Annotated in this window: 100 protein-coding genes (2 of these 100 cut by a window edge); 7 read left to right on the top strand and 93 right to left on the bottom strand. The window is 51.3% G+C overall.

Annotated elements, in window-relative coordinates; genetic code table 11:
* From gap to AC15IQ_RS02170, 31 genes are all read right to left on the bottom strand, one after another.
* Positions 1-418, bottom strand: the start of a protein-coding gene (gene gap, locus AC15IQ_RS02020; RefSeq protein WP_483176975.1) for a type I glyceraldehyde-3-phosphate dehydrogenase. 587 nt of this gene lie to the left of the window's left edge; 418 of the gene's 1,005 nt are visible here — the first part of the coding sequence; the start codon lies at positions 416-418; its stop codon lies off the left edge, out of view.
* A 21-nt stretch (positions 419-439) separates the two neighbouring features.
* Positions 440-1,459 carry a sugar-binding transcriptional regulator gene (locus AC15IQ_RS02025; RefSeq protein ID WP_483176977.1) on the bottom strand — a complete coding sequence of 340 codons (1,020 nt, stop codon included), beginning with the start codon at positions 1,457-1,459 and terminating at the stop codon, positions 440-442.
* 226 nt (positions 1,460-1,685) lie between these two features.
* The gene (rpoN, locus tag AC15IQ_RS02030) at positions 1,686-3,083 is read right to left on the bottom strand and encodes an RNA polymerase factor sigma-54 (RefSeq protein ID WP_483176979.1); all 1,398 of its coding nucleotides are present in this window, start codon (positions 3,081-3,083) and stop codon (positions 1,686-1,688) included.
* A gap of 74 nt (positions 3,084-3,157) precedes the next feature.
* The gene (gene whiA / locus AC15IQ_RS02035) at positions 3,158-4,102 is read right to left on the bottom strand and encodes a DNA-binding protein WhiA (protein ID WP_483176980.1); all 945 of its coding nucleotides are present in this window, start codon (positions 4,100-4,102) and stop codon (positions 3,158-3,160) included.
* 2 nt (positions 4,103-4,104) lie between these two features.
* Positions 4,105-5,088 (bottom strand): gluconeogenesis factor YvcK family protein, encoded by a 984-nt coding sequence (locus tag AC15IQ_RS02040; protein WP_483176982.1) that lies wholly within the window; start codon positions 5,086-5,088, stop codon positions 4,105-4,107.
* Complete coding sequence (gene rapZ / locus AC15IQ_RS02045; protein WP_483176983.1) at positions 5,089-5,976, bottom strand: RNase adapter RapZ; 888 nt, start codon at positions 5,974-5,976, stop codon at positions 5,089-5,091.
* Positions 5,904-6,728 (bottom strand): PHP domain-containing protein, encoded by an 825-nt coding sequence (locus AC15IQ_RS02050; RefSeq protein WP_483176984.1) that lies wholly within the window; start codon positions 6,726-6,728, stop codon positions 5,904-5,906. Before AC15IQ_RS02050 ends, rapZ begins: the two co-directional genes overlap by 73 nt.
* A gap of 27 nt (positions 6,729-6,755) precedes the next feature.
* On the bottom strand, positions 6,756-7,796 hold the full coding sequence (locus tag AC15IQ_RS02055) for a bifunctional phosphoglucose/phosphomannose isomerase (RefSeq protein ID WP_483176985.1): 1,041 nt from the start codon (positions 7,794-7,796) through the stop codon (positions 6,756-6,758).
* A gap of 120 nt (positions 7,797-7,916) precedes the next feature.
* Positions 7,917-8,729, bottom strand: a complete 813-nt coding sequence (locus AC15IQ_RS02060; RefSeq protein ID WP_483176986.1) for a Cof-type HAD-IIB family hydrolase — start codon at positions 8,727-8,729, stop codon at positions 7,917-7,919.
* Between the two features lie 86 nt (positions 8,730-8,815).
* The gene (locus tag AC15IQ_RS02065; protein WP_483176987.1) at positions 8,816-9,172 is read right to left on the bottom strand and encodes a phage holin family protein; all 357 of its coding nucleotides are present in this window, start codon (positions 9,170-9,172) and stop codon (positions 8,816-8,818) included.
* A gap of 100 nt (positions 9,173-9,272) precedes the next feature.
* Positions 9,273-11,078, bottom strand: a complete 1,806-nt coding sequence (gene uvrC / locus AC15IQ_RS02070) for an excinuclease ABC subunit UvrC (protein WP_483176988.1) — start codon at positions 11,076-11,078, stop codon at positions 9,273-9,275.
* Positions 11,053-13,926: an excinuclease ABC subunit UvrA gene (gene uvrA / locus AC15IQ_RS02075; protein WP_483176989.1), complete on the bottom strand. Its 2,874-nt coding sequence runs from the start codon at positions 13,924-13,926 to the stop codon at positions 11,053-11,055. Before uvrA ends, uvrC begins: the two co-directional genes overlap by 26 nt.
* Positions 13,927-13,963: 37 nt before the next feature.
* Positions 13,964-15,961: an excinuclease ABC subunit UvrB gene (gene uvrB, locus AC15IQ_RS02080; RefSeq protein ID WP_483176990.1), complete on the bottom strand. Its 1,998-nt coding sequence runs from the start codon at positions 15,959-15,961 to the stop codon at positions 13,964-13,966.
* Between the two features lie 232 nt (positions 15,962-16,193).
* Entirely contained in the window at positions 16,194-17,261 is a 1,068-nt protein-coding gene (locus tag AC15IQ_RS02085) for a hypothetical protein (protein ID WP_483176991.1), read from the bottom strand.
* Between the two features lie 190 nt (positions 17,262-17,451).
* A complete protein-coding gene (locus AC15IQ_RS02090) occupies positions 17,452-18,168 on the bottom strand; it encodes a hypothetical protein (protein WP_483176992.1) in 717 nt (238 codons plus the stop codon).
* 210 nt (positions 18,169-18,378) lie between these two features.
* Entirely contained in the window at positions 18,379-19,536 is a 1,158-nt protein-coding gene (locus tag AC15IQ_RS02095) for a S41 family peptidase (RefSeq protein ID WP_483176993.1), read from the bottom strand.
* A 332-nt stretch (positions 19,537-19,868) separates the two neighbouring features.
* The gene (locus AC15IQ_RS02100; protein WP_483176994.1) at positions 19,869-20,999 is read right to left on the bottom strand and encodes a murein hydrolase activator EnvC family protein; all 1,131 of its coding nucleotides are present in this window, start codon (positions 20,997-20,999) and stop codon (positions 19,869-19,871) included.
* A gap of 43 nt (positions 21,000-21,042) precedes the next feature.
* Positions 21,043-21,924: a permease-like cell division protein FtsX gene (gene ftsX, locus AC15IQ_RS02105; protein ID WP_483176995.1), complete on the bottom strand. Its 882-nt coding sequence runs from the start codon at positions 21,922-21,924 to the stop codon at positions 21,043-21,045.
* The gene (ftsE, locus tag AC15IQ_RS02110) at positions 21,921-22,601 is read right to left on the bottom strand and encodes a cell division ATP-binding protein FtsE (protein WP_483176996.1); all 681 of its coding nucleotides are present in this window, start codon (positions 22,599-22,601) and stop codon (positions 21,921-21,923) included. Before ftsE ends, ftsX begins: the two co-directional genes overlap by 4 nt.
* A gap of 77 nt (positions 22,602-22,678) precedes the next feature.
* Positions 22,679-23,614: a transketolase family protein gene (locus AC15IQ_RS02115; protein ID WP_483176997.1), complete on the bottom strand. Its 936-nt coding sequence runs from the start codon at positions 23,612-23,614 to the stop codon at positions 22,679-22,681.
* Between the two features lie 62 nt (positions 23,615-23,676).
* The gene (locus AC15IQ_RS02120; RefSeq protein ID WP_483176998.1) at positions 23,677-24,507 is read right to left on the bottom strand and encodes a transketolase; all 831 of its coding nucleotides are present in this window, start codon (positions 24,505-24,507) and stop codon (positions 23,677-23,679) included.
* A gap of 20 nt (positions 24,508-24,527) precedes the next feature.
* Positions 24,528-25,587, bottom strand: a protein-coding gene (gene prfB / locus AC15IQ_RS02125) for a peptide chain release factor 2 (RefSeq protein ID WP_483177733.1) whose coding sequence is annotated in 2 segments (ribosomal slippage) — positions 24,528-25,556 and positions 25,558-25,587 — 1,059 coding nt in all. Because the reading frame shifts where the segments join, the coding sequence is not laid out codon by codon here.
* 232 nt (positions 25,588-25,819) lie between these two features.
* Positions 25,820-26,656 (bottom strand): OmpA/MotB family protein, encoded by an 837-nt coding sequence (locus AC15IQ_RS02130; protein ID WP_483176999.1) that lies wholly within the window; start codon positions 26,654-26,656, stop codon positions 25,820-25,822.
* 6 nt (positions 26,657-26,662) lie between these two features.
* Positions 26,663-27,454 (bottom strand): flagellar motor protein, encoded by a 792-nt coding sequence (locus AC15IQ_RS02135; RefSeq protein WP_483177000.1) that lies wholly within the window; start codon positions 27,452-27,454, stop codon positions 26,663-26,665.
* Entirely contained in the window at positions 27,454-29,946 is a 2,493-nt protein-coding gene (gene secA, locus AC15IQ_RS02140; RefSeq protein ID WP_483177002.1) for a preprotein translocase subunit SecA, read from the bottom strand. The genes AC15IQ_RS02135 and secA overlap by 1 nt, the downstream gene beginning before the upstream one ends.
* Before the next feature lie 103 nt (positions 29,947-30,049).
* Complete coding sequence (gene hpf, locus AC15IQ_RS02145; RefSeq protein WP_483177003.1) at positions 30,050-30,586, bottom strand: ribosome hibernation-promoting factor, HPF/YfiA family; 537 nt, start codon at positions 30,584-30,586, stop codon at positions 30,050-30,052.
* A 158-nt stretch (positions 30,587-30,744) separates the two neighbouring features.
* Positions 30,745-31,029, bottom strand: a complete 285-nt coding sequence (locus AC15IQ_RS02150) for a zinc-ribbon domain containing protein (RefSeq protein ID WP_483177004.1) — start codon at positions 31,027-31,029, stop codon at positions 30,745-30,747.
* A 168-nt stretch (positions 31,030-31,197) separates the two neighbouring features.
* A complete protein-coding gene (locus tag AC15IQ_RS02155; RefSeq protein ID WP_483177005.1) occupies positions 31,198-31,674 on the bottom strand; it encodes a hypothetical protein in 477 nt (158 codons plus the stop codon).
* 29 nt (positions 31,675-31,703) lie between these two features.
* Positions 31,704-32,156, bottom strand: a complete 453-nt coding sequence (locus AC15IQ_RS02160; protein WP_483177006.1) for a hypothetical protein — start codon at positions 32,154-32,156, stop codon at positions 31,704-31,706.
* Positions 32,157-32,173: 17 nt separating this feature from the next.
* Positions 32,174-32,596: a flagellar export chaperone FliS gene (fliS, locus tag AC15IQ_RS02165; protein ID WP_483177007.1), complete on the bottom strand. Its 423-nt coding sequence runs from the start codon at positions 32,594-32,596 to the stop codon at positions 32,174-32,176.
* Between the two features lie 109 nt (positions 32,597-32,705).
* A complete protein-coding gene (locus tag AC15IQ_RS02170; RefSeq protein WP_483177008.1) occupies positions 32,706-33,044 on the bottom strand; it encodes a flagellar protein FlaG in 339 nt (112 codons plus the stop codon).
* Between the two features lie 185 nt (positions 33,045-33,229).
* Between AC15IQ_RS02170 and AC15IQ_RS02175 the strand changes: the two genes are divergently transcribed.
* Both AC15IQ_RS02175 and AC15IQ_RS02180 read left to right on the top strand, forming a co-directional pair.
* A complete protein-coding gene (locus AC15IQ_RS02175; RefSeq protein WP_483177010.1) occupies positions 33,230-34,288 on the top strand; it encodes a hypothetical protein in 1,059 nt (352 codons plus the stop codon).
* A gap of 420 nt (positions 34,289-34,708) precedes the next feature.
* On the top strand, positions 34,709-35,803 hold the full coding sequence (locus tag AC15IQ_RS02180; RefSeq protein ID WP_483177735.1) for a hypothetical protein: 1,095 nt from the start codon (positions 34,709-34,711) through the stop codon (positions 35,801-35,803).
* A 594-nt stretch (positions 35,804-36,397) separates the two neighbouring features.
* On the opposite strand, the gene AC15IQ_RS02185 is transcribed toward AC15IQ_RS02180, so the two are convergent.
* The 23 genes from AC15IQ_RS02185 to AC15IQ_RS02295 form a co-directional block, all read right to left on the bottom strand.
* On the bottom strand, positions 36,398-37,897 hold the full coding sequence (locus AC15IQ_RS02185; RefSeq protein ID WP_483177012.1) for a flagellin N-terminal helical domain-containing protein: 1,500 nt from the start codon (positions 37,895-37,897) through the stop codon (positions 36,398-36,400).
* 390 nt (positions 37,898-38,287) lie between these two features.
* On the bottom strand, positions 38,288-39,724 hold the full coding sequence (fliD, locus tag AC15IQ_RS02190; protein ID WP_483177013.1) for a flagellar filament capping protein FliD: 1,437 nt from the start codon (positions 39,722-39,724) through the stop codon (positions 38,288-38,290).
* 14 nt (positions 39,725-39,738) lie between these two features.
* On the bottom strand, positions 39,739-39,993 hold the full coding sequence (csrA, locus tag AC15IQ_RS02195; protein ID WP_483177014.1) for a carbon storage regulator CsrA: 255 nt from the start codon (positions 39,991-39,993) through the stop codon (positions 39,739-39,741).
* Position 39,994: 1 nt separating this feature from the next.
* On the bottom strand, positions 39,995-40,465 hold the full coding sequence (gene fliW, locus AC15IQ_RS02200; RefSeq protein ID WP_483177016.1) for a flagellar assembly protein FliW: 471 nt from the start codon (positions 40,463-40,465) through the stop codon (positions 39,995-39,997).
* Positions 40,466-40,877: 412 nt separating this feature from the next.
* On the bottom strand, positions 40,878-41,780 hold the full coding sequence (gene flgL, locus AC15IQ_RS02205; protein ID WP_483177017.1) for a flagellar hook-associated protein FlgL: 903 nt from the start codon (positions 41,778-41,780) through the stop codon (positions 40,878-40,880).
* Positions 41,781-41,785: 5 nt separating this feature from the next.
* Positions 41,786-43,312 (bottom strand): flagellar hook-associated protein FlgK, encoded by a 1,527-nt coding sequence (gene flgK, locus AC15IQ_RS02210; protein ID WP_483177018.1) that lies wholly within the window; start codon positions 43,310-43,312, stop codon positions 41,786-41,788.
* Positions 43,313-43,342: 30 nt separating this feature from the next.
* On the bottom strand, positions 43,343-43,837 hold the full coding sequence (locus AC15IQ_RS02215; RefSeq protein WP_483177019.1) for a flagellar protein FlgN: 495 nt from the start codon (positions 43,835-43,837) through the stop codon (positions 43,343-43,345).
* A 12-nt stretch (positions 43,838-43,849) separates the two neighbouring features.
* Complete coding sequence (locus AC15IQ_RS02220) at positions 43,850-44,146, bottom strand: flagellar biosynthesis anti-sigma factor FlgM (protein WP_483177020.1); 297 nt, start codon at positions 44,144-44,146, stop codon at positions 43,850-43,852.
* Positions 44,147-44,301: 155 nt separating this feature from the next.
* Positions 44,302-44,703 (bottom strand): hypothetical protein, encoded by a 402-nt coding sequence (locus tag AC15IQ_RS02225; RefSeq protein ID WP_483177022.1) that lies wholly within the window; start codon positions 44,701-44,703, stop codon positions 44,302-44,304.
* Positions 44,704-44,721: 18 nt separating this feature from the next.
* The gene (locus tag AC15IQ_RS02230) at positions 44,722-45,429 is read right to left on the bottom strand and encodes a phosphoribosyltransferase family protein (RefSeq protein WP_483177023.1); all 708 of its coding nucleotides are present in this window, start codon (positions 45,427-45,429) and stop codon (positions 44,722-44,724) included.
* Between the two features lie 142 nt (positions 45,430-45,571).
* Positions 45,572-45,784, bottom strand: a complete 213-nt coding sequence (locus AC15IQ_RS02235; protein WP_483177024.1) for a hypothetical protein — start codon at positions 45,782-45,784, stop codon at positions 45,572-45,574.
* A gap of 70 nt (positions 45,785-45,854) precedes the next feature.
* Positions 45,855-46,508, bottom strand: a complete 654-nt coding sequence (locus AC15IQ_RS02240; protein WP_483177025.1) for a response regulator — start codon at positions 46,506-46,508, stop codon at positions 45,855-45,857.
* The gene (locus AC15IQ_RS02245; RefSeq protein ID WP_483177027.1) at positions 46,477-47,688 is read right to left on the bottom strand and encodes a sensor histidine kinase; all 1,212 of its coding nucleotides are present in this window, start codon (positions 47,686-47,688) and stop codon (positions 46,477-46,479) included. Before AC15IQ_RS02245 ends, AC15IQ_RS02240 begins: the two co-directional genes overlap by 32 nt.
* 70 nt (positions 47,689-47,758) lie before the next feature.
* Positions 47,759-49,180 (bottom strand): phosphohexomutase domain-containing protein, encoded by a 1,422-nt coding sequence (locus tag AC15IQ_RS02250; RefSeq protein WP_483177028.1) that lies wholly within the window; start codon positions 49,178-49,180, stop codon positions 47,759-47,761.
* A 116-nt stretch (positions 49,181-49,296) separates the two neighbouring features.
* A complete protein-coding gene (wecB, locus tag AC15IQ_RS02255; protein ID WP_483177736.1) occupies positions 49,297-50,412 on the bottom strand; it encodes a non-hydrolyzing UDP-N-acetylglucosamine 2-epimerase in 1,116 nt (371 codons plus the stop codon).
* A 61-nt stretch (positions 50,413-50,473) separates the two neighbouring features.
* On the bottom strand, positions 50,474-50,884 hold the full coding sequence (locus tag AC15IQ_RS02260) for a hypothetical protein (RefSeq protein WP_483177029.1): 411 nt from the start codon (positions 50,882-50,884) through the stop codon (positions 50,474-50,476).
* Positions 50,885-51,194: 310 nt separating this feature from the next.
* Positions 51,195-51,782, bottom strand: a complete 588-nt coding sequence (locus AC15IQ_RS02265; protein ID WP_483177030.1) for a TetR/AcrR family transcriptional regulator — start codon at positions 51,780-51,782, stop codon at positions 51,195-51,197.
* Between the two features lie 75 nt (positions 51,783-51,857).
* A complete protein-coding gene (locus AC15IQ_RS02270) occupies positions 51,858-54,983 on the bottom strand; it encodes an efflux RND transporter permease subunit (protein WP_483177032.1) in 3,126 nt (1,041 codons plus the stop codon).
* Positions 54,980-56,119 carry an efflux RND transporter periplasmic adaptor subunit gene (locus tag AC15IQ_RS02275; RefSeq protein ID WP_483177033.1) on the bottom strand — a complete coding sequence of 380 codons (1,140 nt, stop codon included), beginning with the start codon at positions 56,117-56,119 and terminating at the stop codon, positions 54,980-54,982. Before AC15IQ_RS02275 ends, AC15IQ_RS02270 begins: the two co-directional genes overlap by 4 nt.
* Positions 56,120-56,214: 95 nt before the next feature.
* Complete coding sequence (locus AC15IQ_RS02280; protein ID WP_483177035.1) at positions 56,215-57,816, bottom strand: S41 family peptidase; 1,602 nt, start codon at positions 57,814-57,816, stop codon at positions 56,215-56,217.
* Positions 57,817-57,965: 149 nt separating this feature from the next.
* Positions 57,966-59,111: a TolC family protein gene (locus AC15IQ_RS02285; protein WP_483177036.1), complete on the bottom strand. Its 1,146-nt coding sequence runs from the start codon at positions 59,109-59,111 to the stop codon at positions 57,966-57,968.
* Positions 59,112-59,216: 105 nt separating this feature from the next.
* The gene (locus AC15IQ_RS02290; RefSeq protein ID WP_483177037.1) at positions 59,217-60,158 is read right to left on the bottom strand and encodes a copper amine oxidase N-terminal domain-containing protein; all 942 of its coding nucleotides are present in this window, start codon (positions 60,156-60,158) and stop codon (positions 59,217-59,219) included.
* A 224-nt stretch (positions 60,159-60,382) separates the two neighbouring features.
* On the bottom strand, positions 60,383-62,560 hold the full coding sequence (locus AC15IQ_RS02295) for a copper amine oxidase N-terminal domain-containing protein (RefSeq protein WP_483177038.1): 2,178 nt from the start codon (positions 62,558-62,560) through the stop codon (positions 60,383-60,385).
* Between the two features lie 770 nt (positions 62,561-63,330).
* On the opposite strand from AC15IQ_RS02295, the gene AC15IQ_RS02300 reads away from it, so the two are divergent.
* The gene (locus tag AC15IQ_RS02300) at positions 63,331-63,894 is read left to right on the top strand and encodes a sigma-70 family RNA polymerase sigma factor (protein WP_483177039.1); all 564 of its coding nucleotides are present in this window, start codon (positions 63,331-63,333) and stop codon (positions 63,892-63,894) included.
* A gap of 88 nt (positions 63,895-63,982) precedes the next feature.
* The gene (locus AC15IQ_RS02305) at positions 63,983-65,005 is read left to right on the top strand and encodes an anti-sigma factor (protein WP_483177041.1); all 1,023 of its coding nucleotides are present in this window, start codon (positions 63,983-63,985) and stop codon (positions 65,003-65,005) included.
* A gap of 99 nt (positions 65,006-65,104) precedes the next feature.
* On the opposite strand, the gene AC15IQ_RS02310 is transcribed toward AC15IQ_RS02305, so the two are convergent.
* The 15 genes from AC15IQ_RS02310 to AC15IQ_RS02380 form a co-directional block, all read right to left on the bottom strand.
* Complete coding sequence (locus tag AC15IQ_RS02310; RefSeq protein WP_483177042.1) at positions 65,105-68,707, bottom strand: S8 family serine peptidase; 3,603 nt, start codon at positions 68,705-68,707, stop codon at positions 65,105-65,107.
* A 186-nt stretch (positions 68,708-68,893) separates the two neighbouring features.
* On the bottom strand, positions 68,894-69,487 hold the full coding sequence (locus AC15IQ_RS02315) for a hypothetical protein (RefSeq protein WP_483177043.1): 594 nt from the start codon (positions 69,485-69,487) through the stop codon (positions 68,894-68,896).
* A 140-nt stretch (positions 69,488-69,627) separates the two neighbouring features.
* Complete coding sequence (gene galE, locus AC15IQ_RS02320) at positions 69,628-70,641, bottom strand: UDP-glucose 4-epimerase GalE (protein ID WP_483177044.1); 1,014 nt, start codon at positions 70,639-70,641, stop codon at positions 69,628-69,630.
* Between the two features lie 95 nt (positions 70,642-70,736).
* Complete coding sequence (locus AC15IQ_RS02325) at positions 70,737-71,939, bottom strand: nucleotidyltransferase domain-containing protein (protein WP_483177045.1); 1,203 nt, start codon at positions 71,937-71,939, stop codon at positions 70,737-70,739.
* A 9-nt stretch (positions 71,940-71,948) separates the two neighbouring features.
* Positions 71,949-73,364: a B12-binding domain-containing radical SAM protein gene (locus AC15IQ_RS02330; RefSeq protein WP_483177046.1), complete on the bottom strand. Its 1,416-nt coding sequence runs from the start codon at positions 73,362-73,364 to the stop codon at positions 71,949-71,951.
* Positions 73,365-73,373: 9 nt separating this feature from the next.
* The gene (locus AC15IQ_RS02335) at positions 73,374-74,285 is read right to left on the bottom strand and encodes a DUF362 domain-containing protein (protein ID WP_483177047.1); all 912 of its coding nucleotides are present in this window, start codon (positions 74,283-74,285) and stop codon (positions 73,374-73,376) included.
* 14 nt (positions 74,286-74,299) lie between these two features.
* Entirely contained in the window at positions 74,300-75,310 is a 1,011-nt protein-coding gene (locus tag AC15IQ_RS02340; protein WP_483177048.1) for a hypothetical protein, read from the bottom strand.
* A gap of 4 nt (positions 75,311-75,314) precedes the next feature.
* The gene (locus tag AC15IQ_RS02345; RefSeq protein ID WP_483177049.1) at positions 75,315-75,698 is read right to left on the bottom strand and encodes a lasso peptide biosynthesis B2 protein; all 384 of its coding nucleotides are present in this window, start codon (positions 75,696-75,698) and stop codon (positions 75,315-75,317) included.
* Positions 75,699-75,797: 99 nt separating this feature from the next.
* The gene (locus tag AC15IQ_RS02350; protein ID WP_483177051.1) at positions 75,798-76,058 is read right to left on the bottom strand and encodes a PqqD family protein; all 261 of its coding nucleotides are present in this window, start codon (positions 76,056-76,058) and stop codon (positions 75,798-75,800) included.
* 824 nt (positions 76,059-76,882) lie between these two features.
* Positions 76,883-78,025, bottom strand: coding sequence for a glycosyltransferase (locus tag AC15IQ_RS02355; RefSeq protein ID WP_483177053.1), 1,143 nt, complete (start codon positions 78,023-78,025; stop codon positions 76,883-76,885).
* On the bottom strand, positions 78,022-79,128 hold the full coding sequence (locus tag AC15IQ_RS02360) for a glycosyltransferase family 4 protein (protein WP_483177054.1): 1,107 nt from the start codon (positions 79,126-79,128) through the stop codon (positions 78,022-78,024). The genes AC15IQ_RS02355 and AC15IQ_RS02360 overlap by 4 nt, the downstream gene beginning before the upstream one ends.
* A gap of 220 nt (positions 79,129-79,348) precedes the next feature.
* Complete coding sequence (locus AC15IQ_RS02365) at positions 79,349-81,796, bottom strand: O-antigen ligase family protein (protein ID WP_483177056.1); 2,448 nt, start codon at positions 81,794-81,796, stop codon at positions 79,349-79,351.
* A gap of 261 nt (positions 81,797-82,057) precedes the next feature.
* Positions 82,058-84,391, bottom strand: a complete 2,334-nt coding sequence (locus AC15IQ_RS02370; protein ID WP_483177057.1) for an N-acetylmuramoyl-L-alanine amidase — start codon at positions 84,389-84,391, stop codon at positions 82,058-82,060.
* Positions 84,392-84,635: 244 nt separating this feature from the next.
* Positions 84,636-85,823, bottom strand: coding sequence for an LCP family protein (locus AC15IQ_RS02375; RefSeq protein WP_483177058.1), 1,188 nt, complete (start codon positions 85,821-85,823; stop codon positions 84,636-84,638).
* Between the two features lie 21 nt (positions 85,824-85,844).
* Positions 85,845-86,897, bottom strand: coding sequence for a glycosyltransferase family 4 protein (locus AC15IQ_RS02380; RefSeq protein WP_483177059.1), 1,053 nt, complete (start codon positions 86,895-86,897; stop codon positions 85,845-85,847).
* A gap of 221 nt (positions 86,898-87,118) precedes the next feature.
* Between AC15IQ_RS02380 and csaB the strand changes: the two genes are divergently transcribed.
* The 3 genes from csaB to AC15IQ_RS02395 are packed head-to-tail and all read left to right on the top strand — an operon-like array spanning position 87,119 to position 91,781.
* Positions 87,119-88,195, top strand: coding sequence for a polysaccharide pyruvyl transferase CsaB (gene csaB / locus AC15IQ_RS02385; protein WP_483177060.1), 1,077 nt, complete (start codon positions 87,119-87,121; stop codon positions 88,193-88,195).
* A 43-nt stretch (positions 88,196-88,238) separates the two neighbouring features.
* Positions 88,239-89,738: a murein biosynthesis integral membrane protein MurJ gene (gene murJ, locus AC15IQ_RS02390; RefSeq protein ID WP_483177062.1), complete on the top strand. Its 1,500-nt coding sequence runs from the start codon at positions 88,239-88,241 to the stop codon at positions 89,736-89,738.
* 6 nt (positions 89,739-89,744) lie between these two features.
* The gene (locus AC15IQ_RS02395) at positions 89,745-91,781 is read left to right on the top strand and encodes a DUF5693 family protein (protein ID WP_483177064.1); all 2,037 of its coding nucleotides are present in this window, start codon (positions 89,745-89,747) and stop codon (positions 91,779-91,781) included.
* A gap of 86 nt (positions 91,782-91,867) precedes the next feature.
* Here AC15IQ_RS02395 and lysS read toward each other — a convergent pair whose 3' ends face one another.
* From lysS to AC15IQ_RS02515, 24 genes are all read right to left on the bottom strand, one after another.
* Positions 91,868-93,340 (bottom strand): lysine--tRNA ligase, encoded by a 1,473-nt coding sequence (gene lysS / locus AC15IQ_RS02400; RefSeq protein WP_483177065.1) that lies wholly within the window; start codon positions 93,338-93,340, stop codon positions 91,868-91,870.
* 148 nt (positions 93,341-93,488) lie between these two features.
* Positions 93,489-93,968, bottom strand: a complete 480-nt coding sequence (greA, locus tag AC15IQ_RS02405; protein WP_483177066.1) for a transcription elongation factor GreA — start codon at positions 93,966-93,968, stop codon at positions 93,489-93,491.
* A gap of 123 nt (positions 93,969-94,091) precedes the next feature.
* The gene (locus AC15IQ_RS02410) at positions 94,092-94,964 is read right to left on the bottom strand and encodes a hypothetical protein (protein ID WP_483177067.1); all 873 of its coding nucleotides are present in this window, start codon (positions 94,962-94,964) and stop codon (positions 94,092-94,094) included.
* A gap of 25 nt (positions 94,965-94,989) precedes the next feature.
* Positions 94,990-95,883 (bottom strand): quinate 5-dehydrogenase, encoded by an 894-nt coding sequence (locus AC15IQ_RS02415; RefSeq protein ID WP_483177068.1) that lies wholly within the window; start codon positions 95,881-95,883, stop codon positions 94,990-94,992.
* Between the two features lie 58 nt (positions 95,884-95,941).
* Positions 95,942-96,472 (bottom strand): transcriptional regulator, encoded by a 531-nt coding sequence (locus AC15IQ_RS02420; RefSeq protein ID WP_483177069.1) that lies wholly within the window; start codon positions 96,470-96,472, stop codon positions 95,942-95,944.
* A 158-nt stretch (positions 96,473-96,630) separates the two neighbouring features.
* Positions 96,631-97,602: a tRNA dihydrouridine synthase DusB gene (gene dusB, locus AC15IQ_RS02425; RefSeq protein ID WP_483177070.1), complete on the bottom strand. Its 972-nt coding sequence runs from the start codon at positions 97,600-97,602 to the stop codon at positions 96,631-96,633.
* Positions 97,603-97,604: 2 nt separating this feature from the next.
* Positions 97,605-98,372, bottom strand: coding sequence for a type III pantothenate kinase (locus AC15IQ_RS02430; RefSeq protein WP_483177071.1), 768 nt, complete (start codon positions 98,370-98,372; stop codon positions 97,605-97,607).
* A 46-nt stretch (positions 98,373-98,418) separates the two neighbouring features.
* Positions 98,419-99,249, bottom strand: a complete 831-nt coding sequence (gene nadC / locus AC15IQ_RS02435) for a carboxylating nicotinate-nucleotide diphosphorylase (RefSeq protein ID WP_483177073.1) — start codon at positions 99,247-99,249, stop codon at positions 98,419-98,421.
* A 25-nt stretch (positions 99,250-99,274) separates the two neighbouring features.
* Positions 99,275-100,876, bottom strand: coding sequence for an L-aspartate oxidase (gene nadB, locus AC15IQ_RS02440; RefSeq protein ID WP_483177074.1), 1,602 nt, complete (start codon positions 100,874-100,876; stop codon positions 99,275-99,277).
* Between the two features lie 20 nt (positions 100,877-100,896).
* Entirely contained in the window at positions 100,897-101,793 is an 897-nt protein-coding gene (gene nadA / locus AC15IQ_RS02445; protein ID WP_483177076.1) for a quinolinate synthase NadA, read from the bottom strand.
* Positions 101,794-101,830: 37 nt separating this feature from the next.
* On the bottom strand, positions 101,831-102,190 hold the full coding sequence (gene panD / locus AC15IQ_RS02450; protein WP_483177077.1) for an aspartate 1-decarboxylase: 360 nt from the start codon (positions 102,188-102,190) through the stop codon (positions 101,831-101,833).
* Between the two features lie 2 nt (positions 102,191-102,192).
* Entirely contained in the window at positions 102,193-103,041 is an 849-nt protein-coding gene (gene panC / locus AC15IQ_RS02455) for a pantoate--beta-alanine ligase (protein WP_483177078.1), read from the bottom strand.
* A 57-nt stretch (positions 103,042-103,098) separates the two neighbouring features.
* Entirely contained in the window at positions 103,099-103,929 is an 831-nt protein-coding gene (panB, locus tag AC15IQ_RS02460) for a 3-methyl-2-oxobutanoate hydroxymethyltransferase (protein ID WP_483177079.1), read from the bottom strand.
* Between the two features lie 14 nt (positions 103,930-103,943).
* Entirely contained in the window at positions 103,944-104,825 is an 882-nt protein-coding gene (locus AC15IQ_RS02465; RefSeq protein WP_483177080.1) for a Rossmann-like and DUF2520 domain-containing protein, read from the bottom strand.
* A gap of 105 nt (positions 104,826-104,930) precedes the next feature.
* Positions 104,931-105,422 carry a 2-amino-4-hydroxy-6-hydroxymethyldihydropteridine diphosphokinase gene (gene folK, locus AC15IQ_RS02470; protein ID WP_483177082.1) on the bottom strand — a complete coding sequence of 164 codons (492 nt, stop codon included), beginning with the start codon at positions 105,420-105,422 and terminating at the stop codon, positions 104,931-104,933.
* 17 nt (positions 105,423-105,439) lie between these two features.
* Positions 105,440-105,811 carry a dihydroneopterin aldolase gene (gene folB, locus AC15IQ_RS02475; protein ID WP_483177083.1) on the bottom strand — a complete coding sequence of 124 codons (372 nt, stop codon included), beginning with the start codon at positions 105,809-105,811 and terminating at the stop codon, positions 105,440-105,442.
* The gene (folP, locus tag AC15IQ_RS02480; protein ID WP_483177084.1) at positions 105,804-106,997 is read right to left on the bottom strand and encodes a dihydropteroate synthase; all 1,194 of its coding nucleotides are present in this window, start codon (positions 106,995-106,997) and stop codon (positions 105,804-105,806) included. Before folP ends, folB begins: the two co-directional genes overlap by 8 nt.
* A 28-nt stretch (positions 106,998-107,025) precedes the next feature.
* Complete coding sequence (locus AC15IQ_RS02485; RefSeq protein WP_483177085.1) at positions 107,026-107,550, bottom strand: HD domain-containing protein; 525 nt, start codon at positions 107,548-107,550, stop codon at positions 107,026-107,028.
* 221 nt (positions 107,551-107,771) lie between these two features.
* Entirely contained in the window at positions 107,772-108,221 is a 450-nt protein-coding gene (gene ndk / locus AC15IQ_RS02490; RefSeq protein ID WP_483177087.1) for a nucleoside-diphosphate kinase, read from the bottom strand.
* 15 nt (positions 108,222-108,236) lie between these two features.
* Positions 108,237-110,099, bottom strand: coding sequence for an ATP-dependent zinc metalloprotease FtsH (gene ftsH / locus AC15IQ_RS02495; RefSeq protein ID WP_483177088.1), 1,863 nt, complete (start codon positions 110,097-110,099; stop codon positions 108,237-108,239).
* Between the two features lie 79 nt (positions 110,100-110,178).
* Complete coding sequence (gene tilS / locus AC15IQ_RS02500) at positions 110,179-111,576, bottom strand: tRNA lysidine(34) synthetase TilS (RefSeq protein ID WP_483177090.1); 1,398 nt, start codon at positions 111,574-111,576, stop codon at positions 110,179-110,181.
* A 90-nt stretch (positions 111,577-111,666) separates the two neighbouring features.
* Complete coding sequence (gene spoIIE / locus AC15IQ_RS02505) at positions 111,667-114,147, bottom strand: stage II sporulation protein E (protein ID WP_483177091.1); 2,481 nt, start codon at positions 114,145-114,147, stop codon at positions 111,667-111,669.
* A 136-nt stretch (positions 114,148-114,283) separates the two neighbouring features.
* Entirely contained in the window at positions 114,284-115,180 is an 897-nt protein-coding gene (locus tag AC15IQ_RS02510; protein WP_483177092.1) for a Ppx/GppA phosphatase family protein, read from the bottom strand.
* 68 nt (positions 115,181-115,248) lie between these two features.
* Positions 115,249-115,343: the end of a S1 RNA-binding domain-containing protein gene (locus tag AC15IQ_RS02515; protein WP_483177093.1), read on the bottom strand. It continues 358 nt past the right edge of the window; the window shows 95 of its 453 coding nt (coding positions 359-453); its start codon lies beyond the right edge, outside the window — the gene reads right to left on this strand; it ends in the stop codon at positions 115,249-115,251.

A 115,343-nucleotide genomic window follows, 5' to 3' on the forward strand; every position in this document is an offset into this window, starting at 1 on the left:
GATATTTATCCTCATTTACCCCCATTACCATGGTCAGATCGATGTCATCGCCAGGCGCGGTGATGATGACCTTTTTAGCCCCAGCCTGCAAGTGTAGGCCCGCTTTGCTGCGGCTCCGGAAGACCCCGGTGCCTTCTATGACTATATCCACTCCCAGCTCGGCCCAGGGCAGTTGGGCAGGATCCTTCTCGCTCAGGTAGCGGACCTTTTGACCATCGATGACCATATGGCCTGATTCTATGGATACATCGCCCTGAAACTCGCCGTGCAGCGTATCATACTTAAATAGATGAGCACTGGCCTTGAGATCACCCAGATCGTTTACTGCCACCAGTTCCAAACCCGGTCTCTGTAAAACAATTCGAGCTACCAAACGCCCAATTCTCCCAAAGCCATTTATTCCTATCTTTACTGACATGGTTCAACCACCTTTCCTCTTTTATAAGCCCACGATCGCCTTTGCTGCTCCTTCGTCCGTGATCAGCACAGACTGTTGTCCTCTACTCAAAACTGCCTTAATAGCCGAGGCTTTATTGCTGCCACCGGCCACAGCAACTACGGTTTCAATATGGGCTAGATCATGAAATTCCAATCCAATTCCAGGAACCTCATATACTATATTGCCCTGTTCATCAAAATAATATCTAAAGGCTTCGCCCACCGCTCCTCTATCCTGTAAAAGTCCGATTTCAGCTGCGGTCAGCCCACGGCGGGCAGCCATCTCCATAGCCGAACCGACTCCATGAAACAGCACCTGACTGGATTTGATTAGCTCAGCTATCTCCATTATGTAGGGATCTTGTTTTAAGGCCTGGGCTGTGGCTTGCTGCAATTTATCGGGGATGTGCAGCATTCGGTACTGAGCGCCGATTATTTTGGCGATACGGGCTGCAATAGTGCCTGCCTGCTGTTCCACATCCTCACCCAGACCTCCTCGGGCGGGAACCACCATGAGATCGGGAATACCAATGCCATCGGTTATGGCATCGGCGATTTGAGCCATGGTGCTGCCACCGGTAACCGCCAGGGTACAGCCCGGGAACAAGGTCTTTTTCATATGCGCGGCCGCAGCTCGGCCCAGATCTCGTTTGATCATCGCATCTTGAAAGGAATCCCCCGGCACCAATATCACTTCCTGCAGGTTAAAGCGCTTTTTGATCTGTTCGGCGAGGGTGTGTATGTTAAAAAGAAAGGGAACGAATACGTCGATCTCGTTCATAATATGTTCGCCGGCTGGGCTGAGATAAATGCCTGCAGCTGTGGTGTGAATCAGGCCGGTGGCTTTCAGCGTTTCGACCTCAGACCGAACCATGCGTTCGGTGTAGCCCAGAGCCTTGCATAGCTGCCGTCTTCCCACAGGTTCCTGGTGCATGATCTGCTTCAGCATCTTGTAGCGGTTGGTTATGGACTCCATCGCATCAGGAGCGAAGCGTTCCATTATGGTAAAAAATCTCTCCATGAAGTACTCCAGGCCAGGGCCGTCAACTCAATAGGGATATCTTTAACCCCGAGGGGCAATTTTGCCCCATCGCGAAAACAGTGAATCCCTTAAACTACAAATAGTATAACATAAATGTGGAAAAATAATGCAAGGAGAGTTGGAAAAGCATTGCCTTCTCGAGTCAGCATCGGTGTGACTCTTTATAACATATGAACCGGCCTGCCAAAGGGTGTTAGCCCAGCGGCTAGTAGCGGCGCCGGGCTGAGGTGGACGGTATGTTGAGTTCCTGGCGGTATTTAGCCACGGTGCGACGAGAGATGCGGATGCCTTTTTCTTGCAACTGCTGGGAGATAGCCTCATCACTGATAGGGTGTTGAGGGTCTTCGGCTGCAACTATGGCCTGCAGCATATGCTTGATGCTCTTGGATGACACTTTGTCTTCACCTTCGCTGGATTCCACCCCGGTGCTGAAGAAGTACTTAAGTTCAAACAAGCCCTGTGGAGTCTGCATGTATTTATTGGTAGTAGCCCGGCTCACCGTGGATTCATGTACATTGATCAGTTCCGCCACCTGGCGCAGGGTCATGGGCTTAAGATACTTGACCCCCTGATCAAGAAAATCGGTCTGTAAATCGACGATGCACCTGGCCACGCGGTACAGTGTCATGCGGCGCTGCTCTATACTGCGAATCAGCCATACCGCCGAGCCCATTTTTTCTTCAAGATACTTGCGCGCTTCTACAGATTGGGAATCGGCTTGTTTAAGCATATTTCCATACATGTTGTTGACGATTAAGCGGGGGAAGTTAAAGTCATTTATAATGACCACATATTCGCCTTCGATTTTCTCTACAATTATATCCGGGGTCACGTATTTGATCTCATCACCGCTGAACTGCAGCCCGGGCTTGGGATCCAGCGTTCTAATCAGATCGCAGATTTGTTGTACCTTCTGTACCGGCGCACCCACCTTCTGGGCGATATGATTCAGTCTGCCCCGGGCAAGTTCAGGCAGATACTTATTTATAATCTCCCGGGCCATATCGGAATCCTTGCCATACTGTTTCAACTGAAGAATGAGACATTCGGAAAGATCGCGGGCACCAAGTCCAGGCGGATTAAAGGACTGAATCAGCTCCAGGGCATTATTCACCGCCTCCAGGCTGACTTCCAGGTGGCGGGCTACATCCTCTAGTTTGACGGTCAGATAACCATTCTGATCAATGCTGCCGATAAGATATTGGCCGATGAGCTGTTCTTCCTGGGTGGTGCTGTATAAATGCAGTTGGAATTCCAGATGTTCGTAAAGGCTGGGCTTTTGCGCCACGAAATTTTCCAGGGATTTTTCCTCAGCAGAATAATTTACCCCGGCATCGTATTTGTCGCGATCGTTATCCCCGAAAACATCCAGCCATTCACTGATGTCGTTATTGCTCTCAGGCTCGTTCTCCGGCTGGCTTTCAACCGTATTATCCTCATGGTCGGTCTTCTCTTCTAAAAGGGGATTCTCAGCCAATTCATTGCGAATATATTCGGACAACTCAAGCGAGGACATCTGCAGTATAGCGATGGCCTGGCGAAGTTCAGGAGTCATCAGCAGCTTCTGCTGCTGTGCCAGAATTACATCATGAGTAAGCCGCATACTAACTTCCCTCTCATATCAAAGCAGGTCTTCTCTACTTCTCTACTTCTCTCTCTATCTGCTGAACCTTACTGTTAACTGGAAACATCAATTATGTTTTCAGCCCACTGTTCCAGTTTGCGCATCCGGTAGGCAGCCCCTGATTTGCTCAGTGGCGGGTCTAACAGGTCTCCCAATTCCTTGAGGGATTTATCAGGATACTCGATCCGAAGCCGGGCCAGGTCGCGGAGCTGGGCGGGGAAAAACTCCCATCCTTTCAACTCCACCAGACGGTTTATCAACTCTATTTGCCGCACCGAAGCATCCACCGTCTTAGCCAAATTGGCTGTTTCACAATTCACCTGGCGATTGATGCTGTTTCGCATCGATTTAACAATGCGCACATTCTCAAAGTCCAATAGAGCTTTATGAGCGCCAACCACACGGAGGAAGTCTACAAGTTGCTCACCCTCCTTTATATATAATACCAAGTTTCTTTTGCGTTCGACTATCCTACTGAACAAGTTAAATTTGGATAACAGTTTTTGGATTTCTTTGGCCAGGGGCAAGTCCTGCAATACTATCTCTAAATGGTATTCACTTTCAGGTCGGTTGATGAAGCCGCGGCTCAAAAATATGCCGCGCAAATAACTGCGCTTGCAACAGTTTCTGCGAATCAAGGCCGTGTCCAGGCGCCTTTTTTTATTACCGGCGGCGCTCAGGCTCTGCATCCTCTGCCACAGATCAATGTCCCTCTTATTTATGATAGCATGTACTTTATAAATGCGGGTCTTTTTAAAACGTCTGCGGGTTTTGGCTTCCACTGTGGTCTGCAGGCCATACACCAATTTTATCAGGGTGAATATCTTGCGAGCTATTCCAGCCTGCTCGGCCTGGACCACCAATTCCAACTGTTCAGCATCGGCTTTTCCCACCCGCCCGTTCACATGAACCAAAGCGGCTAGTTCAGCACGGCGACAACAGGTTTTGTCAGGTATCTCCCGAGCTAATTCCTCTTTTACCTGGTTGGAAAAACTCATCTCTACCCCTCTTCTGATGACCCGGCATTGGATCTTATGATATCGATAATGACCCGGGCCAGTTTGTTAGGCTCATGCCAGGCAACATCGGTGTGTGAAACCAGGTCTTCCTCTATCAGGTGTATGCCCATGGAGATGATCTCCTCACTGCTTATCCTCACCGGCACAGCGTTCTCTTCCCGATAGCGTTTCAGGCGGTCTTCATCGATAGGCCCAGAGTTGACGATCACATAATCTATGATCTGTTTGCCGAGGTGTTGCAGGATGACCTGCAAATGGTCGGCCGCACTATAATCATCAGTTTCCCCTTTTTCGGTCATAATGTTGCTCACATAACAGGTCACAGCGCGGGACGCTTCAATGGCAGGCACCACTCCATGCACTAGAAGATTGGGGATTATACTAGTATACAGGCTGCCCGGTCCAAGGATAATAGCATCGGCCTCACGGATAGCCTCCAGAGTCTCCGGAGCCGGGAGGCATTTCTCCGGTATCAAAAACACTTTCTCTATCTTCTGCTCATGCTGACGTATCGAAGTCTCCCCGGTAACAGTGCTGCCATCTTGCATTTGCGCTGCCAGGTTCACGTATTCCAGAGTAGCAGGCAGCACCTGTCCGCGCACCTTCAATACCTGGCTGACTTCGCGAATGGCTGATACGAAATCCCCGGTGATATCAGTCAGGGCCACCAGGAGCAGATTGCCCAGGCTGTGTCCCTGCAGACCATCTCCGGCGTTGAAACGATGCTGAAACACCTTGTCCATCAGGGTTTCTGTTTCCGCCAGGGCAACCAGGCAGTTGCGGATATCACCAGGCGGCAGGACCCCCAGCTGGGACCTGAGTCTGCCGGAACTACCCCCATCATCGGTCACAGTCACTACCGCGGTCAAATTCGAGGTGTACTTTTTTAGACCTTTGAGCATGACAGACAGGCCAGTACCCCCGCCAATTACTACTATCCTGGGTTCTAAGTTGAACCGACTCATTTACTCCTCCAATTTGTACTTTGAAATATCTCTATGCCTGACAATAACGTTATATCCCATCTGTTTAAGCTGCTCCCCGATGTAGGCGGCCAGGACTACGGAACGGTGCTGCCCCCCGGTACAGCCAATGGATAAAGCCAGGTTGGTCTTGCCTTCATTTATATAATGCGGGATCAGAAATTTCATCAGGTTCACAAAGCGGCGTGTGAATGATTTGGTAATGGTGGAATCCATTACATAATCAATAACCTCGCGGTCCTCACCAGTCATTTTGCGCATTACCGGATTATAGAAGGGGTTGGGAATAAAGCGGACATCGATAACGAGGTCTGAATCAATGGGTATACCCAATTTATAGCCGAATGAGACTACATTGACGGTAAAAGCATGAGTCTGACGGTGGCCGTAGAGGCTGGTTAGCTTGTCCTTCAATTCCCGGGGTGTCAGAGCTGAGGTGTCGATGACCACATTGGCTGAGCCACGCAACTCTTCCAGCATGTTCTTTTCCACCTGTATGGCTTCCTGCAGCCTCCAAGTGTTGGACAGGGGATGACGGCGCCGGGATTCCTTGAAGCGCCGGATCAATACCTCGTCGGAGGCATCTAAAAAAAGGATTTCATAAGGTATCTGCTCTTGTTTGAGGTCGTCTAAAGATCGGGCCAGATCAGAGAAGAATTCTCCTCCCCTGGCGTCGATGACCAGTGCTACCTTGTCTATCTTGCCTTCGGACTGCAGGCTCAGTTCCACAAATTTGGTCAATAAAACCGGGGGGAGATTGTCGACACAGTAATACTCCATGTCTTCCAGACAGTTGATTACCTGGGTCTTGCCGGCTCCCGACAATCCAGTGATGATGAGTATGTGTAAATTCTCCCTTTTTTCCCCCATACCGCGATCCCTCCCCCGGCAGCATGGTTGACGATGCGCTCCGGGTCCAGGCCTAAGGCCTCCACCAGGCTGCCTCCGTAAGATAACTCTCCTACCGTCTCCGGGAAATGTGCGTCGCTGTTAATAATGAAGCGAACCCCAGTATGCTCCGCTTCTATTATATCAGATATGGGAGGATGGTTATGGCCGCAATTTATTTCAAAAAGGACCTCATTCTGGCTGCAGGCTTCTGCCACGGCCCGGATATCGACACGAAAGAACAGCCCCGGGTGAGAGAGAATGTCCAGTTGGGGATTGTTTTCCACCGCCGCTATACAGGCATCGGTGTTAGCTACTACGGCTTTTCGCGACTGTTTTTGCCCCAGATGGCGCAGTGAATTCTGCACCCACAGAGCCATACCGTCATGCAGCGAAGTAGGCCTGGTATACGGATGTATACCGGCGATGAGCAAATCAAGTTCAGCGATGATCTCATCGGGAATGTCTAGCGTGCCTTCAAGATCGCGAATATTGGCTTCAGCACCAATGAGGATGCGGATATCCGGATACAACTCCTGCAGCTGGGCCGCCTGGCCTTTGTTATACAGATAAGTCCGAGCATCTTTGACACCGATCACCGCCGCCATGGGGCCGTGATCGGTAATGGCCACTTCCATCAGACCTTGCCGATGAGCAGCGGATACTATCTCCCGCATGTTCTGGCGACCATCACTTAAGTGGGTATGGGTATGATAATCTCCATAAAAGCGCACCACATCACCTGTTTCTCTATGATTTGGCTAACTACCTGAGCTGGCCAGTTCAGCTTTGAGGTAATCGATGACTTTTACCGGAGTAGGATCGATGCCGTACTCCAGGGCCAGGTAGTAACTTACGTAATCGCCTATGTAAATCAATGAGTAGATTCGGGCTAGAAGCGATTCTCCGGCACTCTCAACCTCGATCACCTTTTTGACTTTGCTGGCGATTACTCCACGGGTTATCTCCATACGCTGCTGCACCCGCTGATGATCGAGACTGTCCCGGAGAATGATCACCACCAACTGTGAGAGCAGCTCTTGGGGAGCTTCAAAACCCACTATTTCGTTGTGGTTGAGTTCGGGGAACACGTTGTAATAAGCCGGGCTTTTAGCGTTTTCATTGATCTGCGCTTTCCAGCGCAGTGCCGCGGGTTCGGTATGATTGGCACTGCCCCATATCACCGGAATGGCGTCTTTGATAACTGCGGCAATATCCCGGGCTATATTTCCTTCCTGCAGGTCAGGCTGCAACAGCCTCCTCAAACTTAACAGAACCGCAGCGGTCTCCTCGATATCCCGGTCGGCATTTTTGATTATCCCGGCACTCTGCAGGGACAATAACAGGGGTGCCAGCAGATAGCCAGTGGCCGCCCGGGGAGAAAGCCCGCCGGGGATGGCAACTACACCATAGCCGTCATCTTGTGCATACTGACTCAGTTTACCGCCGCTGCTGATTACTAAAATCTCAGCCCCTCTGGCTTTGGCCTGTTGGTAAGCCGCCAGGGTCTCTTCAGTGTTGCCCGAATAACTCACGGCCACAAACAGGGTAGTTTTATCCACAAACTGTGGCAAGTCATAGCCACGGTTAACATAAACAGGCAGGGCCGCCTGCCGGAAGGCATAGGCTTTGAGAATATCGCCGCCTATGGCGGAACCGCCCAAACCGGATATCATTACATGTTGATATGGCTGCCGGTATCTCTCCACTTCCTGAAAATTCATCCCCAGGCATTGTGAGAATTGTTCCGGTAAGCCGTAAAGGTAGCTTTTCATTGGTTCCTGCAATACGTTTGCGGACATTATCGACCCCTCCTTCATTAATATGGTGCTTTGCCAAGCATAAAACCGCCGCTGCCGTTGGCGGTAAACTCCTTTTATTCTTGCCCGAGACGGCTTAAGGCTATGCCATTACCTTCGATTCTAAGGATCATGAGGCTTAAGGGCCCATCTTTCCAACGCCTCAGCTACACCGTCTTCATCATTGCTCAAGGTCACATGATCAGCCGCCGCTTTTACCAGCGGCGGGGCGTTGCCGACTGCCACCCCGAGGCCAGCCCAGGCCAGCATGCCCAAGTCGTTATAACTGTCGCCGATAGCCAGCACATCGGTCTGGGGGATGCCATAATGCTCTGCTACCAACTGCAAAGCCCGGGCCTTATTGGCATCCCGGTGCATTATCTCCAGGTAGTGCATCTTGGAACGGGTGATATACAGCTCCTCACCGAACCGTGTTTTCAGATCGGCTTCCACCGGATCGAGGCGGCTGGTCTGTTCTGAAATAGCCATGATTTTCAAGGTCGGCTGGGTGCGGCTGGCGGTGATCAGGTCGGGCCACAGGGTCAGCTCTACCCCGGCCAATTGAGAATAGGCTATTGCCTCCGGGCTGTGGTTTTCCACACACAAGCGATCATCAAAATAGGTGTGGAAATATATTCCCTGAGCCTTGAGGAATTCCATGACTTGTGCCGCCATCTCACCCACAGGCCGGAAATAGAGGATCTCCCCCGTCCGGGTGTGTTTCACCAGAGCACCCTGATAAGTTATCAGAGGAAGATCCATGCCCAATTCCTCGGCATAACGCAGGGCAGAACGATACATGCGTCCGGTGGCCAGTGTTACCAGTACCCCTTGTTCCCGCAAGGCCTGGATATCATCGGCACAGCGCGGGGAAATGTGCAGCTTGGAATCCAAAAGGGTATCGTCCAAATCTATTGCTACCAGTTGTACAGCCATTTTCTCTCCTTCCCGGCTTTTGTCGGCAAATAAGAAACCGAGCACAGCAGGCCCGGTCTTGGTCTGGATTCAGTTACCTCCTGCACTTACTTATAACGGAAGGTACGGTCTTCTACCCAATAGCTCCCTGCGGCGCTGATTAGGCTGAGCACAATAGCACTTAACACTGCCCATCCAAACCCGTCTATGTCGAAACCACGAATGGTAACCGATGTTATCCACAGCATGAACCCATTTATCACCAGTGTGAACAGACCCAGGGTGAGGATATTGAAGGGCAGAGTCACCAGCAAAAGCAGGGGCCGTATAAAGGCGTTTATTACCCCCAGAAACAGGGATCCTACAATAGCCGCCCATAGTGTAAGATGAAAACCGGGCAAAAGCGCGGCGGTCAGAATTATCGCCAGGATACTTATCACCCATCTTAAAACCCATCCCTGCATCACCATGTTTATCCCCTTTCCTTACCATCTCTGGGTTAATTGCTTCTTCTTTTAATCATATGGGATATTTTTGTTTTTTTCTACCTGCCATGCGGATATTCTAATCACTTTCTTCTTCACCGTGCAGGGCTTGGAATATAATGCGGGCCATGTTAAGGCCAATGCCTTTCACAGCGGCGATGTCCTGCTGTGTCGCCCGGCTCAAGCCTGCCACTGAACCAAAGGCTTCCAAGAGCAGTTTCTTGCGCTGCGGTCCGATGCCCTCGATTTCGTCCAACCTGGATTTAGTTAATTTTTTACCGCGCCGCAGCCGATTATACTCTATGGCAAAGCGGTGCGCCTCATCGCGCAGCCGCTGCATAATCATCAATCCCGGATTGCGGCGGGACAACTTCAAAGGTTGGCCATCGGTCTTAAAAAGGGTCTCTTCCCTCTTCGCCAGAGCCACCATGGGAATGTCCAGCTGCATCTCCTGCAAAACCTGTTGGGCGGCATGCAATTGCCCCAGGCCACCGTCGATCATAATCAAGTCGGGTTCGGGCAGGAAAGCCGGGTTGCCCTGACGAGCCTCGCCAAAGCGGCGCCTTAAGGCTTCGGCCAGCGAGGCATAGTCATTGTTCTGCGGCAGCTTGATCCTAAAGCGGCGGTAGCTCTTTTTGTCGGGCCGCCCGCCGCTGAACACCACCATGGAGGCAACGGTCTCTTCACCGCTCAGATGGGAAACATCATAACCCTCGATGCGCTGGGGGATAACCTCCATACCAAGATCAATGCTCAGCTGCTGCAAGGCCGCTTGATAGTGCGCGTCGGCATGCTGCCTTTCTTCCCTCAACAGGCGGGCATTTTCCAAGACCATGTCTAAGAGAGCCCGCTTTTCGCCCCGCTGCGGATGGTGCAGGCTGACCCTTCTGCCCTTGAGCTGCTTGAACCAATCCTGCAAAAGGCTTGAATCGTGAGGAAGCAAGTTGATCACGATCTCCTCCGGGATGTCAGGGTTATCACTGTAATACTGGCGCAGGAAAAAGCTGCTCATCTCATCAGCCGGTTCGTCCATGGCCGGATGCAGCCAGTAAGTGTCCTTGCCCACGATCCTGCCGAGACGGATTTTAAACACCAAGGCCAGAAAAGGCCTATCCTCAGTCACGGTTACGACCACATCCAGGTTGAAAGGCCGCTCGAAGCTCACCTTCTGCCTGGCTTCCAGGCTCTGTATACTGTGGATCTGATCGCGCAGGCGGGCTGCTTTCTCAAATTCCAGTGCAGCAGCGGCGGCATGCATATCCGCTTTCAAACGCTCCATAACCTCAGCCTGATGACCTTCCATAAAACGAATCAAACCGGTCACACACTGCTGGTACTCCTCGATTGTTACTGCGGAGCTGCATGGGGCCAGGCATTTCTCCAGGTCGCGGTTCAGGCAGGGGCGGGGCTGCTTTTTCAGCGTCTTGCAGGTGCGCAGGGGAAAGATCCCGGTAAGCAGCTTGAGCGTATCCTTTAAAGCGGCAGCATCGGTGTAGGGACCGAAATACCGCGAAACCCCGTCTTTCCTTTCCCGGGTGATGTAAACCCGGGGATAAGGCTCGGCAGTGGTAATTTTCAGATAGGGGTAGGTCTTGTCATCCCGCATGAATATGTTATAGCGCGGATAATATGATTTAATCAGGTTATTTTCCAGGATTAAGGCTTCCACTTCAGTGCCGGTGACGATATAGTCAAAATCCCTCACCCGGCTCACCATGGCCCTCACCTTGGGATCCAGGCCTTGCGGAGGTTGGAAATAAGAGCGCAACCGATTCCGCAGCAGCTTGGCTTTGCCCACATATATGACCCGGCCTTCCCCATCTTTGAACATGTAGACCCCTGGCTTTAAGGGTACGTCTTTAAGACGTTCTTTTAATCTTTCCAACTAGGGCATCTCCTAACAAGGGTTTGAGATATCTGCCGGTGTATGACTGCGAACACTGGGCTACTTCCTCAGGTGATCCCGCCACTAAGACACGGCCGCCTTCATCCCCGCCTTCCGGTCCCAGGTCGATGACATGATCGCTGCATTTGATAACATCAAGGTTGTGCTCGATTATAACCACAGTATTGCCAGTGTCCACCAGACGGTCCAACACCTCCAGAAGCTGTCTTACGTCGTCTTTGTGCAGGCCGGTGGTGGGCTCATCCAGTATATATAGGGTGCGGCCGGTGGAGCGTTTGGAAAGCTCAGTGGCCAGTTTGACTCGCTGGGCCTCACCCCCGGATAGGGTGGGCGCCGGCTGTCCCAGTTTGACATAGCCCAGACCCACATCCTGCAGAACTTTCAGCTTACGCAACACCCCGGGGATGCTCTCAAAGCATTCTACCGCTTCATCTACAGTCATATCGAGGACATCAGCAATGGTGTAGCCCCGGTATTTCACCTCCAGGGTTTCCCGGTTATAGCGTTTGCCCTTGCACACTTCGCAGGGAATATATACATCTGGCAAAAAATGCATCTCGATTTTGATGATCCCGTCCCCGGAACAAGCTTCACAACGGCCGCCTCGAACGTTGAAACTGAAGCGCCCCGGCTGGTAGCCGCGCACCCGGGCTTCAGCGGTCTGGGCGAAAAGGTCGCGAATACCGCCAAATGCTCCGGTATAGGTGGCCGGATTTGAGCGCGGGGTGCGCCCGATGGGATTCTGATCAATGTTGATAACCTTGTCGATGGCTTCCACGCCGGTTATATCGAGGCAGCGGCCTTGCCCGGCACCGCGCCCGCCCTGCCCCGAGCGCCGATTGAGGTGCCAAATCAGTCCGGGGTGGAGGATATCTTCCACCAGAGTACTCTTGCCGGAGCCGGAAACCCCAGTTATAACCACCATTTTCCCCAGGGGGATGTCCACATCGATATGCTTCAAATTATGCATATGGGCGCCTTTGACGGTTATCTTATGCCCATTGCCCTGGCGCCGTTGTTCAGGCACCTCTATATCGAGCGCCCCGGACAGGTAGCGCCCGGTCAGGGAATCGGGTGAGCGCATGATGTCCTGCACAGTGCCCTGGGCTACCACTTTTCCCCCGTGCACCCCAGCCCGGGGGCCGATGTCGACTATATGATCGGCCCGACGCATGGCTTCTTCATCATGTTCCACTACGATCACGGTATTGCCCAGATCGCGCAGACGGCATAAAGTGGCCAAGAGGCGGTCGTTATCCCGCGGGTGCAGCCCGATGCTGGGCTCATCCAACACATACAAAACCCCCACCAGGCTGGACCCTACCTGGGTGGCCAGACGGATGCGCTGGGCTTCGCCACCGGAAAGACTTCCCGAAGCACGATTGAGGGTTAGGTAGTCCAGTCCTACATCGATAAGGAAGTTGAGTCTTTCTTTGATCTCTTTGATCACCTGGCGGGCGATGGTCTGTTCACGGGGAGTGAGCTCCAGTGCGGCGAAAAACTGATAACATTCGCGGATCGATAAGGCGGTCACATCATTTATGGACTTGTCCCCGACCAATACCCAAAGGATCTCTTCGCGCAAGCGTTGCCCCTGGCAGCGCGGGCACAGTGTGGTAGTCATGTATTTCTCGATCTCTACGCGGGAAGCCTCTGATTTGGTTTCCAGATGGCGACGCTTGAGATTATTGATCACACCCTCATACTGAGAACTGAAACTGTTTTTCTCTCCATAGGAATTGACATAATTGATGCGGATGCGGTCCCCATTCTTACCATACAATATGGCCTCAACCTGCTCAGGGCTCAGATCTTTGAGCGGTTTGTCCGTCGGGATGCCGTTCTTTTCGGCCATCCCGAACAGGATCTGATTGTAGTAGGTATAAAAGTTATTCGACCAAGGTATTATAGCCCCTTCTTTTAGGCTTTTCTCCCAGTCCACCACCAGATCTGGATCAATCACTAGCCTCTGCCCCAGTCCGTCACATTCCGGGCAAGCCCCAAAGGGACTGTTGAAGGAGAACATGCGCGGGCTCAATTCACCCAAACTGAAGCCGCAGTCAGGACAGGAGAATTCCTGGCTGAAGACCTGGTCCTCTTCGCCGTCATCTCCCAGGATACGGACCACAACCGCGCCCTCGCTCAATTCGAAGGCCAGTTCCAGTGACTGGGCCAAACGGCTCTGAATGTCGGCTTTCACCACCAGCCGATCAATGACCGCGCTGATATCGTGTTTTTTATTTTTTTCCAGGTTTATCTCTTCATCGGCGGTGTATTCGTATCCGTCTACAATCACCCTGACATAACCGTCGCGAAACAGATCTTGGAGGAGTTTTTTGTGTTCACCTTTCTGCGCTTTCACCACCGGGGCTAACAATTTCAGCCGAGTGCCCTCCGGCAAGGCTAAAATGGCGTCGACGATCTGGTCTATGGTTTGGCGGCTTATGGGCTGATGACAGTGGGGGCAGTGCGGCCGTCCCACCCGGGCAAACATCAAGCGCAGATAATCGTATATTTCGGTGACCGTCCCCACCGTAGAACGGGGGTTGTTAGAAGTTGACTTCTGGTCTATTGAAATGGATGGGGAAAGCCCTTCAATATAATCTACGTCAGGTTTCTCCATCTGGCCTAAAAACTGCCGGGCATAAGTCGACAGTGATTCCATATAGCGGCGCTGGCCTTCACTGTAGATAGTGTCGAAAGCCAGGCTGGACTTTCCCGACCCCGAAACCCCAGTAAATATAATCAGTTTGTTGCGGGGAATTCTGATATCGATATTTTTTAAATTGTGTTCCCTGGCACCTTTTACATAGATATAATCCTTCACGGTGATACTCCCATCATTTTATCTTATCCCCGGCGAATCAACGTCTGCGGGAGCGTTTTTTGCTCTTGCGCGGGGGCTCCAGCAATTTTTTTATCAGGTCGCGCAGTTCCGCAGCCCGCTCGAATTCCAGCGCTTCAGCCGCTTTGATCATCTCCGCCTGCATCTCCCCAGCCAATCTGAGGCGCTCCTCCTTTTTCAAATCGGAGAACAGGGCGGCGTCGTATGAGGCCGGGGCTTCAGCAATGGTGGCCTCGATGGCGGCATAGAGCTCCTTCTGAATGGTTTCCGGGGTTATGCCGTGAGCGGTGTTATAAGCCACCTGTATTTCGCGGCGGCGGTTGGTCTCGTCGATAGCGGTCTGCATGGAAGGCGTAATGCGGTCGGCATACATCACTACCTGTCCCTCCACATTACGGGCCGCTCTGCCAATGGTCTGTATCAGCGAGCGCCCCGAGCGCAGAAATCCTTCTTTATCCGCATCCAGTATGGCTACCAGGGCTACCTCGGGCAAATCCAACCCTTCGCGCAACAGATTTATACCGACCAGTACATCGAATTCCCCAGCGCGCAGGTCGCGCAGTATCTCCAGACGCTCCAGGGCCTGAATGTCCGAATGCATATAGCGCACCTGAATGCCGTTGTCTCCCAGGTAGTCGCACAGGTCTTCGGCCATACGCTTGGTAAGGGTGGTGACCAGAACCCGATAGCCTTTGCCCACCTTATGCCTGATGCGTTCCATCAAGTCATCGATCTGATACTGAGTAGGCCGAATCTCGATCTCCGGGTCTACCAGACCAGTGGGGCGGATGATCTGTTCCGCCACCTGTTGGCTGCGCTCCATTTCATAATCACCCGGAGTGGCGCTGACATAAATTATCTGATTGATCTTTTCCTGAAACTCGCTGAACCGCAAGGGGCGGTTATCCAGCGCTGAAGGCAGGCGGAACCCGTATTCCACCAGGTTCTGTTTACGAGAACGGTCGCCCTCATACATACCCCGTATCTGCGGCACCGATATATGTGACTCATCGATAAACAATATGAAATCCCGGGGGAAGAAATCTATCAAGGTATAAGGAGGTTCGCCTTCGGCCCGGCCGGTGATGTATCGTGAGTAATTCTCTATCCCCTTGCAATAGCCGATCTCCTTGATCATCTCCAGGTCATAACGAGTGCGCTGTTCAATGCGCTGCGCCTCCAGCAGCTTGCCCTCCTCTCTGAAGCGGGCTACTTGTTGTTCCAATTCCGCTTTTATGTCTTCAGCTGTCTCCAGCATGCGCTCTCGGCTGGTTACATAATGGGAAGCCGGAAAGATCATGGTATGCATCCTGCGGCCGAACACCTCACCAGTGATGGGGTTAAACTCCATGATGCGGTCCACCTCATCGCCGAACAATTCCACCCTGAGGGCTCTTTCACCGGCGGAGGCCGGGAATATTTCTACAACATCCCCCCTGACCCGGAAATTGCCGCGATTGAAGGCATAGTCATTGCGTTCATAATGGTTTTCTACCAGACGCTGCAAAATGGTGTCACGCGGCACTTCCATTCCGGGGCGTAAGGAAATCGCCATGCGATAATAGTCATCAGGTGCGCCCAGGCCATAGATACAGGACACGCTGGCCACGATGATAACATCACGCCGTTCCAGAACCGCAGCTGTTGCCGAGTGGCGAAGTTTGTCAATCTCATCATTTATGGAAGAGTCCTTTTCGATATAGGTGTCAGTGTGAGGTACATAAGCCTCGGGCTGATAATAATCATAATAGCTTATGAAATACTCCACCGCGTTTTCCGGAAAGAATTGTTTGAATTCGGCGTAAAGCTGCCCGGCCAGTGTCTTATTGGGAGCCATGACCAGGGTGGGCCGCTGCACCTCCTCGATAATACGGGCCATAGTGAAGGTTTTACCTGAACCGGTCACCCCTAAAAGGGTCTGTTCCGGATGCCCGGCCTTGATCCCCTGGCTCAGAGCTTTGATAGCCTGGGGCTGATCACCGGTCTCATGATAGCTTGAATACAGCTTGAATTCCATTATAAATCCTCTTGGTCGTTTTTTAGCCTGTCCGTTGGATGGTTAGCCTAAACACATGTTCGCCCTAATAATATACCATGTTCAAGTCCACTACAAGTACTGCGTGAAGGATCGCAGGCATGGGCGAGCAGGCATGGGGACGGCAGACTGTGTGTGGGCCAGGCATAGGGACGTTCTTTGCCTGGCCCTTGGCCAGGCAAAAGAACCGTCCCCATGCCTGCGCCCATGCCTGCTAATTATCGAGGATTTCTTCCAACAAGGCCTGTCTGCGCTGATTCAGGGCCTCGAAGTCCATCCTGGCGGCATACATCTGTTTCAGAGCCTTCAACTGTCGGCAGGCCTCCTCCAGCTTCTCCTGAGCCCGGGTCAAATGGTCTTCATAGTCGCGAATGGCGTCACTGTGCTGCCGGGCTGCCCCAATTATATCAAAATCATCCAAGATCGCTGTGGTGTTGATGGTTTTATCCCCAGGCCGAGATGGCAGCTGCAGGTCCCCTCCGTCAATCACTGCGGTGCGAAAGGCGGGGAGAATGATCATCAACAGACTATCCACCGACATGCCGGAATGATAGTATTCCACGCTATGTCCCCCTTGTCTGGCTTTTCTGGCTATTTCGGCAAGTATAGTGGATTTGCCGCTGCCCATGGGGCCAACCAGTATCAGCCTCTGTCTGCAATCGGAACTGATTTCTTGTACATAATTAATATGGCCTTGAGCCGTCATGGCACTAGCAAATAGATGTCTTTCCGGTGGCAGCCCACCGGTGGCTTCCTCATATACCAGGTCCGCCAGGTTGTATAACTGCTGCATGTTTAAATGGACCGAGTTGCCCCGTTTCATTATGTGTTTGGCACGGACAGCGCCTTGCAATTCTGCTTTCGCCTCCCGGTTCAAGGCGTGCCAGCGGTCGATGTGGCTGATGATCAGCTGCGCCTGTTCTTTGAGCAAGGCGGTATCCAGGCACTCGCCCAGGTTGATTATATCGCCGCTGACATGCGGATAGCGGGGTTCCAGAGACACTGGGCTGCTGCCGTTGACTACCGCCACATCCAGTTGTGGGAAATAAATCCCTTCAGGATTGACCGCGTCAGCAGCTGATATCCAGTATTCTAGCTCATAGCCCAAGGCCAACATGGATTCGCCCAATAGCCGGATAAAGGTGGCTTTCCCCGTCCCCGGCGCTCCTTTGAGTATATAAACCCGCTCAATATTTGCCAACAAATCAGGAAGGCAACTCACGAATCCTTCTTCAGTAAATGTGCTGGAGAGCACATATTTAATCTTGCCTTTGCAGAACACATCCAGACCTCTCTCCGTGCTAATTTTCTATACTATATTCAAAACGTATACCTTTGGTTAACAGGCATGGGCAGGCACAGGCATGGGGACGGCACACAGGCATGGGGACGGCACACAGGCATGGGGACGGTTCTTTTGCCTGCCAAGGGCAAGGCAAAAGAACCGTCCCCATGCCTGACCCATGCCTGACCTATTCGGTGCAGGTCTGGCTGCGCTGCCCCAACCAGATCACCGCTTCATGTCCTAATGGGGCAAATATGGCTGCCAGCCAGTTTAACCAGGGGAAGGCCGCAGCCAATAAGGCCAGAGCCAACAGAATAAGGCTGTAAAAACCCAGGTTACGGGCTGAACGGAGTACAGTCAGGCGGGGCGTGACCCGGGTGGCGGTCTCGCCGTAGCCGAGTATGGCCAGAACCGGCAGCATTACATAAAAACCCCCACAGCTATCTGCCGGATGGCATTTTAAGAGCGGCCACCAGTCCGGCATGGTGCTGCCCACTCCGGCTGTAGAGGTGCAGGTAATTACCAAAAGCAGCGGCCAGAACCGCTGCAAATGAAACCCGGAGACGTTCTGCCCACCGACTGCGATACTAACTCGGCCCGGCTGAGTGCTGCCATCAATCAAGATAAGACCGCTTTCAATAAGATGCAAAATGGCGATTAAGCCAATGATCTGAGGTACACAAGCTGCGGAGTGGGCGGTTCCTAGATAATACAGGGATAACAGGCCTCCGGCATAGGAGAAGCATATTAAACGGGGGTGAATCATGGCCAAGAACAGGGCAATCAACCACAGGGCCAGAATGCTGATGTTATGTACATCGATACCCACCACCACCAATAAGGTACTGCCCAGTATGCCCCCACACAGCCCGCTGAGCACTGACAGAACCGCTGGCCATAGCATTTCCCTCCATTTGTCTCGGGGTGATCTGCGCCCGTATGACCAGCTAATTAACAAAAAAATCACGATATAGAGCGCAATAAAAAGAGGCGAAGATATAGCTTGCCACCATACTCGCCCCATTTCCATCCAAAGGCTTGTCAAAGACTCCAAGCAGTTCACTCCTTCGAATCAAATATCCCGGGTGAACGGCCAGAGTTTTGAGGAGAGATATTATTTTTGCATTCTCTGCTTTAATACTTCTACGGCTTTATCCAGCTGCAAATCCTGATTGTTGTTGGGATCATTCTGGACCTCGTAATCCGGGGTGATGCCAACCTCGTTGATATCGGTTCCACTAGGGGTGAAATACTTCTGCGTGGTCAGTTTCAAAGCCCCGCCGTCATGCAGGGGAAATACCGTCTGCACCAGGCCTTTGCCAAAAGTCTTCACTCCTACCAATTGGGCGCGCTGATTATCCTGTAGGGCTGCAGCCAGAATTTCCGACGCGCTGGCGCTGTCGTGATTGACTAAAACCACCAGGGGGATATCCACTTTGCCCGGTGAAGCTTTGTAAACCTGTTCATTGCCTTTGCCATCAGCGGCGCTTACCACCGTATCGCCGTCTAAAAATATCCCGGCGATATCCACCGCAGCATTGAAATCTCCGCCCCCATTATCGCGCAAATCGAGTATTATGCCCTTAACCTGCTCACCGCTGATGAGTTTCTCCACACTGGTGGCCACTTCATTGGCCGAATGGGCATGAAACTGGTTCAAGCTGATGTAGCCGATTCCGACTGCCGGGTCTAGGACTTTATCCTCTACCGAAGGCACATTAATGATCTCGCGCACTATGGTAAAATTCAGTTCCTTGCCTTCTGATTCCCGGTACACTCCCAATTCCAACTGTGTGCCGGGATCGCCCCGCATCCGTTGGGCAGCATCATCGGAGGTCATTTTGACCATACTTTCACCATTGATGCGCACAATGATGTCACCGTGCTTTACCCCCACCTTGTAAGCTGGCGTTCCCCTAATGGGGGAATAGATCATGATGCGGCCCTGACTGTCCTGACCCACATAAACTCCGATGCCGCCGAATTTGGCCTCCAGCTTCACCTTCAGGTCCTGATAGGTCTGCCGGTCCAGATATCGGGAATAAGGGTCATCCAGGGCTTCAACGATCCCGGCCCCGGCCCCTTCCAGCATCTGCGCCATATTTATCGGGTATAAGGACTCGGCCTTTATCAAGCCAATTACGCTGAATAAGGTGCCCAGACCGGTGCTGCTGGTCACCGCCAGGACGATCACACTTATTACCGTAATCACCCCGATGGTGCTAAAAAAGATATTGATCCCCCGTAGCCAATGCTTCTTCTCTCTATTCAATTCGTCACCACCATTACATTCTATTATGTGTAATAGGCAATTATGTTAGCAGCCGGGATAGCAACTGACCGACGTCAGATGAAGAACCGCCATTAATATTCGGCGACTTTTGGGTCTGACTGCCAGCTCCGCCCTCAACTGTGTATCTGCCCGTGTATCACTGAGATAGCTGCCATAAATAAATACACAAAAATATAATACCACAGTTGGACCGTGCTGATAGTTTTTTCCATAACAAAAGGACAGTGCTGACCTGCTTTTTATCACAAATCGTTCCCTGTCCTTACTAAGCTAGGCTTTATGCGAAGAGCGGCCGCACCGCCCCCTGTTAATCATACATACTTGCGCGGATCGGTGTATTGTCCGTTGATACGCACTTCAAAATGCAGGTGGGCCCCGGTGCTCCAGCCAGTGCTTCCGACCTTGCCTATGGTCTGGCCTTTGCTGACCGATTGTCCGGTGCTCACTAAGAGGCTGCTCTGATGGCCATACAAAGTCGACAAGCCTTTGCCATGATCGATTATTATGGCCTGTCCATAAGCACCCATCCATCCAGAGAATATCACCGTACCGCTATCGGCGGCTACTATCTTGGCCCCCATAGGGGCTCCAATATCCATTCCGGTATGCATCTTACGGGTCTTCAGTATAGGATGGTACCTCATCCCATAAGGTGAGGTGATGGAGGAATACCCCGGTGTTGGCCAGGTAAATGCTCCAGTACCTAACTGGCTGCCCGACTGAGACCTGCGGATGATAGCCTCGACCTCTCGAGAAGCCGCCTCCAATTCTGCCAAAGCCCTCTCATATGAAGCCTTCTCCTGATTGACCACACTGAGTACAGCCTTCTTCTCCTGCTGCTGTTGGCTGAGACTGTCCCTGTGGCTCTTCAGTTCCCCCTTGGCCGCTACCAGGCGGTTCTGCTTGACTTCCAAATCGCTCTTTTTCCGGTCCAGTTCCTGGCGCTTCTGGTCGATAGCATCTATCAGCTCCATATCGCCCTGAATGATGTATTTGAGCATGTCATAACGGGTGAGAAAATCCTTGATATCGGTAGAGGCCAGGAGCACCTCCAGATAGGAAGCCTGTCCCCCTTTTTCATAGATATAGACCAGGCGTTCACCGAGAATAGCTACCTGCTTGTCGAGTTCCTCTTGCTCCTTTTCTATGTCCTTTTGGGTCTTGCTAATCTCTTTTTCCAGATTGGTGATATCCTTGTTGAGCTGCGCGATACGGTCCTCGACACTCTGAATACTCTGGTCGAGAGAGGAGATTTCATTGACAATAGAACGCTGCTTCTGACGGGCCACATTCACATTGGCTTCTTGGGCTTGAATCTGTTGATTCAATTCTTGCAGCTTCTGGCGGGCATCGTCCACCTCATCGCCGTATACCGGCAGAATACAGCTGAACGCCAGTATCAACCCCAACATGATAGCTATAGTACGTTTGCGAACGGACATAATGCGACCCTGCCTCCCTCTCTTTAGCTTTTAAACCCATTAGTTAAATATCAAGAAAACGATTAAGTGAGATATAAGTCCCCAGCACACCCAATGTAGCCCCAATCAGGACCAGACCGGAATAAACCTCCAGTAGCATAGTGCGGTTGGAAACCACCGGCATAAACGGCACTGATTGTATGGAACCAATCAAGGTGTCGTAGCCAACCGCTAAGAGCAAAATAGCTATAAGCGCACCGGCCGTTCCCAACAAAATGCCTTCGATAAAGAATGGCCAGCGCACAAACCAATCGGTGGAGCCGATCAGCTTCATCAAGTAAACTTCCTTGCGGCGCGAAAATATGGCCAGGCGGATAGTCGTGGCAATCAGGAAAATCGCCCCCAGTGACAACAAGACAATGAAGATCAGACTCAAAACTCGCACCCACTTAGTGGCTAAGAAAAGATTATTGACCAGCTCTTTGCCGTAGCTGACCCGCTCAACACCGACAATTTGCTCTATCTGCTGGGCTATCAGCGGCACTTCATGGGGGTCTACCGCTTTTATCTCATAGGCATCTGGCAGGGGATTGTTACCCAGCGTCTTTTCCAGGTCATAACGGTCTTCCCCATAGCTTTCCTGAAGGTAGCGCAGGGCCTCGTCTCGGGATACGAAACGGACCGAATCCACTCCCGCTATAGCCTTCAATTCCTGCTCCACCTTAACCGTCTGAGCAGGACTCAAATCCTTGTGCAGATAGGACATTATCTCCAGATCCGACTCCAAACGGGTTATGAGGTGACTGGCATTGAGCGTAGCAAGAATTGCCATACCCAGTATCAGAATACAGATGGCCACCGTACTGATAGTCGCAAAGGAAAGCAGGTGGTTGCGAGCCATGGATTTTAAAGCTTCCCGGAAGAAGTACACCAAATTCTTCATCATATTACGTACTCCCCGGGTGCGTAATCAGCCGCAACTTTTCCCTTTTCCAGAAGAACCACTCGCTTTTGGGCGGCTTTGACCAGTTCCCGGTCATGGGTGGCCATAATAATAGTGGTCCCCTTACGATTTATATCGATCAATAGGTTCAAAATCTCCATTGAATTGTCGATATCCAGGTTGCCAGTAGGTTCGTCCGCGATCAGCAACAAAGGCTGGTTAGCCAATGCCCTTGCTATGCCCACCCGTTGCTGTTCACCGCCGGACAGTTCGCCGGGAAAAGAGTTGTCTTTTCCCCGCAGCCCTACCATACTGAGTACTTCGGGAACGCGGGCCTTTATGTTCCGCTGGGATGCTCCCACCACTTCCATAGCAAAAGCCACATTTTCATAGACCGTCTTGCGCTCCAGCAGCTTGAAGTCCTGAAACACGATGCCCATATTGCGTCTGACTTTGGGAACATCATTTCGCTTCATGCGGACCAGACTGCGGTCAGCGATAAAAATCTGGCCCCGGGTGGGTTCCTCTTCCCGGAACATCATCTTGATTATGGTGGACTTGCCGGCCCCGCTGGGACCCATCAAGAAAACAAATTCGCCGCGATCTATTTTAAGTGAGATATCATCGAGTGCTTTGCCCTTGGGATAAATCTTGGAGACGTTGTAGAACTGAACTAGCACCTGTCTTCCTCCCAGAAAAATAAAAACCACCTGATTAGAGGTGGTTCTACAAAAATATTGGAAATCCCTTTATAATTTTATTTTTTTCTCAGCAAATCCCGGACATTCTGCACGATTTTTTCGACATTTAGGCCGTAGTAATCCAGCAGTTGATCCGGTTCACCAGATTGTCCGAACACATCGTTGACTCCCATGCGCATCACCGGTACGGGATGGTGTGCACATACCGTCTCACACACCGCGCTGCCCAGGCCGCCAATAATGCTGTGTTCTTCCACTGTCAGAATCGCCCCGGTCTCGGTGGCCATTTGCAGTATGACGGTTTCATCCAGTGGCTTGATGGTGTGCATATCCACAACTGCGGCCTGAATATTCTCCTCAGCCAGCTGCTCAGCTGCCTCCAGTGCTTTAGCCACCATGATGCCGCAGGCGATGATGGCCACATCTTTCCCCTGGCGCAGTACATTGGCCCGGCCGATTTCAAACGGGCTGCCTTCAGCATATATCACCGGAACTGCGGGACGTCCCAGGCGCAGATAAGCCGGCCCTTTGCTTTCATATAATGCGAACAAGGCCCGGCCAGTGCTGACCCCATCGGCGGGAACCACTACTGTCATGTTGGGAACACTGCGCATCAGGGCAATGTCTTCCACGCTCTGATGGGAGCCGCCATCCTCGCCGACGGTAAGGCCAGCATGAGTGGCACAGATCTTCACATTCATTTTGCTGTAAGCCACGGAGTTGCGCACCGCTTCAAAGGCGCGCCCGGTGGCAAATATGGCAAAAGTGCTGGCGAATACTGTCTTTCCCGCACTGGCCAGTCCGGATGCCATGCCGATCATATTCTGTTCGGCGATGCCGGCGTTTATGAAGCGCTCGGGGAATTCCCTGGCGAAGTCGGCGGTTTTGGTGGATTTGGAAAGGTCCGCATCCAATACCACCACATCTTGATGTTGTTTTCCCAATTCCACTAATGCCTTACCATAGGCATCCCGGGTAGCCTGTTTATCCAAGCCCGCATCCTCCTCGTCGGTCGGCGGCTAGTGCTCAAAACCGCCGTTGTATTTGATTGCACTTACATATCCAATTCCGCCAGGGCTCGTGCTATCTCATCGCCCTTGGGAGCCACTCCGTGCCACTCAACCTTATTCTCTATAAAGGAGCAGCCTTTTCCCTTGATGGTCCTGGCCACAATGGCAGTAGGCTTGCCTTTGACCACCCGGGCACAATCCAAGGCCTCCATTATCTGGCGTATATCATTGCCGTCGATCTGCAGGACCTCCCAGCCAAAGGCCGCAAATTTGCCGGGGATCGGCAATGGAGACAAGACCTGTTTCACCGGCCCGTCGATCTGCAGGCCGTTAAAATCAATAAAAGCCACCAGGTTATCCAAACGGTAATGAGCCGCAGCCATGGCCGCTTCCCATACCATTCCCTCCTCCAGTTCCCCGTCACCTAAGAGGGTATAGACCCGGTAATCCTTGCGGTCCATCTTCCCGGCCAGAGCCATGCCCACCGCCCACGAGATGCCCTGTCCCAGCGAGCCGGTCGAAGCCTCCACCCCGGCCAGTTTGCTGCGGTCCGGATGACCCTGCAGAGGACTGCCCAGTTTTCTCAAGGTCTGCAGCTGCTCTACCGGAAAAAAGCCGCGCTCTGCCAGGGCTGCATATAAGAGCGGTGCGGCGTGGCCTTTGCTGAGCACAAAACGGTCCCGGTCTGCCCAATCCGGCTGATTCGGATCAATATTCATCTCCCAGAAATATAGTGCCGTCACAATATCGGCCGCGCCCAGGGAACCGCCGGTATGCCCGGAGCCAGCTTGCCCCAGCATAGCTATGATATGGCGGCGCACTTCCCGCGCTTTTTCCTGTAAGCGCTGCACCTGCTGTTGGTCGATCTGCTTCACCTTAGCCACCTCATCACTTATTATTGTGCTTTCCTGGAAAGGCAGGCATATATGAAATCGTTGATCTTGCCATCCAGGACCGCCTGAACATTACCTTCTTCCAACCCGGTGCGGTGATCCTTGATCAAGCTGAATGGATTCAGTGTATAGGTGCGGATCTGGCTGCCCCAGGCGATCTCTTTGTGCTCCCCTTTAAGGTTTTCCAGGTTCTCTTCCATCTCTTTCTGCTTCAATTCATAGAGGCGCGCCGTCAATATCTTAGTAGCCGCCAGTCGGTTGGCGTGCTGGGACCGTTCATTCTGGCACTGCACTACGATCCCGGTGGGAATATGAGTGATGCGCACCGCCGAATCGGTTTTATTGACATGCTGCCCGCCAGCGCCACTGGAACGGTAGGTATCAATACGCAACTCCTCGGGATTGATTTTAATCTCTACCTCTTCACTTATCTCGGGCAGCACATTGAGGGATGCGAACGAAGTGTGGCGGCGCCCTGAAGTATCAAACGGCGAAACCCTGATAAGGCGGTGCACCCCCTGCTCGCATTTCAGTTTACCGTAGGCATAATCGCCTTTAACCAGCATAGTGACGCTTTTCACCCCAGCCTCATCCCCGGGCAGCAGATCCAGGATCTGCACCTGATAACCATTCGCTTCAGCCCAGCGGGTATACATGCGCAAGAGCATCTCCACCCAGTCCTGGGCTTCGGTGCCCCCGGCGCCAGCATGCAGGGAGACGATGCCATCGCTTTTATCATGCTCTCCAGTGAATAACACCAACAGTTCATACTCTTGAAAACGCTGCTGCAACTCCAGGAGTTCCCCGCAAACCTCTTGCAACAACTCTTGGTCCTGCTCACTTTCAGCCATTTCCAGCACATCCTGCAAATAGTTGGCCTCAACAAGCAGGTTCTGGTAACGGTCCACCTCTTCCTGCAAATGCCTGATCTGCCTCATGACCTTATGGGCTGATTGATGATCGTCCCAGAAGCCATCACGGGTGGTCTGTTCTTCCAAACTGGCAATCTGCTGGCTCAGATTAGCGATGTCAAAGAGAAGCCCCCATTTCTGTTAAACGCATGATGATTTCCTGACAGGTTGACCTGGGATCCTCCAGCAATTTCGTTCCCTCCTCCAAGAGTTTGAGCCAATATCTTGTAAAACCACCGGTTTCTTATCCGGTGGCAGCCAATTTCATTTCGGATTGACTTTAAATTAGCATGTTTTACAGCCTCAATGCAAGCAACGGGAAGGTTTAGGCGTGATAAGAAGTCGGACACATCCCGCATTGGGGTTTATCCAAAAGTGACCGTTCAGTTGGCAGCCTGGAAGGTAGAGTCTTCTTTTATGAGCGGCGGCTCGAAATAATCGTACTTCTTCTTGAGTATGACTATGTCCACACGCCGGTTCATTGCCCGATAGGATTCGTTGTCATTGGGCACTAGCGGGCGGTGTTCTCCGTAGCCGATTATGGCCAGGCGCTCCGCGGGGATTTGGGCTGATTCGCTCAGTACATGGACCACAGTTGCGGAACGCAACACCGACAATTCCCAGTTGGAAGCGAAACGACTGGTGTTTATGGGGAGATTGTCAGTGTGACCTTCCACGCGTATGTAGTTGGGCAGATTGGTCAATGTCTTGCCAACTTCGGCAATTATTGCCGCAGCATAAGGAGTGAGCTGATCAGATCCGCTGGGAAAGAGCAGGGCGTCTTTGAAACTGATCACCAGGCCCCGTTCCTGTTCATAGACAATGATATGTTCACTCAACTTGATGGCCTGACTGTTGGTCATGCCCTGCTGGGCTTCCTGGTCCTTGGCCGCGATGAATTCTGTGACCAGTTTTTTGACCTCTTCCAATTGTCCCTGTTCGAAACCGTCCTGATTCTGAGGCATATCCTGCCCCGATAAACCTTCGATCAAAGACGGACCCTGAGTGTCCAAGACTGACATGGCCTGGCCGGTCAATACCACACTCAGGGAATTGGCCACCGCTGCGTACTTTTGGGCATCGACCTGGCTCATGGTATACATCAGAATGAAGAAGATCATCAAAAGGGTGATCAAGTCGGCGTAAGTGATCAGCCAGCGATCACGGCTGCCCTCCTCACCGTGAGCCCCTTTTTTCATTCTGCGACCGCGCCTAGCCATATCTGCTTACATCCCCATTTCCAGCGACTTCTGCTGTTCGGCGGCCTTGCGGGTATCCATGGGCAGGAAAGTCATCAATTTTTCTCTGATGACCCGGGGATTCTCCCCGGCCTGAATGGATAAGACCCCTTCCAGGATCAGTTCCATCAACAATACCTGTTTGTTGGCCTTGGTCTTGCACTTGGTAGCAAATGGTATCCATAACACATTGGCCGAGCCCACGCCATAGAGGGTAGCCAGGAAGGCTACCGCGATAGCCCCGGCCAGTTCGTCCGGGTCGGCCACATTGCTCAAAACATGTACCAGCCCCATGACGGTACCGATAATGCCCATAGTAGGGGCAAAGCCCCCCGCAGTCATAAATATATCCGCCCCGAGGTGTTCCTCTTTTTCAAAGGCCTCAATCTCCATTTCCAGCATGTTCCGGGTAAGTTCGGGGTCGGTGCCGTCGATGACCAACTGCAGTCCGCGGGCCATAAAAGGACTGTCTATATCGGGAAGCTGGCTTTCCAGGCTCAATAAGCCTTCGCGCCGGGCTTTATCGGCAGTATCAACTAGAGTCTCCAGGACACCCAAGTAATCGATCTTCTTATCGCTGAACACCATGCTGAAAAAATACCCCATCTTTTTCAATTCGTCCATGGAGTATCCAATCATAGTAGCACCCACAGTGCCGCCTACCACTATCACGAAGGCAGTATGCACCCACAGCATTCCGGCGTGGCCGCCTTCCAGCAGAAAGCCCCCGATCAGTCCGGCGATTCCGATAAGCAATCCGATGAGTGTCGCTATATCCATTAATTATTCCCTCTTCCACAGCACTGTTTATACTTTTTGCCGCTGCCGCAGGGGCACGGTTCATTGCGTCCCACTTTCTTGCTGCGCGCCGGTTGGCGAGTGGTCTCCTCACCGCCGCTGTAGGCCACGGCCCGGTGCTCTTCCGGCTCTTTGACCACCTTAACTCGCAGCACAAAACGCACCACATCTTCTTTGATGCTGTACACCATGGCCTGAAAGGCCTCATAAGCCTCGAACTTATATTCCACCAAGGGATCTTTCTGCCCGTAAGCCCGGAGTGAAATGCCATTACGCAGCTGGTCCATGGCGTCAATGTGGTCCATCCACTTCTGGTCGATAAAGTGTAAGAGAATGCGCCGCTCCAGCTCCCGCATGGTCTCAGCGCCCAATTCCTCCTCGCGGACTGCATAGAGGCGTTGCACCTCATCCTGCAAGAACTCCGTCACTGCTTCCCGAGTCATTCCGGTAAGATTCTCCGCAGTAAAGGCTGGTGCGGGGATGACATTCCGGTCCAGATAGGTCAAGAGTCCATTTAAGTCCCATTCATCCGACCATTTAGCCTCGCCGGCAAAGGATTCCACCACCGCCTCGACGACATCATCGATCATGGCAGTCACGGTTTCCTTGAGATCCTCTCCATAGAGCACCTTTTTGCGCTCCCCGTAAATGACTTCTCTTTGCTGGTTAATAACATCATCGTATTCCAAGACGTTTTTCCTGATACTAAAGTTGCGGGATTCCACCCTTTTTTGAGCATTTTCCAGGCCTTTGCTGACCATATTGTGCTCGATCGGCATATCATCATCCATACCCAGGCGGTCCATAATACCCTCAATGGTGGAACCACCGAAGAGACGCATCAGATCGTCTTCTAACGAAACATAGAAGCGCGACAATCCCGGGTCTCCCTGGCGTCCGGAACGGCCTCTGAGCTGATTGTCGATACGGCGGGCTTCGTGGCGTTCCGTCCCTAATACATAAAGTCCGCCCAGTTCTTTGACCCCTTCTCCTAGCACGATGTCAGTGCCGCGCCCGGCCATGTTGGTGGCGATGGTCACGGTACCCTTCTGTCCTGCCTGAGCGATGATCTGGGCTTCTTTCTCATGGTGCTTGGCATTTAAGACCTGATGTCGTATTCCCCGTTTGTTGAGCAGACCGCTTAGAAGCTCGGATTTTTCAATGGAGATGGTACCCACCAGAACCGGTTGTCCGGCTCGATGGCGCTCGGCGATATCTTCGATGACGGCCTTAAACTTACCGGCCTCGGTGCGGTATATCACATCGGGCTTATCTTCCCTGATCATCTCCATATTGGTGGGGATGGCCAGGACGTCCATGCCATAGATCTTGCGGAACTCTTCTTCCTCGGTCTTGGCGGTGCCGGTCATACCAGCCAGTTTTTGGTACATGCGGAAATAGTTTTGAAAGGTGATGGTGGCCAAGGTTTGGGATTCCTTTTCGATCTTGACCCCTTCCTTAGCCTCAATAGCCTGGTGTAAGCCATCGCTGTAGCGACGTCCGAACATCAACCGCCCGGTGAATTCATCCACGATTATCACCTGATCATCTTTGACCACATAATCGCGGTCACGCTTCATCAGGGCGTGGGCTTTGAGGCCTTGATTGATATGATGGGCCAGTTCCATGTTGTCAGACAAAATCTCGATGTTAAAGCTCTTCTCCACTTTACGCACCCCATCCTCAGTGAGGGTGACCAGGCGCGCTTTCTCATCCACGATGTAATCCTCTTCCACCTTGAGACGGGGCACGAATTTAGCGATCTGATAGTAGAGCCCGGTCGGTTTGTCACCTTCACCGGAGATGATCAAGGGGGTGCGAGCTTCGTCGATAAGAATGGAGTCCACCTCGTCGATGATGGCATAGTGCAGATCCCGCTGCACCATGTTTTCAGCCGCAGCAACCATATTGTCACGCAGATAATCGAAACCGAGTTCATTGTTGGTGCCATAGGTAATGTCACATGCATAGGCGGTTTTTCTTTCCATGTAACTGAGGCCATGCACGATCAGGCCTACACTGAGGCCGCAGTAATTGTAGATCGGAGCCATCCAGTTAGCGTCGCGGCTGGCCAGGTAGTCATTGACAGTGACGATATGCACGCCCTTGCCTTCCAGGGCATTGAGATAAGCCGGCAAAGTAGCCACCAGGGTTTTGCCCTCGCCGGTCTTCATCTCCGCTATGCGCCCATCGTGCAAGACCATGCCGCCGATTAGCTGCACGTCGAAATGGCGCATGCCCAAGGTGCGCCGGGCCGCTTCCCTTACCAGAGCGAAGGCCTCGGGCAGTATATCCTTGAGGGTCTGGCCGTCTTGCAGGCGTTGTTTGAATTCCTGGGTCTTGGCGGGGAAGGCTTCCTCAGGTAGGGCTTCCATCTGTGGTTCCAGTTCGCCTATAAGCTGCACCGTCTTGCTGTATTTGCGCACTTCTTTCTCAGTATCATCCAACAGTTTCTTAAAAAAGTTCTTTAACATTGGCTCAGTTACCTCACTTCAAAAAAAAGGAACCTTTCGGTTCCTTTTATCACAAAGGGTTACTCGATGTTTATATAGTAGCATTCCGCCGTTTACGCGGCAACTAGTCAAACCAAGGCTCGATTAAGCCGTAGTTGCAGTCTTTGCGCTTGTATACCACGTTGACTTCATCGGTTTTGGAATTAAAGAACACGAAAAAGTTATGTCCCAACAGATTCATCTGCATTATGGCCTCTTCCTCATCCATCGGCTTTAATGCGAAGCGTTTGGTGCGCACGATTTTGAACTGATCCACCGGAGCGCCGCTTCCGGCCGAATTCCCCAGCATGGCCTTCTTCAATCCGGAAGCACGGTGGCTCTTATTAAGTTTGGTTTTATATTTATCTAATTGTTTCTCCAGTTTTTCCTCTACTAGATCGATGGAACTATACATGTCCTCACTGGCTTCCTCGCCCCGCAAAATGATCCCGTTTAACGGTATGGTCACCTCCACCTTGTGACGGTCTCCTTCTACGGACATTGCAACCTGGGCATCACGGCTATCATCAAAATATTTCTCCAACTTGGAAAGCCGTTTGGTGGTGTAATCCTTGAGAGCGTCCGTTACTTCGATGTTTTTTCCTCTGATCTCGAACCTCATGCAACCACTCCTTTCCCGTTGTTACATCTATTTTACAATGCGCCTATTATTTTCTCCAGTAGATTGTCTATACTTTAGTAGTATACAAAGCTGGCGCGAATATCCATAAATTAGAGAAAAAATAAACCGGGCACGAAGCCCGGTTTTGTCCGTTTATCTTATAACGCTGCCTGCTTTTGTTCCTGGAAGCACTGCAAGCAGTACACAGGTCTGTCTTCAACCGGTCTAAAGGGAACCTGGGTCTCGGTCCCGCATTTAGCACAAATAGCGGTAAACATCTCGCGGGTCTTGCCGCTGCGCGAGTTTCTGCGCTGTGTTCTGCAGTCTCGGCAACGCTTGGGCTGGTTCTCAAATCCCTTCTCATGGTAGAATTCCTGCTCACCGGAAGTGAAGATAAACTCCTGCCCGCAATCCTCGCAAATTAAACTTTTGTCCTCGAACATGTGATAAAATCCCTCACTTTAACTGTTAAATTGGTCCCGGAGGAAAGCATACTGTGTGACCCGGTATACTCTTCAATCCGTAATGCCTATTATATATGCTGACATAAAAAAAGGCAAGGAAGCTCTGAGTTCCTGGCCTGCAGCCATTAATAGGACTTTTTTCGATATTTAACCAGGGGTTTCCTTTTTCTGTTGCACAGCCTTCTTATAAGCCTGGCGGGCTTGTTGGTTTCCGACCGGAGCAGCTTTTTTCCCGGTTCCGCTCCCCTCCCGCAAAGCCATCAATCCCTGGCTCTGACCGTCCATAGTGGTGATGCTGCCCAGCACCTGCCCTAGTTCGGTGATGAGTTGCTCCAAAATCGCCCATTCCCCATCCGGCAGTACTGGTTTCAGCTGACCCAGGCTGAATTCCTTCAGTCCGTGAGCTTGCAAAAACTCCTTTTGCAGGTGGCGGTTATCCTGCGCCAAGCAGTCCAGTTTTGCCAGCAACTGGCGGCGTCTATCCAGGATGGAGCCGATCTGGAAATGGTCATAACCGCCCTGAAGAGCCTCTAGCTGAAGCCGGGATTCCTGTTCCATCTGCTGGTAAATGCCGACCTGTACCCTGAAATTGGCGTTTATTCTCTTTACCAGACTATCGCTCACTATTCTCCCCCCAGGCGTAAGGCAGCCTGCTATTTATAACCGTCAAAGAACTGAGAAGCACTGTACTGACCGGATGCGCCATAAGATTTCAAGGCTTGCAGGTTTTTGCGGGCTTTGCCGGCTTCTGTGCCCAATAACTGCAAAAGCCTCTCGGCATGGGCACGGCTTTCATCATCACAACTCTGGATAGCTAGTATGCTCTTACGAACTGCGGCCTCTTCCATTTCGATGGATTCTATCACCTTCACCTCACCACTCTCCAACTTTTCCCGGGATGGTTTCTGTGCCAGTTGCTGGCCCTGGTCGATCTCTTTCATGACTCTCTGGCGCTGATCGATTAATTCAGTCAGTCTGGTGATAGTGTCGTCAATATTATCAGATCCGGCCTGGCTTAGCAGCTCCGCTTGCTGGCGGGCGGTCTGCTGCAGTTCGGAAAAGAGCTGTCTGATTGCCTGTTTTTGTGCCAAAAGAGATCTCATCATGCTTTAACCCATAATCGTCAGCCCATAATATTGAGGAACAGATTCTGTTCTCGTGCCGCACTGCCAGGTCCAGCCAGGCGCGCAGCCTCCTGCCAGGTCTGGCGCAGCTCGGTAAGAAACGGCAGGATCTTCTCTAAAACCAGCCGGTCCTTATGGATATTGGCCTCTACCAACTCTCTATAAATGTAATCGTACAGTTCCCATAAGGGAGCCGAGACGCTGTAATCCATATTTAAGGTGTTGCGTAGTTCCAAGATGATATTTTGCGCCCTGACCATGTGTTTATGGGCTTCAGCGACCCGTTGCTGGTCAATATCCTCCATGGCCTTCTGCACGCTGTTGATGGCGCCATCGAACAGCATCACCAAAAGCCGCCCCGGGGAGATGGTCTCCACACTGGTCTTTTTATACTTCTCATACATCATGAGGTTTTCCTGCATTATTTTCCTCCTTAGTGATTTGTTGTGCAGCTACTGATATAACTATACTTTCAAAAACTATATTTTGGGGCCAATATCTGAACAGCTCCGCGGGCTGTAACCTTATTTTCTATACATGTGTGTCCAGCAATATTCCCAGTTCATGCTCGAGGACCTGTTTCAGGCGGGCGGATACCTCCAGAATAGCATCTGCCGGCCATTCGCGGATCACTTCTTGATTGATCGCATCTACCATCTTGACCTGATAGCGGCCGCTGGCCTGATGCATGGTGAATTTAAGGTTGTAATTCGAAAAGAAGTGGTTTAACTGGCTGACCGCCTTTTTCAGGTCAGTTGCTGGGACAGCGGCAGGGCTCTCCGGCTGCGCCTTTGAGGGCTTACTTACAGATGCCTTGATGCTCTTGGGGCCAATTTCAAGGTCAAGGGGCATACCGGGCTCTACTCTCATGATTGCACCTCCTTTTATTCAGGTTGATTTAATTATCGTGGTTTTTGTTCAAAAGCTTAAAGCCCTTATTAAGGGAAAGTAATCGCTTATCAGCGATTCTCCAATATTCAAGCCCCGCCTTTTTGCCTACGATAATTAATTATATATAAAAATTTTGGCCTATGGTCCTAAGGAGGTGAGAATATATGATCATTACTGGTAGTTTTGTGGAAATGGCCTCGCGCCGTGCTTATCAGGAGCAAAGCACCTTCGAGCAGCGTCTGCAGTCCTGGTCAGGTCCTGAGCCTGGTCTGAATCCTTCAAAGCAAAAACCTGTGTCGGCAATACAAGACCAATTGGAACTGTCTGCACAGGCTTTAAAGTCTTCTACGGCTGATGCCGTCGAAGATGACGAATGCATGCTGCGTTTGAGCCCGGAAGATGAACTTAAAATTACCATGTTGCAGATGTTTTTGGAGAAGCTGACCGGAAAACGGTTTCGCTTCAGGATTCTTCAGGACATAAAACTGCGCCAGAACAGCGAGATCAACTCTGCCGATCGGTCATCCCCCCGGCAGAATAATGCGCAACGCGTGGGATGGGGAATACGATATGATACTCGTTTCTACCACCATGAAGCCGAGAAAACCAGTTTTCAAGCCCGGGGAGTGGTAAAAACCGTCGATGGGCAGGAGATAAGCATTTCTCTGCAACTGTCCATGAGCCGCGACTTTACGGCCTGGAGCGAAGTCCATATCCGAGCTGGCGATGCCATAGCGGTAGACCCGCTGGTCATCAATTATCAGGGCAATGCAGCTGCATTGACCCAGCGCAGTTATCTATTTGATCTAAATAGCGACGGTATTGAGGAGAATATTGCCTTTGTCGCTTCAGGTAGTGGTTTTTTGGCTCTGGATAAAAATGGGGACGGCATCATCAACAATGGACAGGAATTGTTCGGGACGAGTAGCGGTGACGGCTTCGCCGATCTGGCTGAATATGACCTGGATGGCAACGGCTGGATAGATGAGGGCGATACGATATTTACTCAGCTGAAAATTTGGAGCAAAGACGAGAACGGCCAGGACCGCCTGATAAGCGTCAGCGATGCTGGCGTGGGGGCCATCTACCTGGGCAATGTGGATACTCAATTCAGCCTCACCGATATTACCAACCAGGACCGGGGGTACATTCGCCAAACCGGTCTATTCCTGAGAGAGGACGGCTCAGCAGGCACAGTTCAGCATCTCGACCTGGTAGTATAGCAACCCATTTCCAACAGCATTTCCAACAGAGGGACCTTCTAAGAGGGATCAATCTGACAAAGAAGGCTAAAATTCCCCTTAATTGGGTGAAACTTGAGCCCTTAATCTACCTTGCGCAAAATTTTTGATTGTCTAGAAGAATGATGTCGCTGCCTGTAGAGCTGTGGAAAGGAATCCTTTCTCCGGGTTGTTTTGGTTTGGTCGCTTAAACAATGCCACAAAAAGTTGCTTTCCTTTTCGCTTTTTCTGAAAAGATCCATTTAGTTATTCTGGAAACCATCACAGCAGCGATTTCGTTCTTCTTGTGTCCCATACAGCTGATGTCCCAGTGTGACTGCGACCCGGAATACTCACAAGGGATTCTTTTCCCTAAAAACCAAGGTAACTTAATGTAATCGCGGTAAATAATGATTGCCAAATATGGTAGTATTTTATAAAGAACGTTTGTTCCCGAGAGGAGAATTAAGTGTGTTTGGCTCTAAAGAAGAATTGATCCAATACCTTTATGTCCATTACCCTGAGGAAAAGAATGAGGTACTTGCCAGGCAGCTTGGTATTTCCAAAACTGCCCTGGCCACTATAGCGTCACGGAATAATATTAAGAAGAGTTCATCCTTTTTGAAAAAACAACACGAAGAACTCATGTTAGCCAAACTAAAAAAATACAATAAGAATTTGAAATCTTATATCTTAAGCCAGCGGGAACAGAATATTTTGGCCGGCAGTATTTTGGGAGATGGCAGTTTAGCCCTTTATGGCAGAAGTAAACACGCACATTACAGGGAACATGGGGCCCCAGCTCAGCTTCCCTATCGTTTATGGAAAGTACAACAATTAGCCGGTCTCGATTTTAAAGCAGACCGTTCCGGTAACATTTCTTCCCCCAGCAATCCCCTTTATACGGAATTAATGCACCATTTCTACCAAGATGGCAGAAAGATCATTCTCCCCGAAAATCTGCAATTATTGAGCCATCCTATTGGCCTAGCTTGCCTGTATATGGATGACGGCAGTTTGGTAATTGATATCAATCGTAAGAAAAATCGCTTTTACCTATTTCCTCGTATTTATATTTACAGCCTTAATTTCACCCGCGAAGAAAACCAGTTGCTGCGTGATCATTTAGAGAACAGATTTGGCATCCCCTTTAAGCTGAAGAAGCACCCTGACGGTGAAGGAACGATGTTAGAGCTTAACCGACGTAATGAAGTTCTAAGCTTTATCCAGCTTATCGCACCCTTCGTGGAGCAAATACCATGCATGACTTATAAAATTGAAGCTGAAAAACGAATGCAGTCGACAAAAGCACGGCTGGAGCGAGATGGCAGACAGAATATTATTCTTTCCCCTTTGGAAATAGAATGTCAGAACTACAGCGCCAGCGCTGTGGATAAAATTATTCAGCTAAAGAATCAGGGTATTCCCGACCGTATCATTGCTGAGCAGTTAAGGCGCAGTTATTGGGGCATAGTTGATAAAATCAGGCGATTACGCCAAGAAGAATTGCTTGAATAATAGCTGATTTCCTCCTAGCTAACTATTGCCCCATTACCCACCAAAAGGAGTCAGGGAATATCCCCGACTCCTTTATAGTTAGTGACTGTCCCGGAATAAAATGAAAATGGGCTCTGGTGAGCGGCCAGAGCCCGGAATGGGGAGTTTAAATGCTATCTGAGCAATTGCAGTACGTTTTGAGGTTGCTGGTTTGCTTGCGGACCTTCAACTATCTTTCAATAGTTGCCAGACTATATCTTCAAGCAGGATCTAAGATCCTGTTTGCCGGGTACTTCGGGGCACCTCATCCCCTACGGATTTCATCACCATGCAAAAGCAAAAAACATTAACCGACAAATAATTCGCATAAGTTGGGTTCGGTGCCTAGCACCATTGCTCTTGTTTAGGTGGTATATCCTAGTCGTTGAACCTTCTCCAGGCTTTCGCCCCAGGAGCTCGGCTGCTGATTTTCCATTGTTGCATCCCTGTATCTTTTCGACCTGTCACGTCTGACCTTTCAGTCTGCGTTGTAGGGTACAGGGCTTTAGGAGTTTCCAGCAATTCACCCGGTTGGCACCTGGAGGTTACCCCCCAGGGGACCCTTTAAATTCGCTGCTATCTCAACAGTTGCAGAACATTCTGCGGCTGCGAATTTGCTTGAGCCAGCATTGCGGTGGCGGCCTGAGACAAAATGTTCATCTTGGTGAACTGCATCATCTCTTTGGCCATGTCTACGTCGCGCACCCGGGATTCGGCCGCAGACAGGTTTTCAGAAGAAGTGCCGAGATTGTTGATGGTGTGTTCCAGTCTATTCTGGTAAGCACCCAACTTGGAACGTTCCTGGGATACAGTCGTTATGGCATTATTTATGGTGGTAATGGCACTGTTAGCTTTCGCCTGGGTGGATACATTAATACCCCCAGCTACTGATGCTTCGGTTGCAAAGGAGCCATCAGCATTAAAGGTGGCTGCATTGGACGCTGAGCTTGCCACCGAAAACATCGTTCCAGTAGTTGCAGATGCGGTCAAAGAAGCAAATGAGAAGTGAATGGTTACCGTGGCGTCCAAAGCGTTATTCCCAATTACTGCCTGGTTTTGATCATTGTAAATATTAACTGCATTGCCAATTAAAGTTGTTCCAGCAGTTCCATCAGCCAATTGAGCGGTGGCTTTGGAAGATGTTGCGCCAAAGGTCCAGGTATCACCTGCAGCATTAGCTGTAGCACCATCAAAAGCAACACTTATGCCAGTTCCAGTTAAGACTGAGGCAGTGCTTCCAGACACTACAATGTCTGACCCGTTAAAGGTTATTCCTCCATCCGTGGAAAACTGGATCGCTGATACATAATTATCACCATCTACAGCGGTAGCTTTTACTACCAAAGAGGCAATATCATCACGTCCTGTATAAGTCCCACTAACAGTCATTTCCGAACCAGCAGCATTTGATTGTGTATCTGCTACATCGGCAGTCAATCCGGTAAATGCAGCATCGGTCTTGGTTACAATTACCGAGTAACTACTATTCGTCAACCCCTCGCCAACACCACTGACCGAACTCAACTGTGCAGTATTATTGGCTGTTAGTGATGCAGTCTGAACACTTCTACTTACCGACAGGCTGAAGGCGTCCATAGCACTAATGCTAAGGCTCATATTTTGGTCGGCATTGGCACCAATGTGGAAAGTACTAGTTAACCCACCCGCCAGTAGATTTTTAGTATTGAATTCAGTGGTATTGGATATACGGGTGATTTCTTTGGCCAACTCATCAACTTCAGCCTGGATTTTACCACGATCATCAGCAGTATTAGTATCAGTTGCGGACTGAACTGCCAACTCCCGCATCCTCTGCAGAATACTGTGAGTCTCGTTTAAAGCACCTTCAGCGGTTTGAATCAAAGAAATACCATCCTGGGCATTCCTGGAAGCTTGGTCTAAGCCTCTAATCTGACCCCGCATTTTTTCGGAGATGGCCAGCCCGGCAGCATCGTCACCAGCACGGTTGATACGAAGGCCAGAAGACAACTTTTCCAGTGATTTGTTACCTAAGACATTATTGTTTGACAATTGACGATAGGCGTTAAGTGATGCGATATTGTGGTTAATAATCATTTCACAATTCCTCCTTGAAATTCGCTAGCCCACTTCCTTGCGGGCTGCCCCATATTACTCCTGATGATCTTACTCCAATCCTTGGTTTCTGTTGAAACTTGCCCCCTTTTCTTAAGTGATTGCATTTAATATATCGGCATCTTTTCAGGAAATATTTACTACTATTTTGTATTTTTCTAGGCCTTTAGTAGTTATTTTTATTCAATTTGTCTGGTTTATGGATTAATGACCTAATCCATCGTCTATTTTGGGACCATTACCGAAAAATTCAGGGTGGCTGTCAGCCACCCTGTCTCAGTCTTCTATTAGCTTGGTTCAAAAATGCTAGGTGCAGAAGGGAAGTATTATCCCGATCAAAGTCGCAGCCTTGAATAACTCTGTTAAATAAGTCTACCGGCCGGAAGGGTTGCTAAACTGCTGAGCCAGCCACTGGCTCTGGGCATTCATTCGCTGAATAGCTTGTTCCATAGCTGTGAATTGCCGATAATATCTGTTCTCCACCTCTAGCAGACGCTCTTCCAGGCTGCTGATTCGCTTATTCACCCCGTCTATCTCCCGCCCCAGGCTGCTGTTGTCAACCCCCGCACTTACAGTGCCTGCGGTATTGGTAATCTGCTTCATGCTGGCATTGACCTGATCATAGAGCCTGACGGCTATACCCTGGTCGGTGCCCTCAACACTATTGGTGAACAGCTTCATGACCCCTTCCGGGTCCAGGCTCAAGGCGGTGCGAAGTTTATCCTCGTCGAGATATAACTTACCCTGATCCTGCCATCCAGCGGTAGTGATGCCAATTGCGCTCAGGCTGGAGTATTTGCCTGTATCGGCAACGGTAGCCGAGGTCTGGTTGCGTATAACGCTGTACAAGTTAAAGAGAGTCGAGTCGCTGCGCAACAGCCCGCTTTTGGCCTTCTCTTCCCACAGTTCGATCTCTTTTTCTTTCATTTCCTTTTTCTGTTCATCACCTAGGGGGGCAAAGTCGCGGTAGCGTTTTTCACCTAGCTTCTCGGCTATGTATCCTACTGCGGCATTGTATTTTTCCACAAAATCCTTGATCTTCTCCACCGCATTGTCAATATTGGTGCTTACGTTCATATCCACGGTTTGGCCCGCTTTTAACAGATTGAAGTTGATATTATTGAAGGTGAAGCGGTTGGAGGAGAAATTCAGTTCCTGCCCACCGTTGAATTTTATTGCTGCATCAACGCCCTGCACCATGGTCAGGTCTACATTTAAGGTAGAGCCCAGAAAACCATCGGTGTCTTCCAGCTCAATTTTGGCGTCAATGCCGCTGCCGGAGGTGAAAAGATAGAATTTGTTCAGGCCGGAATCGTATGTAGCCCTGATTCCGGTGGCGGTCTGCTGTTCATTGATTTTTGCCACTACCGTCGCTATGGTATCCCCATTCTCAACGGTGATGGTGGCGGAGCCAGCCTTTCCATTCAGAGTAAAGGAAGCATCTCCTCCGCTGTGCACATAATCACTGCTTATCGGGGTGCTTTCCTTGCTGGCACCCCGGGCTAAACGAATCACTTCTATACTGAAACTGCCTTCTACCGCACTGCTGGCGGCAGTGGCGGTGAGAACCGCCGCATCTGAAGAAGTGACCGTTTTGGCTTGAAAAGTGCCCTGAAGTTTCAAATTGAGCAGAGAACTGCGCAAGGCCAAAAGTTTGGTATTGGCTTCCCGGTACTGCTCGCGCTTCCATTCCAGGATCTGCTTCTGCTGGCGCACCACGTCCACACGCGCGATCTCAGCCTTCATGGCTTCTTTGATTATGCTTTCAGTGTCGAAACCACTGGCTAATCCTGATATCCTGATAGCCATATTGCTCCCTCCAATCACCTGGAAATAGACTGAAATTGCGATTTGAACAGGTCGTCTAAGAGATGGTGTTTTTCCTGCCCCGGTTCTGCGGCGGCCGCCTGCAGGTTGGCTGCAACGATTTCCCGATATATCTCCTGGCGGTATACCCCCACCTCACGGGGCGCGTCAATGCCGAGCTTGATATAGTCGCCTTGCACATCGACTACGGTAATCTTTATCTCTTCGCCTATACAAATGCTTTGACCCTTTTTGCGATTAAGTACCAGCATGTTATCTCACCCCCTGGGCGGGGCTGATCACAGTCTCTTCAAACAAAGGATGTTTGGTATGATATCTAGATACCTGAGGGATAAACTGCATCCCCACCTGCTTTTCAAAATTTATCACCAATGGAGCCAGAAGATTGGCGGTGGTTTCCGCAAAGATCTCTGGAATTGTCAACAAGGCAAATACGTTTAAGGAGCCCTGTCCGCCTTCTTCTATTTTTAGGCGCTGCAGCGCCTGATTGTTGATCTCCACCTGGTAGTCGGGGAAAAATGTGAATATATCGGCCAGTATAAAACAGAGCCGGGCGTTGTTTACTGACTGCAAATAGAAGAAGGGTGAGTCGTACGCAAACGGTATGATGACGAATTGCCGTTCTTCTTCAAAGGCGGGCAGGCCTTCCGGGAAAACAATAACCTGTTCGCTCTCAATCTCAATCTCGTCTAAATATTTACTCTTGATTTTTATGCAATTCACCTAAAGCGTGCCTCCCTATCTGAGCTGGCGAAAATTATTTTCACTAATAAGTATATCGTGTGGGAAAGGGGGCTTCTTGATAGCAATCTGAACCTGAGTGGATATTTGAACGGCTAGTCCCAATTCAAATGGGGCTTTTATCTCCCTCCGCAACCGGCCCCCAAGGTGATGTGGGAGGAAGCATGGGAACTGCCCTTTTGCTTCCTTTGTACGCTTCCCCATTATAAATAGGACTTTTTGCCCCCCCGCCGGGATAAAGGGATGGTGTTCGACCCAATCAGCCACGTTGCAGCCAGGCGACCTGGCGGAGACACTGGTCCATCTATAGGTCGGCATCGACCGGGGCAAAAACAAACCCCTGCTCAGATCGGCAGATGCGGATCAAGCAGAGGATGGTGTATCCGATCAGGCTCTAGCGGAGGTAATCTACCAGAGTGGGCTGGATAATGCGGGCTCCGGCAGCCAGGCAGGAATGGTAAACATTTTCCTGCATTCTCAGGTTCATGATGACTTCTTCTATGTCGGCATCTTCAACCCCGCCTAAAAGGGTAGTCAGGGATACCTCCGCCTCCTCCAGACGGTTCTGCTGCAACTCCATACGGTTGATGCGGGCTCCTACCACCGCCCGGTTGCCCAAGAGATCATCTATCTTGGCATCGATGTCATCCAGCATGCCGCTGACCCCGCTGTAATCAGACCTGTTGATGGTGTCGATCAGTTCATTGACCATGGCGAAGACACCTCCATCCGGATTTCCCGAAGCATCCACCCCGCTGGGATTGCCGAAGAAGTCTTTCATATCCAGATTTAGAGCCACCTTGACCCCGATGCCGATCTCAGTCTCTAAAAGCCGGGAATTGCCTTTCCAATGGTCTCCGTCGCAGGGGGCCTGAGTGACATTGGTCCCCGCGAAAACATATTTGGACCCGTAGGTGCTGTTGGCTACCAGCATCAGTTGCTCCTGCAGCTGCTCGATTTCGGTAGAGATGGCCTGCATATCTTCATCGGCATTGCTGCCAGTGCCGGCCTTTACTGCCAGTTCCCGAATCCGTTGCAGGATGGCGTTGATATCATTGAGCGCCACGTCGGTGGTTTCCATAAAACTGTAGGCTTCATTTATGTTGGCCAGGAATTGTTCATTTTCGGTGAGCGCGGTGCGCAGGCGCAGGGCTTTGACCAGTCCCGAAGGGTTGTCGGAGGGCCGGTTGATCTTGCGCCCAGTGGAGAGCTGACGTTGAAACTCGTCCAAACGCTGGGTGTTGGTATTTAAATTCCGGACCAAATCATTGACCATCATAGCTGAAGTGATGCGCATTTACCTTACCTCCCCACCAGGCCCAGGCGGTTTACCACCAGGTCCAGTTGTTCGTCTATGGCGGTTATAAACCGGGCTGCCGCGTTATAAGCGTGCTGATAGCGGATCATATTGGTCATCTCCTCGTCCAGGGACACCCCGGAGACGCTCTGCCGCTTGTTGTCCAATTCCCCCACCAAATTATCCTGGTTGGCAGACATACGCCCGGCCTGCTGGCCCTGCACACCTATAGTGGAAGCCACCGAACGCCAAAAATCGTCCGTGGTCATGGCTCCGTCGATGATCATGGCATGCTTGAGCTGGGCCAGTTTTAGAGCATTACCCCCATCCCCGAAGTTGATGGGCTCGGCACTGGCCGGTGGAACCGGGTCTGCTCCGCTTAACGGATCGCCCCAGGTGCGCAGGCTGGCTGCGGCTATTCCCCGGGGATCATCGAGTATGGCCGTAGATACTTTTATATACTGCGACCAGTTGCTGACCGCATCCGGGTCGGAAGGCTGGTCAAAAAAGTTGCTGCCATCAGGGGTGCCGCTTTGATTGAGCAGGCTGAAGCCCTGTTGGTGCACCAGATTAGTCTCTACAACAATAGCCCGGGCCAATTCATTGAGCTTGGCTATCATTTCTGGCACCAGACCCCGGTATTGCGAAGCGGCGTCAGCGGGCAGAGAGGTAGCCCCTCTGACATCAAGCAGGCCTTTCAGTTCTCCCCCGTTGATCTGTGCCTTGACCCGGGTGTCCTGCCAGACGATCATCTGCATGCCATTGGCATCAGCTATCGTGTCCAGAGAACTGTAATTGAGTCCTTGCACCAGAGCCCGGCCTCCCAACTGCACCGTGACCAGGCCATTAGACTCTTCGAAAACCTGAATATCGGCGATGCGACTCAACTGGTCGAGGAGCAGATCGCGCCGGTCCAAGAGATCGTTAGGCTGCTGACCGGAGACCTTGATGGCCAGAATCTGTTCATTCAAATCCCGGATCTGTTCTGCGGTGGAATTTATGTCCTGAACCTTGGTGTGCAGGATTGAATTTATATCGGTACGCAACTCTACCAATTGGCGGTAGGTATGGTTAAAGGTGTCGGCCAGGGTCGCTCCCCGTTCAGCCACCACGGTACGGGCGGAATCGTTTTCGGGGTTGTTGACCAGGTCCTGCCAGGCCTCCCAGAATTGGTCCATCACCTCTCGCAAGCCTGAAGCAGAGGGCTCATTGATGATAACTTCCAGTTTGCTGATAGCCTCGGAAACGCTCTGCCAGTAGCCTGAGGCCTTGTTTTCGTTACGATACTGGTTGTCCAGGAATTGTTCGCGGATGCGCTGGATAGTGCCCACTTCCACACCGGTGCCCAACTGCCCCACCTGCATCGCGGCGTTAAATGAAGGGGTACAATAAGGGATGGTGGTCTGTAATTGGGCCATCTGCCGGGTATAGCCTACCGTGTTGGCATTGGCTATGTTATGGCCGGTAATGGTCAGAGCGGTCTGCTGGGCGGTTATTGCCCGCTTTCCTATTTCCAATCCTAGAAATGACACCTGGCTTCCCTCATTTCCAATAATCGAATGTTACACTTTGCGGTCCAGGAGATTGATCCTGGTTCTGCTCTCTTCGGCTTGCAGACCTTTTTGGGAGTAGGTCCCGGGCTGGTCGCCAACGATGGCGGCTTCCAGAAGAGCAATGTGATCCAGGGATTGCTGCAACAGCTCATTATTGTGCTGGTTAAGGCTGCTCAAGGCACCCAGACTGGTCTCCAGGCGGCTTAGCGACTCCTGAAAAACGGCCTTTAAATGCGGACATTGCCTGGCTACCTGTTGCTGCAAGTATTGAGCTTTACAGTCCGCCAGATCTGGGCCCAACTGTTTCTGAGCACGAAAACGGGCACCCTCCCATTTTTCAAGTTCTGAAATGACGATGCCCTCTTCACGGATCAAGCTATCCAATTGTTTGACCTGGCCTTGAATTACCAGCCGCTTTTTTTCCTGGGCCAATATTACCAGCCTCTGCACCATCTCATTGACTTTATCCATCAGTTCGATCAGTTCGAGATATTGCTGTTCCATATTTCACCGCTTCTATGCGAACTTATCTACGATAGCTCTCTGAATAATTTTCTCCGCAACTTCATCATCGGCCAGAGTATAGGTCCCGGTGGATATTCTGTGCTGCAGGGAGGTGACCTTTTCCATACGTATATCATCAGTCTGCTTCACAGCCTGCATGGCTTTTTGTTTGAGCCGACTGGCATCGGAAATCATCAGCTCATCCTTTTTGGCCACGCCCTGAGTGCGCATAGATTCGGTCGGATTGAGTTTGTAGTCCCGAGCATAGGTTTTTAAAATGTGTTGTACCTGGGATTTTGAAATTATCATAGTACCACCTCATACATCTAGCTGTGTTAAGAATCGTCTAAAGGACTTCTGTTCTTTATTCTCATTAGAACGGTTTTTGTTGATATTGCTTTTCATTGCGCAGGATAACTGCTATTTCAATGCCATTCTGTTGATCAATGTTCTAAGACGCGGTTTTATTTGCCAAATTTATTTATGTGCATTTGCTCTTTCACTGCAGTACGGGGTATTGCCTTTTCCGTCACCGGCATCACACCCTGCAACTGCTGGTCCAATTCAAACAGACACTTGGGGCAGAAACGCCCGCTGTCGATTCTGGTTGAACAACGTTCGCATTGCAGACTGGCCACGAAGCCCCGCGATATAAGCCGGCCCTCGCGCAGAAAATGCAGGATGATCTCCTCGCTGACCCCGGTAGCCTGTGACACCTCCAGCACATCCGCCCCGTTATGATCACGGACATATTTGCGCACCACAACAAAATCTTGGTCGATCTGGTCGAGGCATTTGCGGCACAGGCTAGCGCTCACCGAAGCAAATACGCGCCCACATTGTTTGCAATTCTTCAATTCTGCCATGGCGACGGCCCTCCTCAATCAAAAGCCCTTACCGGTTGCCCAGGTAATAACCGCAACCTTTCCGACTCCAGCCCGCATCAAGCTGCGGGTGCATTCCCGGGCAGTTGATCCTGTAGTATATACATCGTCAACCAGCAGAACATTCTTTCCTTTTATTTTCTCGGGATCTCTGACTTTAAAAGCACACAACAGGTTTTTTTCTCGTTCCTCCCTGGTCAATTCCCTCTGTGCCGGGGTTTCCTTGACCCTTAACAGCAAGTTGTTATCCATTGGCAGTTTGAGATGCCGGGCAATATATTTACCCAGGATTTCAGTCTGATTGAAGCCGCGCTGGGTAAGGCTGCCTTGAGAGGCCGGCACCGGGATTATCACATCGATAGGCCAGAAGCGAGGTTCATTTTTCACCACTTCAGCCATCATCCGTCCCATTTGACCGGCCAGGTACTTGCGTCCTAAAAACTTCAAAACCTTGATGGCAATGCGATAGCTGTCCTTGTCATATGGACCTACGGCGCGAGCGATGCTGAAATCGGGGGGATTGGCACGGCAGTCCTGACACAATTCATCATCGGTCTCCAAATATTTGCCGCATCGGTCGCAGTTAGGCAGGCAGGTTTGGGCACTGCACATATCCTCGGCGCACTTGTCGCACCAGGGACGGCGACTGCTGTATCTTCCCGGCTCTCTGCATACACAGCACACAGTTTCCGGGAAAAGTATGTCCATTAAAAAGTTTAACAAACCAACCACTGCTTTCTGCAAATATAAAACGGCCGTATGTGTCTTACCTTCGACATACGGTAAAACATATATTAATGATAATATAGCTTACCGGTAAATAACATGATAAAGTATAAGTTTTCGGGAATTAGACCGTGTACTGCGAGAGGCAGGCCCGATGCTCCGGGCATAACAGCGGAATGGAAAAATACCGGCCGATTTCCTTCTCAACGGCCGGTTTGTTTCTTTCCTGGCGGCGCCTCCGTTTCATGCGCCTAGTGCCCTGAATGCTGCCTATAATCACAGCAGCCATAATAACTGCCCATACTGAAAAAACTGCCAATTTTAAGAAGAAAGCCATATAAATAACCTCCTTCAAGCCTATTGGTACATAATATGCTATCCGGAGGCCGAATCATTCCTGTTAATACCTAGTCTTCGTCATCCTCATCGATTACGATGTCGTTTCTTAGCGCATAGACTGCAGCCTGGGTACGGTCTTTGACGTTGAGCTTGCGGAATATGCTGGTAAGGTGGTTTTTTACGGTCTTCTCGCTGATGAAAAGGGCATCAGCCATATCTTTATTGGAATGGCCTTTGACCAACAGGGTCAGGACGTCCTTCTCTCGCTTGGTAAGTTTGACTTCATCTTCTTTTTTTTCATTGCGGGTCAGTTCTCTCACCAAACGGTTGGCTACTCGGGGATGAATAACGATTTCGCCGTCAATAACACGGTGGATGGTGTCGATCAGTTCGCTGCCGGCCACATCCTTGAGCACATAAGCCGACACCCCGGCCCTGACCATTTCCACCACCTCTTCATCCTCATAGATGGTCAGCGCAATGATGCGGGTCGAAGGTATCTCCCTCTTGATAACTTGTGTGGCCACAACTCCGTTGGTGCCTGGCATGTTTACATCCATCAGAATGATGTCCGGCTTTTCCTTGCGGGCGATGTTTATGGCCCCCTGACCGTCGCCCACTTCGGTGATCACCTCGATGGTCTGGTCTAGTTCCAGCAATTTGCGCAGTCCCTCCCTGACCAGAACATGATCATCCGCTATGACAACTCTTATTTGATCCATTATTGGCTTCCCCCTCCAACGGCACTGTTATCATCACCTGTGTTCCCTTGCCTGGTGCGGATATGATCTCCACTTCCCCACCTAACAACTCCACCCGCTCTTTCATGCCTATTATCCCGTAGCTCTCAGATTTACCGGCGGCCCTGTCCAAGTCGAAGCCGCGGCCTTCGTCTTTGACCACCAGGACCAGGCTGCGCCCCTTGTCTTCCATTTTAACCAGGACTTGTTTGGCCCCGGAGTGTTTGCGGATATTGGTAATGGCTTCCTGTACCATCCTGAGCAAGGCGATTTCTATTGAAAGCTCGTACTTTTTCGCGGCTCCGAAAACCACGAAGTCGATATCCAAATCATATTTGGTGCCGTAGTCGCGGAAGAACTCGCTTAAGGTGGTGCTGAAATTATCCTCATGCATCAGGGAAGGTTTCAAGTCGAACATCAGGCGCCGGATATCTGCCAGACTCTCTGAGGCCATCTGCTTAATATTATCGATCTCTTCATAGATGCGTTTTACATCGTTATCCCACAGGTGCTGAATCAGATCCAGGCGGATCATCATGCCAGCCAGGTTTTGGGCCGGGCCGTCATGCAGGTCTCGCGCGATCCTGCGCCTTTCGGCCTCCTGGGATTGTATTAGCCATATCCCCAACTGGCTCTTCCTGATGGAATCCTCGATGGTTTCATTTATCCTTTCGACATTTCCGCGCAGAATCTTGAGCGCGAAATTGGTGGAATTCAGATAGCTTTCAGCCTTCTTATTGATGGTGCGGAACTTGTTGATGCTGCGATCAAGTTCCTCCCGCCTCCTGCGCATATACATATCGCTCTGGCGCAGGTCTAAAAGCCTTAATTGCAATTCTCGTGCAACCTCATACGCCTTTTTGATGTCGCCCTCGGAAAAGGACCGGAAATGTTGGCTTACTTCGGTCAAGCGCAGTCTGGCCAGGCGTTCCAGTTTCTCGTGCTTTTGTATCTCTTCAATGGTGCGCCGATTCTCCTGATTAAGCTGTTCCAGTTCAACCTCCAGGTAGGCGCACTGCTGGCGGCTTTCTTCGGCTATATTAAAAATATCACCACGGCCTTGTTCCATGGTGTTAATTACTTGCAACAGGATCAAATCGAGTTGCTGCAATTGATTTGGTCCTGAATTTTCGTTTTGAATAGAACTTTCGTCGTTATTCATAAAATTCCTCCCCACAGCTGTTGATAATTTTTATTTAATAATGAAGAAAAACTCTATCCGCAACTCTTGATTATATGTGCAGAGCATCACACAGAGCTTGCTCGATATCCCCTAATTTCTGCAGATCGGAACTTTCAGTATAAATGCGCAAAACCGGCTCAGTATCTGAAAGTCGGGCCAAAACCCAACTGTCGTCGGCCAGTGACCATTTCATTTCCTCCTGAGCTGTGGCCGAAACTACTTTTATTCCGGCTATAGTCTTGGGACAAAAAGCCGATAAGCTCTCTCTGAGCAGAGTTTCCTGTCCCCTGGTTAAAACCACATCGCGACGGCGATTGACTACCCGCCCATATTCCTGATACAGTTCTTCCGCCAGAGCGTCACAGTGCTTGCCGCTGAAGGCCAGCATCTCAACTGCCAGGATGCAGGCCAGGATGCCATCCTTTTCAGGAATATGTCCCCATACACTCAAACCTCCGCTTTCCTCCCCGCCCAAAAGTCCTTTATACTCACGCATGGCCTGACTGACATACTTGAATCCCACCGGGGTTTCAATGGCCTGCAGGCCGTTAAGCCTGGCGATGCGGTCCAGCAGGTGGGTAGTGGCCACGGTACGTACTACCGGTCCTCGTACGGTGCGGGTCTTAAGCAAGTGGTCGAGGAGCAGGGAAATAAACAGGTTGCCGTTTATGAAACTGCCATCGTGATCGATGATGCCGAAACGGTCGGCATCCCCATCCAGGGCCAGTCCGATATCGGCGTTATAGCTTACTACCGCGCGCCGCAACTCAGCCAGATTCCTTTCCACCGGTTCCGGGGTACTATTGCCGAAGAGCGCATCACGATGGCTGTGTATGGCCTTGACCTCGACGCCCATATGGGTCAGATAGTTCTCCAGTAAACCCAGGCCGGCGCCATACATGGGGTCGACCACCACTCTGAGGTTCTTTCCTTTGAGAAAGTCCAGGCGCAGAAGCTTGTTCAAGTGGTTGAGGTAGTCATTTTCCAGCTCAATTTCCGCTAAGAGCTCAAGTTGAGCGGCTTCCTTAAGATCGATCTCGTAAACCTTGGCGCCATCACCCACCCGGCGTATCTCTGCCTCGATGGCCTCGGTCACATCCGGCAAGGCGGGGCCGGCATAAGCGGGTATGAACTTGACCCCGTTATAAAAGGCGGGATTGTGGCTGGCGGTTATCACTATAGCTCCGTGGGCCTCCAGATGACGCACCGCAAAGGCCGCCAGGGGCGTCGGAGCAGGATTTTTCATCAAATGCACTTTAATGCCGTTGCCGGCCAGGACCCGGGCGCACTCCCTGGCAAACTCGGGTGACATGAAGCGATTGTCGTAGCCGATGACCACACTTTTGCGAAGGCCTGTCAGGCTGCTGATATGGGCGGCTATAGCCTGGGCTACAATCCGCAAATTAGCAAAAGTGAAATCCTGCGCGATGATAGCCCTCCATCCGTCAGTTCCAAAACGTATTGATGTCATCTTTCTCCTCCAAACTTAGGCGCGAGTTGATCTATAATCCTTCAAGGTGTTTATATCCGGGCTTAAAAGTTTCGGTTGAATCATTCGGTTTAACCCCGCCCGGCCTGGCTTGCTGATCAGCCCTGAGCGCCGATGCGCACATACAGGAAGCTGACCAGCTCGCGCACGATCCTGCGAGCCGCTTTGCCATCGCCGTAAGGATTGATGGCTCGGGCCATTTTATCGTACTCACGTGGATCGGACAACAATTTCTTAGTCTCTTCATATATCTTACGCCGACTGGTGCCGACCAGTTTGACCGTACCAGCAGTCACCGCTTCGGGGCGCTCGGTGGTATCACGCAGGACCAGCACCGGTTTGCCCAAGGAAGGAGCTTCTTCTTGCAGGCCTCCGGAATCGGTGATGACCAGGTAAGAAGCGTTCATTAAATGGGCAAAGGGTTCGTACTCCAACGGATCGAGGAGATGGATGCGCGGCTTGTTGGACAGCATTTCTTCCGCTACATCGCGCACGATGGGGTTTCGGTGCACCGGGAAAACCACCGCTATGTCGGGAAACTCCTCCACTAGTTGCAGCAGAGCATGGTAAATCTCGCGCATACGCTCGCCCCAGTTTTCACGGCGGTGAGTGGTAACCAGAATCAGCCGTTTGCTCATATCGACTTCAGCAAATTCCGGCCCAAACTGATAATCAGCTTTGATGACGCTTAGCAGCGCATCGATGACCGTGTTCCCGGTAACCCAGATTTTGAATTCAGCAGTGGCCTCGGCCAGTAAATTCTCCCGTGAGGTGTCAGTAGGCGCGAAATGCAGTTCGGTGAGGCGCCCGGTCAGGGTGCGGTTCATCTCTTCCGGGAAAGGCGAGTACTTGTTGCGGGTGCGCAGCCCGGCTTCTACATGGGCCACCGGAATGCGCATATAAAAGGCCGCTAATGACGCCGCCAGGGTGGTGGTGGTATCACCGTGCACAATCACCAGGTCCGGTTTTTCCTTCTCTAAGACTTCCTTCAATCCAGTCAAGGCCCCTGTGGTGATACTGAATAAATCCTGCTGGGTTTCCATCAGGTTCAAGTCGTAATCGGGCTGGATCTGGAACAGGCGCAACACCTGGTCCAGCATTTCCCGGTGCTGGGCAGTAACCGTGACCACCGTATGAATATCTGCTACCTTCTGCAACTCCTTGACTACCGGGGCCATTTTGATAGCCTCCGGACGCGTGCCAAAAACGACCATGACTTTTCCTAAATACACGATGGTTCCTCCTGTAGCCTGGCAAATGCATTTACCAGCCTGTTTATTTCTTTAATGTTGATACCGGCACTATAGCGGTTATCTTAAATATCAGGCAATTCTTGAGCGGAAACTGTCGGTATGGAGTCTGGGCAAGCTTATCTTTCAGACGCTCAAAGTACTCCCCATGATCAGTGTCGTCTTCCAACTCAACATAGACCCGTATGCCATCCTTGGTCTGCTTCTGTTCATCAGTCACCAGAACCAAGAACACTCCCTTGCCGGTCTGCTTGAGATTGGCATAGGTGCGGTCGGCGCCAAAGCGCGCGCAGATAATGCGATCATCGCTAATCATCTCCAGGACCGTCAATACCGCTATATTAACATTATATTCGGAATCAACTGTACTTAAAGTGGTGGAAACAAGGTTGGCATTCAATAATTCTCGGGCTTTTCCTACCAGATCAGTCTGCAATTACCCCACCTCCTGGCTTGGTCATCAATTAGCATCATAGTAATACATTACCAGATTCAAGTCAAAAGCAAGCTAATACAGCAAATAGGAGGCGGTATTTACAAGGGATCCATCGAGAATTCCGCGCGCACAGAAGGCTCAGATTTCAGATAAAGACTGCAACCCGAGCCTTGTCCATCAGTTGCCCAAAATTTCTCTAAACGCGGGGACGTTTCGATGCCTGATTGTGTTTTTGGGCCGAATTTTTTCCCAAAAAAGTCCCCAAAAGACCCAGAAGACCAACCATAGGGGCGGAGAACCGCCCCTATGGTCAGTTTTTGATGCCTTCCAGTATGGTTGTGCTGATCTGCACGGCCAGGTGATGGGTATCAATTTCCACATCGTTCATTACTATATGGCTGGCGAAATAGGGAATCAGAGCGCACACCATGCGACTGACAATATCGACATCGATGTCAGTGCGTAATTCGCCCCGCTCAATGCCTGTCTCAATCATAGCCCGCACCTGTTTTTCCTTTTCCCCCTTAACCTTCAGAGCCCATTCCATCAATTCCTGGTCGATAGTATCTACCTCACAGAAGCTGACCCTGGTAAGCTGGCGATTCTCCTGAAAATAGCGCAGATGTCCATGGATCAGGCGGTGCAGTTGTTCTAATACAGGCGTCACCCCCGGTTCTTGGAGAGGGATATCCTCCTGTATCTTGCGCCATCCGGTCAGAAGAATCTCGGAGAAAAGCTCCGTCTTGCTGGCGAAGTACTCATAAATGGTTCCTTTTCCAGCCCCGGCCGCCTGCGCGATTTCCTCCATGCGGGTATTATGGTAGCCCTTCTGGGAGAACAAGCCAATGGCTGCCTCAATAATTGCTTCTCTTTTGCTGATTTTTCGCTGCCTTTCCATATCCCATGCCCTTTCCTGATGGTTTTGCCTTCCAGGCAGCCGGGCCGTCGAGCTGGCTGCCCCGGCAGGCTTGGCTTAAGCAGGTGGCCTTGCAACTGCTTTCCTGGCCCTCCGCCTGCTTTTGAAAGCATTGACCCAATCATCAAGTATGGTATACACTACTGGGACCAATACCAGGGTAACCAGGGTAGAGACCAGCAACCCGCCGATCACTACTATTCCTAAAGGTTGGAGTGACTCACTGCCTTCGCCTATTCCTACCGCCAACGGCAGCATGGCCAAGATGGTTGCCAGGGCGGTCATGAGGATGGGGCGCAAACGCACCCGTCCGGTCTCCAGTATGGCTTCTTCGCGCTCCATGCCTTCCTCGCGCATCTGTTTGAGATAGTCCACGAAGACGATGGCATTGGCCACAACTATTCCGACCAGCATAATCACCCCGATGAATCCGGGTACGCTTAAGGGGATCCCGGTCAGCAGCAGGGCTAGTATTACTCCGATAAAAGCGGTAGGCACTGAGAACATGATTACAAAGGGGTCGAAGAAAGATTCATACAGAATCGCCATTACCGAATAACAGAGTATTATGGCCAGAATAAGCGCCAGCACCAGGTTGATGAAAGTTTCAATCATCTCCTGGTCGGTTCCCACATATTCGACTGTGTAGCCGGCGGGGACATCAATCTCTGCCACTCGAGCCTTGATATCCTGCATAACGCTGTTTAAGTCGCGGTTAAACAAGTCGCCGGTTATCTGCGCGCTGCGCACCTGGTCGACGCGGCTGATAGAGATGGGACCCTGGGCAATCTCGAATCTGGCTACAGAGGAAAGTTTAACTAGCATTCCGGCCGGATTCATGATGGACAGATTGGTTAGATAGTCCATATCCTTCTGAGTGTTGGGATTAAACCCCACCTTGACATCTACTTCCTGCCCGTCGACCCGGTATTGCGTGGCCACTCTGCCCTGCATGGCGGCGCTGATCTCATTGGAAACCTGCATCGGGGTCAGGCCGAAGGCTGCAGCCCGGGCCCGGTCGATATGCACCTGCATTTCGGGTTTACCCTCGGTCAGAGTTGACACCACTTCGCGGGTACCAGGCACCTGGCGGACGATACCCGCTACCTCTTCGGAAAGCTGTTTTAAAACCTCCAGGTCAGCGCCGCGAATCTGAACGGTGATAGCGCTGGTCGACCCCATCATAGAGGCGGCATCAGCAGCCGAGACTTCTATCTTGGCACCGGCGATGTCCTGCAATGAGGTGCGCATTTTCTCGGCTATGGCATTAACGTCATCCTGACGCTCGTTTTTAGGGGTCAGTTTCACATAAAGTGTACCAGTATCGGTGCCTGAAGCCAGACTCATAGTCATCCCCCCGGAACTGCCCACACTGCTGAATATGGTCTGCACTTCGGGGAATTCACGCAGCTTGTCCTCGGCCTCTCTTATCAACTGATCCGTCTGGGCCAATTGATTGCCTTTATCAGTTTCGATGTTTACAGCAATCTCGCCCGAATCCATGCCGGGTATGAATTCAGCTCCCACCAGGGGTATGGCGGCACATGAAGCCACCATGGCTATAGTCACCCCAATGATCACTACCCGTCGTTTGCCCAGCACCCGGGCTAGTAAGGCCTGATAGCGTTCCCCAAAGCCATCCAGCCAATCTCCGAATTTCACGATCAACCGCGAAATAGGATTCTTAAGATTAGGCTCTGCAGCCATAACCTGATTGGTCAGCATTCGTGACGACAACAGCGGGATCACGGTCAGAGACACGATCAGGGAACAAAAGATGGCGAAACAGACTGTCATAGCCAGGGGCTTAAACAGAATGGAGGCGATACCCTCCACAAACGCCATGGGCAGAAAAACCGCCAGAATGGCCAGGGTGGTGGCAATGACCGCATTCCCCACCTGAGTGGCGCCTTTGCGGGCAGCCTCATAGGGAGACAGTCCCAGTGAGCGGTGACGGAAGATATTCTCGAACACCACGATGGAGTCGTCGACAATCCGCCCCAGACCCAAGGCCAGTCCGCCCATGGTTATAAGGTTGATGGTGTAATCGCTGAAATACATGACCACGAAAGTGGCAATGATAGAAAGCGGGATAGAAGTGAAAACGATCAAGGTGCTGCGGGCTTTGCGCAAGAATAAAAATAAGACCAGCATGGCCAAGAGTGACCCTTCCAAGATCATCCTCACTGTGCTCTGGATGGATTGCTGTATATATTGAGACTGATCCATTATCACGGCTATATCCAGGTCCAGGTTCAGTTCCTGCTCGATTATCTCCAGTTCCGCTTTTACAGACTCACAGGCTTTGACCGTGTTGGCATCGCTCTGTTTGAGGCAGTGTATGCCTACTGCAGGGAGGCCGTTGACCCGGGTGATCTGGGTCACGTCCTGGGTGGTATCCTCAATGACCGCTATCTCACCCAGATGTACGCTGCGTCCGTCCATAGTATTGATGCTGACCTGGCGGATATCGTCCAGGGATTTGAATTGCTGCAGGTTGCGCACGTACATCTCCCGGTTGCCCTGAACAACTTTGCCTCCGGAGACATTGAAATTCTCCATCTGCAAAACCTGTGTGACCTGGGATATAGAGAGTCCATAGTTTTCCAGTTTGACCGGATCTATGTCGACGCGCACCTCGCGGGTGTTGCCGCCGGTGATGACCACTGATGCTATTTCAGGAATGCGGGCCAGGCGGGGTTCAATAATATCTTCAGCTACAGCTTGCAACTGAGTTAAGTCGGCGGCGCCGCTGATGCCTATCTGTATCACCGGCATCATATTGGGATCCATTTTCACCACCATCGGCTTGGTGGCAGTGTCGGGCAGGAACCCTTCCACAAGACTGATCTTTTCGCTGATCTCTTGAGCGGCATTATCGACATTCATGCCCCAATCGAATTGCACGATGATTACAGAACTGCCTTCCGAGGATATGGAATCCAGTTGTTTTATACTGCTGACATTAGCGATAGCGCTCTCCAGGGGTTTGGTGACCTGGTTTTCCACTTCCTGCGGCCCGGCCCCGGAATAGGTACTCATTACCGCCACCACTGGGATCTCCATGTCCGGGTACAGGTCTAATGACAGACGTGAATAAGTAAAGAAGCCTAGAATAACGACCACCATCACCAGAATGGCCATGGATACCGGGCGGCGTATGGAGAACTCTACCAGTTTCATGCCTTACCCTCCTCGGCGGCCACTTTTACCAGGGTGCCGTCTGAAACCAGGGTGTTGCCTTTGACGATGACTTGAGTCCCCGGTTCAAGCCCGGCGGTAATCTGTATGAGGCGATCGTTGGAGATCCCGGTCTTAACCTCCAGGGGGCGGGCGCGGTTATCGGCATCCACGGTGTAGACCACGCTCTTGTCGGCTCTGGCAATAACGGCTTCAATCGGTACACAGAGGGTGTCTTCAGCCTGTTCAGTAGCCATCACCACTTCGGCAAACATGCCGGGACGCATCTGCGCCTGGGGCTCTTCTAGTTCCACCTGTACGGTGAAGTTGCGTTTCATCAGGTCGGCCATAGGATCCACACTTATGATCCGGGCCGCAAACGGTTCGCTGCCCAAGGAAGTTATGTAAACGTTGGCTTTACTGCCCGTCTTGATGAAATTAACATCGGACTCACTGACCAAAACCTCCACCTGCAACCGGGAGGTATCACTGACAACCGCCACCGGGCTCTGCGGAGAAGCGGTATCGCCCAGGGAAACCGATATGCTTCCTACTATGCCGCTGATAGGTGCGGTCAAGTTGCAGTTGTTAATTTGATCCTGCAGGCTGAGCAGGGCCGCTTCGGCTGAGGCTACACTGGCTTCTACTGCCCCCGCTGCCAGAGTTTCGTATTGTAAGCGGGCGGCCTCCAGGGCATTATCGGCGATGGCCCCGGCCTGGTGCAGCTCTTGCATACGTTCATAATTAAGGCGCGCATTCTCTAATTGCAGTTTATTGGAAACCTCCTGGGCGCGGGTGGAGGCTACCATAGCTTCGGCCTGCTTTAGTGCAGCCTGCAGCCCGGTGCTGTCCAAGCCCACCAGGGTCTGCCCCGCTGCTACACGGTCCCCGGGCTTCACCATAATCTGAGTCACCCGGCCCGGCATCTTGGGCATCACTGGGGCTTCATTGGCACCCCTGATTTTGCCGGCATAGCGTGCGCTCCTGGCAATAAACTGATTTTGTGCTACTGCCACATTCACTGTCAGCTCGGTTTCTTTGGCTACTTCCTGGCTTTGATTGCAGCCGCTGACCAGGGTAAAACTGGCCAATAAAGTGAACAACAGCAGCCAAACCTTCCACTGAGACCTTGTCTTCACAAAAAACCCTCCACTTCTCTACATTGCCGACTGACTGGTCGGTCTTTTAGAATTATACCTTTAAGCCTGTCCAGAGCACAACCAGGAATTGCAGCCTAGTTGCTCGTCATTTCCCGATAGTGAAGCACCGCAATAGCTGGCGGGGACGCATCCGCTCCGGCATTAGTCCTGCCATGCCATAAGAGCCAGTATTCATGGCCCGCTAAAACCTCTAATGGTCGCAGCCGCAGCAGATTTCCCAGCTGCTCGGTCTCAAAACTTATCCGCTCACCGCTTTGACTATCGATCAATTCCAGGCCGTCACTACCATGCGGCCCTTTCTGGTTGAGGCCGTCGATGCTCAGAATAAGCGGCTCATCCATATCCAGCTGGTAGTATTCACCCAAGAGGCGGTAATCGGGATAGTACACCGGCCAATGCCTCTTGATATCATAGCGGGAGAGTTCCACCGCGTTTTCAGTCCCGCCGCAACCATATTCCACCTGAAGGATGTTGAGTTCATCGGTAAGGCTGTTCCAGGCCTCCCAGTAGTCATCACGGCGGGCCACTTCCAGGTCCACCACAAATTTGCCGGCTCCCACCTCGATATAGGCTCTGCTGCAGCCCCCGACCGGCTGTGATAACAACAGCCAGGCTGCTTCCAGGGCCTGCTCAGAAGCCACCTCTACATCGGGGGCTACCCCTACTTGGTGTATTTTATGGCCTTGAGGAGAATAAAACTCGGCTACAGTCAGTTTTAATACATCACCATTCTCCAGGTTGAACATCTCCTGCATGGTGCCTTTGCCGAAACTGGTCTCCCCCACCAAGAGGGCGCGCTGATAATCTTTCAAGGCTGCCGCCAGCAATTCTGACGCGCTGGCGGTAGAGCCGTCCAGCAGCACTATCATCATTTCATCGATCATCTTCGCTTGGGGCCAGACTGGAAGCTGAAAGCGCTCCTCCTTCTGCTCCAGGACCATCATATTATTGACATCCATCAAGAATCCGGCCAGTTCCGCAGCAGTCAATATGTAACCGCCACTGTTGCCGCGCAGATCCAGTATCCATTGGTCACAGTCGGGATCCAGGGTGGTGATGTAATGCTCCATTTCAGAGGCAGTGTTGCTGCTGAAAGACCGCACCTGCAGATAAGCTATGCCATTATCCAGCTTTTGGCCTCGTACCGAGGGGATCGCCATATAGGCCCGCTTAAGGGTCAGGTCGAATTGTTCCTCACCCCGAACAATAGTCATTGCCACCCTGGTGTTCTCTTTGCCTTGTAATTTGGTCTGGACCTGATCCAGAGTCAGGCCTTGCACGGATACATAATCAATTCTCTTAACGAGATCTCCAACTTTGAGCCCTGCGGCTTCTGCCGGTGAAGCGGGCAGAATGTCAGTAACCAGAATTCCTTGGGGTGCCGTGTCCATGTAAATGCCGATCCCGCAGAACGAGCCGTCCAACTCGGCCATGAAAGAGTCATATTCTGACTGCTCCAGATAAATACTGAAGGGGTCATTGAGAGCTGCCACAATTTCTGGAGCGGAGCGGATTTTATAGATGCCGGGGTCAATCTTGCCGGGATAGTATTGTTCGATCAGATCTATGACTTCTGCCCTGACCCCAGACATTGCCAGGGCAGGTTGAGTCCAGAGCAGACTGCTTATAAGCACCACCACCAGCAGTACCCTCAAATTGATGCTAAATCTTACCATAAGGCCTCCATACCTTTTTGTACAATATTTATATATTCTGGCAATAGATTATTAATCCCTTTTATTAAAAACGACTGAGAGGGCAAGGCACCGGACTGGGCTTGCACAATAAAAAACCGGCTCATGGAGCCGGCGCAATAAATCCCAGATCACATTCCATTCTGCTGTTGAGCAGTGCCTCCAGCAGCACTGGACTGCATAAGCGCGCTATAAGTCCAGGGCTTGTCAAAAACCATTTTCCAGGCTCCGTGTTGAAAAGCGAGAGCATCCAGAGAATTCTGTTTGGCCTGCAGGGATAATTCTGCAGCCTGCACCTCGGTCTTGGTAATCATGCCCAATTCATACTTCAGTTGTTTGATGCGCAGGTCTTCCCGGGCCAGCCGTTCCGCTTCCTGCAAGGCCGCATAGTTCTGTTCCATGATCAACAGATTATTGTAGAGGGTGCGTATAAACTGGCTCATCTGCTCTTTGGCATCCTGCGCGCTGAGTTTGGCTTTGTTGGCATCGACTTCCTTGGCCTCATAGGGATCCTGACCCGGATAAGTAAAATCATATAGATCCAGCTGGATCTCAGCGATCTTGGCGGCCTGTTCAGCCATCCACACCGAAGGACTGGCATTCAGGGTCTTGGCTATCTTTTCAGACATTATCACCGGTTCCAGAGCACGATACTCCGGTTTATCCAACAGTATGGGCCGGGAAGCAGGTTCCAGGCCGATCAATTGATTCAGAGTAAGTAAGGCATTGTCTAACGACTGCCGGGTGGTTTCTAAATTGTTCTGAGCCGCCTTATACTGCACCTCGGCGGCAGTTTTATCATACTCGCTGGCCATACCCTGCTGCAAACTCAAATAGGCCACATTCTGCAGCCAGGCGGCCTGATTAAAAGACTTCTGGGCATACTCCAGCTCTTCGCCGGCCTTGATCACATCGGTATAGGCCTTATATGCGGCCAGAACCACTTTATCCTCTTCCATGGTCAGGTTTTTCTGCGCCATTCGATAGTACATGTCCGAGGTCACCAGGCCAGTATACAATTGCCCGGTTCCGTAATCGGTCATGCCACGAGGGATGTAGCTTAATTGTTTTGCAAGCTCGTCACGAACCTCTTCGCTGCGATTCACATCAAAAGCCGCCTGCCGAATAGCCTTGCTGTGAGTTAATGCCATATTCACCGCTTGTTCAAGGGTTAAACCCGGGGTCTCATTCCCGCTCCCGGCATCGGCAATGGCTGGCGCAATGCTGCTGAAGGCTAAAAATATTGCCAGCATTATTATAATGACCCTTTTGTGCATAAAAACCTTCCTTCCTGGAACTATATGTAACCTGATTATAGCCTCAAACCGACCGGCCGGTCAACTTTTATATGCGCCCGCTCAACCTTGCCATACCGGGGTTTATCAGTTCTTTGCCATGCTAATGATAACGGTGCGCATGACCGGGTCCCATTCTACCGAGGCGCCTAAGGCTTCGGCAATAGGAGCGATCGGCAGCATGGTGCGATCCTGCCAGATCTCCGGGGCCACATCCATATCGATCAGGGTTCCGTTATGATTAAGGGCCCTACTGCCAATCCAGATTTGCACCGTTTGATCACCTTTGCTCAGCACCACGCTGCGGGTCTCTGCAAGCCACTGAATATGTTCATCAACTATCCCCAGATTATTGGCCACAAAGCGCACCGGCAGATAGGTGCGGTCATCTTTAATATAAGGAGCTACATCCATCTCCGCCTGCTGTTTACCATCCAGGCTGTAAAACGGGCTACCGATGGTGAAAACCACGTGTTGCTGAGTTGGCTGTGGGGCGGGTTCGGGATCAGGATCCGGAATCGGCACTGGCACCAGTTTATAAGGCACCCTGGCGAACAGGTAGCGCCCCCCGCTTATGTTCGAATCCAGCGGTTCAATAGTCACTTCAATGTCGCCCAGGAAGTCCTTTACGGCAAATACCAGCGGAATCTCCAGACGGGAAACCTCGGTCGGGTCAGTGTCGACAAAAGTCAGTTCAACCGTACGTGCGTTACGCAGGATGGCCTCCACCGTACAGTTCTGACAGATCAGGTATTCACTCTTATAGCTGGCTCTGCCGCTGGAATCACTAGCCCATTCCACTCCCAGTGGCAGAATTATTTCGAATGTGTCCCCAGTCTGGATCTGATCCGGAAAATCTTCCTTCTCAGTTATAGTCAGATCAGTACGCGGATATCCAGAGTAGTCCTTGGCCACTGATACCGCCCGGTTAACTGAATTGCTGGTTTCAGCTTGGACCAGGCCTGGTGCGGATAGCAGCATCAGTAAGGCTAGCAGCATGATCATTAACCTTCTAGATGGCAAAATCATTATTACTACCTCCTTCATTTAGCTTTACGTTTCAAAGAAGTTTTCCTTTCTCTCCATTTTATCTCACTTTCCACAACCAATCCCAGGGTCAGCAGCCATTTTGTGCGATTGAAGACAAATTAATTACAAACCCTGATTAGACCGCGCCTAAACCTAACGCAGCCAAAGAAGAGAGGCCCGCTTGCCGGGCCTCTCCTGTTTTCAGGTATTAGACTGTGTGTGTATTACAGAGTGATGGTTGCAGTCTGAGTAGCTGCATCCCAGGCCACATTTGCTCCGAAAGCCTCGGCTACAAAGCGGATGGGCAGGCAGGTGCGGCCAGCAGCGGTGATCTCAGGAGCAGTATCCATGGTGATGGCTGCGCCGTTGACCAGCATGGTGGTGCTGCCGATCTTAACTTGAACAACTTTGTCGTTCTTCATCAGGGTTACGGTCTGGTTAACTGCATCCCAGATGATTCCATTGTCGCCAATGCCCAGGCCATAGGCCACGAAGCGCAGCGGCAGATAGGTGCGGTCATTCTTGATGTAAGGAGCCTGATCCATCGCAGCCTGGTCAACACCGTTGATCTGGTAAATAGTGTTGCCGATCACGAAGGTAGCTACTGCATAGGCATTGGGGTCAGCCGGGGTCACAACCTTGGCTGCGACAACGTTGATGCTGCCAGTTACAAATTCGCCTTCTTCGATAGTGGTAGGATCATCACCAGCTGCACGGCTGTTTTCGATTACAGCAGTTCCGCCGACTTTGATCTTCAGGTCGCCCTCAGGGATAGCACGGTTCAAGGTGATCTTGATATCGGAAACCTTGATGGTGCTCAGCTTAGTGCCTTCGGATTTGATGGGGATATCAAGCTGGGTGTCGCCAACTATACGTACGTTAGCCTGGCTGATTTCCAGATTGCCATCGGTTACGGTCACTGTCGGGGTGGCTGCAAAAACAGCGCCTTCGGTCAGGGTCAGGGTAATTCTGCCATTGGATTCTTCATAGTTGAAGAAATCGGCCGGACCTTCCCGGTATTCATTGCTGATAGAATTCTTCTTGCCTTCGACCAGGGTCAGGTCAGCCACCGGCTGGCTCTGAATACCGATCTTGACTTCGTTGACTTTGTCGATGCTGGGGATAACCGGAGCAACGGCCTTGGCGATTACCAGGCTGGTCTCTTCCACGCCAGCGCCAAAGATTTTGGCTTCGATGTCGCCGGTCTTGTTGCCTTCAATGCTCAGGGTAAGCTTGAATTTCAGTTTGGCAGCGCTGGTGGATGCGGTATCGATGGGGATATCCACATAATTGTCATCACCGGTTACTTCAGGGTCATCGATTGCAAATCCCGCTCCGGTTACGCTGACTTCTTTAAACTCGGTGATCTTGACCCATTCGGGCAATTCCACTGTCAGGTCGCGGTTGTTGAGCAGGGTATTGGCAACATTTTCTTCAATGAGGATGGTAGCGGTTTTCTGTTCAAATTTCCCTGCGATCAGTTCATTGACTTCGTCAACTTCGGCTTTAACGCCCCAGTCCACATAATTGGCAATGACCAGGTCGCCGTCAAAAACCTCACCATTTTCGTCATCAACCTTGATGCCCACTTCTACTTCACCGAAGGATGCAGAGCGGTTGGGATTGACAGCAGTCTCGATATAAATAGTTCCGCGCTGATCGCTGCCCGGAGCTGTAAATTCGATTGTCAACTCACGGCCATCGACATCTACATCAGTACCTGTAGCGCCGGTGAATCCACCGCTGAAGCTGACGTCGATGTCGCCTTCTACCCAGCTGAAGTTACTGGGAAGCTTAACGACAACTTTGGCATCGCCATAGACGGTACCAACAGCTGATTCTCTCAGTTGGATGGTGCCAGCCTTGTTGCTGGAGTTTCTGGAAATCTTCTTGACTGAGTCAACTGTGGCGGTCATGTCGCCTTCAGCAACCCGGGCAAAATTATAATCGCCACCGGTTACCGCAGAATCCAGAGGATCGACTGTTACTGCCAGGGTGCCAGTTGCGCCGTCAACCTCAAAAGCCAGGGGAATCTCAATGGTGTCTTGTGTAGCAGCCATGTTCCGCATGGTGACTTCAACAACCTTGCTGGATATCTTTTCGGCTACAAAGTTGGAGCCAGTAACATCAATATTCATGTCGTCGGTCCATTTTACCCCACTGGGCAGAATCAGTTCGAAAACATCGCCATCCTCGAAATGACCGGGGAAATCGCTGTCTTCTTTTAGTGTCAGCACGATACCGGAAGCTTCACCGGCTTTCGTCACATAATCATCAGCGACGCTGATAACCTTGTTGATACTGTTGTCGGATTTGGCCTGGGCTACGCCAACGCCTACAAACATAGTTGCCAGCATGGTGAGTACCAGCAATAATGCGAGTTTGCTCTTAAATTTACGCAATTTGTTTTCCTCCTTGTTAGAATTAAGTATGAATGACTTCCTAATAAAGTCGAGGTGATCAGAGTGTTTCACTCTGTCTTTGAGGTGATCTTCACTTGAAAGCTAAAGCTCAGCTCTTCCCTCCTTTGGCGGCCGGGTAAGGTTTTCCGGCTTTTTTCTAGTCCGGCATTTTGCAACTCTTTTGGTAATTTGCTGGACTACCTGTTTTATTTAGACAACCGCCGGGCAGAATTTGTTCCCAGTGAGCACAATTTTTTTCAAATAAAGCAAGCATCTTCTGTCATTACTAAATATAGATAGTTGTCCAATATATATGCCCTTTTCCTAGACCACTAAGGCAACATAGGGGTTTTGGGGGGATGTCTAAGCAATCGTAAATTAGTGTTTCCGCTACGGGTTTACTACTGAAGTTGCCTCTATTACTCGGAAATTAAAGTTTCCGCTACCGCAATCTACTTGCAAATGGAAACTGGCAATCGGAAACTGTGTTTCCACTACTGCTTAACTTTTACAAGGGCGGCAGTTCCTAATATTATTCAAGGGGTTAAGTGAATCAGTCGTTTTCTTCCATGTTATAATGTATAAACCTGGATGCAGGAATGTAAGTTATCATAGAATGGTTTACCATGGGCAAGAACTTTGATGGACAATGATAATAGATAATAGAAGAATTTTTTTAATAATTTAGGGACCCCAGGGAACTTTTTACCTGGTGGCAATGTCTAATAAACTAACCAGGCACAAGCCTGGAGCCGGGAGTTGTACTTAACTTGGTTCCGGTAAATGATCTGATAAAAGCGGCTCAGGGGGGCAGCAGGGAAGCTTTCGAGGAACTGGTGCAATTGTACCAGGATCGGGTCTTCACCCATTGCAGCCACCTGGCCAACCATAATTTCGACGCTCAGGATCTGGCCCAAGATGTGTTTGTGCAGGCTTTCAGGAATATCCGCTCCTTCAGACAAGAAGCGGATTTCGGCACCTGGCTGCACCGCATCGCCATCAACTTGTGGATCAATTACTGCCGCAAAAACAAAAAGGCGATAGTCCTATCCCTGGATGAACCCCTGCTTATGGGGGACAGTGAACTGAGCCGTGAACTGGCCGCCACTCAGGATTCGCCTCTGCAAGTCCTGGAGCGGGCTGAGCTGGAGGATCTCCTCAAACGGGCCTTAGACCGCATCCATCCAGACTATAAAACTGCTCTGGTGTTGCGGGAGATGGAAGGCTACAGTTATGAAGAGATCGCCTCTCTGGTGGGGTGTTCGCTGGGAACGGTGAAATCCAGGTTAAACCGTGGGCGCAAGGCGTTGCTGAAGGAACTCAAGCCTCGCTAGTCCATAAGGACCGATGGGTTGCCGGTAGTGAAGTGAATCATTTATGATGACTGAAATATAGTATTGATAACAAAAAGGCGTGAATAGCATGAACTGCAAGGAATCCAGACAACTTATATCGCCTTACTTGGACGGGATGCTGGAGAGCAAGGAAAGAATGACCTTGCAGCAGCACCTCGATCATTGCTCACTGTGCCGCGAGCATTATCGGGATCTATCTCAGATGTCCAGCCTGCTGCGTTCTATGGGCAAGGATATCAAGGCTGCTCCGGCCGGTTTCACGGATGCGGTCATGCTGGCGGTGCAGCAAGAGGAAGCCGCCGGGATCAGACCTAGGGTTGGGTCTGGCTGGGTGCGGAAAACATGGAAAAAGTTGTTGCCTACGGTTGCTGCTGCAGGATTGCTGGTGTTCGCCTCGGTCAACGGTTTTGTTGCCGATAATCCACCAATGACACCAGTTGCCGTGCAGGAAGAGCCGCAAGCGCAATACTCTGATCCGCCGCCTTCCAATGCTACAGTGCCGAATCAAACTGCCCCCTCGGATAACAGATCCGTTTCACCCGTTGCGCCCAATGAAGCAGCACCTGATTCGCCCCGGGTGATTGCGGAGAATCCTCCGGAAAATGGGGGTAATGTGGCAACTATGCAGGCCACCCCGAACCAGGTCTTGTTGAGTGCGGAAAATCGCAATATCCTTTCTACTATGCTGGTGATGCGCAGTCAAAGTGATCCCAGCACCATGTTTGATCAGGTGCGTTCCATCGCATCCCCATACGGGGCCACTACTGAGCGGCTGGGACAACAGGTCAAAGACGGAGTGAACTATAATCTGTTTAAATTGGTGGTAGAGCGCAGCCAGAACCAGGCCTTGACTGATAGCCTGGCTGCACTGGGAACCGTGACCAGCCGAGACGTTGATACCCAGGATATTTCCCAGGCTTATACTCAAGCCCTGGATCAGTTCCTCAGCTTAAGCACTCAACGCGGAGAAACCCAAGACCCGGTCAAACTGAAACAGTTGGACCAGCAGATCGCGGCCTTGCAGCAGCAACTCGGTGATTGGAGGCAGAAGGCTGGTGCGGCTACCATAGTGTTATGGGTTCAGAATTAAGCATAATATCGAGTATAACAACACGACGCAAAAACAAAGGCCATCGCACTGATGGCCTTTGTTTTGCATCTTCCCTCCTGACGCATCTAAGGCTGCATCTCATTCCAGGTTTGATATCAAGAAAACCACTTCCTGGCGCGACACATAATTGTGCGGTAAGAATACGCTGCGCCAGGATGCCGGCCATGATCCGCGCTTATACCCGGCAATGATGGCATCCCGGGCCCAGTCCGGGGCTAACCCGGAGTCCTGGGCCGGCTGGGCAGCTGGGCCCCGACCTGAAATCCCCAGCTGATACAACCGGTCCATGATTATGGCGATTTCGCTGCGGGTGGCGGCTTTATTAGGACGAAATGAATGATCTTCATACCCTACTATCAATCCCGCTTCATAAGCGGCCCCGACCAGCCCTCTTCCCCACCAGGGGATGTCTTCTGCATCGGTAAACCTGCCCGCCCCTGCGCTCGGCTTCAGGTGCAGATAGCGCCCCAGCATCTCTACCAGTTCCAGTCGGGTAACGCTTTCATACGGCCTGAAGGCCCCGTCAGCATAGCCTTGGATCACTCCCCGATCCGCCAGACTGATCACCTTTTCTCGCAAAGCCTGGTCCTCTATATCCATGAAACGGTTCCCTGCGGTTGGAGCGGTATATGAGGTTACTTCACATTGGCGGGCCATTAGCGCACCATTCTGGGTGTTAATGGCCACCACGGTCACAAAGCTCTCATCCGGGTTTTGGAGCAAGAGCAGGCCAAATCCGCCATCTACATCAGGCTGCACTGGAACCCGGCTGCCATCCTGACGGTATATAGCCAGTTGATCTGCATCGCTGTGGCCCTGAATTATCAAGGTGTGATTGAGATCTTGGACTGAAACATTCAAGGCGGGGGCGGGAGAGCCTGGATCTTTATCGCCCTCGATAGCGGCCAGATAAGGCTGGCCATTTTCTCCTGCCAGGGTGCTTATACGCACCTCACGGTTCTCGATCATATCCTCGGGCTTAAGGAGGTAGCCTGCACTGCTTACCAAAGATGAGGGCAGCCACTGATAGCTGCTGCCATCACTCATTACGAAGCGCTGAGTTACACTTTCGTATTTTAGCAGGGTTTTGGTTGACCTCTCCGCGATGGTGGCTATGTCCAGGCGCAATGCCTCCTCGCCTTGTCCCTTCATCAACACTCTCACCCAGGCACCCACCTCAAAAGCGGGCCTTGGCATCAGGCTGCCCCAACGGTACGTTTTGGTCTGACGGTCCAGCTGGCACTGCTGGATCTGGTTGTCCTTATTAAATAAATAGAGGGTTTGGGTATTCTCATTAAAATATATGACCCGCCCATAAACCACCCGGCTATAAGCCTCTAGCTGCACCCATTGCGAGGAACCGGGCAGGCACTGGGCTACTGCGTAATCACCGCTTTGAATATCCTTCAGTTTGGCCGCTTTACCATCCCGATATATGCTTGCACCCGGGAAAAGTTCATAAGAAGCTCCATGGTTAAGTTCTATGCTGCCTTCTTCAAGGGACAGAGTGGAAACTCTGCCAATTACCAGGTCTCGCTGTACGGTAATATAATTCACCAGACGGGTCTGCGGAGTAATCATCATCTTGACCTTCATCCCCGGCAGAAGCCCGTCTAAACCTACATTGTCGGCGAATCCATAGGGCATGGCTTCAGCCACACTATCAATCAGGTTGTTGCTAACAACGATAGCGCCCCCTGGATACAGTTGGTATGACTGGTCGTCGTTGATCAGCCAGATTTGCCGGCGGCTGACATCGACCCTTTTGATATAGCCCTCCACTTGACGAGCGGAAGCCTGTACCTGCCACAGCGTCTGGCCTAGCGGATTTACTACCGCGTTTATGTGAGCCCCGGTCTCAAATGCCTCAACCTGTTCAATGGCATGCCCGTTGACCTTGACCTGACCCGTTTTATTCCATGCGTAGGGCAGATAATAACCGCCTGCCCTGGCCACAGGGTTGGATTCCATAATAAAGCTGCCGGCTGAAGTGGTCAGCATCTGTGTCCCGCTGCTCTCCCAGGCCTGCAAAAACAGATAGGCATGTTTCTGGTTCCAGTATAATTCTCCTCCTGCTCGTGAGCTCGGCAGGCCGGCCGGCTTTGGCATATCAGATTGGTATTCTAACTTATTGGAGAAGGTCCTGCCACTTTTGACCCGAAGGGAACCTCCATCATCGGCAACCACCGTTTCATGCTGCATGGCCTGACCGTATGCCAGCGCATAATCCTGATGAGCATAAGCCGCATCCAAGCTGGCTGCATTTACATATACGGTATACTCGCCTGGCTTGGCATGGGCTATTACTACCTGTTCAACATTATTGACATCATCGCTCCGGCCGCTGCCAAAAAAATCGTTGCCCCGGTAAAGCCTTCCCTCGGGGTCTTTGACCAGGAGGTCAAGATTATTTACCAAAGCCCGCTTAGCTCCTGCAGGCGGGGGAGGATCAGTCCAGACCAGAGTCGCTTTGAACAGGCTTTCGGCTTCTTCAACGCTGATTCGATATTCCCGGGTCTGTTGCGCGGAAATGCTGCTCTGGTTTACATATTCAACTGTGCGGTCCTGGAGGGGGAGGATGGTCCCGGCCAGGTCTAATATGCCAAATCCCTGAGAAGAGACTGTTTGGAGATCAAAGCGGGCGCCGTTGATCAGCAGCGCTTTAAGCAGAGCGGCACTGGGATTGTCCAAATGGCGATAGTCTTGCAGGTATTGGCGCAGCAAAGCCACTCCCCCTGTAGTTACAGCAGAGGCCATACTGGTGCCGCTCATCAACGTATAAAGCGGGTTGCTGTCAAAGTTGCCTTCTGTGATACTTGAGCAGGCCGCTATGATATTTGTGCCGGGGGCCAGCAGATCCGGTTTGATGCGGCCATCCGCAGCGGGGCCGCGGCTGGAAGAATTTGCTATTTTACTGGTGTCGGTGCATTCCATATCCAGCCCCGGACGCGGTACCTGAGCAGCCCCTACCACCAGGGCGTTTTTGCTGTTGGCCTCAGCGCTGAGGGTCTGCATGGCCGGACCATTATTGCCTGCTCCTGATATGGCCAGGAAATCGGGGTGATCTGCTATGTAGGAGTCTATCTGCCGACTCTGGCTCTGATAACTGTTGCCGGGAGTGCCCCATCCGTTTACATACAGCCGCACCCCGGCTGCATAGGCGGGATCATACAACTCGCTCAATAGGGGGGGAATTGTCAACTCACCTTGCTTATTCAACAGAGCTTGGAAATAAAGGGAACTGCCCGGTGCTATACCTGTAAATCTTCCCTCTGATGATTTCCCGCTGCCTACCAAGATTCCCGCCATATGCGTACCATGACCGGAGGGATCGTCAGGGATGTTGCGTCCGCTAACAGATTCCAGCGCAGCGATGCGCGCCGCATTATCAGGTGTATTCCTCAAGTCGGGGTGGATTTCGGCTAGATCGCCGCTGTCCAAACCAGAATCGGCAATACCGATCAGTTCGCCTTTTCCGCTCAATCCGCCGGGGACGATCAGGTTTCCCCTGGTAAAAGGGGCGGCATTCACAATTTCAGCCGCCCGGTCACTGCATAAGACTGGCTCTGGCAGCTGTGCTGCTTCGAGGGGGGAGGTTATAGAGGTGCACAACATTATCAAGAGCAAGACCCAGGAGAGCACAGCCCGTCCCGGTCTAACCGATCTATCTATCATCGACATCATATTTCTCCGCTCGTTACTAGGCTGCTATCAAACAACCAGGTTTATAATTTCCAGAATCGGTATTTCTTGAATTGATACAAGATAAGTCTGAAACCGGGGTCGACAAATGTATTCCAACTGACATTTATATCATATTACGAGTAATTCTGTAATCAGCTTGCGCTTTCCTGCCGTTAATTTCTGCTATATAGTATTAGCCCCTCCATTTCTGCCCGGTTTTCCCAGGCCATTGTGGATCAGATCCAGGGACCCGGCTAAGAGACGCGCGGCCTTGAGCAACAACTGCTCCCGGTTGAGGTTCTTTCCTGATTGTTGCTGCAAAGCGTCATATAGCTGCCTGCCGCTATGCATCTGCTGTATCACATGATTAATGCTGCTCAGCACTGATACTTCCATCCCGTTGCGTATCCGCAGGATAGTGCCCCCACCCTCCTTGGGCTCCAGGTCCGCTATGTAGCGCCAATCCATGTAACCGTAACAGCAATCATCTTTGACCCGCGCGGTCCTCATCTTCACCGGTATGAACACCCGCTCATGGTTGAGGTAAAAAGGCAAGAGCTTGCGCCTCTGCAGCGAGGCTCGCAGTTGCCGGCCTTGTTCTTTTAAGTCCATTACATAACACCTGGCTAAGGCCTTCTTAACAGTGCGCACATTGCGCTCATCCTTTGATATTGAACCATCCTCCAGCAGCAGCCGGGTTATGTCCCCATTCTCCTCGTAAGCGGGGATGAGGGCGATGATGTTTTCCCGGACTGATTCTACCGTTCCATAGGACATGGATATCTCACCTCATTTCAGTCAATGACGTGGTGCTTGTCACCGTCCTAAAAAATCCAAAGGTGTGATATCTTATTCTAGTTTTCCAGCCGAGGTGCCAACTTTTTCCTGTTACGGTCACCACCTAAAAGGCTTCCCCTTCACCAGTTCTCGCTGTTATGCCATCGCCAGGCAGAATCCACAATGTCTTGCAGGCAGGGGTAGCGCGGCTTCCAGTTTAATTCTTCCCGGGCTCTCTGCGAACTGGCCAGCAGAATACTAGGATCGCCGCTGCGGCGTGGTCCGATATCGTAGGGCAGGGTTTGGCCGCAGCAATGCTCTACTGCCGTTATCACCTCACGGACTGAATGGGGCTGCCCATTGCCAAGATTATAAACCCGCTCTTGCATGGTTCCCGCTAACAAGGCCTGTAAGGCCAGGAGATGGGCCTGGGCCAGGTCGCTGACATGGATATAATCGCGCAGGCAGGTCCCATCGGGGGTGTCATAATCATCCCCAAAGATGGTGAAACGGTCCCTTTTGCCCATAGCCCGCAGTATGACCAGAGGAATGAGGTGTGATTCCTGGCGGTGTTTTTCCCCAATCAGACCGCTGGCATCAGCACCGGCAGCATTGAAATAGCGCAACGATATGTAGTTCAAGCCGTAATTGACCCGGTAGCGAGGCAGCATCGACTCGATCATCATTTTGCTTAGGCCGTAAACATTTGTTGGCTGCAGGGGATGGTCCTCCAAAATGGGGTTTTGCAGCGGCTGACCATATACCGCCGCCGTAGAAGAAAATACCAGTTTATCCACCTGATGGCGTCTTAAGCTATTCAATAGCAAGATGGTCTGAGCGGTGTTGTTGGTAAAGTACTTGGCCGCATCCTGCATGGACTCTCCCACCTCACTGAAAGCAGCCAGGTGGATGGCCGCTTCAATAGGGTGTTGTTGGCAAATTTGGTCCAGCAATAATTGATCTCCACAGTCCCCCACGGTCAAATAAGTCTTTCCGGCACCGCTAAGATCGGCCAGCAGATTAATGATAACCTCTACCGCTTTACGGTTTCCAGTGGAGAGATTATCTAGAATCATAACATCGTAGCCAGACGCGGCAATCTCTTTGACTACATGTGAGCCTATATACCCGGCCCCTCCGGTTATCAGAATCATCTTTATTCCTCCTATTATGCGGGCGCTCCGCCGAAATATTGACCTCGGAAAAACATGGGGACATTTTTATTGCTTCCCCAATGTTGCCCATCTTCCTATTGCTTTTTTTGCCTGCCTGCCATCTCTTGCCCGGCCCGATAGAGCAGATAGAGGGGCTGCCACCAGCGCCGCCCGGGTTGGGAACTGCCGACTCTCCAGTGAGGTACCGCCCTGGGGTCAAACAAGTAGTACCCCAAAACCCGGCCCTTGTCGCGGTGTTTCAGCGGCAGCAGCATGTAAGCCATGTACTGTCCTCTTTTGCTGACCGGGCTGAACAGGCGGCGGCGATAAAAGGCATACTCCCCGGGAATCGCTTTTCCGTTCCAGAATGACTGCCACGGCGGCACCCCCTCAGGTTTAAGCCCGGTCTCATCCTCCACCATGCGCAAGACAACGGCGATGGCCTTGCGAAAGTCAGGTGTACCGGCCATCTGGCGAATAAGATCCCAGTCCAGTTCTAACCCCAATGTCTTCAGCATAAGGCATATATCCAGAAACCACTTCACCCCTTGAAACTGATGGTGTAAGGCGAAATGGCTGACAATATGCAGGAATTGCATCTCCCAGCCCAGCGCGTTGAAATCCCAGTCCCCGGCCCGGGTCCGACGCGTATAACTCATCCAGGGGTATGCTTCGATGGGAAACAGTGCTTTTAACGGAGAACCTTCCCATAAACCATCTATCCCCCAGTGTATGTCTAAATTGATCTTAAACTGGCCCAGATTCCTGGAGTATTGCATCTCGCTGCAGTAGGTTTCAGCGATCTGTTGGTAATCCTGCAGGGATCCGCGAAAATCGGCGGTCATCTGCGCCTGGTAACCCAGCCCCCGCAAAATATCCCGCACCCGTGCATAGTCGCTCCGTCTGATGTATATGTCCAGATCGCTGATCGGACGCAGAGCACTATTAGGGTACAGTCCTTCCACCAAAGAAAAACCCTTTAAGACCAGGTAAGGGATCTGCTCTGCTTCCAAGCGGGAAGTTATTTTTATACCTTCCCGTTCGTAAAGCGCAGTTTGCAAGGCAATCATCTGGGCTGGCTGCTTTAAGGCCATTGCTAAATGGGGGGAAAGGTTCCATTCCGGGCGGCTTCGGATTTGATGATACACGAGGCCCGCCAGCCCATGCTTGGTGATATCCTGGGCAACGGCCTCCTGGTCACATTCCAGCCATTGCCGTTGTAGTTCGGCAAGGGGTAAGCTGCCAAACAGTACTTTTAAAAATGTACGTATAAATTCATTATTACTAGCTTTGGGCATGCTGTCCACTCAGTTCTTCCCTTGATGGGAGATGTTTTGCCTGGCCTTCATGGTAAAGAAGGACCACAAACGTCGGGGGCTGTTGGTGCGAATTGTATTATACCGGCGTATTAACCGTTGATATGGCTCGTAATGCTTCCTCATCCAGGCGGCGCGTTCCTCAGCAGTAAGGGCGGAAAGATTCTGCTGATAATAGTACTCCCGGACTGCCTCCTTGCTCCAGGGTATAGCCTCGAATACGCCCGGTCGAAGGCGCTCGTACAGACGGGTTCCGGGATGTATCTCCAATTGCGACCAGCTGAAAGAATATGGCTTCACCTTTTTCAGCCAATCCAGGCGCTGCTCCAGATCGGCCATGGTTTCGCCTTCAACCCCGGTCAGCATATAACAGTGAATGCCTAGCCCGGCCTCCCGGCAAATCTTAATAGCCCGTTCATTGACCTCCACTGTGCTGTCTTTGTGCATTAGATCCAACACAGCCTGTGAAGACGATTCGATTCCCACCTCTATGATCACGCAGCCAGCCTGTTGGAGCCGTTTTACCAAATCTGGTTCAATATTCTCTGCGCGCGCCTGAATGCCCCAAATTATTCGCTTGTGAAGGCCACGCTTTATAAATAGGTCGCAAATCTTCTCAGCCCGGGCCCGGTTGATCAGAAAGTCATTGTCATGAAAATAGATGCCTTCAATGCCATAATCCTTATATACCTGATAAGCCAGTTCAGCCACATATTCGGGGCTGTGAAAGCGCACCCCTTTGCCGTAGGTTAATGATTCCGAGCAGAATTCACACTTTTTAACACAGCCGCGCGAGGTCAAGAGTGAGACGGTGGAAACATAGCGGTGGCGAATAGTATCCAGGCTGCGGTTGAGATAGTAACTCAAGTCCAGACTTGAAAAAACCGGGAAAGGGAGTTGGTCCAGATCGCCAATCTGTTGGGGTGGGCTGCCAATAATAAAGCCATTCTCCCTGAACCATAGCCCGGGGATGTCCCTAGGATCGCGGCCCTCGATGAATTGCAGCAGGGAGTATTCCCCTTCCCCGGATATTACTGCGTCCAACTGGGGTATTTTGCGGAGGGTTGCTTCGGGGAGGGCAGTCACATGATGACCCCCGGCCAGTATAGGACCATCGAAAATCTGGCGTACCATGCTGGCACAATCCACCAGATCATAGACCAGTGGGGATACAGAATTAAAGGCTACCACATCCGGCTGGAATTCGCTGAAGGCCTGCAGCATGGCCCTATCTACTGCGGATTTGTCCTGTCCCAGGCGGAATTGCGCCGCATAGCGGTCAACGGTTTTAACCTCATGCCCGGCTTGGAGCAGGGGTGCTGCCAGGTAGGAGAGGCTGAGAGGCATCCAGGTCGAAGGAGGCATTACTTTGAAACTGGCGTATGGATAGATGAGCAAAATCTTCACTATTGACTCCTAATACTCATATAGCCGGTAGCACTGCCACTCAGCAGCAGGCCACACCATAGCCGCATGCTGTAGTTGCGGCATTTCCAGGGGATCGGAACGGAAGTTCTCCACACAGTGGTGCCGTTGCTTGATCTGCAACAGTTCTCGGTAGGCCTGCAGATCAACCGCCGCGGGATGATCTCCGGCCAGTATCACTCCGGCGGGAGCGGTGGTTCCGACTGCCGGGCCGCCGGTAATCATGGCCACGCGACCGTCAATTATGTTGAGGTCAGCCATTACCGCCAGATTCAGCTCAACAATTTTCTGCTGCAGGTGGTCCTGGTGCAAGTTGCGCCTTTCCAAAGGGTGCACGTTCCCTACAGCGGCCTTCATGGCCATGCTGAAATCAGCCCAACGGTGCGTCTTGAGGTTGGTCAGGCTGATGATTCGGTCCACCTCATAAACAACCGCAGGTACAGTGACGGCCTTCAGAAACTGGCCTGGCACAGACACTTCTACCCATTCCATTTCATCGAAAAATATAGGCTCGGCCAGCCCGGTTACAACCCGATCCAGGCCGATTGCACGGGCGGTTTTTCTGGTGGGCAGGCTGCTCAAGGAGGCGCAGTCGCCGACTAATATATCGTTGACTCCGCTGCGGTGCAGAAATTTCAGAAATTCCTTCAGAAAAACCGGGCAGGTCGAGGCCGGATACGGGTCCGCGGTGTTGAGGTTAACCTTGACCAGAACGCGCTGCCCCGCAAACCACTCATTCCACAAATCCTGCCAGACCGGCCAGGCCTTTTCCCAGGGATCACCGTGTGCCGCAAGGCGCAGTACACAAGGAGGTCGGTCCGGAGCCACCTTTTGTCGCGGTTCTCCTCGACTCATGGTTCGTTTGTTTTTAAGTACTGCCGGAGCAAAAACTTTTTTAACCAAATTTCGAAATTTTCTCATCTCATCACGCCCTCGGCCAACTCTCTGACGATATCGGCAAATTGTGCCATGTCAGTTCCAAAATCCAGTTGATAACAGGGTACAGTAGAAAGAAAATCCATGAGGAAGTTGAATCTCTTAGTAGCAGCCTCCCGGTTGTCCCAGGCTTTCATGGTTACGGGGAAAAACTCTCCTACCACCCGGGTGGGATTGATCGGTGTCAGGCTGCTGTAAGGTTGGCCGGAGCGGTTGATAACCAGGAATTGCTTTAATTCGGTATGGGAGCGCCATCCGTCTGGGGTGATAGTACCGCATCTGAAATAATGTTCATCGTCGACCGACCCGTATGCCTGGTCCATGGGCAGGCCGGGAAAGAAGCTCACCCGGGCTGTTTCTCTGACCTTGATTATATCTGATATGCTGCAGCCCTTATAGCCGTCGTCCTGCTTTGAAACCAGTATACGCTCATCAGACAAAACTTTAAATCCATGCTGCAGCAAGGCGAAAATCGCCGTGGATTTGCCGCGACCGCTGTTGCCGCTGATCATAATCCCCGTACCCTGATAATCTACACAGCCGGCATGAACCGCAAACTGGTCATAATACACCATCAGCTGGTTAACCAGATTATAGGTAAAGAGCATATCGGTGTATAAGGGCAGGATATCATGGCCAGCCAGTATTACCACCCGGGCCGAGGCCTCATTTGAGCTCACATAAGAACGGGCATAGCCCTGGTAATCAGTCCACTGTCCGCTGTGATTGCGAAAAGAACGCACCGTTACCGGTCGGTTGAGCAAAAGAGTAAAGTCCGGGATGTTTTGTGCCGTGTCGGGTAAAGGCATGATCCGGTCGATCTGTCCGGGATCTATAACACTCAATTGTAGGGAAAGGTGCGGGGCGCCAGCCTCGGCGGAGGCTATGTTCAGATAGCTGCCCAGTTCTCTGGCCAGGCCTGGGCTGTATTCAATACGGAGGGTATATCCTGACAGGTTGTACCATCTTACCAGTGATTCTTCTTGTTGCATATGATTATCCTTCAAAAAAGGTCGTATATTGCTCCAGCGAACCTGGTTCTTCATGGTAGGGCTGTCCGTCCAACACCAGCCAGCCATGGCCCTGCAAATCAGAACCGTCTTTTTTTACCCCGATGACCACGCGTGTATTCAGGCCCTGTTTAGCGCACCAGTGATGCAAAACCAGGCTGCGTCTCAGGCAGGGTCGTGAACTTCGCCCTATCCTGGTCATCCAATAGGTTGCTCCCCGGTAAATCTTATCCATGGTGTTGAACTGACTGGATGTAGGGGCGGGCATATCTGCTCCAGTTGTTGGCAGATCTGGTTTTATGGCATGAATTTTATCCAATATCTGCGGAAGTGAGCGCATACGCAACAGGCATTCATAGTAAAACAGCAAACCTCCAACCCACGCCAGGAGAAGCAAATCCTTTGGGAAATGAAAACCTTTATATCGACACACCAAGGTCTGGTCCCCTTTAAAATATCTTGGAAGCGCCTAACCCAGAAGCAACTGGTATTCAGTTAATGCCGCCACCAATTCTCTGATGTCTTGAGACAAAACCTCGCGCTCCACCTCATACTCCAGGAGCAACTGATCGATTATCTCTTCCAGGGAAGTTTTCCCATCTACTTTATTCCAGAATGAACAGGCCACCCGGTTTAAACCGAAGTACCTGCCGGTTTCAGGGTTTAGCAAAACGGTTTCGCCGTCTACCTCCCGCCAGATTACATCCTGGTTTTTGCTCACCACAACCACAGGGCTTCCACTCCTTTGTTGTCGGTTATTGCTAAAAAGCATTTTACAAGAAACTGCAAAAATTATATCATATGCCTATAAATATTAGTATGGAAGCATTTTGATTATCTAGGAAAGGAGTATTACATGATCAAGAAAGAGTATCAAACTCCCATGGTAATCTGTTACGAGAGTCTGAATTCGATTACTGCAGGTGATGTCGCTATTTCCGGTCAAATCGGTTAATTCACATTACTTTTCAAACAAAGAGTAACAGTGAATAGCTGAGGGAGTATGTTAGTTATGTACAAGCTAAGTTATGAGAAGCCTCAGTTGATCACTTTTGAAGCGTGCGTAAAATAACGGCCGCAAGTAGTTCGATTGATTAAATTTGATTTCACGTGAAACAGTACATAATCTACAGCAAAATGTTGATATAGTACAAGATTTTAAAGGAGGTATTATCGTGAACAAACAGAATTATGAGACTCCGCAAGTAGTAGCTTATGAGGACATGCGTACAATCACAGCGGGAGGATCCTCAGATTAATAATTTGTTGGGTTCCTTTCCGCCAGGCTAGATAGGCCAGGCTTATTGTAGCTAGCGGCAAACAGGGTGTCGCTGTTATAGCCGTGATCCAATATAACCATACCTGTGCCTAAAATGGGCTGCTTCACAACAGCCCGTTTTCATTTGGGAACTACTTTGGGCGCAATTTCCCAGCCACTTTGTTATAGAGGATATCAAATTCCTCTACCCGCAGCATTTTTACTAACAGCCCATATATCAGTGCTCCACTTGCTGCACAGCCCAAGAGGATAACCAGATTCCACTCGCTCCATAATCAAGAAGAACCCTTAGCTCCCTTAAACATTTCGTACCTGTCCCGGACAAAGCTATTTATCTCCGCTTTGAAGCGTGCTTGACTGAAGCGACGTGCGTTACGGCGCAGAACTTCGCTATTGAACTTATCCTCATATTGCAGGAAATCTTTAACTGCTTGTACTAAAGAGTCCACGCTCTGATCTAGGAAGAACACCCCGGTAGCCTGGTCCCAATTTCTCCCATTGGCGTCAATAACGGTCTCGGTGGCGCCTCCCTGCCCATAGGCGATCACCGGAGTACCAGCCGCCTGAGCTTCCACGGGCACAATTCCAAAATCCTCATGGGCAGCGAAAACCAGGGCTCGGGCACCGCTCATCAAGGCGACCAGTTCATCGGCATCTCGATAACCCAGAAATTCCACATTCGGCCCCGCCAGGTTCTGGCAGCAGGCTTTCTCCGGACCGTCTCCAACCACTAGCAGCGGCAGTCCTAAACGAGTAAATGCCGCCACCACCAAATCAGCCCGTTTATATCTTACTAACCTGGATACAAACAAAAAATACTCCGCCTTCTTGCCGGGAACATTATACCGTTCCACATTTACAGGCGGATAGATCACCTCAGACTCACGGCGGTATGACCTCCAAATGCGGGCTGCAGTATAGTGGGAATTGGCGATAAAAAAATCCACCCGCGGGGAGGCACCCACATCCCAGATCCGCAGATAATGCAGCACCGCTTTGGCCAGAGTTGCTTTTATTCCCCGTTGCAGATCATTCTCCCGCAGATATTGATGGGTCAGGTCCCAGGCATAGCGGACCGGGGTATGACAGTAGCAGATGTGTAACTGTTGGGAATTGGTTAAGACCCCTTTGGCTGCACAATGGCTGCTGGACAGGACCAGGTCGTAATCACTCAGGTCGAATTGCTCTATTGCATAAGGAAACAGCGGCAGATAGGAGCGATACTTCTTGATCACCCCTGGTCTCTGCAGGAATGAAGCCTCTGTATGGGCAGGTTCGAACCCCAGTGTTTGCAGGCTGGAGGCTTTGTAGAGCAATGTATACAGGTGTGCCTGGGGGTACAATTGATGAAAGGCTTGTAGACATTTTTCAGCTCCCCCCAATTCAATTATCCAGTCGTGTATAAGGGCGATGTTCATGATCGCACTCCCTTGATAACTTCTTCATAAACCGCCATGGTCTGCTGTGCGGTCTTGTGCCAGGTGAACATCGCGGCCCGGGATAATCCCCGCTCCCTGAGGCTCTCCCGCAGAGTACTGTCGTTAAGCAACCGGGACGCTTGGTGGGCAATCTCCTCCGGCTGCCGAGGATCGAAATACAGGCCTGCATCCCCCACCACCTCAGGCAAAGAGGCAGATGCCGCCACTGTCACCGGGGTGCCGCAGGCCATGGCTTCCAATGGTGGCAGCCCGAATCCCTCATACAACGAAGGAAAGACCAGCATCTCCGCCCCACAATACAGATGGTGCAGATCCTGGTCCGAACAACCCTGCCATTCTTTGACCAGTTTCAATCCCAAGCGGTGTATGCTTTTATCTACCTCGTCAGGCACGGACAAGCGTTTGCCAGCTATAACCAGTTGCAGGTCGGGGAATTCACTCTGAAGCCGGGCAAAGGCATGGAGCAGCCGTACCAGGTTTTTGTGCGCGGCGCGATTACCCACGAACAACAGGTAGCGCTGCAACCTATGGCGAGATTTGAAAGCCTCCACCTGCTCCCGGGGCAGGGGCTTAAAATCAGAAGAGACTCCCTGTGACACTACCCGGATCTTATCCTGCCAGGAATCTGCAGGAAGATACTGAATGAGATCCTGAGCTGTGGCCTTTGAAATCACGATCACCCGAGCAGCCTTTTTAACCGCATTGTTGAGGACCAGTCGGCCGGCCACGACCTGGAGGTGATTACGCGGAGTCGTTCGCAAAAAAGGAATGAGATCATGAATGGTCACCACACTGTTGGCGGGCAGACTCCAGGGAGCGTTGAAATGAGGTATATGCACCAGGTCAGCCGACACCTTCTGGTTGATGAGCTTGCGTCCCTGCAGCTGTTCGGCCAGACTATAGACTGGGGCACTATAGACCACACTGCTGATCCGACTCTGCAGAGCGGGCTCAAGGCAAGCACTGAAGGCCTGGTTAGACTGCGGTAGTCCGGCCAGGATCACCTGCAAGTGCGGATACTCATCTAGCATGTTACGGACCAGCATCTGTATGTACCGGCCTATGCCGGATTTTTGTATCATACGGCTATCAATTAAAATCCGCATGGCGAATAATCTACTCCCGACTATTTTATCCAATCCACCCGGACCTGAAGCAGGTTAGCTGCTGAAACGATTCGGACCTGCTTGAGTTTGACTGCACGACCAGACATCCTGCGGTTGGATTATAGGTCAGCAGTTACAGAACGCATGAACCGCTGTTCAGTATTTAACCAATAGGGTCCTCAAGCCGGTTCATACCTTATGCGTTCTCTTCAAGCACCTCCCACTGCATCATATCATGATACAGTTTAACGGCACGATCCTGTGCCTGTTCTAATACACCACGGGATTCCTGACTTTTGCCCTGCATGCGCAGAGAAGCGGCATAAACTGCCTGAATGTCTGACATAAGTGGTTCCGGACGTTCCTGCCGATCCATCAAATCATGGTACGGAGTGTCAAGCAGAAGCACCGACTGTTCGTAATGGCCCTGCAGATAATGGACCCGAGCCAGGTTCAGGGCTATGGTGGGAGTAATCTCAAGCTTGTCACCCTGCCAGAAGTTCAGGGTCGGTTTGAGGCGGGCCTGCTGCTTGGAAATTTCATCAGGCAGCTGTAATATCGCTGCGCAGTATTCCCCAGCCCGCTTATCTCCGTTTTTATAAGCATGTTCGGCAGCCTTCCACAGCAATTCCGCCCGCCCTTCGTAGTTACCTATATCCAGCGGGTTAGCGGCAACGGTCCGATCGAGTCTGGCCATAATAAGCGGGAAGTTATTGGTAAGCGCGGCAGCATCCAGGAGCTGACTCTGAATAACCATGTCACCGGGTGAGAGCTTATCAGCCTCGGTCATGGAATCGAGCATCTGCTTATACAATGCGTCCAGCTCCTCTTCCCCCTGGCTAACAGCCAGGCTATACTGTTCGGCATAAACGGCTGCCAGTTCGGAGTGATACCTTCCATCCCAGGGATATATATTGATCGCCTTTTCATACAGCCTTGCTGAGCGCATAAGGGCTTGTTTTTTATCGGACCTATCTTCCAGTTCATATGCCTGCAAAGCCCATTCACGACCAGATTCTGCTCTTTGAAAGGCAATCAGGGCGCTCGAACCCATAATCAAGATAAAAATTCCCAGTAAGACGGACAGGGCGGCAGCGGACCATCCAGAGAAACTGAATCCCCGCGCCACAGTGGTCATTATATAAGCAGAATTGATCATAGCCACTAGAATAAACCAGACAAGGAACATGGCGGGCAGAGAAAAGTCCCAATCGATACTGGCGTGCAAGCCCATGGTGACTGCTGTGGCCGCACATCCCCAGCATATTATCCAAAGATCTGCGTCCCCTGGTTTGGCCCCATCCGGGCTGATTTGCTCCCTGACCTGCCGGTATATTGAGCCTAAAGACCAGAACATAGCCAGCCAAATGCCGATAAAGGATAAAAACCCAATTGTGCCAGCCTCTACCCAAACTTCTATGAAATGACTGTGAACGGTTTTCGTCCAGAACAGATAATCCTGGTAGCGATGATAAAGGCCGTCCCAGCCCCCTGCTCCGGCCCCGAAAATAGGATAATCCTTGACTATGCTCATGCCCCAGCGCATAAAATCAAGGCGGGTTATGTAGCTGTAATTGTCGGCCTGGCCAATTTCCAGCAACTCTCTAACTACCATTTTTGACAATCCTAAACCACCGCTTAGGAGCAAGCCGCCGCCAATTAGCAAAACCAACAAGGCACTTCCGCCCCCCACCAACAACCTGCCCCGATGGTGGTTATGGATAAGATAGAGGGCCGACTCCCACAACAGGTATATTACTGCCGCCAAGACTAAGCCGACAGCCATCAATATCAACCCGGAGTACGGCTGGGGTCCTAAGACCGCAGCCAGGAAACGGTTGCCGACAGCAAAAGCAACCAATCCGAGTCCGCCCAAAAAATAGACAGCTTTGAGCCTTCTCCAACCAGGTATGCCCAGAACCAGGATAAACCCTCCCATAGCCAGAGTTAACCAGGCTCCCTTGGAAACAGTGGCGAAGACCACTGCCAGCAGCAGAAATGTCACCATAGCATAGGCTATCTGCCAGCGCCGATGGTTTTCTCTGGTCAAGAGAGCCAGACCCATTACGCTCATGGCAGCCAGAAAGGCGGCGGTAGCATTGTGATATTGCAGGCTGGATTTGATCAGTCCCTCATGATACGCATCCGGATAGATGGGAAAACCGCTGGCGGCTAAAATTCCTATTAAGGCCACCCCTACCCCTCCCAGGAGCAACACCCGGGTCATTCTTTCCAGGCCTCGATGGTCATTCACCACCTGCCCAACCAGCCAGTAGACCATAAAATAATTAAAGGCTTTCAGACAACCGTAAAGGGCTTCCCCGAAATGTACCGCCGTTATCAAAGACAGGGCGTAAGCCACGGCCAAAGACAAGGCCGCCCAGTCTAGGGGGGTGCGGATGAAACGAAAATCGTTCCTTTTCCATTTTACCGCCCAAAAACCGATGAACACCAATGCTACTATGATATGGTTTACGAACATGGCCCGGTTGAAGAATAAGGCGCGGAAAAACAGAGGATAAATCACTATGATAGCTACCACCGCGAATAGCACCCATTCCAGGCTGGTTTCCTGCGCAGCTGTGGGGATGACGGGCTCCGGTGATGATTTGGTATTGCTTGTCAGCCGCTTTTTTTTCGCCAAATTATGCCACTCCTATATTGTAAATAACTGATTACGAAATTATTCAATAAAAATCGAAATATCTCCTTTATTGGGCGACAAAAACCCCATCATCTAGCCTAAGCCCGGATGGGGATTTTGGGACGTTTCCTTATATAAATGCGATTTTTACCGAAGTCTTGATATTCAATCCTGCTGTACAGACTAACCTTCCCCAACCTGTCTCCAAGCCTTGTTTAGCTGACCGGAAGATAAGGTGAAGATACATTACTCAAAACTTACTCAACGATTGTTCATATATTCGGTTATCGCCTCCGCAATAGCACGGGCAGCCTGACTTCTAAACGACGCATCCCCCAGTAAGGCTTCTTCGGCCGAATGGCTGATAAAAGCGATCTCCACCAGGGCAGAAGGCATGTCGGTATTGGTTATCACCGTGAAATTGCTCTGTTTGACCCCTCGGTCGACCCGCCGCAACTGGGCTATCAGACTTTCCTGCAAGAGGCTGGCCAGTTGATAACGCTGTTCCTTTTGCATAAATAAGGCCGGGGAATCGAAGGACGCATAATAATACGTCTCAGTACCCTCACCGGTGCGAGTGGTGCTGGAGTTGCAGTGTATGGAGACGAACGTTGCCGCACCAAGCTGATTGGCAATATTGCACCGCTCCATAGTAGTCAAATAACTGTCATTGTCCCGAGTGTAGGCGATGTCGAAACCCCGGGAACCCAGTATCTTGCCAACTTGTAAAGCAATATCCAGGTTTACATCCTTTTCACACAGATAGGAACCATTAGCTCCGCTGTCACGGCCGCCATGGCCGGGATCTAAAACCACCAGCTTATTATTCTTGTCCTCAGTGCGCTTGGTCTTGGTCAACACGATATTCAGGGCATTGTCATCGCTGGTCTGAAAAATGCGATAATCACCTAAATTAGTTGTCTCAATGCGCAGAGTAGTCACCGGGGGAGTGCCGGAAGATTCTTTAATGGTCATCTTTTCCAACAGGTCGCTGCCAGGATAATTGTAAGTAGAACGGTCCACCCCCTGATAAGTGGATTCCAATTGAATCTCCAGGATGTCGTTCTTGAATTTGTATGTATACTCGCATGGGGTTAGGGTGTATACAATGATGTTGTCACCGATATTGCCAAACACCTTGCGGCTGATCTCTACGATCCGATTCTCGATCAGGATCGATTCGCACCGCCCTTTATTGCTGGTCATAGTGCGGTATTGCGTTCCTGCTGGCAGAGTCACGGTTATGACCGCGTCTCCTCCCCGGTTTTCCCCCTTAACACTGAGGTTTCGCCCCCCTAGAGACACATTGAGCGCAGTATTACCCTTCAGGCTGCGATCCTTAATGGTGTACACCACGGTATTGCCGGTCTCCACTATATCTGCATTCAGCCTCGACCCGGATTCTATATTGATTTTAAAACCATCCTCATCTTTGCTGCTGTTATACCAAACCAGATCGTCATCACTGATCGCAGGCTGATCAGCGTCATCGCCCGGTTTATTTACCAGCCAGCCCGCAATCCAGGCCGGACTGCCGCCCCGGCTGATTTGAAACCAGCCATCCTGTTCGTCAATAACCGTATAAATCTCTCCGCTGGAAACAGAACTGACCTTGGCGAAATCCGTTCCGGGGCCGCTTCTGAGGTTTACCTCATTCCCCCGCACGATCACCGACGACTCTTGCGGTATAGCTAACACCGGAGCGGTGGGAGGCTCGGGGATCTGTTCGGGACTCTTAATGGTCACCGTTCTGGTTGCATCATCCCAGGAAACCTGACCGCCAAAGCCTTCACCGACGAAACGCAGTGGCGCCAGAGTACGACCTTGCACGATCTTGGCTGGCACGTCCAAGGGCCAGGCGGAGCCGTTGACGGTAGGACGGGTGGATCCGATCGGAAGAACTATGACTACCCCGTCACGGCGAGCGGTAACATTGCGCGCCGCATCATCCCATTCCACGGTTGCTCCCATGGCTTCAAAGATGCCCCGTAAAGGAACCAGGGTGCGGCCATTGTCGATCTGCGGAGCAACATCGAAGCTGAGCAGTTGGCCGTCCAGGTAGACCTTTATCTCGGTGTTGGCAGAGGGGGTTGATCCTACAGGTGGGGCCGTGGCTCCATTCGCGGCTTGCACCAGAGGAGAGGAGACATAGCAAACCAATCCGCTGCTGTTCTGTACCTTGTTCCACTCAGCTCCCGCTTCAAGCAGAAAAAGCTTCTCCCCCTGCCGGGCCTGAGCGACCGTATCGTAACCGATTCCAGGGCCAGAGCGAAGATTGGCCACGGTTGCTGTAACCTGTACCTGCTGGTCCCTCTTCACTTCTATGTACTGGCTGCTGACCCAGCCGCTGCGGTTGTCGTAACTGATGTGGCACCAACCGTTCTTCTCCTCCAATACCGACACCCGGGTGCCAAGCAGCAGATTGCCGCTGACCTCATAGGTGGTGTCCGGACCGCTGCGCACATTGACCACTGTGCCGGTTATAGTCCCCGTATCCGCTAGGGTCTGTACTTGGCAGCAGAGCAGTATCGCCATTGCTGCCACCAAAAGGGCAGCTAGCTTGATGAAGCTGATACGCTGAGATGTAAATAACATGGACCAGGCCTCCCAGGTTTAATGTGCTTGATAACTTGTTAGTTTTAGGTCTGACAGGGGCTTTTTCAAATCTAAATGAATAAACAGGCGACTGCGGCGAGCCGATATTTGTCGCTGCAACAGCCACATAAATCGACCTGATAATATATATATCGATATTGATGGAAACTTTCAGCAGCAGAGGATAATTTTATACTTGTCGAAAAGTCGTTGACCTGAAGATATGGTGTCAGTTCCAGCCACACTATGTATTCTTGGTAGAGGGGGCCGATACGCTGTTCTTTGCAGCACTGCTACCGCTCTTGGTATTGCTGCTATTGTTTCTGGTATTACTGCTCTCGGTCTTGGTGCTGTTGCTCTTGGTAGTAGCCGATTTCGAGGTTTTTGTGCCAGTCTGGTCAGTGCTGCTGCCAGTACCAGTCTTGGTGGTATCACTACTGACACTCTTGCCAGTCGACGAACTGTTGCTGGGAACAGTTCGCTTTACTGCTGCTGGCCCCTCCTGCACTACCGCTACGGTCTGCCCTTCCAGCATCTTATCTATCAGGCCATTGACACTGGCTTTGTCGGCTACCCAGAAGCTGTTCAGCAACTGGTTGTCGGGCCCAAGCTGATCGTAAAAATATCCCGGCAAGGTCTGGCTTATTACCGATTCCGCCGTAAATCCAGGGGCCCAGCGGCTCAGCTTGAGCATGCTTCCCAGCCCCATATTGGTGTCTACATACGGACGGGTTTCATTTATCAATGCGGGCAGTTTGGTGATGGTGCTGGGCTGCAGCAGTTCGGCGGCCAAGGCAGTGAGGAATTGCTGTTGTTTGGCGGCGCGGTCGATATCGCCCAGTTCATAATCCCGAAAGCGCACAAAAGCCAGGGCTTGTTTGCCGTCCAGGCGCTGCAAGCCGGGATAAAGGTTAATCCCTTCGGAGGGCTTGTACATCCTCTGAGGAACATTAATGCTTACGCCTCCCAGAGTATCAACCACCTTGGCAAACCCCTCGAAGTTGAGTTCCACATAGTAGTCCACCGGTATGCCCATCAAGGTCTGCACTGCTTTGACAGATCCCTCCGGCCCGCCATAGGCGTAAGCGGCGTTGATCTTAGTAACCTCACCACTGGGCAAAGTTACCCTGGTATCGCGCGGTATTGAGACAACCGCCGCTTTCTTCAGGTTGGGGTCGATGGTGACCACGATAATGGTGTCGGACCTTGAAAAGGTCTCTCCTTTCCGCTCGTCCGACCCCAGTACCAGGATGCTGACCCGTTTATCAGGTTCCGGTTCGTCTGCAGGTGGAGTCTCCTGAGCTGATATAGTAGGCGCTCCCCCCCAATTAAACAGGCTGGCCATCCCAGCTCCGGCGCCGAAACAGACTGTAAATACCAGCACGGCCACCATAATAAATCTTAAGAAGGATTTTATGTCAAATTTTCGCATATTAGGCTCCTTAATTACTGCTTAGACATCCATACTGCGGTTGACGGCGTGGCGGTTGCGGCCGGTCAGCAATCCAATGCGATCTGCTCCGAGAACGATAACGAACAGCAATAAAGACAGTAAGAGCGAGGCTTTGGGGCTGGTAACAGTAGTCAGCAACACTGCCACCCCGCTAAAAAAAGCACTGATGCCGTAGATAATCATCACGCTGCGGCGATGACTCATCCCCATAGCCATAAGGCGGTGATGTAAGTGGCCTTTATCGGGCAGAAATATCGGTTGGTGATTATTGATACGGCGCACGATGGCGAAAAAGGTGTCAAAAATCGGAATTCCCAATATGATGATGGGTATCAATAGGGACACCACCGCTGTGCCTTTGGTCGTACCCATTATGGCCAGGCAGGCCAGTACAAAACCCAAGAAGTTGGACCCACTGTCACCCATAAAGGTCCGGGCGGGGTGAAAATTATAGGGAAGAAAACCGATGATGGCCGCAACCAGGAGCATGGCCGCCATAGCCACATCAACCTGTCCCTGCAGAAGAGCCACGATCCCCATGGCAGTAGCAGCGATGGCGGCAACCCCTCCGGCCAATCCGTCCAGTCCATCGATCAGATTGATGGCATTGGTAATGCCAACGATCCACAGAAAAGTCAAAGGTATGCCCAGAGAGCCCAAAACCAGCATGCCGTCAAAGGGATTGGTGACAAAATGCACCATCACCCCATGGTACATGGCCACCGCAGCCGCCAACGACTGGCCGATCAGTTTTGCCAACGGGGAGAGGTGGTAGATATCGTCAGCCGCCCCAATGACGAATATAATGATTGCTCCCAATACCAGGCCCAGCATAGGTCCGGAAATACCAGTGAATAAAAATAAACTCACCATGAAGGCGGCAAAAATCGCCAGGCCGCCCAGCCGGGGCATGGCTACCTGGTGTACCTTGCGCTCATCCGGAGGGTCGATAGCCCCCAGATTACGGGCCAGTTGAGTTGCTAATGGAACGCATAATATAGAAATAAAAAATGTACATAGTAAAGCGCTGGATATATACGAATAGGTCAGCATTGGTTGCTCCTCCCCCCCAATCCAAAGCTAGGTACATTCTAACACCGCTAATTTGGGTTGTCTATATATCTCTATATACCAATCATAGGATAATAATCTGTCACTTGATGACGAAATAGGCCTAACAGCGAGAAATATTGCTAACCTAAAAGCCTAGTAATATAATTAATGAGATGGTCGGGGGCCAACCTTGGCCATTTATTTTAGTGAGGAGCACTCTTATGAAGATCGCCCTGTCAGGTTATTATGGGTTTGACAACGCCGGTGATGAAGCCCTTTTGCTGGCCATTACCTCATCTATCAAAACCATGGCCCCGCAGACCGACTTTGTGGTGTTTTCCGGGAACCCGACCAGGACTACCTCGACCCATGGCCTCGAGGCGGTATATCACAAAAACCCCTGTAAGCTATTTGCACAGTTGCGGCAGTGCGACCTGTTGATAAGCGGTGGAGGCAGTATTTTCCAGGATGTAACCAGCGCTCGTTCCCTGTGGTACTATATCGGGGTAGTGGCTCTAGCCAGACTTTTGGGCAAACCGGTGATTTTTTATGCCCAGGGAGTGGGCCCTATCAACCTGCCGATCAGCAAATGGCTGATGCGCCTGGTAGCCAACCGAGTAAATATAATCAGTGTGCGCGACCCCGAATCGGCCCAACTTCTAAAGCGCTTAGGAGTCGTCAAACCCCCGGTACTGGTTACCGCTGACCCGGTTTTTGCTCTGCAGCCTGATCAGGAGCATCAGCAGGCGGTAATCGGTGACCTGCCGGGTTCGCCCTGCATAGGGGTATCGGTGCGGCACTGGGCAGCCCTGGAGGGCTATCAAGCTGCTCTGGCAGAGGTGCTCGACGGACTGGCAGAGCGAGGTTATCATATCCTGTTTATTCCCATGAGCTGGCCCGAAGATGTTCTGGAATCACGGCGGGTGATGGATCTGATGGAGCAACCCGCCGAGCTGTTGGACCGCAAACTCAGCAGCGGAGAACATTTGGCTTTGATCAGCCAATTGGACTTGATGATAAGTATGCGCCTCCATGCTTTAATCTTCGCGGCCACCCAGGGGATTCGTTTTGCGGGCATCTCCTATGACCCGAAAGTGGCTTCCTTCTTAGGCCAGTTTGCCCTGGCTCCACTGCCTCTCGATACGGAGGGGATGTCAGCTCAGCTCAGCCAGTTATTGGAAGATGAGCACCTAAGGCAGCGGGTCAACAAGACTGCCGCTTACCTGCATAGCCGGGCTCAGGAGAACGCCCGCCTGGCATTGAATCTTATACCCACAAAAGTGCGTAATAAACTGTAAACGGAGCCATCAATCTGGCTCCAGATTATAATGAGGATTTTAAATGAGCAACAAGACCGGCAAGACATTCATAGGGGTCTCTATCACCATATTCATCTCCAAACTGCTGGGCTTCGTGCGCGAGATCGTGTTTGCCTCGGTTTTTGGCACCACCGTGTTGACCGATATGTTTCAGGTGGTATTTTCTTATCCCAGTTTGTTTTTTTCCAGCATCGGCACCGCATTGTCGGCAGTAAACATACCTGACCTGACCTATTTCATGACCCAGCGTTCTAAAGAGGAACGCAATCAGTACCTGGCTAATTTGTTCGCCCAGGTTACCCTGTTGGCCACCATCATAGCCTTACTGGGGATCGTATTTGCACCGGCTCTGACCCGGATCATCGCTCCTGGCTTCAGCGCTGAGGTGACCCATCTGGCCGTTCTTCTCACCCGGGTGATGATGCCCACACTGTTATTTGTCAGTTTGACTTTTCTCACTGCCGGAGTCCTGCAGGTGCACCAATATTTCCTGGTCTCAGCCAGCATCAGTATTCCTTTTAATATGCTGATCATCGGCTCACTGCTGTGGAGAGGCAGCGACCTGGTCTTCCTGGGCTACGTGACCACCTTTGGCTGGCTCTTGCAATTTTTGATCCAACTGCCGGTGCTAATCCGCGAGAAATATCACTGGCGCTTCAAGCTGCAATGGAGCGACCCTTATATACGGAATACCTTTAAGAGCATACTCCCCATATTGCTGGGCAATTCGCTTTTGCAGCTGTGCTTGATAATCGACCGCTCTTTCGCCACTCATCTCTCCCCGGGTACGGCTTCTTCCCTGGCCTTCGGCAGCAATTTATTCGTGACCATAACCAGCGTTTTTATCGTGGCCATGGCTACGGTGGTGTTTCCCCGTCTTTCGCAGTATTGCCTGGAGCTGGATTTTGAGCGTATCCGCCTATTGTTAGGGCAGGTCTTCAAAATGTTGTGGTTCATTTTGCTGCCCTATCTGCTCCTGGTGATTTGTTACCATCAAGAGATAATAGCCCTGGTGTACCAGCGGGGCGCTTTCGGAGCCGAATCCACCGCCATGACCTCATTGGCGTTCTTCTTTTATAGTTTTGCGGTCTTGGGTTACCTGTGCCAGGAGGTTTATAACCGGGTGTTCTACGCCTTAAAACGTTTCAAAATCCCCATGATAGCCAGCGGGTGCTGTATACTGATTAATCTGGTAGTGGACTACCTGTTGTTCAGTCACGGTGGGATCGCGGGCTTAAGCGTGTCTACTTCCGCTACTATGCTATTGTATGCCATAGTTATGTCAGTGCTTTTGACGAGAGAAATAGGGGCCTTCATTAATCGTGATCTGGTAGTATATTTGATAAAGCTCCTCTTTCCCGCGCTGGCTATGCTAGGAGTAGTATGGGGCTTCGGCCGGTTGGGCCTGGGTATCGGACCAGGCTTGGGCTTTCTGCTGCCTCTTTTTGGCAGTATGGTGGTTTACCTGGTGGTAGCCTACGGACTAGGTCTGGTCAAGGTGTTTTTCTTGAAGGAGGTTTAAAGGCTAATGAATAAGCACTTTATGAAGTGGCTGCTGTGGAGTGGCTTGCTGCTGTTTCTGGTTCTGTCCTACAGCGGTTGGCAGCTGCGCACCGGTATAGAAGCCAACAACCAGCGGTTGATCACCGTAGCTGATTACCGGGAGATGTCCCGCTCGGCAGCTACGGCCAATGTTCCCATGGACAGCGTCTTAAACCGCCTGAAAGACAACGGGGTGCGCCATATAGGCTTGAAAGAGACCAGTCTGCGCGAGCTGGCTATGAAGGGCGATATCTACCTGTGGAGCTTTGCTGAATTCAGTTCCTGGCAACAGGCCAGTCAGCCCCGGTTGTGGGCTGAGGCTTCAAAAGCCATAGGTTCAGATCAGGTCAGCCCAGCCAATCTGGTGGCAGCAACCAGTGACCCTGATATCACCGAGTTTTTAGCCTCGCAACTGGGCAGCCGTTACCAGCCCCAGCAGATCATCCGCTTCAGCGATGCCCATCGGAATTATTTCATTATCAACAGCGCTGCCTCTGTGTTGGATAAGCGCAAGGACGTTCCTCCTCAGCTGGATATGATATTAGGCTTTGATCCTCGGGAACTGCAACAGATCAAGGCCCATGGCATGGAAGTGGTATTGCGGCCGGAAAACAGCCGCGGCACTTCACTGGAGTATCTGCAGGAATACGAATCCATTGTGCGCGATTATGAAGTTAAGTACCTGATATTTTCTAACCAGGTGAGCGGGACACCGGATAACCTGGATGTCATATCCTCTCTGGTGCAGCGCTACGGATTGATCATCGGGGTGGTAGAAACCCCGGAACAATTGGGTTACGTAGCCACACCCGGGCTGAATGAGGTAATGGAGGTCACCGCTTATCCAATCAACCGCGTCTATACCTCGGTAAATGACGATTTCGTTAAGTCTGTGGCCGATCGCTACTACCGCTGGGTGCGGGCTGTAGTGGATCGGGGTATCCGCATCCTCTATGTCTCCCCATTCAAGGATCTCAGGCTGGAAGCAGGGGAGAATCTGGACGATACCATCAAGACCATCGGGGATTTCCACCAGACCATGGCGGCCAAAGGCTTTATACTGGGGGAGGAATTGCCCCTGCTAGAAAGCCACACCACTTCGCCCTGGCATCGCTTTATGATAGCCATGAGCCTGCTCTTTGCGGGCATCCTCTATTTATATTTGCTCTTCCGCTGGAAGCCGCTTTACCTGTATGTGCTGCTGCTTTTAGGAACAGTCTTGGGAATGGCTGCAAACCTGTTCACGGCTGTGGATCTGTCCAAGTTATACGCCCTGGCTGCGGCTATTATCTATCCTTCCCTGTCCGGCCTGTTGTGGCTGTTGTATCTGCGCGATCATAAGAGCCATCCGTTCTGGCTGAAGACTCTGTACAGCCTGATTATCATAGTGGGTATTAACCTCCTGGGGGGATATACGGTAATCGCCAGCCTGGCTGACCTCCGCTATATTATGAACATCAAGATCTTCAGCGGGGTCAAGTTATCCTTTTTCTTGCCCTTGCTGCTCTTTATGCTCAATTACTTCAGCGTCTTTAAAGGCGAAGAAAAACTCAGCGTGGTGTTGTGGCGAACTCTGCAGCAAAGGCCCAGCTACCTGGTTCTGTTCCTGTTTGCCGTGGCCGCCGCAGCCGGGTACTATTACCTGGGGCGCAGCGGCAACAACATCGTAAGTGTATCCGCTCTGGAACTACGGGTGCGAGAGGTCCTGGAAATGGTGTTCCCCGCCCGACCCCGTTTCAAAGAGATCATCATCGGTTATCCGGCCTTGATTTCCGGGGTGTATCTGTACCACCGGTACCGTCAGGACTTTATCCTCTTCATCTGGGGGCTGGCAGTAGTGGTAGGCAGCGTCTCCATGGTGAACAGCTTTTGTCATGTATTCACCGCAGCGGCCATCTCACTGCAGCGCAGCATGGCCGGAGTCCTGGTAGGCACAGTGATAGGGTTCGGTGTGGTTTTGGGCATCATGGCCTTGGAATGGATAGCCAGACGCTATTTCGCAGAGATATTCAATAATCAATAGGGTGTGACAGGGGACGGTTCTTTGACACAAGGGAACGGTTTGAACCGTTCCCTTGTGTCAAAGAACCGTCCCCTGTCACATTACTGTTATTCTCTTGGCCTTAGAGTGGGGAATAGGATGACATCCCGGATGGAAGGCGACCCGGTGATCAGCATAATCAGACGATCGATGCCGATGCCCAGCCCGCCAGCAGGCGGCATCCCATATTCCAGCGCAGCTATGTAGTCCTCATCCATCATATGGGCTTCAGCGTCTCCGCCGGCCCTCTTGGCGGCTTGCTTTGCGAAGCGCTCCTGTTGATCGATGGGATCATTCAGTTCAGAGAAAGCGTTGGCGATCTCGCGTTGCATGATGAAAACCTCAAAGCGGTCGGTCAATTCGGGGTGTTCCCGGTTGCGTTTGGCCAGCGGTGATATCTCCACCGGATGGCCGTATATAAAGGTCGGCTGTATCAGTTTTTCTTCCACCCGGGCCTCGAAAACCTCATTGATTATCTCGCCCCGGCTGGCTCTGTCATCCACCTCCAGACCGAGAGAACGCGCGCCCTGCCTGGCTGATTCATCGTCATCAAGGCTATTGAAATCCAAGCCGGTGTGTTCCTTAATGGCATCCAACATTTGCACCCGTTTCCAGGGAGTGGTGAAATCGATGATATGTCCTTCGAATTCTACCTGCAGGCTGCCATTGACCTTAAAGGCCGCGTTGCTGATGAGATCTTCGGTCAGCTCCATCATAACTTCGTAGTCAGCATAGGCCTGGTACAGTTCCAACATGGTGAATTCCGGGTTATGGCGGGTAGATATACCCTCATTACGGAAATTGCGGTTGATCTCATAGACCTTTTCCAGCCCTCCTACCAGGAGCCGCTTAAGATAGAGCTCGGGGGCAATGCGCAGATAAAGGTCCATGTCCAGAGCGTTATGATGGGTTATAAAGGGGCGGGCCGCAGCGCCGCCAGGAATAGGCTGCATCATGGGCGTCTCCACCTCTAAGAATCCTTTGTCATCCAGGTAGTTCCTGATCTCCTTGATAAGTTGGCTGCGTTTGATGAATACCTCTTTCACCTCGGGATTGACGATCAAATCGACATAGCGCTGCCGATAGCGCAGTTCCACGTCTTTGAGGCCGTGCCATTTTTCCGGCAGGGGATGAAGAGCCTTGGACAAATAGACCATATCATGGACATGGATGCTGATCTCACCCTTCTGGGTACGGAAAACTTGTCCTTCTATTCCTATCAAGTCGCCGATATCCATCTTTTTGTAAAGCTCATATTTGTCTTCACCGAGGTCGTCGGCCCGGAAGTAGAGCTGGATCCTACCTGCAATGTCCTGCAGATTGGCAAATCCGGCTTTGCCATGACGTCGCTTGGACATGATGCGCCCTGCCACCCGGGCGGTTTGGTTTTCCCAGAATTCAAAGTCATCGATGATCCGCCTGGTCAAGGTATTGCGCTCAAAGCGCTGCCCGAAAGGATCCAATCCCAGGGATTTCAACTCCTGCAATTTTTCCAGGCGAACCTTCCTCAATTCACTGATTTTTTGTTCCTGTTCAGACATACTGGCACTTCCTCACATTCTCTTCCTCAAGAACAAAAAGCCCCGGCTGTTTCGCCGCCGCAGCCTGTCCCATCTCAAGCCAGGATAGATCAACACCGACCTATCCTGCAGTGACGTTACAGTGGCTGTGCTTATCAGCATCAAGGCTTTATCTCTGTACGTTAGTAATCTTATATTCTATAAGCCCGGCCGGGGCTTCGACAGCAACAACGGCATCCACTGCTTTGCCCAGTATGGCAGATCCCACTGGAGATTCATCCGAAATTTTGCCGTCTTTCAGCTTGGACTCCACTGATGAAACCAGAGTAACAGTCACATTGCGCCCGCTTTTCATCTCCTGCAGGGTGACCTTAGAACCAAGTGAAACCACATCGGTGCGAATTTCATTATCTTCCATCAAACGGGCTTTTTTCAAGGTCTTCTCCAGGGTCAAGATCCTTCCCTCGATAAAAGCCTGCTCGTTTTTAGCATCTTCATATTCGGAGTTTTCGCTGATATCTCCGAAAGCAATGGCCTGTTTGATCCTTTCCGCGACTTCTTCACGGCGAACAGACTTGAGGTGCTCCAACTCAGCTTCCAACCTGGCCAGGCCCTCTTTAGTTAAAAGGACTTCCTTTTCTTCTGCCATGCCATTTCTCCTCATCTGAAACTTAATAAAAGCGAGACGATGCTCGCTGCTGCCCGTATTCCTATACTAGGCTACGGCCTTGAGTGCCGATACTACTTAATGCTTTATGGTATTATAATGACTTCATTTGGCCTTGTCAAGGAATAACTCCCACAACCCCAGCGAACTGGCGGCCTTCTCAAAGGGAACGAACCCTGCTGGTTGAACTGTCCCGGGATCTTGATGCAACGCATGGGCTTGTTGCTGACTTTGCGGCCCCAGGCACAGTTCCATGATGGGAGCCAGATTGTGCAGTCTCGCCTCAACCCCGTGGCTGTGCAGGCTACTCTCCAGGGCCGGAGCCAGACCGCTGCTCTTATTGCCTAACTGCAGGTAAAACACATCCCGGGCTGAGATGCCCACAAAGCGATCCTGAGGATCGAAGACCACTACCAGATCGCCTTTGCCCCAGCTCTGGGGATTGAACATACTGGTGCTGACAGCCCGCCCATTCTCGTACATCATCTGATAGGCTACCGGTTCGTAACTTGCCGGATGATAACTCTGAAATGACACCGGCAGATCAAACTGGGTGGCGTATTCCACAAAGTCCACCACATCTTCGTTGTCGGTTGCCACCACGATCCTCTTGATATCATGCCGGGAAAGACTGTGAATGATGTATGCCGCCGCCAGAGCCTTGATAAAATGGTCTCCAAACACCACCTTGATGTCTGATTGGGAATGGAGAAACCTGCTCTTCAAGCGCCGGTCCACAGCCAATGCGGGCAGACTAAAGTCGCGGGTTACCTCAATGGACTTAGAGAGCATTTGTACCTGCCGTTCCGGTTCCATGCTGTCCAGGTTGCCCTCCCCCAGGGGCATGAGCACATGGTATCCACGAGCCTTGATGACCGGTAAATCAATCAGCCGCGTCACCCGGGGAGCAAAAAAGAAAGGGGCTAATCTATCCAGTAGGTATTTCTGATACACCAGCCCCCGCTTATCGCTTTCCATTAGGTTAAAAAAGGCGAATTCCAGTTCAGATCTCTTCCTTCTCCAGGTCAACCATACCTGGCTTCATGTTAAGTTCCTGCAGCATCCCATAGTAATCCTGTGCGGTGATCTGATCAACCGGTTTACCAATCAAGGATACCATCAGGGCTTCGATCACATTGGTGCCAAAAGACCTTCCCCCCATATTAGGAGTGGTGGTGATGACCTTGCTGACACCGCGCTGTTTTAGCAGCCGCATGTCATCACGGGTGGTAGTATTGGTGATTATTACCTGCCCGCCCAGCTTATCAGGTAGATAGCGCTTGATATAATTGAAGTCTCCCGCAATTACATCTGCTTCATAATAATATTTCGAATGCTTGGGAATTATGACTTCCTGGTCCTTGCCGGTGGGATACAGTTTGTCAAACGGCATGCTCACTACGATCGGTGCTACCAGACGCCCTATAACCTTTAAGGCTTTTAAAGATCTCAACGGGATGGGCACATCCAACGTGTAAATCAGGTCCCCCAGAGTTAGTCTAGCACCGACCTCCTCTAGGGCTTCAGCCATGCCGAAACGGTCTGCAGCACTGACCATAAGAACATTCTTACCCTTGAGGTTGTAGAGCCCGTCCTGCTGAATGTCCAGGACACATTTGCGTTCCAGGGTGTTTTTCAGCCCGCTGCCATCCACCATGGGGCTCTTATGGGCCACCAGCAGTCTTTTGGCATCTTTGATCACATAGCGCTTTCCGGCGATATAAACATAAAGATCGATGCCTCCCATCCCGAAAGCATCTACCTTGCCATCCAGGTCTTTGATCAATTGGATCGCCTGGTCCCAATCCCCATCGGTGCCAATCCGTTCAATAAGGAACTTTTCTCCCATAAATTCGGTTTCGAAGCTGTGGTCCCGCTTTGAGGAACCCAGGCTCACACTGACGATACGTCTCAGAGCGAATACCTCCTTAAGGTGCGCTGTATTTGTTATCGGCCTAACGCGCCGCCTTAACCGAACGCAGTATCTTCTTAAGCACTTCGGGATCGACCCATTTGTCCTCCGTAATCGGAGATATTCCGATTTCGAGGGGGATGACCTGCACATCCAGTATGCTCTCGATCAATTTCAAGCGGGTATCAGAGCCGATCAGAATAACGATATCAAACTCCCTGGCGCGGGCGATAAGATCCATCAGTTCATTGAGCACATCCTTGCCGCTGCGGTTGTTGACGTAATCCAGACGCTCCTGTTCGGTCATCAGGAATATAAAATCGACGCCCTCTTTTTCCAGGAGTTGTTCGATCTCCCTTTTGTTCTTGATGGGAAAACCGACACAGGCGATGGATTGCCCTTTGCGCAGTTCGCCCACCTTTTCCAGACGGGAGATAAAGGTGCGGTCCATGTTGAGACGATCCGCAGTCTCCTGCTGGGAGAACCCGCGCGCCCTTAGAGCCAGAGCTTTTTTCAGCGCAATGGAGATCTTATTCCAGCTTACTATTTTGTCTTGAATCCGATAAAACTCCATGATTACTCCTTGAGCACAATCTGTAAACAATCTGCGCTTATTCTAACATTTAACAGGAATTGGAGCAAGGAAACGCTCCAAGATGTGCTCCCGGGTGGGGCTGTCTGGCGACAGGGGACTTTTATCAATTGGTTGCCTCAATTCCCCCTATGGCATGATCAGTTGTCAGCTTGGATAGTGATAGAGGCTAAGGCTGCCAACAGCTCATCGCGGCTCACGGCCTGATTTATAGCTGTCCGCACCCGGGTGGCGCCCCTTAGCCCTTTGCAATACCAGGCGAAATGCTTGCGCATCTCCCTGACCGCGACGCGCTCTCCCTTATATTGAATAACCAAATCGAGATGCAGTTGGGCTGCCTGATAGCGTTCCGCCAGAGTCGGATCGGGCAAGGCCTGGCCTTTTTCCAGGAGGGCCACTGCCTCCCGGTAGATGAAAGGATTGCCCATGGCGCCGCGCCCTATCATGACCGCATCGCAGCCGGTCTGCTCGATCATGCGCAGTGCGTCGGCAGCACACCAGATGTCTCCGTTGCCTATCACTGGAATATTAAGATGTGCTTTTAGGTTTTTTATGGCGTTCCAGTCAGAATATCCGGAAAAAAACTCCTGCCTGGTGCGAGGATGCAAAGCCACTGCTTTTACCCCTTCCGCCTCCGCCAACAACGCAATCTCCATGTAATTGATGCTGTTCTCATCCCAGCCCTTGCGCAGCTTAACTGTCACCGGCACCTGCACCGCGTCTATCACCGCACGCAACAGGTCTCGGGTCAAGGCAGGATCCTTCATCAGGGCTGCACCCTCTCCGTTACGCACTATTTTAGGGGTCGGGCAACCCATATTAATGTCGATGAGCTGTGCACCCATTTTGTTAAGCATCCTGGCTGCTTTAGCCATGGCCTGAGGTTTGGAACCGAACAACTGCACCGCCACCAACCCTGATTCACCTGCCACCTCAGCCATTTCCAGGGTGCGTTGCTGCTTGTACACCAGTCCCATGTCACTTATCATTTCGGTATAAACCAGACCACAACCAAATAAGCGGGCCATTTCCCGGCCCGCCCTGTCGGTCACCCCGGCCAGCGGCGCGGCCACCACCCGGTTGGGTACTACTATATTGCCTATTACGAACATATTCAACTCCGATTCAAATCGTATATCAAACGCAGGCCTTCCATAGTCAGCATGTCATCAATGATGTCGATACAATCAGTCTCTCCGGCGATTGCGCGGGCCAGTCCGCCAGTGGCTATCACTTTAGGAGCAAATTCCAGTTCTTTCTTCATGCGGTTTATAATACCCTCCACCTGACCTACGAAGCCATAAATAATGCCGGCCTGAATGCTGCTGATGGTATTTTTCCCCAATATGCTCTTGGGTTTTATCAGTTCTACCCGGGGCAATTTGGCAGCCCTGGAAACCAGGGCATCGCTGGCCACCTTAATTCCTGGAGCAATGGCTCCTCCCAGGTATTCTCCCTTCTGATTGATCACACAGAACGTGGTGGCAGTTCCGAAGTCGACGATTATCAATGGACCTCCGTATTTGTGAAAACCAGCCACCGCATTGACCACCCGGTCTGCTCCGACCTCACGAGGATTCTCATATTTAATCGCCAGCCCCGTCTTGATGCCAGCCTCGACAATCAACGGCTGGCAATTGAAGTACTTGCTGCTGAGGCCTTCCAGTTCCATCATCACCGCCGGTACCACTGAAGAAATCACCACTGCGTCGATATTCTCCAGTTTCAGCCGGTTCAACCCGCACAGCTCACTGATGATGATGGCATACTCATCACTGGTGCGCATAGTGTCGGTGCGTATGCGCCAGTGGCCTACCAATTCCTGTTCTTTAAACACGCCGATGGCCATATTGGTGTTGCCCACATCAAATACACAGATCATGACCGTTCATCTCCTATCTTCCGTACGAGCATTATGCAGCCATATCCTAGTACACTTCCAGAAGGTCGAAACTTATGTCCAGGCTCTGCGTGGAATGGGTCAAAGCTCCTACCGATATGAAATCTACTCCGGTCTGGGCTACTTCTACCAGGCGGTCTTCAGTGATCCCTCCGGAAGCCTCTAAAAGTGCCCGTCCCGCCACCATCTCCACTGCCTGCCTCATGGTGGCAGTGTCCATGTTGTCTAACATTATGATATCGGCCCCGGCCTCCAGAGCCTGGCTCAATTGTTCCAGGCTTTCCACTTCCACTTCTATCTTAGTTGTAATCGGTACCCGCTGACGCAGTGTCTTCACCGCATTCAAAATACCAGCTCCCGCCACAATATGATTGTCTTTAATCATAACCCCATCATAGAGACCAAAGCGGTGGTTGCGGCCTCCACCCACTCTGACGGCGTATTTCTCCAATTCACGCAGTCCTGGTGTGGTTTTGCGGGTATCGACGATACTGGCATGGCAGTCCTGTATCTTATCTGTCATGGTTTTGGTACGAGTGGCTATACCGCTAAGACGCTGCAGCAGATTCAAAGCCACCCTTTCTCCACTTAGAAGAGCGGTGGTTTTTCCACTCACCTCAGCAATGCGGTCCCCGGGCTGAACCGCCTGCCCGTCGCTAACAAAAGGCTGATAAATTGCCTCCGCATCCAAACAGCGGAATACTGTCCGGCATATCTCGGTTCCGGCGATAATCCCAGCGGCTTTGGCCACCAACACCCCTCTAGCCTGTTGATCGGCCGGAACCAGGTTGAAGGTGGTGATATCCTGCCGGCCGATGTCTTCCTGTAGTGCCATTCTCACTATCTTTTCTATCATCATCTGTGGATTATCCCCCTGTAGTAGGTTAACAATTCATAAAGCTCATTTCCTTAATCCAGCGCAGGTCATCACGCAGCGGATAATCAGAGCGGAAATGCCCTCCCCGGCTCTCTTTGCGCCATAATGCGGCTTGAATTATGATACGGCCCAGTATTAGCATATTGATAGTTTCATAGTATTCCAGGATGTCATCCTGCCGTTGGATGGAGTTATAAAGGGCCTCAACTTCCAGGTATGCCTGCTTGAGACTGTTCTCATTCCTTATTATGCCCACATGCTCCCACATCATATCACGCAGCCGCGAACGTACCAGGCTAGGTGCCAGACCGCCTTCGCTGGAAGAAAAAACCCAGCTAGAATCGAATTGCCGGTAAATCTCATCAGCACCGATGCGGCGCCGATACATGATCTCTTCAGCCTTATCAATAATGCGCTGCCCGAAAACAATACCCTCTAACAACGAGTTGCTGGCCAGGCGGTTGGCGCCGTGTACCCCGGTGCAGGCTGCTTCCCCGCAGGCATAAAGTCCTCGAATGCTGGTCTCTCCGTAAGTATTGGTACCGATACCGCCCATGATAAAATGGGCTGCCGGAGACACCGGGACATATTCCCTGGTCAAATCGATGCCCCGCTCTAAACAAGTACGGTAAATATTGGGGAAGCGCTGCGGAGCGTTGGGGATGACAGTCATATCCAGATAAACGTAAGGCTTAGGGTTATGCTGTAATTCATTCCAGATAGCCCGGGAAACAATATCACGCGGGGCCAGTTCCAGCAGGGAATGGTAGTCTTTCATAAACCTCTCCCCGGCGCCGTTATACAATATGGCCCCCTCGCCGCGCACTGCTTCGGATATCAGGAAGCGCTGAGATTCATCGCCATACAAAACTGTAGGGTGAAACTGAAAGAATTCCATATCGGTGAGCCTGCACCCTGCCCGGAAACAGGCTGCCATGCCATCACCGGTAGCCACATCAGGATTGGTGGTGTGTTTGTAAATCTGCCCTGCGCCTCCGGTAGCAATGATTACCGCCCGAGCGCTGTAAATGATACGCTGCTTTATCTGAGAATCATAGCACAAGGCCCCGAAGCACTCGTTACTGTCGGTATCGGTCAAGATGTCCAGCAAGAACTGACCTTCCCTGATTTCGATGCCAGGGTGGTGTTGGCACCGCTCGGCCAATGCACCGCGTATGGCAGCTCCAGTGGTATCAGCGGAATGCAAGATACGGGCTTTGCTGTGGGCACCCTCCCGGGCCAGAGAAATGGCCCCGTTTTTCATGTCAAACTGCGCCCCGGCGGCGATCAGTTCCCTGACCCGCTCCGGCCCTTCCCGCACCAGCACATCCACGGCCTCGATGTTGCACAGACCTGCTCCCGCTTCCAGGGTATCCTCCAGATGAAGGAAGGGAGAATCTTCCTCATGTACTGCGGCAGCAATTCCTCCCTGGGCTAATCCGGTATTAGAATCGTCTATGTTCTTTTTGGTAGTGACGATGACCTGTCCGTGCTGTGAAGCCTTTAAAGCGGTGAACAGCCCGGCAATACCGGTTCCTACAATCAGAAAATCAGTCTTGATCACCGGGGTGTCATCCCCCAGGTCTTCGAGGTAGCGTGTAATAATCATTGTCTTCCCCCTGCCTGACCCTACGGGCGTATAGCCAGCATCTTGTTTAAGGCCTGGCTGGCCTTGACCCTCACTGATTCAGGGACATCGATCGGGTACTGGTTTCTTTCCAGACAATCTGCCAAGAGCGGCAGAGTGATCAGTTTCATGTCCGGGCAGGAAAATCCGCCCCGGGCGATATGAAAGGTCTTATCATGGCAGTTCTTCTGCAAAGTATAGAGGAAACCCTCTTCGGTGCCGATGATAAACTCCCTGTCAGGGCATTTTCGAACATATTCCAAGATGCCGCCGGTGGAAGAGACCGCATCTGCCATAGCAGTTATCTCTGGAGTGCACTCTGGGTGCACCACCAGTTTAGCACCAGGGTATTCGCGCTGGCAGGCCTCAACTTCGTCCCTGGTCAATTCATTATGGATGGGACAGTAGCCCGGCCACAAAATCATGTCCCGCCCGGTCTGCGCGGCTACATAAGACCCAAGATTGCGGTCCGGCACGAAGATGATCTCCCTCTTCTCGGGGATGCTCTCAACCACCGCCAGGGCGTTGGAGGAGGTGCAGCAAATGTCGCTCTCGGCCTTGACTGCAACCGACGAATTGACATAGCTGATCACCACTGCCTCGGGATGCTCCTGTTTAAGGGTCCGAATCTGTTCAGCGGTTACCATATCGGCCATAGCACAACCGGCTTCGGACACCGGCAGCAAAACGGTTTTGTCGGGGTTCAGAATCTTGGCACTCTCTGCCATGAATCGCACCCCGCAAAACACAATTACCTCAGCTTGAGTCTCTGCTGCCTGCCTGGCCAGGTTCAAAGAGTCGCCTACATAATCAGCTACGTCCTGAATCTCCGGGATCTGATAGTAGTGGGCCAGTATTACCGCCCCCCGGGATTCTTTTAACCGAATAATCTTCTCCATCCACTCTTCAGCTGTGTGCATACAATCCCTTCAATCTCTAGTTACTCACCTGCTGGATCGCATTGCGCTCATCCACAAACACCACCGTGGGATGATGCTTGCGGCATTCTTCCCGGGGAAGCTGGCAATAGGTCAGTATTATGATAATGTCCCCTTTTTGTACTAACCTCGCAGCAGCGCCGTTTAAACACATCATCCCGGAGCCTCGGGGGCCGGCGATGACATAGGTATCAAACCGTTCGCCATTGTTTACATTTACGATAGTTACCTTCTCATTTTCCATTATATCAGCGGCAGCAAGTAAGTCCTCATCAATGGTTATGGAACCCACATAATTTAAATTGGCGTCAGTTACTACCGCCCGATGAATTTTCGATTTGAGCATAGAGCAAAACATGACTACACCTCCACCAACCGATTGTCAATTAATCTGGTATTTCCGAATTTTACCGCCAGGGCCATAAGCGCTTTTCTGTCTACCTGCTCCATATCGCCCAAATCGGCGGCATCATAAATATCAATATAATCGATAACGGCCTGGGGACTAGATGCAATCACTTTCCTCATGATTTCTTTCAATCTGGCTACGTTACGTTCCCCTTGCTGTACATGCATCTCGGCTTCTCTTAAGGCCTGGTTCAAGACCAAGGCCTGGCGACGCTGCTCCTCATCCAAATATACATTACGGGAGCTTTTCGCTAATCCGTCTTCTTCCCGTACAATAGGCACCCTGACTATTTGCAGGGGAAAATTAAGCTCTCTGACCATTTTTTCGATTACCATTACCTGCTGGGCATCTTTTTGACCAAAGAAAGCTTTGTCAGGCAGGCATATATTGAACAGTTTGGAAACCACCGTGGCTACTCCTTTGAAGTGACCCGGCCTGGAAGCACCACATAGCTTGGCGGTGATCTCCCCGCCCACTTCCACAAAGCTATTGTATCCAGGAGGATACATATCGCTTATCAAAGGAGCGAACAACGCATCAACTGCCTCCTCCTCCAATAATGCCTGATCCCTGCTCAAATCCCGGGGGTAGGTCTCAAAATCCTCCCCAACCCCAAATTGTATGGGGTTGACAAAGATGCTTACTACCACCACATCACATTGTTGGCGGGCTTCCTGCACCAGGGACAGATGTCCCTGATGCAGATACCCCATAGTAGGAACCAGGCCTATGCTCTTCCCGGCTCGCTTTTGTTCCAAACACCATTGTTGTGCTACTTTGACTCCATCTAATATCAGCATTTCCCTTTATCCTCCCCACTTCTGTCAAAGTCTCCGGTCCATATCCAACCGGTAAGTCTAATACAGCTTTTCCAAAACATCGTCCTTTATAGTGAAACCATGTTCCGGTCCGGGGAAGGTGCCGTCCGCAACTTGAGTTTTATACTGCTTAAAGGCTTCGGTGATCAGCGGCTGCAGATTGACAAACTTTTTTACAAATTTGGGGATATGCCCGGTGTTCATACCCAACATATCGTTTACCACCAGAACCTGTCCGTCACAATAGGGTCCCGCTCCGATGCCGATGGTGGGGCAGGACACCTCCGCGGTGACCCGCCGGGCCAGTTCAGAGGGCACGCATTCCAACACAATGGAAAACACCCCCGCCTCATCCAGGGCTTTGGCATCCTGAATCAGCTTGCGGGCTGTTTCCAAATCTTTACCCTGCACTTTAAAGCCACCGAGCTGGTTAACTGACTGCGGGGTCAATCCGATATGTCCTTGCACCGGGATCTGGGCGTCCAGAATAGCCTTGATGGTGTCGACCCGTTCCATTCCCCCTTCAATTTTTACCGCCTGGGCTCCTCCTTCCTGTATGAGGCGCCCGGCATTTTGAATCGAATCCGGAATGGAGACATGCACCGAAAGAAAAGGCATGTCCGCAACCACCATGGAATTGACAGCCGCTCTGACTACCGCTTTGGTGTGGTGGACCATGTCATCCATGGTGACCGGCAGGGTGGTAGAATATCCCAGCATCACGTTGCCCAGGGAATCCCCCACCAATATCATATCTATACCGGCCTGATCGATCATTGCCGCCATGGAATAATCATACCCGGTCAGCATAGTAATTTTTTCTTGTTTATTTTTCTTTTCTTTAAGAATAGCTGTGGTTATTTTTGTCATAATGCCACGCTCCTTTACTTTTGAATGGCTCTGTAAAAGATCTCCCTGAAGCGTGCTGCCTGATCAGCATCAATAGTCCCCTTATTGAAGGCGATAGGTGCGGTGTACAGACCCAGGCACGCATACAACAGCCTATCCTCGGGCATGCTGCCCTCCAGGCCTTCCAGGTGGTCTAAAACCGTTTTTATATCGCCCCTGGCAATAGGTCCGGTCAAGGCAGTGGGAATGCCTACATCACCGATATTATTGATGCTGCCCTGTATCAGCGGGAATAATGCCTGGCTGGCCTGTTGACGCGGCAAGCCGACTGCTTCCAGCAAGCGCATTCCCAAATCGATAACAGTGACCAGGTAGTTGGATACCGTGCAGGCCCCCGCATGGTAGAGCACCTTGGCATGACGGTCAATGATAAAAGACTCGCCTCCCAGTGCAGTAACCAGGGTTCGGCCCAGTTCATAAGCCTCTTTATCCCCTTCGATGCTAAATATTGATCCGGGAAGATTGGCTACAGCTCGGTCAACACTGGCAAAAGACTGCAAAGGATGTATCGACAATACAAAAGCGCCGAAAGCCGAGGCATTCTCCAATAACTGTGAGGTCTGTGACCCACTCATGTGGATCACCACCTGACCGCTGTGAAAAGCGCCGCTTTCCGCCAATTTGTCCGCTACATCCTTGATGGCCATGTCTGATGTGGTTATAAAAAGAATATCTGCAGAGCGAGAAACCTCTTGAGGTGATGAACAGGTGGCACAACCGATCCGCTCCACAAGTGTTCTTGTAGATTCGGATAATTTGTCATAGACACCCGTAATCTCGTATCCCTTGTTGCTGAGTACCACCCCAACAGCCGTTCCTACTACTCCCAAACCGATTATGCCGACCTTGCTTGTCATTCCCTTACCTCCTCAGGATTATGGCTATACTGTGCCATAAAATCGCGCCGTCTCGTTCCCAATAATGATACAAGCGGACATGAAAAGGATATCGGCGGGAGATCCTTATTGCATTTTGATGATTTCATTCTGCTCTCGCCCTAAAACCTCTTTCAGCACCTCCTTAACAGTCATCCCGTCTTCGGGAAGAATCAGTTCCGGGTTCAATTCTTCCAGGGGGATGAGAACGAACAACCTTTGTCGCAGGTAGGGATGGGGTATCTGCAACTCCGGCAGATTGATCTGCTCCCCTCCGTACCACAGGATATCCAGATCTATAATCCTTGGGCCCCATCTCGCTCCGGCTTGGCGGCCCATTTTAATTTCAATCTGTTTCAGCTCTCTTAACAAGCCCAATGGGGAGAGCCCGGTATCGATAGCAATTACCTGGTTCACGAATGTATTCTGCTCGGTCACACCCCAAGGCGGGGTCAGGTAATGGGAAGATACTGCTGTAATGGTGGTTTTCCCTATAGCAGCTATCTTCTTCAGGGCAGATTGAAGGTTTTCCACCCGATCGCCCATATTGGAGCCCAGGCCAATGTAGGCTTCTGTCATCGCTGAGCCTCCGCAACTCAAACCGTATCCTGACGGTGGCGACGAATCTGCACCGCCATATAATCGAATTCGCCCTCAATCGGTGCTTGCGGTTTGTATACCGTGGTCTCCAGCATCTTTATCAAAGGGAAGTCCAGTAGCAACTGCTGGCTTATCTTTTCAGCCACGGTTTCAATTAGATTATAAGAATTTTTTTCAACTATATGTTTAACTTTTAAATATACTTCTCCATAATCAACGGTGTCTTCAAGCGAATCCTTCCGGCCTGCCATCTCCAGGTTCAGGAATAAACTCAAGTCCACCACGAAGGTTTGAGGCCTGTCCTTTTCACCGGGGAGAATCCCGTGGCGGCCGGAAAACCTCAGTCCTTTTAATATGATCTTATCCATTTTCATTTTTCATTGCGTCGACCATATCTGCCACCCGCCGACTTGCCTTCACATCGTGAACTCTGACTATGTCGGCCCCATTCAATATTCCCATGGCTAAAACGGCTAAACTTCCTTCCAGACGCTCCTCGACTTCCAGGTTCAGGGTCTGTCCAATGAAGCCTTTGCGCGAGGCAGCTAACAGGAGGGGCTTACCCAACCCCTTGAAGGCCGCCAGATGCTTAATCAGTAAACGGTTTTGTGCCGGAGTTTTTCCGAACCCCAGCCCCGGGTCGATGATGATCTGCTCAGCAGGAATCCCGGCTGCAATCGTATCTTTAACCATTATATCCAATTCATTAATGATGTCAGCTATTAAATCCTGGTAGGGCCGGTCGGCATTGATCTGCAGTCGGTTGTGCATCAACACCACCGGGGCCTTGTTTCCGGCTACAGTAGGTATCAAACCTGGATCAAGGCTTAGTCCGCCGATATTGTTTATCATATGCGCGCCCGCCTCCAGACACTGCTGGGCGACTGCGCCGCGGAAGGTGTCTATGGATAAGACCAAGTCTCGGTTTGCCAGCAGTTTCACTACCGGCAAGATCCGCTGCAGTTCTTCGTCCAATCCCGCGATTTCTGCCTGGGGACGGGTAGAAGCCCCACCGATATCGATAATGTCGGCCCCCTGTTCCCACATTTCACAAGCCCATTTAACCGCCTGCTCCGCCCGGTTGTACCGTCCTCCATCATAAAAAGAATCCGGGGTCAGGTTGAGTATCCCCATAATCAGAGTGCGCCTGCCCAACTCGAGGCTTTTGCCATGGCATAACTGCACTCGGTGTAGTCTGGGCTCCAGGTTTTCCAGCAGATCATGCAACTCCCCAGCCAGCTGGCGCAGGCCAAAGGGCTGCAACCGCAGTTTCTTGATAAGCAGCCGGTATTGTTTAAGTGTACCCATAAGCAGAACATCGGTGGTCCCTTCCCCATACAGGGAGTGCCTGGACACTGCCGCTTCCCCGCCCTTGGAGAGCATCTCCTGCTTGATTATGTTGGCTGCCCGGCAGGGGATGTCTTTCAGTTTTACCCAGCGAAAAATACCCTTGGGAATCAAGAAGGCGTAAGCCCCGTCATCGACCCCAATGGTTTGTAATGCTGCCCGGACTTCTTGAGCATTATTAAGAAATACCGCATGATGGTAGGCCATGCATCCTCCCAAGCCAGGCCGCTATTTATCAGTATTCAAAACTGGCGGCGATAGGCTCTTTGGATTTCAGCTTAGGGCATTTATTGCTGATATCGCATTCCACACATACCCTGGATAGATTGTCAGCGCGGTACAGACGTTCACCCAAAAAGCTCATATCGCGGCTTATATTTCGGTGTTCGAATATGGCCCGGCATATTATCTCCACCTCATTGGGGTTGAAATATGCCCGAGGCAGTATCTCCCGAGCCAGCTTGGAACCATAAGAGGCATGGTCCACTCCGGTCTGGTATTCATGCCATTTTCCCAGGTCATGGGTCAGCCCGGCTGCGTAAATCACCTCTTTGGCGGCTAGTTTACCACTTAAGCCGCTGTCTTTGATGAAATAGTTGAGGTCGTTATGTTCTAACACCAGGATATAGGTGATTCTGGCCACATCCAGGTGATGCCGAAAATCGTGCTGGCAGTAGCGGGGCTCTTGCTGTTCCTCAAAATTACGCTGCAGATATTCCTTGTATATAGTATCCTTAACCAGTAACTCAACCCTCTTCAAAATATCCACCTCAATATAAAGTTGGTTTTAATATTATATTAACCTTACCCTGTAATCAATTCTTAATCTCTGTGCCCCAAGATTATTATATTATAAATAAAATCTATTCTCCTGTCTCGATAAAACATGAAAAATTTCCAGGCCGTTCCCAATACAAAGCCGGAAATGATTCGGAAGTGCTGGTAAATGATCAAGGACGGCTCAAAGCCGTCCTTGCCAGTTTACTGTATCCATCGGTCCAGGCTGCGGGAATATTCGCACAGTTCATCGGGAGAAAAGAACAGGTCAATTTCACGTCTGGCTGCCTCGGTCGAATCCGAGCCATGGATAAGATTGAAATTGGTGGCTTGTGCCAGATCTCCGCGCACCGTGCCGGGGGCAGCTTCACGAGGATTGGTGCTGCCCATCAGCGTTCTTATGGTCTTAACGGCCTCTTCACCTTCCCAAACCATGGCCACTACCGGCCCCGAGGTAATAAAATCGATCAACTCCTGAAAAAAGCCCTTGCCCACATGTTCAGCATAATGTTTTTCGGCCAGCTTGCGGCTGATGACCATCATTTTCATCGCTGCCAATCGGTAGCCTTTTCTCTCTATACGCTGTATTATCTCTCCTACCAGGCCGCGCTCTACTCCATCTGGTTTAACCATGACAAAGCTTTGTTCGGTCAAAAACAACAGCCTCCTTTATTGTTCAGGTTCAGTATTCTGTTCCTCTGAGCTGCCGCCTTCAGTTGACTGATCCGCCGCTTGCCCATCAGTCATAATCTGCTCAAACTGCTCCGCCTCCATGGTTTCGTTTTCAATCAAATACGTAGCCACACGGTGCAATTTGTCCATGTTTGCTTTGAGTATAGCCTCCGCTTTGCGGTATCCGCTGTCCATATACTGGCTGGCAGCTTTGTCGATAGCGTAGGCTATGGCATCCGAATAGTTGCGGTCTCTGGCGATATCCCGGCCCAAGAAAACCTCCTCGCTTTTATGTCCAAAGGTAAGCGATCCTAATTCATCAGACATACCCCATTCGGTGATCATCTTGCGCACGATGCTGCTGGCACGTTCCAAGTCATTCTGAGCTCCGGTACTGATGTCGTTTAATACCAGGGCTTCGGAGACCCGCCCTCCCAGCAAGAAGGCCACCTCATCAAGCAGATGCGACTTGGTGATATAGTTGCGATCCTCTTCGGGCAGAATCAAGGTGTAACCTCCGGCACGGCCGCGCGGAATTATGGATATCTTGTGCACCTTGTCGGTATGCGGCAGAGAATAGCCTACAATAGCATGCCCGGCTTCATGGTAAGCCACCAGGCGTTTTTCCTTGTCTGAAATCACACGGGTTTTCTTTTCCGGACCGGCGATGACCCGTTCAATCGATTCTTCCAGCTCTTCCATGCTGATGGTGCTTTTCCCGCGGCGGGCTGTCAGCAGAGCCGCCTCATTGATCAGATTGGCCAGGTCGGCGCCGGTGAATCCCGGGGTGCGCTTAGCCAGTATTTCCAGGTTGACATCCCCGGAAAGGGGTTTGTCCTTGCTGTGCACCCGCAGGATGGCTTCGCGCCCCCGCACATCCGGCCGGTCAATGAGGATATGGCGGTCAAAACGGCCTGGCCTCAATAAGGCCGGGTCCAATATGTCAGGACGGTTAGTGCCAGCCATCACTATAATGCCTTCATTGGTATCAAAACCGTCCATTTCCACCAGCAATTGATTGAGGGTCTGTTCCCTCTCATCATGCCCTCCGCCTAGGCCTGCACCACGCTGCCTGCCAACTGCGTCGATCTCATCTATAAACACGATGCAGGGAGCACTCTTTTTAGCCTGTTCGAACAGGTCTCTGACTCGGGCTGCCCCCACGCCCACGAACATCTCTACAAAATCAGACCCGCTGATGGAGAAAAACGGCACCCCGGCCTCGCCGGCCACGGCTTTGGCCATCAACGTTTTGCCGGTCCCCGGGGCTCCGAACAACAAAACCCCTTTGGGTATCTTGGCTCCGAGCTGCACAAATTTCTGTGGATTCTTGAGAAATTCCACTACTTCCTGCATCTCTTCTTTAGCCTCTTCCGCCCCGGCTACATCTTTAAAAGTGATCTTAATATCCTCTTGCGACATCAAACGTGCTTTGCTGCGCCCAAACTGCATTACCCGATTGCCGCCCCCCTGTGTCTGGTTCATTATGAACATCAGGAAGGCAATCAGTATCACTATGGGCAAGAGAGTAGTCAAGAGGGTCATCCAGATGGATGGCTCCGGCTCCGGTTTGGTGGAATAAGGCACATTCTTTTCCCGCAGGACGGTGATAATATCGGTTTCTTTTGAAACCGTAGCCATGTATTTGGTGCCGTCCTTGAGGTCACCGGTGATCTCATAAACCAGTTCATTGACCTGCACCTGCGCAGAAGCCACCTGCTCCCCTACCACCATATTATAAAAATCCGGTTCGGCCAGCTCTTGAATCTGCTCATCGGTACCTGAGGTCATCTTTATGGCAAAGACCGCCAGCAGTACTATAAGTACATATATGGCTATGTTTTTCAGGGCTCGATCCAAAATTTTTCCTCCCCTTTGAAATACTGCGAATATCCGTAATATTTTAGCACAACCACCTACTTAATGCAATTGACGCTGCTCAAGACGGGTTGCGATTAAGCTGCTTTGTTTGTAGTCTTTCCCTTTTTATGACCAAAATGTACCGGCTTTGAGAAGTGGCTCGGGCTTCTTCACCAGATTCGTAGCCGACCAGAGCATATACCATTCCCTGTGCAGATACCAGTAAGGGGATGCGTTCCCGCTCTTCCCAGGGGATTTTCTTCTTAATATAATATTCTTTTAATTTGGTGGAACGGGAAGTGCCCGGAGGGGTAAAGCGGTCGCCGGGCATACGGGACCTCAAAACCAGAGGTGCTTCGAGCTTGTCCCAATCGAGAACGGTATGAGGACTGTGGGGACAGTATTGTTCGCCGGGCAGCAATGAACAGCTTACCGTTTCACCGGTCTCTTTGATGGTTATCTCTCCCGGAACCGGAAAATTATAGCTGAAAGCAGCGTTCCGCCGCCTATGAGTGGTAAATTGCAGCTGTTCATAGACTTTATATACCATCAAGCCCTGTTTCAGAGCCAAATACCGAGAAGACCCCTGACTCTGACCCAGTCTGATGATGCTGTCGATGTCTTGTTTTTCCCATCCCTGTGCCCCGGTGAGGTGGTCGCAAATAGCCTTCACCAGACGTCTCTGGGCTGCTGTATGGAACTGGAAAAAAGTTGGCAAGTGCAATACCAGCCCGTCCACGCTTTCGCTTACCACCTGCTCCCAGAGCTGAGAAGTCAGTTCGCGCAGCCAGTCGTCTTCCTTACTGATGATATCGGCCAGCTGATTCAGGCTATTAACCAACTGAGGGTTGTAATGTTCCTCTAATAAAGGTATCAATTCATGCCGGATACGATTGCGGGTGAATCCCAGGTCAGCATTGCTGTGGTCCATCCGGTAGGGAACCTGATTCTGATGCAGGTATTCCAGTATTTGATCCTTTTTCAATCCCAACAGGGGCCTGACGACATTATTGTTAATAGGAAGAATGCCGCGCAAACCCTGAGTACCGCTGCCCCGCAAAAGGTGTAAGAGCACCGATTCAGCATTATCCTCTTGATGATGAGCGGTGGCTATGCACTGGGCCTGGCATTTCTCCAGAACCTCAGCAAAGAAGGCATACCGGCAGATGCGTCCCATTTCTTCTACCGAGCGCTTATCCTGGCTGGCCAGTTGCGCGATATTCAGGCGCTTGACCTCCAGGGTCAGTCCCCAGGCCTGGCATTGCTGTTGCACCAACTCCAGGTCCTGATCAGCCTCCGGCCTTAACCCATGGTGAAGATGGGCAGCGATCAAGGTCAGTCCCCAATCCGCCCTGAGCCGCATCAGGATATGCAGCAAGGCCATGGAATCCGGACCTCCCGATACAGCTACTACAATTTTGTCCCCCATCTGGAACAGCTGGTGGTCTTTTATGTATTTTTCAACCCGGCGGTACATAAGAGTCCCCTCGCTAGCTAGCTATACTCCTATGCTACCCCAGTTTCACCCGAAGTCAAACCCTGGCTGGGCTTTTATTTAGATTCCTGCTCAGCAAGCCAGCATGGCGCTAAAGTTCCGCTCCAAAGCCATACAAATCACTGTCATGTCATCTTCCGGCCGGCCTTTACACAGGGTCAAGGCCCGGTGCAATATGTGCTCGGCCAGAACCTGCGGATCGCTCTCATCCATAGTCTGCAAGAAATCCTGTATCCAAAAGGGCTCCACAGCATCGGGCAAGGCCTCGACCACACCGTCACTGAGCATTACCACCATATCGCCTGGATACAAAGCGATTCGATCTCTGAATACCTCGATGTCCTCCAGAATCCCGATGGGCAGAGAACTGGCAGCAATCATCTGCACTTGTCCCTTGCGCTTGATAAATGACGGCGCTGAGCCGGTTTTTACAAAATCGGCCTGCCCGCTATAAAGATCGATCATAACCAGATCCAAGGTGGCAAAAGTCTCATTTTTGGAACGCAAAAGCAGAACAGAATTGATGGTCTGCAGGGACATGTCCTGGCCAAATCCGCTGCCCAAAAGGTTTTCCAGCAATTGAATGGCGGCCTGGCTCTCCCGGCTGGCGTTTTCACCAACTCCCATACCATCGCTCAAGGCTACCAGCTGTTTGCCTTCCTTCAGAGTGGCTATAGTGAAACTATCGCCACATACGGCTTCTTTGCCGACTTGGGCGGCTCCGGCGCGGACATTGTAGTGATGACACGGGGTGAGGGTCAGCTGGCAGGTGCCATGCCCCATCCAGGAGGGGCATTTGCGGTCGGTTACCGCCAGGCATTGGCCTATCATGGAAGATATCATGGGAAGCATGCTGTTTTCGCAGCCTCTGCCATCACTGCAGGAATTGGCCTGCACCACCAGCGAGAGTTGTCCGGCGGCATTTACCCAGGGCTGAACCTCCTTAACTTCCAGGCCTCGTTCCCGGCATTCTTTCATAAGCCGGTCACGCAATTCCGCATCGAAACGGGGTTGGGCCTCTACCTCCCGAGCCAGGTTGCGCATGATCTGGCTTACCCCGCTTAACTGACGGGATATCAGGCTGCGCGACTCCTTTAATTTCCCAGCCCAGTATTCATTAATGCGCAGGTTGTCAAAAAGATATTGCACGGTGTTGACAATGTCTTTGCTATAAGGGCATTTCTGGCGTAAATTGGGAGGGCAATCATTATAATTGATAGTGCCTTCCGCTTCAGCCAGGGCAAAAACCTCCAAAATATCCTGGGAGGTCCGATAACAGTCTTTTCCCCAGCAGGTTTCTTGTTTAACACAATATTGGCATATTCCCTGAGAAACCTGATCATACAGATAGTGAACATAGGATTCCCCTGCCAGGCTGTCCTGCTGATTAGGATGAGAATCAAAGGTACGGCTCAGGTTTTCGAACAACCCGGCCAGCTCATCCATGCGGCTCTGTGCATCGCCCTGGCCGGGCTCAGTCCAAGGGACGCTTGGAGCACCCGCCTGAACCCCTGCCCCTCCACTCTGGGGCAGTTTTTCTTTCCAAGCCGACGGAAGCATAACGAACAGCAAACATGCCACAGACGTCTCCCACATTCCCACAACATTCATGCTGGTCTCAGGCACGAACATGGCCAAGGCCAAGTGGCCCAGCATAAAGCCCACAATTATACCCACCCGGCCCAGACTCCGGAATAAACCGGCCAGGAGTCCGGAAAGGGCGTACATACCCAGAAATTGCGTGAAAACGCTCGAGGCCAGGGAAGGAATCAGCCCGGCCATCACACCTACCATAGTGGCCGCACCGCTGCCCCACAAGTAGGCGGCCAGGAGTATGCTTACCCGGCAGAATACGCCTCCAAGGTTTAATCCCATTATGGTGATATCGTTTAAACCCATGGCGATTCCCACAGCAACGATAAGAAAGGCGGTTATATCCTCGAATTGGAATTCTACCATGGATTTTCGGGTTTGGACCGCTTCCCCGGCGATATTGAATACGAACACCAATACCCCTGAAATCAAGGCTTCGAAAGTAATTACCATGCCCTGATAAACCGAAGGCCCCTGAATCAGGCTGACCAGGCCTTTGCAGACCATCAGCATGGCGGCACATACCAGTGGGTACCCCCACCATTGCCTTTGCCATGGTATCCTCACAGTTTGAACCACTGCTACCATACTAATTAAGGCAAACAGGTTAGCCAGGAGTGGGATCCCTCCGGTTACGGTAATTATACCCAGAGCGGTGCTGCCGGTGAGTATAATGGTACGTCCCAGATCCCTGCGCCCCAGGGCCATTACGAAGGCAAAGGCAAACGGCAGTAACTCCCCCAGGACAAATGCTCTGGCCAGTATGAAACCGACCACACTGAGCACTATATTAATGGGGATCACTGCCGTTCTTATGATATAAAACAGGGTGGTCAGTTGTTTGACAACCTTATCAATATTCCATCCGGCCATGGGGTTAGGAACCTTGTGGTTCCTGATACGTCTGCTTAAACCTGAATTTGATACGCGTTGGTAAGGATATACCTCGGTTCTTTCCACTTTACATCCCCCGTCTCCTTGGTCTTGTCCACACATTATACCAACCAGTAATTGGCAATTTTGTCATTCAGGGGGATATCAGTAATGGAATTTTCCAACAAAATCATGCTCATTCAGGGGCGGGGACGGATTTTGTCTAACCCGGGATTGTTTTCTGGGCGTCCTTTTCATACATCTCCCATATCAGACCTTCCAAGAGATCGCTCTCACTTACCACAGACCATTCTTTATTGAGAGCCAGCATCAGGCTAAGCATTATTTGTATGCCGTACACAATAACATCAGCACGTTCAGGCTGCAGGCCTGCCACCTGTTGGCGTGAAGTTAAGGGCATATGGCGAAGCTTTTGGTAAATCAGGCTGATTTCTTCCCTATCCAACCGCTGTCCGTGCACCTTTTGGCTGTCATATTTGGTCATGCCGTATTTCATAGCTACCAGACTGGTGGCTGTTCCTCCGCAGAATACCAGCACAGCGTCACGGAAACAAAGCTGCTGTCCTTTGATATCCTCCAGAACCGCCATGACCTGATCATCGTCGGGTTTGACTTCGGCACATCTGACCGCACCTAAAGGCAGCGAACACAGGAACAGTTCAGCGTTGCTGTGAATCAGTTCTGTACTACCTCCGCCTAAGTCTGCCACCAGCAACGACTGACCCAAATTGAGGCCCTTCTGCACCCCTTTATAGGTCAAAGAGGCTTCTTGTTCTCCGCTTATTATTTCTATCTCTTCATGCAGGTGCAACCGGCACTGTTCTGCGAACCAGCTGCGGTTGGAGGCTTCCCGAACCGCACTGGTAGCCACCATGCGGTAGTTCTCCACCCCGGCCTGACCGATGAGTTGCATAAAGTGTTGCAGACATAGTATAGTCCGTTCTGCGGCCTTTCGGCTGATTTCTCCGCTGGCCGCAAGCCCGGCTCCGACCCTGGTAGTATTCACTTCCCGGTGCAGCACCTGCAGCTGCTCATTCACTATGCTGGCTATCATCAGCCGACAGGAGTTAGTGCCGATATCGATACTGGCATATCTCATCCTGTTGATTCCCCCTGTATATCAAAAAGGCACTTCCCGTCAGGAAGTGCCTAAAAAAAGCTCACTTATTAATAGCTGCGGCGGCGCCGTGGCTCAACCTTATTTTTCAAGGGCTGCATGCGTTCGTCACTCTCTTTGAGGAACTTGGCGATTTTATCATCCA

The organism is Syntrophomonas sp. DTU019 (assembly GCA_913757435.1).
GTDB lineage: Bacteria > Bacillota > Syntrophomonadia > Syntrophomonadales > Syntrophomonadaceae > DTU019.

What these genes read in the sequence shown, in the direction of transcription:
- AC15IQ_RS02420 (WP_483177069.1), bottom strand. Translation starts at nt 96,472, where the DNA reads ATGGAGTTTTATCGGATTCAAGACAAAATAGTAAGCTGGAATAAGATC.
- AC15IQ_RS02285 (WP_483177036.1), bottom strand. Translation starts at nt 59,111, where the DNA reads ATGCACAAAAGGGTCATTATAATAATGCTGGCAATATTTTTAGCCTTC.
- folP (WP_483177084.1), bottom strand. Translation starts at nt 106,997, where the DNA reads ATGGCCTACCATCATGCGGTATTTCTTAATAATGCTCAAGAAGTCCGG.
- AC15IQ_RS02175 (WP_483177010.1), top strand. Translation starts at nt 33,230, where the DNA reads ATGATCATTACTGGTAGTTTTGTGGAAATGGCCTCGCGCCGTGCTTAT.
- AC15IQ_RS02150 (WP_483177004.1), bottom strand. Translation starts at nt 31,029, where the DNA reads ATGTTCGAGGACAAAAGTTTAATTTGCGAGGATTGCGGGCAGGAGTTT.
- AC15IQ_RS02380 (WP_483177059.1), bottom strand. Translation starts at nt 86,897, where the DNA reads ATGCTGACCTATTCGTATATATCCAGCGCTTTACTATGTACATTTTTT.
- csrA (WP_483177014.1), bottom strand. Translation starts at nt 39,993, where the DNA reads ATGCTGGTACTTAATCGCAAAAAGGGTCAAAGCATTTGTATAGGCGAA.
- AC15IQ_RS02065 (WP_483176987.1), bottom strand. Translation starts at nt 9,172, where the DNA reads ATGCAGGGATGGGTTTTAAGATGGGTGATAAGTATCCTGGCGATAATT.
- AC15IQ_RS02060 (WP_483176986.1), bottom strand. Translation starts at nt 8,729, where the DNA reads ATGGCTGTACAACTGGTAGCAATAGATTTGGACGATACCCTTTTGGAT.
- AC15IQ_RS02160 (WP_483177006.1), bottom strand. Translation starts at nt 32,156, where the DNA reads ATGATGAGATCTCTTTTGGCACAAAAACAGGCAATCAGACAGCTCTTT.
- AC15IQ_RS02430 (WP_483177071.1), bottom strand. Translation starts at nt 98,372, where the DNA reads ATGATCTGTGTATTTGATGTGGGCAACACCAATATGGCCATCGGCGTG.
- nadA (WP_483177076.1), bottom strand. Translation starts at nt 101,793, where the DNA reads ATGGAGAAGATTATTCGGTTAAAAGAATCCCGGGGGGCGGTAATACTG.
- AC15IQ_RS02465 (WP_483177080.1), bottom strand. Translation starts at nt 104,825, where the DNA reads ATGACAAGCAAGGTCGGCATAATCGGTTTGGGAGTAGTAGGAACGGCT.
- AC15IQ_RS02375 (WP_483177058.1), bottom strand. Translation starts at nt 85,823, where the DNA reads ATGCGAAAATTTGACATAAAATCCTTCTTAAGATTTATTATGGTGGCC.
- AC15IQ_RS02510 (WP_483177092.1), bottom strand. Translation starts at nt 115,180, where the DNA reads ATGAGATATGCCAGTATCGATATCGGCACTAACTCCTGTCGGCTGATG.
- AC15IQ_RS02315 (WP_483177043.1), bottom strand. Translation starts at nt 69,487, where the DNA reads ATGTCCTATGGAACGGTAGAATCAGTCCGGGAAAACATCATCGCCCTC.
- fliS (WP_483177007.1), bottom strand. Translation starts at nt 32,596, where the DNA reads ATGCAGGAAAACCTCATGATGTATGAGAAGTATAAAAAGACCAGTGTG.
- nadC (WP_483177073.1), bottom strand. Translation starts at nt 99,249, where the DNA reads ATGATGATAGAAAAGATAGTGAGAATGGCACTACAGGAAGACATCGGC.
- fliD (WP_483177013.1), bottom strand. Translation starts at nt 39,724, where the DNA reads ATGGCTATCAGGATATCAGGATTAGCCAGTGGTTTCGACACTGAAAGC.
- galE (WP_483177044.1), bottom strand. Translation starts at nt 70,641, where the DNA reads ATGATTCTGATAACCGGAGGGGCCGGGTATATAGGCTCACATGTAGTC.
- AC15IQ_RS02025 (WP_483176977.1), bottom strand. Translation starts at nt 1,459, where the DNA reads ATGGAGAGATTTTTTACCATAATGGAACGCTTCGCTCCTGATGCGATG.
- flgL (WP_483177017.1), bottom strand. Translation starts at nt 41,780, where the DNA reads ATGCGCATCACTTCAGCTATGATGGTCAATGATTTGGTCCGGAATTTA.
- AC15IQ_RS02280 (WP_483177035.1), bottom strand. Translation starts at nt 57,816, where the DNA reads ATGGTAAGATTTAGCATCAATTTGAGGGTACTGCTGGTGGTGGTGCTT.
- AC15IQ_RS02250 (WP_483177028.1), bottom strand. Translation starts at nt 49,180, where the DNA reads ATGACATCAATACGTTTTGGAACTGACGGATGGAGGGCTATCATCGCG.
- AC15IQ_RS02090 (WP_483176992.1), bottom strand. Translation starts at nt 18,168, where the DNA reads ATGCTATGGCCAGCGGTTCTGTCAGTGCTCAGCGGGCTGTGTGGGGGC.
- AC15IQ_RS02170 (WP_483177008.1), bottom strand. Translation starts at nt 33,044, where the DNA reads ATGAGAGTAGAGCCCGGTATGCCCCTTGACCTTGAAATTGGCCCCAAG.
- AC15IQ_RS02305 (WP_483177041.1), top strand. Translation starts at nt 63,983, where the DNA reads ATGAACTGCAAGGAATCCAGACAACTTATATCGCCTTACTTGGACGGG.
- lysS (WP_483177065.1), bottom strand. Translation starts at nt 93,340, where the DNA reads ATGTCTGAACAGGAACAAAAAATCAGTGAATTGAGGAAGGTTCGCCTG.
- tilS (WP_483177090.1), bottom strand. Translation starts at nt 111,576, where the DNA reads ATGTACCGCCGGGTTGAAAAATACATAAAAGACCACCAGCTGTTCCAG.
- AC15IQ_RS02100 (WP_483176994.1), bottom strand. Translation starts at nt 20,999, where the DNA reads ATGTCCGTTCGCAAACGTACTATAGCTATCATGTTGGGGTTGATACTG.
- greA (WP_483177066.1), bottom strand. Translation starts at nt 93,968, where the DNA reads ATGGCAGAAGAAAAGGAAGTCCTTTTAACTAAAGAGGGCCTGGCCAGG.
- folK (WP_483177082.1), bottom strand. Translation starts at nt 105,422, where the DNA reads ATGACAGAAGCCTACATTGGCCTGGGCTCCAATATGGGCGATCGGGTG.
- AC15IQ_RS02220 (WP_483177020.1), bottom strand. Translation starts at nt 44,146, where the DNA reads ATGATAATTTCAAAATCCCAGGTACAACACATTTTAAAAACCTATGCT.
- ftsX (WP_483176995.1), bottom strand. Translation starts at nt 21,924, where the DNA reads ATGATGAAGAATTTGGTGTACTTCTTCCGGGAAGCTTTAAAATCCATG.
- AC15IQ_RS02310 (WP_483177042.1), bottom strand. Translation starts at nt 68,707, where the DNA reads ATGTCGATGATAGATAGATCGGTTAGACCGGGACGGGCTGTGCTCTCC.
- wecB (WP_483177736.1), bottom strand. Translation starts at nt 50,412, where the DNA reads ATGGTCGTTTTTGGCACGCGTCCGGAGGCTATCAAAATGGCCCCGGTA.
- AC15IQ_RS02355 (WP_483177053.1), bottom strand. Translation starts at nt 78,025, where the DNA reads ATGAACATCGCCCTTATACACGACTGGATAATTGAATTGGGGGGAGCT.
- whiA (WP_483176980.1), bottom strand. Translation starts at nt 4,102, where the DNA reads ATGAGTTTTTCCAACCAGGTAAAAGAGGAATTAGCTCGGGAGATACCT.
- AC15IQ_RS02130 (WP_483176999.1), bottom strand. Translation starts at nt 26,656, where the DNA reads ATGGCTAGGCGCGGTCGCAGAATGAAAAAAGGGGCTCACGGTGAGGAG.
- AC15IQ_RS02410 (WP_483177067.1), bottom strand. Translation starts at nt 94,964, where the DNA reads ATGGAAAGCGATAAGCGGGGGCTGGTGTATCAGAAATACCTACTGGAT.
- AC15IQ_RS02180 (WP_483177735.1), top strand. Translation starts at nt 34,709, where the DNA reads ATGGTAGTATTTTATAAAGAACGTTTGTTCCCGAGAGGAGAATTAAGT.
- AC15IQ_RS02370 (WP_483177057.1), bottom strand. Translation starts at nt 84,391, where the DNA reads ATGTTATTTACATCTCAGCGTATCAGCTTCATCAAGCTAGCTGCCCTT.
- AC15IQ_RS02135 (WP_483177000.1), bottom strand. Translation starts at nt 27,454, where the DNA reads ATGGATATAGCGACACTCATCGGATTGCTTATCGGAATCGCCGGACTG.
- AC15IQ_RS02230 (WP_483177023.1), bottom strand. Translation starts at nt 45,429, where the DNA reads ATGGACATACTTTTCCCGGAAACTGTGTGCTGTGTATGCAGAGAGCCG.
- AC15IQ_RS02185 (WP_483177012.1), bottom strand. Translation starts at nt 37,897, where the DNA reads ATGATTATTAACCACAATATCGCATCACTTAACGCCTATCGTCAATTG.
- AC15IQ_RS02040 (WP_483176982.1), bottom strand. Translation starts at nt 5,088, where the DNA reads ATGAGTCGGTTCAACTTAGAACCCAGGATAGTAGTAATTGGCGGGGGT.
- AC15IQ_RS02290 (WP_483177037.1), bottom strand. Translation starts at nt 60,158, where the DNA reads ATGATTTTGCCATCTAGAAGGTTAATGATCATGCTGCTAGCCTTACTG.
- rpoN (WP_483176979.1), bottom strand. Translation starts at nt 3,083, where the DNA reads ATGCGGCTTACTCATGATGTAATTCTGGCACAGCAGCAGAAGCTGCTG.
- uvrB (WP_483176990.1), bottom strand. Translation starts at nt 15,961, where the DNA reads ATGGAATTCAAGCTGTATTCAAGCTATCATGAGACCGGTGATCAGCCC.
- nadB (WP_483177074.1), bottom strand. Translation starts at nt 100,876, where the DNA reads ATGATTATTACACGCTACCTCGAAGACCTGGGGGATGACACCCCGGTG.
- AC15IQ_RS02225 (WP_483177022.1), bottom strand. Translation starts at nt 44,703, where the DNA reads ATGGCAGAATTGAAGAATTGCAAACAATGTGGGCGCGTATTTGCTTCG.
- AC15IQ_RS02235 (WP_483177024.1), bottom strand. Translation starts at nt 45,784, where the DNA reads ATGGCTTTCTTCTTAAAATTGGCAGTTTTTTCAGTATGGGCAGTTATT.
- secA (WP_483177002.1), bottom strand. Translation starts at nt 29,946, where the DNA reads ATGTTAAAGAACTTTTTTAAGAAACTGTTGGATGATACTGAGAAAGAA.
- hpf (WP_483177003.1), bottom strand. Translation starts at nt 30,586, where the DNA reads ATGAGGTTCGAGATCAGAGGAAAAAACATCGAAGTAACGGACGCTCTC.
- AC15IQ_RS02325 (WP_483177045.1), bottom strand. Translation starts at nt 71,939, where the DNA reads ATGCCCAAAGCTAGTAATAATGAATTTATACGTACATTTTTAAAAGTA.
- AC15IQ_RS02395 (WP_483177064.1), top strand. Translation starts at nt 89,745, where the DNA reads ATGAATAAGCACTTTATGAAGTGGCTGCTGTGGAGTGGCTTGCTGCTG.
- dusB (WP_483177070.1), bottom strand. Translation starts at nt 97,602, where the DNA reads ATGTTCGTAATAGGCAATATAGTAGTACCCAACCGGGTGGTGGCCGCG.
- panD (WP_483177077.1), bottom strand. Translation starts at nt 102,190, where the DNA reads ATGTTTTGCTCTATGCTCAAATCGAAAATTCATCGGGCGGTAGTAACT.
- csaB (WP_483177060.1), top strand. Translation starts at nt 87,119, where the DNA reads ATGAAGATCGCCCTGTCAGGTTATTATGGGTTTGACAACGCCGGTGAT.
- murJ (WP_483177062.1), top strand. Translation starts at nt 88,239, where the DNA reads ATGAGCAACAAGACCGGCAAGACATTCATAGGGGTCTCTATCACCATA.
- panC (WP_483177078.1), bottom strand. Translation starts at nt 103,041, where the DNA reads ATGCTGATATTAGATGGAGTCAAAGTAGCACAACAATGGTGTTTGGAA.
- AC15IQ_RS02215 (WP_483177019.1), bottom strand. Translation starts at nt 43,837, where the DNA reads ATGGAACAGCAATATCTCGAACTGATCGAACTGATGGATAAAGTCAAT.
- AC15IQ_RS02240 (WP_483177025.1), bottom strand. Translation starts at nt 46,508, where the DNA reads ATGGATCAAATAAGAGTTGTCATAGCGGATGATCATGTTCTGGTCAGG.
- AC15IQ_RS02340 (WP_483177048.1), bottom strand. Translation starts at nt 75,310, where the DNA reads ATGCAACAAGAAGAATCACTGGTAAGATGGTACAACCTGTCAGGATAT.
- rapZ (WP_483176983.1), bottom strand. Translation starts at nt 5,976, where the DNA reads ATGGGGGAAAAAAGGGAGAATTTACACATACTCATCATCACTGGATTG.
- AC15IQ_RS02265 (WP_483177030.1), bottom strand. Translation starts at nt 51,782, where the DNA reads ATGGAAAGGCAGCGAAAAATCAGCAAAAGAGAAGCAATTATTGAGGCA.
- AC15IQ_RS02245 (WP_483177027.1), bottom strand. Translation starts at nt 47,688, where the DNA reads ATGAATAACGACGAAAGTTCTATTCAAAACGAAAATTCAGGACCAAAT.
- folB (WP_483177083.1), bottom strand. Translation starts at nt 105,811, where the DNA reads ATGGATAAGATCATATTAAAAGGACTGAGGTTTTCCGGCCGCCACGGG.
- AC15IQ_RS02360 (WP_483177054.1), bottom strand. Translation starts at nt 79,128, where the DNA reads ATGATACAAAAATCCGGCATAGGCCGGTACATACAGATGCTGGTCCGT.
- panB (WP_483177079.1), bottom strand. Translation starts at nt 103,929, where the DNA reads ATGACAAAAATAACCACAGCTATTCTTAAAGAAAAGAAAAATAAACAA.
- AC15IQ_RS02270 (WP_483177032.1), bottom strand. Translation starts at nt 54,983, where the DNA reads ATGAAACTGGTAGAGTTCTCCATACGCCGCCCGGTATCCATGGCCATT.
- AC15IQ_RS02055 (WP_483176985.1), bottom strand. Translation starts at nt 7,796, where the DNA reads ATGTCCGCAAACGTATTGCAGGAACCAATGAAAAGCTACCTTTACGGC.